The organism is Erythrobacter westpacificensis, from assembly GCF_039542285.1.
Classification (GTDB): Bacteria; Pseudomonadota; Alphaproteobacteria; order Sphingomonadales; family Sphingomonadaceae; genus Alteraurantiacibacter; species Alteraurantiacibacter westpacificensis.
Genome location: NZ_BAABHV010000017.1, coordinates 56408 through 170270 on the forward strand (window position 1 = coordinate 56408; position 113863 = coordinate 170270).

Below are 113863 nucleotides of genomic sequence, written 5' to 3' on the forward strand. Positions count from 1 at the left end.
GGGCGAGGATGGCCAGGTCGACATCTCGAAAGAGCTGGCAAGGCTGGAGAAAAGAAGCGCGGCCCTGCTGGAAAGCACCTATCGCGAACTTACGCCGTGGCAGAAGACACAGGTTGCCCGTCATCCTTCGCGCCCACATTTCCAGGATTACCTGAAGCACGGCTTCACCGATTTCATCCCGATGGGTGGCGATCGTTCCTATGCCGACGACCAGGCGATCATGGGCGGCCTCGCGCGGCTGGATGGTCGCAAGGTGATGTTGATCGGCCATGAAAAGGGGCATGACACCGAAAGCCGGATCAAGCACAATTTCGGCATGGGCAAGCCGGAGGGCTATCGCAAGGCGATCCGCCTGATGGAACTGGCCGACCGATTCGGCTTGCCGGTCGTGACGCTGGTGGACACCTCCGGCGCATTTCCCGGCATCGAGGCCGAGGAACGCGGGCAGGCGGAAGCCATTGCCCGCTCGACCGAGGCCTGCCTCGCGCTGGGCGTGCCGATGGTGGCCGCCATTGTGGGTGAGGGCGGCTCCGGCGGTGCCGTGGCGCTGGCCAGTGCTGAACGCGTGCTGATGTTCGAACACGCCGTCTACTCGGTGATCTCGCCGGAGGGTTGCGCTTCCATCCTTTGGCGCACGGCGGAAAAAGCGCCGCTGGCAGCAGAAGCGATGAAGATGACGGCGCAGGACCTCGAGAAGCTTGGCGTGATCGACCGGATCGTGCCCGAGCCTGTGGGCGGAGCACAGCGCAATCCGCAGGTCGCGGCGGAAGCCCTCGCGAAGGCGATCGGCGAGGAGCTGGACGCGCTATCCGGCCTCGATGCTGACACGCTGCGGCGCCAGCGCGAGGATCGGTTTCTCGCCATCGGGCGCAATCTCTCGCGCTGAGAACAGGCACCGCCTTCCTGCCCCAGGCGGGAACACTCGTTCGATAATTCGGTTTTGTGGGACAACACGTGCGCGCATCGTGCCAGGTGCGTCGCCAGTCCTGCGAGGAGGCCCGAATGCCGCTGAAGAATACCCGAAAATTGACTGCCATGGCGCTTGCCGGTGCCGCGTCGCTGGCGCTGGGCGCCTGCGCCAGCATTCCCGGCGCAAACGTTGCACCGGGATCTCCGATCACTGCTGAAGAAGCGCAGCTGGGCGCGGAGAATCACGAAGCCTTCGTGAATGAATTCGGCGGCGCGATGACGGGCCCCTATGCCCGCTACGTCGATCAGGTCGGTTCGAACATCGCCGTGCAATCCGGTCTGGCCACGCGTCCCGATGCGTTCGAGGTCACCCTGCTGAATTCCAGCGTGAACAATGCCTTCGCCGTGCCCGGCGGCTATGTCTACGCCACGCGCCAGCTGGTGAACCTGATGAACAACGAAGCGGAACTTGCCGCCGTGCTGGGTCACGAGGTTGGTCACGTTGCCGCCCGTCACTCGGCTCGCCGTCAGCAGGCCGCGCAGCGCAACCAGCTCCTGGGCCTGCTTGGCGCCGTGATCGGTGGAGCCGTGCTTGGCAGTTCGGATCTTGCGAACCTGAGCCTCCAGGGATCGCAACTGGCGACCCTGAGCTATTCCCGTAGTCAGGAACTGGAGGCCGACCAACTCGGCATCCAGTATCTCAATCGTGCCGGATACGATCCCAATGCGATGGCAACCCTGCTGGCCAGTCTTGCAGCCCAGAACCAGCTCGATGCGCAATTGCAGGGGCGCGACAATGCGACGATCCCCGAGTGGGCATCGACCCACCCCGACCCCGCCAGCCGGGTGCAGAACGCCCGCCAGCTTGCCGGCGGGGCTACCGGCGTCGTGAATCGCGAGACTTTCCTCAGCCGTATCGACGGCATGATCTACGGCGACGATCCCGAGCAGGGCATCATCGAGGGGCGGCAGTTCATCCACCCGATCCTGCGCTTCAGCTTTACCGCGCCGCAGGGTTTCTACATGGTCAACGGGACTCGCGCCGTCACCATCAATGGCGACCAGGGTCGCGCGCAGCTGACTGTCGGACCTTACAACAACAACCTCGATGCCTATGTTCGCAACGTTTTCAGCGCACTTGGCGGTGAACAGCAGCAACTGACGCCGTCCAGTATCTCGCGCACCACCGTGAACGGCCTCCCCGCGGCTTACGGCACGGCCAGGGTAAACAACGGTCAGCAGCAGGTGGACGTGACCGTCTTCGCTTACGAGTTCAGCAGCGACACGGCCTATCATTTCGCGGCGATCACGCCGGCCGGACAGGCGGGCGTATTCAACCCGCTCTACCAATCGATGCGGCGAATCAGCGCGAACGAGGCAGGCAGCGTTGTGCCCAGGCGCATCGACGTCGTCACCGCGGGGCGGGGCGACACGGTCCGAACCATGGCCGGGCGAATGGCCTACACCGATGCCCAGCAAGCACGTTTCCGCGTCTTGAACGGGCTTGGTGCAAACGACCAGCTCGTACCGGGACGCGAATACAAGATCGTCGTCCGCTCGAACTGAGCCTGGGACTCACGAACACGCCGAACGGGGCCGACATCGCTGTCGGCCCCGTTGAACTTTTGAAGAAAAGGCGGTAGTTTTACTTGATGCCTTTTCATCCGTAGGCTTAGCCGCCGGTCGACCCCGAAGGAGCCTTTGCATTGGCATTGGTCAGTTCGGTGTTGACCGTGTTGAAGGTGTTGGTGAGCTCGCCGCCGAGGCTCTGCATGGCGGTGATGGCAGCAACTGCGATCAGAGCAGCAATCAGGCCGTATTCGATGGCGGTGGCGCCCTGTTCGTCACGGACGAGGTTCTTGAAGAAGGTCATTTTAAATCTCCTGGTTTCAGTCTTCGGTACCCGGCTCAACCGGAAGTCTCCGAGCGAGCAGTTTGGTTTTTACTTAGAAGATGTTGAGAAATTCCTAACCGCGAACGTCATTATTCACGGCTTCGACGTCATCGCTTACGTCATTCCACATTTCGATGGCCTCGTTGGCGAATGACTGCATTGCCGCGATCATCCCGATCACGATCATTGCGAGGATGATGCCGTATTCTACAGCCGTCGCACCGCGGGTATCGCGAAGCAGGCGCTTGATGAAATCTTTCGCAAACAACGCTGGTCCCCTGTCTAAAGTACGACAGGATGCGGTTTTGCAGCTTTGATTTAACAATTCCTTTCGAAGGACCGTTCGAGTGCAAAATAATCCGACATGGATCCTCGTCGTCGCGCTGGCCCTGTTCGACGCGGAAGGCCGCCTCTTCCTGCAGCAACGGCCGACCGGGAAGCATCATGGGGGCATGTGGGAATTCCCCGGCGGCAAGGTGGAAGCCTCTGAAAAACCTGCAAATGCCCTTGTCCGGGAGATCGCGGAAGAACTCGCGCTGGCCATCGACCCTGTGCAACTGGAGCAGGCGTTCTTTGCCGAGGAAGGCAGCGATCCGGCGGTCGTTCTCAATCTTTACACATCGCGCCAGCAGGTTGGCGTACCGCAGTCGCTGGAAGGCCAGGCCTGGGGCTGGTTCACGCTGGCGGAGGCCGTTGGCCTGCCACTGGCGCCCATGGATCGAAAACTATTGTCACGCTTTGACCGATAGGGGTTGCCAAGCTGCAAAAGCCCCCCTATTTGCCCGGCCTCTCAAGCGCGCCAGTAGCTCAGCTGGATAGAGTACCTGACTACGAATCAGGCGGTCGGAGGTTCGAATCCTTCCTGGCGCGCCAAGAAAGGGACTGACCCGGAAGGGTCGGTCCCTTTTTTGGTTCCATCATAGGGTAATGCGGACTTCTGCGGCGGAGCTGTCGACCCGCCAGTGTCCTTTTCTCCCTCCTCCGGAACTCTTCCGCTCGCTCACCTGTTCATCCTGCAAACGCATTGAACAGGAGCATTCCCTTGTCCGAAGATATTTTCGCCCGCCTCAAGGAAGATCACGAATCGCATCGAGCCCTTCTCGACAAGATGGCCGAGACCCATGGTGAGAGCGACGAGCGCAAGGAACTGCTCGAACAGTTCACCAAGGAAGTGAAAAGCCATGCCGCCGCGGAAGAGCAGGCGCTGTATTCCACGATGCTGCGCAAACCGCCGACCACGGACATGACGCGCCATTCGGTTGCCGAACACCACGAATTGAACGAACTGCTCAACGATCTGGCGGCGCAGGACATGTCCTCGTCTGCATGGATGGCCACCTTCAAGAAGCTGGACCACGACTATCGCCACCACATCAACGAGGAAGAGGAAGACCACTTCCCCGAATTCGAACCCCACCTGACCGAGGAAGACCGCGAGCACATGCGCAGCGTCTTCGATCGCCGGAAAGCGGAGGAGAAGGAAGAAGCCGAGGTGACGCCCGAGAAAATGGAAGACGCCAAGGAATAGTCTCCAGGTCCCCAGCGCGGAGGGAACATCATTGGACAAGGTCGAGAACCGGGTCGAGGATTACGACGAGACCTCGGTGGAGCCGGGTGTGTGGCGTTATGCCAAGGCACGAAAGGTCCGCGTCGTCATCGACGGCGCGGATTATTTTGATCTCATCCAGCAAGCGATGCTGAAGGCGCGGCAGCGCATCCTGCTGATCGGTTGGGATTTCGATACCCGCATCCATCTGAAGCGCGGTCGCCGCTGGTGGCAACGGGGCTGGAAAAGCCAGTATCCCTCGCGACTCGGCAGCTTCATCGTCTGGCTGAACAATCATCGCCCGGACCTTGAAATCCGCATCCTCAAATGGAGCTACGGTTTCCTGAAGTTCTTCGGGCGCGGGGCCATGCTGCTGGACCTGGCCCGCTGGGCGACGCACCGGCGAATCGATTTCAAGTTCGACACCGCCCACCCGGTCGGCTGTTCGCACCACCAGAAGCTGGTGATCATCGATGACGATTTCGCCGTCTGCGGCGGCATCGACATGACCACGCGCCGTTGGGACACGCGTGAGCATCTTGAGAATGATCCGCGCCGCAAGCGGCCCGACGGGACTCCCTACGGCCCCTGGCACGACATGACGATGATGATGGAAGGCGACGTCGCGGTCGAACTGGAACGGCTGGGCCGTGCGCGCTGGGTCAGGGCAGGGGGCAAGCCGCTGAGCGTGCCCGAGCGCGATCCCGGCAGCGCCTGGCCCGATGGCCTGGTGCCGCATTTCGAGGATGTCGAAATCGGCATCGCCCGCAGCAGGGCCGCCTACGATCACGATTGCAAGATCGACGAGGTGGAGACGCTGTTCCTGAGACAGATCGCCGCAGCCAGGCGATTCATCTATATAGAGAACCAGTATTTCACCTCGCGCACGATCTGCGAGGCTATCGCCAGGCGACTGGCGGAGCCGGAGCCGCCCGAGATCGTGATCGTGATGCCCCGCACGGGCGAAGGCTGGGCGGAAGCAACCGCGATGGACCCGGCGCGCGACGAATTGGTAGAAGCACTGAACGAGCTTGACGGTAACGAACGGTTCCACCTCTACGTGCCGTTCAGCGGCGAGACGCCGATCTATGTCCACGCAAAGCTGATGATCGTGGATGACAGGGTCCTGCGTATCGGGTCGTCCAATCTCAACAACCGGTCGATGGGCCTGGACAGCGAATGCGACGTCTTCATCGATTGCGACCGGCCCGGAAACGGCAAGGCCGAGGCGAAGATCCGTTCCATCCGCGAATCGCTGCTGGCGGAGCATCTGGGGATATTCGAGCAGGATGTGCCGTACCTGATCGAAAAGAACGGCAGCATGGCCGGCATGATCGCGTATGTCGGCAACAAGAACCGTCGCCATCTGCGCCCGTTGCATCCGGGGCGGCACGAGGACTGGGAGACGGAACTGGCGCTGGAACAGCGGCTCGACCCCGAAGAGCCGGAGGAGCTTCTCGAACTCGATGCTTCCAGGCGTGGCCTTTTTCGTCGCGGCAGCCTATTGGCGAGAGCGCGTAGCAAGCTGAAGAGAAAGCGCGACAGGACGAATGAGTAGCCTTGTAGGTCCCGACGAGGACGATCCCCGCGGCAAACCCCCGGTTCCCGAAGATGTACAGGAAGCGATCCGCACGCTCATCAAATGGGCGGGTGACGATCCCACGCGCGAAGGTCTGCTGGACACACCCAAGCGCGTGGCACGGGCGTGGAAGGAATATTGCATCGGGTACGATGAAGACCCCGCGCACCACCTTTCCCGCGTGTTCGAGGAAGTGGGCGGATACGATGAAATCGTGCTGCTGAAGGACATTCCCTTCCAGAGCCACTGCGAACACCACATGGCTCCCATCATCGGCAAGGCCGCAATTGCGTACCTGCCGACGGACCGCGTGGTCGGCATTTCCAAGCTGGCGCGGGTGCTGCATGGGTTCGCGCGTCGCTTGCAGGTGCAGGAGCGCCTGACCGCCGAAGTGGCCCAGTGCATCCAGGATCATCTCAATCCCCGCGGCGTTGCCGTGGTGATCGAAGCAAGCCACGCCTGCATGACAGCGCGCGGCGTACGCACGCCCGGCGTCAGCATGGTTACAAGCCAGGTGATGGGCACTTTCCGCAAGGATTCGAAGAGCCGCGAGGAAGTGCTCAAGCTGATGGGCTACTGAGCGGGCCGCAGGGCACCGCCACACGAATTGAAAGGAATATGATGACTGCATTGCGCGTAAGGGGCGGACAGAAGCTGGTCGGCAAGATCGACCCCTCCGCCAACAAGAACGCGGTGCTCCCGGTACTGTGCGCAACGCTGCTCAGCGATGCGCCGATCATGCTGCGCAACGTGCCGGAGATTACCGATGTCACGCGCATCCACGCATTCTTCACGGAGCTCGGCTCCACCGTGGAGTGGGACAAGCAGGCGAAGACCCTGCGCATCGACCATTCCACGATACCCTCCAGCGCGAAGGCCAAGCTGCCGCAGGCGATGCGCGCATCGATCATGATGATCCCCGGCCTGCTGGCTCGCCTGGGCGAGGCGCGGCTGGAGCACGAGGTGAAGGGTTGTACGCTTGGCGCGCGCGAGATCGATCCGCACGTACAGGTGTTCAAGGCCTTCGGGGCAGAGGTTTCCTACGAAGGCAAGGACATCGTCTTCCGCAATGCGCGCAAGGCCGAAGGCACGCGCATGTGGCTGGAATATGCCTCCGTCACGACGACCGAGAATTTCATCATCAGCGCGCTGACCGCGACCGGCACGAGCCAGATCGTGAACGCCGCGTGCGAGCCGCACGTGCAGGAAATGTGCACGTTCTTGGAACAGATGGGCGGCACGATCCGGGGGAAGGGCACCTCCATGGTGTCCATCGACGGGTTCCGCGATTTCAAGGAAGTGGACTACACCTTCGTCGAGGACTTCCACGAGATCGCCACTTTCCTCGCGCTGGCGGCTGTCACCGGCGGCGACGTCTCGGTGCGCAACACGCGGCCCGAGGACTTCATGCTGATCGACCGCACGTTCGAGAAGTTCGGCGCCCACGTGGAGCACAAGGACGGCTGGTCGCGCCTGAACGCGCCGGAGGAACTGGTGGTGCAGCGCAATTTCACCAACCACCTCACCACCAAGGTCGAAGCCGCCCCGTGGCCCTATATCCCCGCCGACCTGCTGCCGATCTTCATCGCGCTGGGCGTGAAGGCCAAGGGGCAGACGATGTTCTGGAACAAGGTCTACGAAGGCGGGCTGACGTGGCATACCGAACTCAGCCTGTTCGGCGCGCACACGCTGCTTTGCGACCCGCACCGCCTGATCACTTTCGGCGGCGACAAGCTTGTGCCGGCGACCGTGACCAGTCCCTACATCATCCGCGTGGCCATCGCCCTGCTGATGGTGGCGGCCAGCATCGACGGCGAATCGACCATTCTCGATGCCGACCCCATGCGCCGCGCGCACCCGAATTTCGTGCCCAATATCGACAGCCTCGGCGTCGATGTGTCTTGGGACGACTAAGAGAAGGGGAAGGGCACGTGGCCCTGACCAAGCAACTACCCCGAAAAGAAGAGGATCAGACTATGCGCAAGATCGTACTCGCCGCCAGCATGGCCGGCACGGCTCTCACCCTGGCCGCCTGCGGCGACACTTCGGATGTGCCGTCCGACGTGGAGACCATGGAGCCGGTCGAGCAGATCGAAACCTATCCCGACGCAGTGGACGTCGTCGCCAATGCCAGCACCGCTTCTGCAGAGGAACTGGTCGCCGTGGAAGGCGTGTCTCAGGAACTGGCCGACGCCATCGTTGCGGGCCAGCCCTATGACGACGTGATCGCTCTCAACACCGTGCTGCTGGCAAATGGAACCGAAGAAGAAGCCGCCATGGTGCTGGAAAACGTCTTCGTTCCGGTCAACCTCAACACCGCGACCGCAGAGCAGATCGCGCTGATTCCTGGCATGACCGACCGCATGGTTGGCGAATTTCTGGAATACCAGCCCTACGAGAACATGGACGAATTCGACCGCGAAATCGGCAAGTATGTCGATGAAGACGAAGTCGCCCGCCTGCGCCGCTACGTCACTCTCTGACGCAGCTGCAGGGCTATCCTGACGATCTCGATGGCGGCCATGATCCCGATGTGGATCCAGGCCGTCGTCGGGTCGAAGGATGCCAGCACCCAGTGAACGAACATCAGCACCGCCGCCGGGTAGACGAGGCGGTGCAATTTCTTCCATGACCGCTTGAGCGCCCGCACGGACTTGTCGTTGGATGTGATCGCCAGCGGTATGAACAGCGCCAGCGCCAGCCAGCCTGTCAGCATGTCCGGTTTGGTCGCCTCATCCAGCACCGGTTGCAGCGCGGTCTTGTTCCACAGGTAGATCACCGTGTGCAGGGCCGCGTAGGCGAAGCTCGCCACGCCAAGGTCGCGCCGCCTGCGCATTAGCCATATGGCCCAGCCGGCCTTGCGGAATAGCAGCCGTATGGGCGTTACCGCCAGCGTCACCATCAGCAGCCACGCGGCCCAGTCGCCCGTGTCCCCGATCGCGTGGCCAAAGCCATAGGTTCGCGGCGTCAGTGCCCATTGGCCCAGTATCCATGCGCCGGGCAGCGCGAGCACGAGCCACAGGAACGAACGGGATTTCAGGATGGCCTGCATGGCTTGATACCGTATCCTTCAAAAAAGGGCGCCCGAACCGGACGCCCTTTCCTTTTTCAGTTATCAGCGATCAAAGCTGGCCGAGCATGTGCTCCGCGCTGGAGACCTTGAACTCGCCGGGCCCTTCCACGTTGATCTCGGTCACGACGCCGTCGTCCACGATCATGGAATAGCGGTTGGAACGGGTGCCCATGCCATAGCCGCTCATGTCGGCCGTCAGGCCCAGCGCCTTGGCAAAATCGCCGCTGCCGTCGGCCAGCATGGTGACCTCGTCACCGCCGTCGGCCTTGTTCCAGGCGCCCATCACGAAGGCATCGTTCACCGCGGTGCAGGCGATCTCGTCGATGCCCTTGGCCTTCAGTTCATCCGCCTTTTCCACGTAGCCCGGCAGGTGCTTGGCAGAGCAGGTGGGCGTGAAAGCGCCGGGCACGGCGAACAGCGCCACCTTCTTGCCGGCGAAGAAATCGCTGGACTGCACGGCTTCCGGGCCGTCGCTCGTGGGTTTCACCAGCTTTACGTCGGGAAGCTTGTCACCTTTGGAAATCGTCATTTGGTAATCCTCCTGTCACCGTCCAGGGGCCGACATAAGTGCTGGTGCGATTGGCGCAAGCACAATGGCTCCAAAAGGAGGCTCCAAAGGCGGGGGTTGTCCGCCAACATCGTCCCGCCTATGTGCAACCGCAACATAGGCGTTGCATGGAGCCCCGGCGACGCATCACCCGAACACGACAGGAGACGTGCCCGTGGCCGACGCCGCTTTCGACGACTATATCATCAAGGACATTTCGCTCGCCAACTACGGCCGTGCCGAAATCAACATTGCCGAAACCGAAATGCCGGGCCTGATGGCCACGCGCGAGGAATATGGCGATGCGCAGCCGCTGAAGGGCGCGCGCATCACAGGCTCGCTGCACATGACCATCCAGACCGCCGTGCTGATCGAGACGCTGGTTGCCCTTGGCGCGGAAGTACGCTGGGCCACCTGCAACATCTTCTCCACGCAGGATCACGCCGCTGCCGCGATTGCAGAGCAGGACATTCCCGTGTTCGCCGTGAAGGGCGAGAGCCTGGCCGATTACTGGGACTATGTGGGCAAGATCTTCGACTGGTCGACCGATGACGATCCGGACCAGACCGCCAACCTCATTCTCGACGATGGCGGCGATGCCACCATGTTCGCGCTGTGGGGCGCACGCCTCGAAGCGGGCGAGGAAATGCCCGAGCCGGCGAACGCCGAGGAAATCGAGATGCAGCGCGCACTGAAGGAATTCGTGAAGCGCAAGCCGGGCTACCTCACCAAGTCGGTGCAGAACATCCGCGGCGTGTCCGAGGAAACAACTACCGGCGTTCACCGCCTCTATTCGCTGGCCAAGAAGGGCAAGCTGCCGTTCCCCGCGATCAACGTGAACGATTCCGTCACCAAGTCGAAGTTCGACAACCTCTACGGATGCCGCGAATCGCTGGTCGACGCCATCCGCCGCGCCACCGACGTGATGCTTTCGGGCAAGGTCGCCCTGGTCGCCGGTTTCGGCGACGTGGGCAAGGGCTCCGCACAGTCGCTGCGCAACGGCGGCGCGCGCGTGCTCGTGACCGAGATCGACCCCATCTGCGCGCTGCAGGCGGCAATGGACGGTTTCGAGGTCGTGACCATGGAAGAAGGCGTCAAGCGCGCCGACATCTTCGTCACCACCACGGGTAACGAGGACGTGATCACCGCCGATCACATGAAGGCGATGAAGCCGATGAGCATCGTGTGCAACATCGGCCACTTCGATTCCGAAATCCAGATCGGCGCGCTCTCCAATTACGAGTGGACCGAACTGAAGCCGGGCACGGACCTGGTGAAGTTCCCCGACGGCAAGGAAATCATCGTGCTGGCCAAGGGCCGCCTGGTGAACCTCGCCTGCGCCACCGGCCACCCCAGCTTCGTGATGAGCTGCTCCTTCACCAACCAGGTGCTGGCCCAGATGGAACTGTGGGAACGCCACGACCAGTACGAGAACGACGTCTACGTCCTGCCCAAGAAGCTGGACGAGAAGGTCGCTGCGCTGCACCTCGACAAGCTGGGCGTGAAGCTGACGAAGCTGAGCCAGGAACAGGCCGACTACATCGGCGTGCCGGTGGAAGGCCCGTTCAAGCCGGAACATTACCGCTACTGATCGCAACCACGCGACAAGCAGCGATTTTCAGGACGCCCCGGCCATAGCGCGCCGGGGCGTCTTGTTTTTGGCATCAGGACTGTCGGCATCCGCTTGCAGGCCATTGCAACTGCGCCCCCGCTCTCATAGCTGCATAACGGAATGGAACTGACCCCCTCCGCCATGGCCCTGCTGGGCCTGATGCTGGCCGCGTGGACCTTTGGCGCGGTGTGGCTGGTCGTGGGTTCGCTCCAGCGCGCGCGGGCTGCCCGGCACGCCCGCAATTCCGTGCGGCGGCTTTCGCGCATGATCGACGATGCGCCCGCCATCCCGCTGCTGGTCCGCCCGGACGGCAAGATCGAGGGGCCGGACAGGCTGGCCAAATGGCTGGGCATGGACGAATTGCCGGGCTTTCTCACCGAACTTGGCGGCGGGCTTGCCGACGAAGACCTGAAGGATCTGCACGAAGCCGTGCGCCGTACGCACAAGACCGCCGCGCCGTTCAGTATGGTGGTGACGCCGAAAGGCTCGACCAAGAGCCTGGCCGTGCGCGGACAGCTGGCGGATTCCGTCATCGCCTCTGGCGGGGCGGCCATGGTCTGGTGGTTCGATTTTTCCGAAAGCCAGGGCGAACTTGCCCGTCTGCGAGAGGAAACCGCACGGGCGCGCAACGATTTTGCTGCGCTGGTAGGGCTGATCGAAGCGGCGCCGATGCCAATGTGGTTCCGCGGCCCGGAAATGGACCTGCGCCTCGTCAACAGCGCCTACGTCTCGGCGGTCGGCGCGAAGAATGCTGCCGCCGTGGTAGAGGACCAGATCGAACTGGTCGAAAAGGTGGACGGGCTTTCGGCTGCACAAATCGCCCATCAGGCCCGCAGCCGTGACTTGCCGGTGGAGCGCATCGTGCAGGCCACCGTTGGCAACCAGCGCCGCACCCTGCGCGTGTCTGACCTGCCGCTGGGCGAGGAAGGGGTGGCCGGTTACGCCATCGATATCGAGGAGATGGAAGAGCAGACCCGCGCCTTCCGCGCCTTCCGCGCAGCGCAGCGATCTATGCTGGACCAGCTTTCCGTCGGCGTCGCCCAGTTCGATCCGGACCGGCGGCTCGCGTTCTGCAACCAGCCGTTCCAGCGCATCTTCGCGCTACCCAATTCCACACGCGTCGACCCGCCCGATTTCGACCGTTTCCTCGATCTCGCCCGCGATGCCGGCCGCCTGCCCGAAACGCGCGATTTCCCTTCTTGGCGGGCTGAGCTGGCAGGCTGGTTCACGCAGGATGCCCCGGTGGAGGACGCCTGGACCCTGGCGGACAGCACCTACCTGCGCATCGTTGCTCAACCCTTGCCGGATGGCGGACTGGTGCTGGTGGCAGAGGACAGGTCCGAGCAGCTGGCGCTTTCGGCCACGCGGGACACGCTGCTGCGCACTCGCACGGCAACCTTCGATTCGCTGTTCGAATCGCTTGCGGTCTTTGCGCCCGATGGCCGTATGCAGCTGTGGAACCGCCGCTTTCCGACGATCTGGGGCCTGCCGGAAGAATTCGTCGACGAGCACCCGCACGTCGACAAACTGCTGGACCGGATATCCAACCGCCTCGCGCGGCCCGGCCAGCGCAAGGCCATCGGCGAGGTCGTGCGCGCCGCGACGCTGGATAGGAAGCAGCGCGGAGGGCGCGTGGTGCTTTCCGACGGGCGCACGCTGGAATTCGCCGGGGTTCCGCTGCCCGATGGCAATGGCCTGCTGACCGTGCTGGACGTGACCGATTCCACCAAGGCCGAGGAGGCCCTGCGCGAACGGAACCAAGCGCTGGAAGAGGCGGACGCTGTGAAGACGCGCTTCCTTGCCAACATGAGCTACGAATTCCGCACGCCGCTCACCTCCATCGGCGGGTTCGCCGAGCTGTTGCAGAACGGCGTGGCGGGCGAATTGTCGGAGCAGGGCAAGGAATATGTCGGCGCGATCATCGCCTCGGTCGAGCGGCTGTCGCAACAGATCGAATCGGTTCTCGACCTGACGCAAAGCGAGGCCGGACTCCTACCCATCGCGACCGAGGAGGTGGAACTCCTCAGCTTTGCAACGCAGGTCGTGCGGGCGCGCGAGGAAGCGATCGAGGCGAAGAACATCACGCTGGACCTGCGCGGCGACAAGAGCGCCGGCACGGTGCAGGCGGACCGCCGCCAGCTTGCCCGCGCGGTCGGCAACCTGCTCGACAACGCCATTTCCGCAACGCCCGAAGGCGGGCGTATCCTGGTGGCGCTCGCACGGCGCAAATCGGGTGCGCGCATCGTCATTTCCGACAATGGCGAGGGCATGCGGCCCAGCGAACTCGCCCGCGCGCTGGACGGCTATCGCCTGACCGGCAGCGACGGCAGGGAAGGCAAGCGCGGCCTCGGCCTGCCGCTCGCCCGGCAATTGATCGAGGCGCATGGGGGCAGGCTGGAAATCCAGTCGGAGAAGGGCGCGGGCACGACGGCGACGGTGAAACTGCCGTGAGCATCGCGTTACCCGATCTCGCCGCCATGGAAGCGTTCGGGAAGCGGATAGCGGAGAAACTGCGGGCCGGCGACGTGGTGGCGCTGACGGGCGGGCTCGGCACGGGCAAGACCACGCTCTCCCGCGCGATCCTGACGGCTCTTGGCCACCGGGGCGACGTGCCATCGCCCACCTTCACCATCATCGAGACTTACGAGCATCTCGATCCGCCGGTCGTCCATGCGGATTTCTATCGTTTGGAAGAGCCTTCGGAAGTGGAGCAGCTCGGTCTCGACGACTATCGCGAAGGCGCCGCACTGCTGGCGGAATGGCCCGACCATGCCGGTGGCTTTGCGAATGAGGCGGGTTGCCTGCAAATCGCGCTGGAAATGGCGGATGAAGGGCGCTTGGCCGTTGTAGAACCCGGCGCAGGTTGGCAAGAACGCTGGCCATGACCACACCACTTCCCGCAGGGCTGGACGAATTCCTGGAAAGTGCCGGTTGGCGCGGTGCCGAGATCGAACCGCTGCCCGGCGATGCCAGCTTCCGCCGCTATTTCCGCGTGCGCAAGGCCGACAATCACGCCATGCTGATGGACGCTCCTCCGCCGCATGAAGATCCGAAGCCCTTTCTCGATGTCGGCAAGTGGCTGATCGGGCAGGGCCTGCGCGCGCCGAAGATCTTTGCCGAAGCGCCAGAGCGCGGCCTCGTGCTGATCGAGGATTTCGGGCACGACCGGATGCGCGACTGGCTGGATACGAACCCGGCCGAGGAACGCCGCGCCTACCGCGATGCGATCGACGCGCTGGTGGACCTGCACAATTGCCCGCCGGGACCGTTCGAAAGCTACACGCTGGAAACCTATCTTCGCGAAGCGTCCCTGTTTCCCGACTGGTTCTGCGTCGCCGCCGGGCTGGAAGTCGACCCGATGGGTTTCGCCACCGCCTGGCGCGAGGCACTGGGGCCGCTTCTGATCCGCCAGCAGCCGGGCGTTACCGTGCTGCGCGATTACCATGCCGAGAACATCATGCTGCTGGGCGGCAAGGGCGAATATACGGGCGAGCAGGGCCTGATCGATTTCCAGGACGCACTGGTCGGCCACCGCGCCTACGATCTCGTCTCGCTGCTTCAGGATGCGCGGCGCGACGTCTCGGTCGACCTCGAAGCCGAAATGCTCGACCATTACCGCAGCCGCATCGCCGTGGACGAGACGTTCGATGCCGATTACGCGGTGCTCGGTGCGCAGCGCAACGCCAAGATCGTGGGCATCTTCACCCGTCTGTGGAAGCGCGACGGGAAAGACCGCTACCTGCCCATGATCCCGCGTGTGTGGGAAGCGATGGAGCGCGATCTGGCGCACCCGGCGCTGGAACCTGTCGCCCGCTGGTTCGCTGCCAATATACCGGACGAAGTGCGCGCAAGGCAGGGGGGCATTTTCGGGTGAGCAATTTGGCCAGCGATACCGCCATGGTTCTCGCCGCAGGCCTGGGCAAGCGGATGCGCCCGCTGACGGCGACCCAGCCAAAGCCGATGGTGCGCGTGGCGGGCAAGCCGCTGGTGGACCACGCGCTCGACAAGCTGGCCGATGCGGGCGTGGCCCGCGCCGTCGTCAACGTGCATTATCTGGCCGACGCCATCGAAGCCCACCTGAAGGAGCGCAGTTCTCCGCAAGTGATCATCTCCGACGAGCGCGAGCAATTGCTGGAAACGGGCGGCGGCATCGTGAAAGCGGCAGGCCACCTGCCAGATCCGTTCTTCTGCCTCAATTCCGACAACATCTGGCTCGATGGCCCGGTGAACGCCTTTGCCGACCTTTCCACCTTCTGGGACGCGGACGAAATGGACGCGCTGCTGCTGCTGGTGACACACAAGGCGGCGCACAACTTCAGCGGCAAGGGCGATTTCCACATGGATACAGAGGGTCGCCTGCGCCGTCGCCAGTCCGGCCGTATCGCGCCCTACATCTTCACCGGTATCCAGCTGATTTCCAAGCGTCTGATGCGCGACGCGCCGGAAGGCCCGTTTTCCACGAACACACTGTGGAGCCGCGCCATCGAGGAAGGGCGCCTGTTTGGCACGGCCTTCACCGGGCAATGGTTCGAAGTGGGCACGCCGCAAGCCATCAAACCGACCGAAGAAGCTCTTTCGGAAGTCTGAAACCGCGTCTAGGCTGCAATGATGGCGGGGCGGCAAGACCTTCAAACACCACAGGTTTATTCGATAGCGGCGCACCGCGGCTTTGCCGATGCGCTGGTGGCGGGCATTGTGCCGCGATACGCCGACGATGTCTTCGGACTTGCCCGGTTGACCCTGCTGCTGCCCAGCGCCCGCGCCGCACGCACGATGAGCGAGGCTTTCGTACGCCATGCAGGCGAGACGGGCCGCAAGGGCCTGCTGATGCCGCGCATGGTGCTGGTGGGCGATCTCGACCTCGACGAATCGCTCGGCCCGCTGTTCGATTCGCTCGGCGCGGGTGCGGCGATCCCGCCTGCCGCCGATCCCACCCGTCGCTGGCTGCGCCTTGCCGCCATCATTCGCGATGTGCGCGGCGACCAGGCCCCGAAAGGCGCCGCGCTGCTCAGGCTGGCGCGCGAGACGGGGCAGGTGATGGACCGCCTGCTGGTGGAAGAAATCGCGCCTGACGACCTGCTGTCGGACCGGGTGCTGGACCTGGTCGGCGACCTGTCCGATCACTGGCGCGACAATCTCCACCTGTTCGCCACGGTCCAGCGCCTGTGGCTCGCCGAACTGGAAGAACGGGAAGAGCGCGATGCTGCGGCCCGGCGCAACATGCTGTTCCGCGAGGCGGCGCGCCGGATGCGCGAGAACCCGCCCGACACGCCGTTTGTCGCCGCAGGCGTCACCAGTGCCGCGCCCGCGCTGGCGCGGCTGCTGCGCACGGTATCCGAACTGCCGCAGGGCGCTGTCGTGCTGCCCGATCTTGACCTTTCGATGGGCGACGAGGTGTGGGCCGAACTGGGCAGCGCGGGCGATACGTCCGGGGAAACGCCTTTCACCAGCGGCGATGCGCTCACCCATCCGCAATATCACCTGAAGCTGCTGCTCAACCGCATGGGCGTGGCGCGAGGGGAGGTGCAGCAGTGGCACCGCGCAGGTCTTGCCAAGGGGCCGCCGGAACGCACCCATGCCATCTCCAGCCTGTTTCTGCCCCCGGAAGCCAGCAAGGCCTGGGTCAAGCTGCCTGCCGCCAAGCGCCGCATGGCGGGTGTGAGGCTGGTCGAGACCGACAATCCGGAAGAGGAAGCGCAGACGGTCGCGCTGATGGTGCGGGAAGCGTTGGATGAGCCGGAAAAGCGCGTGGCCGTCGTCACGCCTGACCGGGGTCTTGCCGGGCGTGTGGCACAGCACCTGCGGCGCTGGAACATCGAGGCGGACGATTCCGCTGGTCGTCCCCTGGGCGAAACCGCTGCCGGACGCGTCCTGTTGCTGCTGGCGGAAGTCGCGGCGGAGAGTGCCGCGCCGGTGCCGCTGATTGCGCTGCTGGAACATCCTCTGGTCGCGGCGGGAGAGGGCAGGGCGGCGTGGCTGCGCGCCGCGCGCCGGCTCGAACTGAAACTGCGCGGGCCGCGCAAGTCTCCGGGCCTTGTGCCTCTCAGGCCGCTGGCGAAAAAGGCCGGCGTCGAGCCTTGGTGGCAGGAGGTCGAAAGCACCCTGTCCCCGCTGCTGGAGGCAGGGGAGTCGGCCGAACTGGCGAAATGGCTGGACTTGCTGGCGGCCGCAGGGGAGGCGCTGTGCGGTGAGGGCCTGTGGGCGAGGGAGGATGGCCGCGCGCTCTCCGCCTTCGTCGAGGACCTGCGCCTTCACGCGCGCGACATAGATACCCCACTGGAAGCCGAGGACCTGCCGTTCGTACTGCGCGATGCGATGGACCGCGTTGCCGTGCGCCCGCCCTATGGCGGGCATCCTCGCGTAGCGATCTACGGCTTGCTGGAAGCGCGCATGACCCGCGCCGACCTGATAATCTGCGCTGGTCTCAACGAAGGCACCTGGCCGCCGCGCCCGGCCACCGATCCGCTGCTTGCCCCCGGTGTCCTGCGCGCCCTGGGCGTGCCGGGGGCGGATTTCCGGATCGGCCTTTCCGCACATGACCTGGCCGGAGCGCTCGGCGCGCCGGAAGTGGTGCTGACACGCGCCCGCCGCGATCTCGCCGGACCTGCCATCGCCTCCCGCTTCCTGTTGCGCGTTCGCGCGCTGCTGGGCGAGGACTTGGTGGCAAGGCACGAGGATCAAGAGGTGGTGACACTCGCCCGCGCGCTGGACGATCCGCCGCCGGTTCCCCACGCGCCGCGACCGCAGCCGTGCCCTCCGCCCGAAATGCGGCGGCAGGACATCAGCGTCACCGCGCTCGACCGGCTGCGCAGCGATCCGTACCAGTACTACGCAAGCAAGCTCCTGCGGCTTGGGGAACTGGACGGGGTGGATGCCGAGCCGACGCCCGCCTGGCAGGGCGAGCTGGCGCACGCGATTCTGGAGGATTGGCACAAGGGCAAGGGCGAGCTGGCCGAGCTTGCGGACAGGCACCTGCGCGAAATGTCCGCCCACCCGCTGATGCGTGCGCTGTGGCGACCGCGCCTCATGGCGGCACTGGAATGGATCGCGCAGACGATCGAGGAAGACCCGGAGCGCAAGCCCGTCGCCATCGAGCAATGGGGCGAGATGACAGAGCGCGGTATCCGGATTTTCGGCAAGGCGGACCGGATCGACAGGCTGGCCGATGGTTTGCTGGCCGTTGTCGATTACAAGACCGGAAGCCCGCCCACTGGGGCGCAGGTGGAAGAAGGCTTTGCCCTGCAACTCGGCACCATCGGGCTCATCGCGCAGGCGGGCGGATTCGAGAACATCAGCGGCGATCCGGTGAAGTTCGAATACTGGTCGCTCGGCAAGGCCAAGGCGAAGGATCACCCCACCGGCTTTGGGTACGTCTCCACGCCATTGCTGGAAGGGAAAAAGCGCACCGGCATCCCGCCCGCCGAGTTCCTTCCCAAGGCGCGCGAATTCCTCGACAACGCGCTAGATCGCTGGCTGTTGGGGGACGAGCCATTCACCGCGCGCCTCAACCCCGATGCGCCGGAATATGACACGTACGACCAGCTGATGCGCCTTGCCGAATGGCAGGGGCGGGACGAGGCATGAGCGGCAAGGTCTTCCCGTTGAAGGACAACCAGGCGCTGGCGGTGGAGCCGCGCGACAGCGTGTGGCTGTCCGCCTCGGCAGGCACCGGCAAGACGCAGGTACTCTCCGCCCGCGTCCTGCGCCTGCTGCTGACGCCGGGCGTGCGGCCAGAACATATCCTGTGCCTGACCTTCACCAAGGCTGGCGCTGCCGAGATGGCGACCCGCGTCAACGAGGTGCTGGCGAACTGGGTGCGCATGGAGGACGACCGCCTCGTGGGCGACCTTCGCGCCATCGGTGCGGATTTCGATCCCGAAACGCGCGCCCGCGCCCGCACGCTGTTCGCCGCCGTGCTCGATTGCCCCGGCGGCGGGCTTCGTATCGACACGATCCATGCTTTCTCGCAGTGGTTGCTTGCCGCCTTTCCCGAAGAAGCGGGCCTTATTCCCGGCACCCGCCCGATGGAAGACCGCGACCGCGACCTGCTGGCCGACCGCGTGTTGCGCGAACTGCTGGTGGAGTGGGAGGAAAGCGATGCGGCTTCGGTCGCGGCGCTGGAGGAACTGTCCAAGCGTCACGGCCCCGACGGTGCGCGCGGATGGCTGATGCGCTGCGCGGCGGCGCGCGACGTGTGGTTCGGTAGCGGAGCTTGGCAACCGCCGATGGAGCCGCGCGTGAAGCGGCTGCTCGGGCTGGATGCGGATGCCTCGCGCGAGGAACTGGCGAAGCTTTGCGCGGATGAGGCGTTCGATTGCGATGCCCTGCGGCAATGGCGTGCGGCCCATGCGGCGTGGGGCACGAAGACGGCGCTCGGCTGCCTGGAGGCTATCGATAACTGGCTGGCGGGTGACACCACGGTGCGCTTCGATTCCTGCGATACGCTGACCGCCTCGCTGTTCACCCAGAAGGGCGATGTGCGTTCGCTCTCCAGCCTGGAGAAGCACTACCCCGCCATCGCCGATGCGGCGGCACGCGTAGGGGAAAACCTCGCCGCAATTCGCGAACAGGCCGTGTTGCTCGACCTCGTCGACTACATCACTCCCGCTCTGGAAGTGGGCCGGAAATTCGCCATCGCCTGGGACGATGCCAAGGCGCGCGAAGGGCTGGTCGATTTCGACGACCTGATCATGCGGGCGGCCAAATTGCTCGGCAATTCGGATATGTCGGCGTGGATCCGCTACAAGCTGGACCGCCGCTTCGACCATATCCTGGTGGACGAGGCGCAGGACACCAACGAGGCGCAGTGGGCGATCATCGACGCGCTGACCGACGATTTCTTCGCCGGGCTGGGTCAGGCGGAGGACCGGCTGCGCACGATTTTCGTCGTGGGCGATTACAAGCAGGCGATCTTCCGTTTCCAGGGCACAAGCCCCGAGAATTTCGCCGCCGCCCGCGCCAGTTATGCACGCCGTCTTTCGGACTGGGTGCAAGGCGCTGCGCAGTCGCGGCAGGGGATCGACGCGCGTGAATTGCAGGACCTTGGCCTCGGCCGCAGCTATCGCACGGCGCAAAGCGTGCTGACCTTCGTGGACGACGCCGTCGAGGCCATCGGCCACGGCAATTTCGGGCTCGACCACAAGCCGGAGCCGCACATTGGCGATGATCGGCCCGGCCTCGTCACCTTGTGGGCGCCGGTCAAAAGCAAAAATTCCGAGGATGATGACGAAGGGATCGACGGGCCGGAAATCGGTGTCTCAAATCTTGAACGCGAAATGGCCGAGAACCTAGCTCGCGAAATCAAAAGGATGTGCAGAGAGCAACCGTTCCCGCTGGTGAAGGACAAGGCCAACCCGCGCAACGCCACGCCGGGCGATTTCATGGTGCTGGTGAGGAAGCGCAAGGAGCTGGCCGGTCTGATCGTTGCCAAGCTGCACGCAGCGGGCGTTCCCGTGGCAGGTGTCGACCGTCTGCGCCTCGGCGCGCCGCTGGCGGTGAAGGACCTGATGGCCGCGCTCCGCTTTGCCGCGCAGCCGCGTGACGACCTGAGCCTTGCCAGCCTGCTGGTCTCGCCCATTTTCGGGTGGAGCCAGGACGATCTGCTGCAATATGCCGCGCGCGAAAAAGGCGTGGCGCTGTGGGATCACCTGCGCGATCTTTCCGCCGAGAAATCGCGCGAAGGCGTCACCATGCTCTCGCAACTGCTGGCTCTGGCTGATTTCGAGACGCCGCAGGCGCTGCTGCATTGGGTCCTGCTGGGCCCGTGGAAAGCGCGCGGTAGGCTGGTGGCGCGGCTTGGGCGCGAGGCCAACGACCCGATCGACGAGCTTCTCAACGCCGCGCAGCAGTTCAGCGCGTCGAACACGCCGAGCTTGCAAGGATTCATCCGCTGGTTCGACGCCGGCGACGGCGAACTCAAGCGCGAGGCCGAGGGTGCGGGCGACATGGTGCGGGTGATGACCGTGCATGGCTCCAAGGGCTTGCAGGCCCCCATCGTCATCCTCGCCGATGCCTGCGGCGATCCCGATGCCTCGCGCGCCTCCGGCCTTGAACTGACGGAACGATTGCCGGGCGGGGACGGGCGCACCATTCCGCTGCCCGGCCTGCGTACAGAGGAGCGCGTCGGTCCGATCCAGGCCGCTGCCGACGCCGCCAAGGCTGCCGAGCGCGAGGAACACTGGCGCCTGCTCTATGTCGCCATGACTCGGGCGGAGGAAGCGTTGTTCATCGGCGGCGCGCTGGGCAAGCGCGAGAAAGAGCCCGCCGAGGACAGCTGGTTTGCCCGCCTCGCACCGCTGTTCGATGCAGAGCCGCTCGACGATCCCACCTGGGGCTGGCGTCTCGAACTGGGTGAGCGCGCCGAGAAAGTGCCGCACAAGTCGCAGCAGGCGCTGCCGATCCCTCCCGTGCTGCCGAAATGGGCGACCACGCCCATCGGCCCGGAACCGCGTCCGCCGCGTCCGCTGGCACCTTCGGCAGGGACCGAGGAGCTAGGTGCCGATCCGCCGCTCCCGGCAGAGCAGGCAGCCATTGCCGCGAGGCGCGGGGTGCTGATCCACGCGCTGCTCGAGAGGCTGCCCGATACGCCGAGAGACTTGCGAGAAAGCGGGGGGCGCGCGTGGCTGGCGCGGCGTGCGCCGGACCTTGCGGAGCCGGAGCGCGAGGAAATGCTCGCCCGCGCGCTGGCGGTGCTCGATGCGCCCGAATGGCGCGACCTGTTCGGGCCGGAAGCGCTGGCCGAAGTGCCGCTGGCCGCGACCGTGGGCGAGCAGGTGATTGCCGGTACGGCAGACAGGCTGCTGGTTACGCCCGAGCGCGTGGTGGTGGCCGATTTCAAGACCGCCCGCCGCCCCCCGGCCAATATTGCGCTGGTGCCGGAAAGCACGTTGCGGCAGATGGCTGCCTATGCGGCAGCACTCTCGGTGATCTACCCCGATCGCAAGATTGAAGCGGCCGTGCTCTACACCCAGACGCCGCAACTCATCGCCATTCCCGCCGACCTGTTGCAGGCGCACAAGCCCGGATAGCAGCGTGCCCAAGGAAAGCTTTTCGCACCGAAGCATTGAGTCCCTGAACGAACGCCCTAGTTAGGGTGCCAAGAATATTCAGGAGAACGATAATGGCGACCGTGAACGTAACCGATGCCAGCTTCCAGTCAGACGTGCTGGATGCCGACAAGCCCGTGCTGGTGGATTTCTGGGCCGACTGGTGCGGCCCGTGCAAGATGATCGCGCCCGCACTGGAAGAAATTTCCGACGAACTGGCCGACAAGGTCACGATCGCCAAGATGGACATTATGGAAAACCCCGATGTCCCCGGCCAGATGGGCGTCCAGTCGATCCCCTACCTCGTCGTTTTCAAGGACGGCAAGCCGGTGGCGCAGCAGAAGGGTGCGGCCCCGAAGAACGCGCTGAAAGCCTGGCTCGAAAGCGTCCTTTAAGCCTCCAGTGAATTGAGTCGCGCCGCCATGGCCTCCCACAGGGATGGCGTGGCGGCGGCGACCAGACCCTTGCGGTCCCACTCGTCCACCCGGTAGGGCGAGCCATCGTCGGGCCGCGCGGCCTTGCCGCCCGCTTCCTCCAGCCACAGGCACCCGGCGGCATGGTCCCATGCCAGGGTGCGCTCGAAAATCGAGACATCGTTCTCGCCCAGTGCGAGGCGCGGGTACTGCTCGGCGGCGCAATAGGGGATGTCGGTGAGGCGATAGTTCGGGCAGATGTGCTCGATCATGGCGGCGCGCTTGCTTTCGTCCATGAAGATGAGCGAAATCGCCGCGACCGGCGGGTCTTCCCCGGTGGTGCGCGCGGTCACTTCCTCGCCGCCGACGGTCGCGCCCTTGCCGCGATGGGCAGCGCAGAACCGGCCTGACAGGCAATCGTAGATCCACCCGCTTTGTGCCACCCCGCCGTCGGCCTGCGCGATCAGGATGCCGAAGGGCGGCTGACCGCTGGCGAAATTGCGCGTGCCGTCGATGGGATCGATGATCCAGCACGGCCCTTTCAGGCGTTCGAGCACGCTCTTGTCGTGGTGCGCGGCTTCCTCTCCCACGCAGGGCAGGCCGGGCGCGAGCTTGTCGAGCGCTTCCTGCAAGGCTTCCTCACTTTCTTTGTCGGCGATAGTGACGGGATCGTTGCCGCCCTTGTCCTCGACGTGATGGTCGGCAAGGTTGCGGAAACGCGGCAGGATCACGCGCTCCGTCACGTCGCGGCAGATGGCGAGAATCTCGCGGTCGATAACGCTCACGACCGGTAATCCGCGTTGATCGCGATGTAGCCGTGCGTCAGATCGCAGGTCCACACTGTAGCACGCCCCTCACCAAGGCCGAGATCGACGGTGATGTCGATCTCCCGCCCCTCCAGATGTTTGACAACGGGAGCCTCGTCGTAATCGGGCAGGGGAAGGCCGTTCTTCGCCGCCCAGACGCCGCCGAAAGCTATGCCAAGCTTGTCCCTGTCGGCAGGTTCGCCCGCCTTTCCCACGGCCATCACCACGCGGCCCCAGTTGGCATCGCCGCCCGCGATCGCCGTCTTCACCAGCGGGGAGTTGGCGATGGCCAGCCCCACGCGCCGGGCGCTCTCGTCGGATTCGGCACCGCTGACGTTCACCGCGATGAATTTCTGCGCCCCTTCGCCGTCGCGCACCACCAGGTGGGAGAGCTGCATGCACATGTCCATCAGCGCGGCGGCAAAGGCATCCGCGCCCGGATCGTCGAACGAGGAGAGCGGTGCGTTGCCCGCCTTGCCGGTCGCGAAGGCCAGCACGGTGTCGCTCGTGGACGTGTCGCTATCGACGGTGATGCAGTTGAACGTGCGCTGGTTCGCGAAAGCGAGGCACTGTTGCAGGAAGGCAGGCTCCACCGCAGCATCGGTAAAGATGTAGCCGAGCATCGTCGCCATGTCGGGCGCGATCATGCCGCTGCCCTTGATGATGCCGTTCAGCGTGACCTTGGTGCCGCCCAGCATGGCGGAGGTCGTCACGCCCTTGGCGAAGGTGTCGGTTGTGCCGATGGTGCGTGCGGCATCCTCCCACGAGCATTCCTCTGCCTCCAGCACCTTGGCGATGCCGGCTTCGGCCTTATCCTTGGGCAAGGGCACGCCGATCACGCCGGTTGACGACACCAGCACGTCCGATGGCTTGCAATCGAGATGATGTGCCACCTGCGCCATGATCTGCTCCACCGCCTCGCGCCCGCGATAGCCGGTGAAAGCGTTGGAATTGCCCGCATTCACCACCAGCGCCCGCGCGCGGCCCAGCTTCACCTGCTCGCGCCCCAGTTCCACTTCGCTGGAACAGCACACGTTGCGCGTGAACACGCCCGCCAGCGCCGTGCCTTCCGCCAGTTCGGCAAAGGTCAGGTCGGCGCGGTCCCATGTCTTGTAGCCAGCCCGTGCCACGCGCAGGGTGACGCCCTCTATCGAAGGCATGTCGGGAAAGGGCAGGGCGAGAGGAGAAGTTTCCAGATCCATAGCGCGCGCCTAGCACCGGCCGGGGATCATTCAAAGCTCGCTTGCAAGAGGTGATGCGCGGTCCCTGTCCGCGGTCCTGCGCCTGGTGCGCGAGCGCTCCAGCGTAAGGGCAACGATAACGGCAAGGCCGATGCTGCCGGCCGCTGCCGCGCTTTCCAGCAACAGTCCGCCGCCAAGGTGGCGGGCGAGCAGGAGCGTGGGTCCGTGAATGGCATACAGGGGGTAGGAAATGGCACCCAGCCAGGCCATCGTAGCGTTCAGCCGCCCTGCCGGGCTGGCTGCCGCGCCGAGCCAGATGACCGCAGGAAAGGCAACCAGCACGGCAATGGCGTCGCCCAGCCAGGTTTCCAGCGGCGAAGCCGCCAGGACGAGGAGAGGCGCAAGGACGGGGGCCGCCAGGGCCGCCCTGCCACCTTGGGGCCTGCGGCCCTTCCAGAGGCGTGCCATCAGCATGCCGCATGAATAGGCAAACAGCACCCGGAAGAAACCGAAGTGCCAGTTATCCTGGAACGCGCCAGCCGTGCTGCCTCCCACGTGATGGCAAGACCAGGCGAACAGCAGCGCGCACATGGCCACGAGGGCGGCGAGTGCGCGAGTTTTCAGCCGCCACAGGATCAGCGCATGCAGGATGTTGGCGAGAAGCTCGAAGAACAGCGACCAGTGTGCCCGGTTCAGCGGAAACAGCGCGGGATCGCGCTGGATGGTGATGATCGGGATCAGCAGTGCAGCCATCGCCAGCCGCTCTGTCCAACCGCGGATTCCCCAATCCGGCTGGGTGACGACGAGATAGACAAGCGCCCCACCGCAACACCCACGATCACCACGGGCAGCAGGCGGCGATAGCGGGCGATGATGAAACGCCAGCCCGGCCAGCCACCGCGCAGGCGCGGTTCGGCAGACAGCGTCAGTACGAAACCGCTCAGCATGAAGAACAGGTCGACCATCAGGTATCCGCGGTCGAACTGCGCGGGGATGGGCAATTGCAAGTGGAAGAGCAGGACGACAAGAGCCGCCACGCCGCGTATGCCGTCAAGGGCGACCAGTCTGGGGCGTGATTGTGCCGACATGCTGCCTTGCTTCGTTGGCCGCGCGTGGTTTGGCAAGAGCGAAGCGCCACCATCGGAACAGGGGCTTCTTCCCGGCTTTTTCGCGCAGTCAGTGGACTTTAAGGAATGAGCCGCTATCTGGAAGTCAACATGCTTCGCCAGTTGCTCACTCTTCTTGCGCTTATCAGCGGCCTTGGCCTCACGGCCACGCCTGCCGTCGCGGCGCAGGCCAGCGTTGTCAGCGTGGCGGCATCGGGCAATGTGGAAGACTGCCAGGCGGTCACCACGCAGCCGTTGCAACTGGTTCGGGCCGCACAGCGGGCCCAGCGTTCTCAGACGCCGTGCAAGCCCAAGCCCGTCACCGTCTGGACGCCCACCGTCCAGCTTCAGGCAGACCGCGCGCGCGAATAGCGCCGCACATCTCGAAAATCGCCTGACCTATTCCGGCTGCGCCACGGTGCGCGGCCTCTTTTCCATATATTCGCACAGGATTCGTCCATCATGTGGCAGACACTCGCCAAGTCCCTTTTCGGCTCGTCCAACGACCGTTACGTCCGCTCGCTCGACAAGATCGTTGCGCGCATCAATGCCCTGGAAGAACAGCTTGAGGATTTCTCCGATGAAGAGCTGAAGGCGCAGACGCTCAAGTTCCGCAAGAAGATCGAGGAAGAGGGCAAGACGCTCGACGATATCCTGCCCGAAGCCTTTGCCACCGTGCGCGAGGCATCGAAGCGCGTGATGGGCATGCGCCACTATGACGTGCAGATGGTGGGCGGCATCGTCCTCCACCGCGGCGAGATCGCCGAAATGAAAACGGGTGAGGGCAAAACGCTGGTGGCAACGCTCGCCACCTATCTCAACGCCATCGAGGGCAAGGGCGTCCACGTCGTCACCGTGAACGACTATCTCGCCCGCCGCGACGCGGAATGGATGGGGCAGCTCTACGGTTTCCTTGGTCTCACCACCGGCGTGATCGTGCCGAACCTGCCGGAAGCCGCACGGCGCAAGGCCTATGCCGCCGACATCACCTACGGCACCAACAACGAATTCGGCTTCGATTACCTGCGCGACAACATGAAGCAGGAGCGCCGCCAGATGGTGCAGCGCCCCTTCAACTACGCCATCGTCGACGAGGTCGATTCGATCCTGATCGACGAAGCGCGTACTCCGCTGATCATCTCCGGCCCGACCGAGGACAAGAGCGACCTCTACATCGCTCTCGACGCCCTGGTGAAGCAGCTGGTGAAGGACCAGGAAGCGCTGGAGAAAGAGCGCGGTGACGAGCTGACCGACGAGGAAAGCTTCTACACCAAGGACGAGAAGACGCGGAACATCCAGCTCACCGAAGAGGGTGTCGAGGAGATGGAGAAGCGGCTGATCGCCGCCGGCCTCCTCGAAACCGACAACCTCTACGACGTGGAGAACACGCAGGTCGTCCACCACCTGGACCAGGCGCTGCGCGCGGTGGTGATGTTCAAGAAGGACACCGACTACATCGTCAAGGACGACAAGGTCGTTATCATCGACGAGTTCACGGGCCGCATGATGGACGGTCGTCGCTGGTCGAACGGCCTGCACCAGGCGGCAGAGGCCAAGGAAGGGGTGGAAATACAGCCCGAGAACCAGACCATGGCCTCGATCACCTTCCAGAACTATTTCCGCATGTATCCCAAGCTGTCCGGCATGACCGGCACCGCCGCCACCGAGGCGAGCGAGTTCTGGGACATCTACAAGCTGAACGTCGTTGAAATTCCCACCAACGTGCCGGTGGCGCGCGTCGACGAGGAAGACGAGTTCTACAAGAACACGATGGACAAGTTCCAGGCCATCGCAAAGGCGATCAAGGAAAAGAACGAGACCGGCCAGCCCGTGCTGGTGGGCACCGTTTCCATCGAGAAATCCGAATTGCTCAGCCAGTTCCTCGACAAGGAAGGCGTGAAGCACAACGTCCTCAACGCCCGCATGCACGAGAGCGAAGCGCATATCGTCGCGCAGGCAGGCCGCATCGGCGCCGTCACCATCGCCACCAACATGGCGGGTCGCGGCACGGACATCCAGCTTGGCGGTAACGTCGATTTCCGCATCGAGGACGAGCTGCGCGACATGGAAGACGGCCCCGAGAAGGACGCCGCGATCGAGCGCATCAAGGCCGAGGTGAAGGAAGAACGCCAGCAGGTGAAGGACGCAGGCGGCCTGTTCGTGCTGGGCACCGAACGGCACGAGAGCCGCCGCATCGACAACCAGCTGCGCGGCCGTTCAGGCCGCCAGGGCGACCCGGGCCTGTCGCGCTTCTACCTGTGTCTGGAGGATGATCTGCTGCGCATCTTCGGGCCGGACACGCTGTTCTCCAAGATGATGAACGCCAACCTGGAAGACGGCGAGGCCATTGGCTCCAAGTGGCTCTCCAAGGCCATCGAGACGGCTCAGAAGAAGGTCGAGGCGCGTAACTACGAAATGCGCAAGCAGGTGGTTCAGTACGACGACGTTATGAACGACCAGCGCAAGGTGATCTACGAACAGCGTAGCGAGATCATGGATTCAGAACGCGTCGACGACGTCGTGCTGGACATGCGTCAGGATGCCATCGGCTCCCTCGTCACTGAAGCCTGCCCGCCGGGATCGTATCCCGAGCAGTGGGACGTGGCGGGCCTCAAGGAAAAGGTCGCCGAAGTGCTGGGCCTCAACCCGCCGATCGACGACTGGATGGAAGAGGACGCGGTCGAGCCCGAACTGATCGAGGAACGCCTGCAGGACCTCGCCGAACAGCGCCTGACAGAGCGCACGGCGGAAATTCCCGAGGAAAGCTGGCGTCGGGTGGAAAAGTCCATCCTGCTGGAGCGTCTGGATTATCACTGGAAGGAGCACCTCGCCACGCTCGATGCCCTGCGCCAGGTCGTGTTCCTGCGCGCCTATGCGCAGAAGCAGCCGATCAACGAGTACAAGCAGGAAGCCTTCGGCCTGTTCCAGACCATGCTGGATACCCTGCGCGAGGACGTGACCAAGGTGCTCCTCACCGCCGAACTGCGTCCGGCCGCCCCGCCGCCGCCGCGCGCCTTGCCGGACCTGCCCGATTTCCTCACCGGCCACGTCGATCCCTTCACCGGCGACGACAACAGCAACGACGGCGACGGATCGGAACGGATGCAGCCGTTGTTCGGCACGCTGGCAAGCTCGCCCGTGGCCAGCACCGGCACTGCCGGTTCGGCAGAGCGCGAGAATCCGTATGCGGACAAGAACGTCAGCCGCAACGCCCCTTGCCCCTGCGGTTCGGGCAACAAGTACAAGCATTGTCACGGCGCCGTCGCCTGACGGCTTGTGTGATTGCACAATACCGATAGCATGGGGGCGAAGGAGAGCCCCCATGCCGTCAACCTGCCGTAATTTCGCTGTTTCCCTCGGCGCGCTCGCGATGGCGGCGTGCTCCGCCAACACGTCGCCTGCGCCCGTCAGCTACTCGCAGGTGGACATGAGCGAATACATCATGGCCGCCGTCCTCAGCCCCGCGCGCCCTGCGGAGGACATAGCGCGGGATGAGGCGCGCAAGCCCGAGGAGATCGTGACTTTCGCCAGCGTGCAGCGCGGCGATGTCGTGGCGGAAATCGCGCCCGGCGGCGGCTACTATACGCGCATCCTGTCGCAGACCGTGGGGGCGGAAGGGAAGGTCTATGCCCTGATGCCCGCCTTCTTTGCCAATCGTCCCGGCGGTCTCGATGGAATCAACGCGATTGCCGAGCGGTACGGCAATGTCGAGGTAGTCGTCGTCGAGGGTTACGATACGCTCTCGCTGCCCGAACCGGTCGATCTGGTGTGGACCACGGAGAACTACCACGACCTCGCCAATGGAAACGTCGCGGCTACGAATTCGTGGGCCTACGGTGCGCTGGAGCCGGGCGGTATCTATTTCGTGGAGGACCACGCCGCGCCCGGAACCGGCCTTTCCGCCACGTCCACCTTGCACCGCATCGATCCCGCCGCCGTGCGAGATCAGGTGACGGAAGCGGGTTTTGTGCTGGAGGCAGAGAGCGATCTGCTCCGCAACCCGGCGGACCCGCACGACGCCAGCCCGCGCGATTTTGGCGGCGTGAGCGACAAGTTCGCCCTGCGTTTCAGGAAACCGCGATAATTTTCTTGGGGAAGCGGGAACCAAGCCCGGAAACGGGCATTACGCGATTACAAGGCTGCGCTGTCTCCCTGGCCGACGGGTCAAAGAAGCGCGGCCTTTTTCATGCGCGCTTTCAGCGCGGCATGGTTCCGGCAATGGGTTGGAAAATGGCTCCCCGAGTAGGATTCGAACCTACGGCCAAGTGATTAACAGTCACCTACTCTACCGCTGAGCTATCGGGGAGCAGCCCGAAGGCAGATGGGGCCTATATGGGCCGCGAATCCGTTTGGCAAGGGCCGATTTTCAGGTTTTTCAGGTTACGAACTGTTCGGCCACGATACGCTCGTCCAATGCCTGGTGCGGATCGAACAGGAGCGTCATCTCCATCTCGCGCGCCACCTCGATATGCACCTCGGCCACGTCGCGCACTTCCTTCGAATCGGCCACGGCGGCGACGGGGCGCTTGGCGGGCTCGTTCACGCGGAACCGCACCTTGCTGTGGTCGGGCAGGATGGCCCCGCGCCAGCGCCGCGGGCGGAACGGGCTGATCGGGGTGAGGGCGAGCATGTTCGAATCGAGCGGCAGGATCGGACCGTTTGCCGACAGGTTGTAGGCGGTGGAGCCGACCGGCGTGGAGAGCAGGATGCCGTCGCCCGCCAGTTCCGGGATCCGCACCCGTCCGTTCACGGAAATCTCGATCTTCGCGGTCTGCCGGGTTTCACGCAGCAGGCTGACCTCGTTGATGGCACAGTAGGTGCAGGTCTCGCCGGTCTGCTTGGTGACGGACATGCGCAGCGGCAGGATCGGCATGGCCTTTGCCTCGGCCAGGCGCTGGGTCAGGCCGCTGGCCCCGTGATAGCGGTTCATCAGGAAGCCGACCGTGCCCAGGTTCAGGCCGAAGACCGGGCGGATATTCCCATCGTCGAGCATGTTGTGCAGCGTATCGAGCATGGTGCCATCGCCGCCGAGCGCAATGACGGCGTCGGCCTCATCCTCTGGCACGAAATCGTAGCGTTCGCACAGCTCCTTTGCGGCTCTGCGCGCGCGATCGCTTTGGGAATAGACCAGGCCAAGCTTCTCGAATCTGGGTTGATCGCCTGCCACGAACTGTCTCCTCCCCGTCGCGCTGCGGCTAACTCTATGAAGCGGCGTCCCGATTTGCAACGAGAGTGTCAGTCGGCAAGACATGTGACAACGGTTGGTCCTAGAGGTTCGTCATGGCGATACCCGCACAGATTCACGAACGTCGGCGTCGGATTGACCGTCGCCGCAGCGAACCCCATCCGATCAGCGAAGATCTTGTCGAGGCGTTGAACGATGACGCGGTGCGCATCGTCTTCCAGCCTCAGTTCGCCAGTCCCGACGATGTGTTTACCGGGGCCGAGGCGCTGGCCCGGTGGGATCATCCCGAGCATGGTTCGTTGGCGGGCGATTCGCTGGTGGCGATTGCCCAGGCGGGCGGCATCACGCGCCGTCTGGCCCGGCACATTGCGCGCGCGGCGCTGGAGATTGCCGCGCGCTGGCCGGATACCTTGCGCCTATCGCTGAACGTTACCGCGATGGACCTGTTCGACCGGACATTCGGCGAAGACCTGCTGGCGATGCTGGCGGAAAGCGGATTTCCGCCAGACAGGTTGACGCTGGAGATCACCGAACAGGCACTGGTTGCCGATCTCGACCGCTCTGCGGAGCGACTGCGGGTGTTGGCGGGCCACGGCATCCAGATTGCGCTGGACGATTTTGGGGCAGGCTTCTGCAACTTCCGATATCTCAAAGTTCTGCCGCTCGACGCGCTCAAGCTCGACCGCTCGATGATCGAAGGCGTGGCGGGCGATGCCCGCGATCTGGCGGTGCTGCGCGGGATCGTGGCCATGGCAAAGGCGCTGGATATCGCGGTAATCGCCGAGGGCGTGGAGACCGTGCAGCAGCGCGACGTGGTAAAGGCCGAAGGCTGCGCTGTCTGGCAAGGCTATCTCGGCGGCAAACCCATGTCGGCAAGCCGGTTGCTGACCTTGGTGGGAAGCTAAGCCTTCTTCTTCTTCTCTGCCTTGCGCACGATGCCGCTCAGGCCCTTGGTAAGCTGGAACAGGCCGTTGAGGCGGCTTTGCGGATCGCCCCAGGCGCGGTTGATCTGCAACTTCATGTCTGGGCGCAGCTTTGCCGTGTCTTTCAGCCTGTCGACATAGGCGACGAGGCCCACGGGATCGGGAAAGTTGTTCTCGTGGAACGTCACCAGCGTACCGCGCGCGCCAACCTCGATCTTGGCGATGCAGGCCTTGATCGCCTGCGCCTTGATTTCGATCAGGCGGATGAGGTTCTTGGTCGGCTGCGGCAGCTCGCCGAAGCGGTCGATCATTTCCGCGGCCAATGCTTCGACCTCTCCCTGACCTTCCGCCTGGTTCAGGCGGCGATAGAGCGCCATGCGCACGGCGAGGTCCGGCACGTAGTCCTCGGGAATCATGATCGGCGCATCGACGGTGATCTGCGGGGATAGGCCGGTGCGGTCGGTCTCCAGCCCTGCATCGCCAGCCTTGGCCGCCATGATCGCGTCTTCCAGCATCGACTGGTAGAGTTCGAAGCCCACCTCGCGAATGTGGCCCGATTGCTCGTCGCCCAAGAGGTTGCCCGCGCCGCGAATGTCGAGATCGTGGCTGGCGAGCTGGAAACCCGCGCCCAGCGAATCGAGATCGCCCAGCACTTTCAGGCGCTTCTGCGCCACTTCGCTGAGAGCCGTGTCGGCGGGCGTTGTCAGGTAGGCGTAGGCGCGAATCTTGGAACGGCCCACGCGCCCGCGCAGCTGGTAAAGCTGGGCAAGGCCAAAACGGTCCGCGCGATGGATGATGATGGTGTTGGCGCTGGGCAGATCGAGCCCGCTTTCCACGATGGTGGTCGAGAGCAGCACTTCGTACTTGCCCTCGTAGAAGGCGCTCATCCGTTCCTCGATCTCGCCAGCGCTCATCTGGCCGTGCGCGGCGACGAATTTCACCTCGGGCACGGTCTCGCGCATCCAGTCCTCGAGGCCCGCCATGTCGGAAATGCGCGGCACCACGATGAAGCTCTGCCCGCCGCGATGGTGTTCGCGCAGAAGCGCCTCGCGAATCACCATGTCGTCCCACTCCATCACGTAGGTGCGTACCGCCAGGCGGTCGACCGGCGGGGTCTTGATGGTGGAAAGCTCGCGCAGGCCCGTCATCGCCATCTGCAGGGTGCGCGGGATGGGCGTGGCGGTGAGGGTGAGCACGTGCACGTCGGCGCGAAGCTGCTTCAGCTTCTCCTTGTGCGTCACGCCAAAACGCTGTTCCTCGTCCACGATAACCAGACCGAGGTTCTTGAACTTGGTGTTCTTGGACAGGATCGCGTGGGTGCCGATCACGATATCGATATCGCCGTTGGCAAGGCCGTCGCGCGTGTCCTTCATTTCCTTGGCGGAGACGAGGCGCGAGAGGCGGCCGATCTTGAGCGGGAAGCCGGAGAAACGATCCGAGAAGTTCTGGAAATGCTGGCGGGCGAGCAGGGTGGTGGGGGCCACCATCGCCACCTGCTGCCCGTTCATCGCCGCGACGAAAGCGGCGCGCAGCGCCACTTCGGTCTTGCCGAAGCCTACGTCGCCGCAGACGAGGCGGTCCATCGGCTTGCCGCTCTCGAGGTCGCGCAGCACGTCGGCGATAGCCTGTTCCTGGTCCTCGGTCTCCTCGTACTGGAAACGGTCGAGGAACTGGTTGTAGCTGGCCTCTTCGGCCTCCAGCACCGGGGCCTTGCGCAGGGCGCGTCGGGCGGCGACTTCCATCAGTTCGCCCGCGATGGCGCGGATGCGCTCCTTCAGGCGGGCGCGGCGCTTCTGCCATGCCTCGCCGCCCAGACGGTCCAGCGGCGCGCCTTCCTCGGAAGAGCCGTAGCGCGAGAGGACGTCGAGGTTCTCGACTGGAATGTAGAGCTTGTCACCGCCTGCGTACTCCAGCATCACGCAGTCATGCTGGCTCTTGCCCACGGCGATGGGTTCGAGGCCAAGGTACTTGCCGATGCCGTGATCGATGTGAACCACGAGGTCGCCGCGCGACAGGGCCTGCAATTCGGCGAGGAAGGCGTCGGCGTCCTTCTTTTTCTTGCGGCGGCGCACCAAGCGGTCGCCCAGCAGATCCTGCTCGGTAACGACTTCGATCTCGTCGTTCGCGAAGCCGGTGTCGAGCGGCAGGACCATTGCGGTCGCGCGCCCTTTAGCCGCAGCGCCCAGCGCTTCCTGCCAGGTCTCGGCCAGGCCCACGGGCGTTCCTGCTTCCTCGATGATCGAGGTGATGCGGCTGCGCGAGCCGGTGGAATAGGTCGCCAGCAGCGGTCGCGTTCCGGCTTGCCCCAGTTCCTTGAAGTGCGCGGCTGCGGCTTCGTACACGTTCTTGCCCGCCGAGCGTTCGGGCGTGAAATCGCGGGCGGAGCGGAAGCCAAAGTCGACAACCTTGTCGCTTTCCGGCTCTGCAAAGATCGAGGTGCGGTGGATCGGCCATTCGGCCATCGCGTCGCCGAATTCGCCCTGCGTCAGGTAGAGGGAATCAGGATCGAGCGGACGGTAGCTGCCCTTGGCCTGTCCGGAAATGTCACCGCGCTGGCGATGGTAGTCGGTGATGTCCTTCAGCCGCTCCTCGGCTGCGGGAAGGGCGCCTGCATCGATGACCAGCACATCGTCCTTGCCCAGGTGATCGAACAGCGTGGAAAGGCGATCCTCGAACAGCGGCAGCCAGTGTTCTATGCCCGCCATGCGCCGCCCGTCGCTCACCGCTTCGTAGAGCGGGTCCTGCGTCGCGTGCGCGCCGAACATCTCGCGATAGCGGCTGCGGAAACGCTTGATGCTGTCCTCGTCCAGCAATGCCTCGCTGGCCGGCAGCAGCAGGTGGCTGTCGATGCGTTCGGTCGTGCGCTGGGTATTGGGATCGAAGAGGCGCAGGCTCTCCAGCTCGTCGCCGAAGAAATCGAGGCGCAGGCCCGCTTCCAGCCCGCTGGGATAGATATCGACGATGGAGCCGCGCATGGCGAATTCACCGGTATCCACCACGGTATCGACGCGGGTATAGCCCTGGCGGCGCAGCAGCGCGGCAAGGCTCTCGTGCCCGATCTCGGTGCCCACCTTGAACTCACGCACCGCCTCGCGGATGCGGAAGGGTGTGAGCACGCGTTGCAGCAGCGCATTGATGGTGGTGACGACAAGCTGGTTCGACTTGCTGCCCGATTGCAGAGAATGAAGCGCCGCGAGCCTGCGGGCGCTTACCGAAAGCGCGGGGCTTGCGCGGTCGTAGGGCAGACAGTCCCACGCGGGGAATTCGATCACGTCCAGTTCGGGCGCGAAGAAGTGCGCCGCGTCGGTCACTGCGCGCATCGCGGCATCATCGGGCGCGATGAAGACGGCGCGCTTCCTTGCCGCGCGGGCAAGGTCGGCCAGCACCATGGGCTGTGCCCCGCGCACCACGCTGGCGAGCGTCAGCGGGGACTTGGCTGACAGGATACGGGAAAGATCGGGCATGAAGTCTAGGAAAGGTTCGAAGCGGCTGAGTGGTTCCGCCGCGCCTTGCCCTTAGATCTTCACATAGTCCAGCTTGCGCATGGCATCCATCTGCGGCCCGGCGAATTCCTCCGGCACGGGCTGCGTGCCCAGCGCCCATGCCATCACGTCCACATCGTCGCGGTCCAGCAGAGCTTCGAACCAGGCAAGCCCAGCCTCGTCCCACTCCTCGTGGTAGCGATCGAAGTAGCCGCCGAGCATGTAATCGGCCTCCCGCGTGCCACGGTGCCAGGCGCGGAAACGGGCGCGATTGAGACGGGTGGGAAGATCGGCTTGTGCGGTCATGTGAAAACGGGGCCCCTCAGGCGAGAGGCCCCGTCTAGTCGCTATGGCGCGCCGATCAAGGGTGCGTGTGGGTGTAGAGGGTGGTGGAGCTTTCGATCATCGCGTCCATTTCATCGCCGAGAGCTTCCATCTGCTCCTCGCCGCCGACCATTTCGGTCAGCGCCTCCATGAAGGCAACGCGGCCTGCCGGAGCGTGGCTGTCGAAATTCGCCATCCCGCCCGGAATGTCGGCGACGGTGATGATATCGTAATCGGGGTTCATCATGACCCAGTGAATGGACTGCGGCGCGGCACCCGAAGCTTCGCGAGCGGGGTTGACGTAATTCGTCATTACTTCGAGCCAGCGTTCTTCGTCGGCCCCGTCGGCGAACTTCAGCATGGTTACTGCATAGGTGGTGCGCGGCTCTTCTGCTTCCTGAGCCGCTGAGGGCAGTGCAGCAAGTGACATTGCGGCAGCGCAGGCAATAAAGGTAATCTTTTTCAGCATGGTAAGTCCCCCCGAATACTTTTCCGATTTGGAAAAGTACTTCGCATGAAGCGACCCCGGTCAAGTATTAACACGAATGTTCCTATTCGCCTAAAAATGAAATCCCGCTGGTGGATAAACGGCGCAGGCGGAGCTTCGCATGGGGAAAGCTAGGCGCTAGAGCGGAGAGGCCATGCGCCCGGAAATCCTCATCCCCCTGTTTGCCGAGACCGACGGCCTTGAAGGCATCGGCCCCAAGCTGAAGAAGCCGCTGGAGAAGCTGGGCCTCACCCGCGTGCGCGACGTGCTGTATCACTTGCCGGAGCGTTTCGTGGTGCGCCGCGCGGTCACGGACCTCGACGATGCGAACGTGGGCGAGCAGGTGGTAGTGGCGCTGGACGTTGTGGAGCATCGCGCCAGCCGGTCCCCGCGCGGGCCGTACCGGGTGATGGCAACCGACGCGAAAGGGAACGTCTGCGCACTCACCTATTTCGGGCGCGCAAGCTACACGGCGAAGAAACAATTGCCGGTGGGCGAAAAGCGCTGGGTCGCTGGCCGCCTCGACCAGTACGACCAGATGCTGCAGATCGTGCATCCCGATCACGTGGCGGAAAAGTCGGAGCAGGCAATGGGACAGATGGTGGAGCCGATCTACCGCCTGTCCGAAGGGCTGACCCAGCCGCGCGTGGCCAGCCTTGTCGAACAATCGCTGGACCGCGCGCCGGAGCTGCCCGAATGGATCGACCCCGGCACCTTCCAGCGCGAAGGCTGGCCTTCATGGCGCGAGGCCATTGCCCAAGCGCACAAGGGAGAGAACGGCAAGGCGCGAGACCGGCTCGCCTACGACGAGCTTTTCGCCAATGCGCTGGCGCTGATGCTGGTGCGCGAAAGCAACCGCAAGCGGCGGGGCCAGCCGTTGCAGGGTGACGGGCACTTGCGCGACAAGCTGCAATTGCCGTTCCCTCTTACGGGTGCGCAACGCCGCAGCATCGACGAGATCTCTGGCGACATGGCACAAAGCTCTCCCATGCTGCGCCTGCTTCAGGGCGACGTCGGCGCGGGCAAGACCGTGGTGGCGCTGGAATCGATGCTGGTGGCGGTGGAAGCGGGCGCACAGGCTGCAATGCTTGCCCCCACCGAACTGCTCGCCCGCCAGCATTTCGAAACGCTACGCGACATGGCGCGACCGACCGGCGTGGAGATCGCGTTGCTGACGGGACGCGACAAAGGCAGGGCGCGCGAGTCCATCCTGATGGGCCTGCTCGATGGCTCTATCGACATCGTCGTGGGCACCCATGCGATTTTCCAGCAGAGCGTGGCCTACAAGAACCTCGGCCTGGTGGTGATCGACGAGCAGCACCGCTTCGGCGTGTCGCAGCGCCTGATGCTGGCGCAGAAGGGGCGCGTCACGCCGCACACGCTGGCGATGACGGCAACGCCGATCCCGCGCACGCTGGTGCTGGCCAACCACGGCGAGATGGAGGTCAGCCGCCTCGACGAATTGCCGCCGGGTCGGCAGGCGATCGACACCCGCGTGCTGCCGATAGACCGGCTGGAGGACATCGTTGCCGCCGTCGGTCGGCATGTCGAAAGCGGCCAGCAGGCCTACTGGGTCTGCCCCATGGTGCGCGACAGCGAAACGATGGACGACGATATCGCCGCCGCCGAAGCGCGCTTTGCGGGGCTGAAGGAGCGGTTCGGCGAGGACGTCGTACTCGTTCACGGCCAGCTCGCGCCCGAGCAGAAGGACGCGGGCATGGCGCGCTTCGCCGCGGGCGAGGCGAAGATACTGGTCGCCACCACGGTGATCGAGGTGGGCGTCGACGTGCCGAATGCCACGCTCATGGTGATCGAGCAGGCCGAACGCTTCGGGCTTGCCCAGCTCCACCAGTTGCGCGGTCGCGTGGGGCGAGGCAGCGAGAAATCGACCTGCCTGCTGCTGCGCTCCAGCGAACTGAGCGAGACGGGCAGGAAGCGCCTCGAACTGATGAAGAGCAGCCAGGACGGCTTCCTGCTGGCCGAGGAAGACCTGAAACTGCGCGGCGGCGGGGAATTGCTCGGCACGCGGCAGAGCGGGGAGGAAGGCTTCTCCATCGCCACGCTGGAACAGGTGACCAAGCTGCTGGAAATGGCCAACGCCGATGCCAAGATGCTGGTGGAACAACAGGGCGGCCTGGCGAACCCCGAGCGCGGCGAAGCGGCGCGCACGGTGCTCTATCTGCTGGAGCGCGACTGGGGCGTGCAGACCCTGCGCGGCGGATAAGGCGAAAATACCCGATTGCGCGGCGCGAAAATCGGCGTAATCAACGCGTTCCGGCTGGTCGAGCAGGAAGGGCCTGCTGCAAGCCTGGTGGAATTCTCCATTATATGATCTTTGACCGGGTCAAACCGCTCGATGCCATCCTCGCGACGGCACAGCGCAAATCCCTGCATCGTTCGCTCTCTGGCCTCCAGCTCATGCTGTTCGGCATCGGATGTATCATCGGCACCGGCATTTTCGTACTGACGGCCGCCGGGGCGCAAAAGGCCGGACCGGGCCTGATGCTGGCCTTCGTCATCGCCGGGGCCGTCTGCATCGTTGCCGCCCTGTGTTATGCCGAGGTTGCCGCGATGATCCCGGTGGCGGGATCGGCCTATACCTACAGCTATGCCTCCATGGGCGAGTTCCTTGCCTGGACCGTGGGCTGGGCGCTGATCCTGGAATATGCCGTGGCGGCCAGCGCCGTGTCCGTCGGGTGGTCGGGCTATTTCAGCGGGACCATATTGCAGGAATTCTTCGGGATAACCCTGCCGCCGTGGCTCGCCGCAGGGCCGCTTTCGCTTGGCGGCGCGCCGGGCGGGTTCATCAACCTGCCCGCCCTCGTGATCGCCCTGCTCGTTACCTGGCTGCTGATGATCGGCACCAGCGAGAGTGCCAAGGTCAACGCCGTGCTCGTGGCGATCAAGGTGGCTGCACTGACGGCCTTTATCGCCCTCACGCTCACAAGTCCTGAATTCGATGCCGAGCGTTTCAATCCTTTCCTGCCCGCAGGGTTCGGCGGCAGCTTCGGCAGCGGCCTTGGCGCGGTGGGCGCGGCGGCGACGATCTTCTTCGCCTATGTCGGCTTCGATGCCGTCTCGACGGCGGCGGAGGAAACGAAGGACCCGCAGAAGAACGTGCCTTTCGGCCTCATCGGCTCGCTGCTGTTCTGCACCGTGTTCTATATCCTCGTTGCAGCAGGCGCGATCGGCACTATCGGCGGGCAGCCGATCATGGGGCCGGACGGAATTCCCTTCCCGGCAGGCAGCGAGGAGCTGGCCCGCCAGTGCGCCATGCCGCAATATGCCGCCGCGCTGGTGTGTTCGGACGAGGCGCTGGCCCACGTCCTGCGCCAGATCGGCTTCTCCGGCATCGGCAACATGCTGGGTATCGCGGCCTTCCTCGCGCTGCCATCGGTCATCCTCGTGCTGATCTTCGCGCAGACGCGCATCTTCTTCGTGATGAGCCGCGACGGCTTGCTGCCCGAACGCCTCAGCGCCGTGCACCCGCGCTGGAAGACGCCGCACATCGTAACGATGATGACGGGCCTCGTGGTGGCCATCGGCGCGGCGTTCTTCCCGGTCGGCCTGCTGGCGGACTATGCCAACGCGGGCACGCTCTACGCCTTCTTCATGGTGGCCGTGACCGTGATGGTACTGCGCCGCAAGGACCCGGCCCGCCACCGGCCGTTCCGCATGATGGGCGTCTGGATCGTCGCGCCGCTGACGCTCGCGGGCTGCCTCTACCTCTATCTCAACCTGCCGTGGCAGGCGATTGCCGTGCTTCCGGCCTGGGGCCTGATCGGGGTGCTGATCTACCTCGGCTACAGCCGCAGGCGCAGTCACCTGGGCCGCGGTATCGTGGAAGTGGTGGACGATGTCGCAGGGGAGGAAACGATGGTCCCCATCCATCCCCCGGCGCAGGGCAGCTGAGGGGCGGCATAGCTTGCCAAGCGCGCATGCGTCGCTAGTCTCCTGCGAAACCAGTTTTCGCAGGAGTCCCCGCCATAATGAACCGCCTCATCGCGACCACCGCGCTCGCCCTCGCTCTTGCCGTGCCGCAGGCGGCTTTCGCCCAGGATGCCGAGGAGGATTTCACCGAGCTGCGCGAGGAGGTGTGGCAGTGGACGCTGGACAATTCGCCGTGGCTCACCACCAGCATCGGCGACCGGCGCAACGACGGCGAGCTGGACGATCCCTCGCTAGAGGGGTTCGAGGAGCGACTGGGCGAAACGCGCGAATTCCTTGCCCGCCTCGAAGTCATAGACGCTGAGGCGCTGCCCGATAACCTCGCCATCGATTACGCGCTTATGGCGCGCGATTTTCGCGATACGCTGGAAGCGGCCGAGTTCGATCACACCCGCTACATCACCTTCACCAACCGTGGCGGGCCGCAGGGCGCGATCTCGAGCTTGCCGTATTCCTCTCCGCTGTTCACGGTGGCCGATTACGACAGCTACCTTTCGCGGATCGAGGCTTTCCCCGAATATATTCAGGCATTTATCGCCCGCAATGAAGGCGGTATCGAACGCGGGCTGACCCAGCCTTGCGAACCGATGGAGGGCTACGAAGCTTCCGTGGCAGGGCTGATCGCGGAAAGCCCGGAGGATTCGGTCTGGTGGCAGGCGTTCGAAACGCGCCCCTCCGCCATTTCGGAAAGCGACTGGGCCGACCTGCAGGTGCGGGCGCGAACGGCAATCAGCGAAGGCGCGTTCGAAGGGCTGGGCACATTCCTGGAATACTACGAGGAAGACTACGCGCCCAACTGCCGCGCCGGAGCCTCGCCCGGCATCGGCGAAACCCCCGGCGGGCAGGAATACTACGCCTACCGCGTGCGCAGCTTCACCACGACCGAGATGACTCCGCAGGAGGTGCACGACCTCGGCCTGTCGGAAGTGGCGCGCATCAGTGCGGAGATGGAAGCCGTCGCCGCAGAAGCGGGTTTCGACACGCGCGAAGCCTTCATCGAGCACCTGCGCACCGATCCGCAGTATTACCCGACCGACGAGGAAAGCTATCTCGAATACACCGCCGCGCTGGCGAAAGAGATCGACGGGTGGATGCCGCGCCTGTTCGGCACGCTGCCGCGTCTGCCTTACACGGTGCAGCCAATTCCGGCGGCCAGCGCGCCGGGCAACACCACGGCCTATTACGAAAGCGGCTCCATCGCGACGGGGCAGCCGGGCATCTACCGCCTGAACCTGACCGAGCTTGACAAGCGACCGCTTTGGGAATTGCCTGCCCTGGGCGTGCATGAAGCGGTGCCGGGGCATCACCACCAGATCGCCTTGCAGCAGGAACTCGATATCCACCCGCTGCGGGCGAACGGCACCTTCTTCACCGTTTTCGTCGAGGGCTGGGGGCTTTATTCCGAACGGCTCGGTATCGAGATGGGTCTCTACGATACGCCCGCGAAGGAAATGGGGCGTCTGTCCTACGAGATGTGGCGCGCATCGCGGCTGGTGGTGGATACGGGCATCCATGCTCTTGGTTGGACGCGGCAGGAGGCAGTCGATTTTATGTTGGAGAACACCGCGCTTTCGCCCGGCAATATCAGTGCAGAGGTCAACCGCTACATCACCTGGCCAGGGCAGGCGCTGGCCTATAAGCTGGGCGAGCTGAAGATCCGCGAACTGCGCACCCGCGCCGAGGAAGCGCTGGGCGATGAATTCGACCTGCGCGCCTTCCATGATACCGTGCTGGAAAACGGTTCGGTCCCGCTCGACGTCCTCGAAGCCCACGTGGACGAATGGATCGCGGCCGAACTGGCGGCCTAGGCTTTCCTACTTCGCGGGAGATCGGAAAGGGTGGGGACATGCTGTTTCCCATCCTCTCCGCCGCAGAAATCCGGGCTGCGGGGCCTCCCGGCTTTTTGGAGCCAGGACAGTGTTCCATGTGTTCCAGGTTAGTTGGAAAGACGGGTAATCGGGGAGTTGCCGCCGGTTCATCTTGCCTGCCCTACGCCGCGCCCCTAAACGGCACCCAGTTCTCGATACAAGGCGTTAGTCCTCAAAGTGATCCTCTCCCCATTCGAATGGACCATTGCCAAACGCTACATGCTGCCGGGACGCAGCGAGGCGGTGATTGCGCTGGTGGCGGGCATTTCCATCACCGTGGTCATGCTGTCCGTCGCCATGCTCGTCATCGTGATGAGCGTGATGAACGGCTTCCGCGCCGAACTGCTGGACCGCATCACCGGACTGAACGGCCATGCGGTGGTGCAGGCATACGGCGGAAGGCTCGAAAACTGGGAGGATGTGCTGGAGGAAGTGCGCAGCACGCCGGGCGTGGTCGAGGCATCGCCGCTGATCGAACAGCCCTTGCTCGCGACCTACAACGGCAGGGCCGAAGGCATCTTCGTGCGCGGCAACACGCCTGAAGACCTTGAGGACATGGCCGAGAACGTGCTGGTCGGCGACATGTCCACGCTGCAACCGGGCGCGCGCAACGTCGCTATCGGCTCCCGCCTGCAGCAGAACCTGGGTATCCGGGTGGGCGACACGATCACCATCATCAATCCGCAAGGCCGCCCGACACCCTTCGGCACCGTGCCGCGGCAGATCGGCTACACCGTTACCGCCGTGTTCGAAGTGGGCCTCTACGACTTTGACGAACGCTTCGTTGTCATGCCGATACCCGAGGCGCAGACACTGCTGATGATCGGCGATTCGATCTCCATGATCGAGGTGCAGACCGAAGACGCGGACCGCGTGAACGAGATCCTCGCCCCTGTTGCCGAAAGCCTTTCCGGCCGCGCCGTGGTGACGGGGTGGCAGGACATGAACGCCAGCCTGTTCGAGGCATTGCAGGTGGAACGGGTCGCCATGGCCTTTGCGCTCGGCATCATCGTACTGGTGGCGGCGTTCAACATCCTCTCCTCGCTGGTGATGCTGGTGCGATCGAAGACGCGCGACATCGCCATCATGCGAACCATGGGCGCGACGCGGCGAAGCCTGCTCAAGATATTCGTCACCACCGGCTCCATCGTCGGCGTGATCGGCACGCTGTCGGGCGTCTCGCTCGGCCTGCTGGTGCTGCTTTTCCGCCAACCCATCGTGGAGGGGATCAGCACTGTCTTCGGCGTCGAACTGTGGGATCCTTCGGTGCGCTTTCTGACAGAACTGCCAGCGCGAACCGACCCGATAGAGGTGCTGGTGATTGCCGGGGCCGCCATGGGCCTCTCGTTCCTTGCAACGCTTTACCCGGCGTATCGCGCATCGAACACCGATCCTGTTGAGGTGCTGCGTTATGAATAGTCCGGCACCCGTAATTGCCCTGCGCAACCTGACGCGCAGCTTCGAACAGGGCGGCGTGCGTATCGACGTGCTGCGCGGTGCGAACCTGGAAATTGCGCCGGGAGAGATCGTGGCGCTGCTCGGCCCTTCCGGTTCGGGCAAGTCCACGCTGTTGCAGGCTGTCGGCCTGCTGGAAGGTGGGTTCTCCGGCCAGATCCAGCTCGCAGGCACCGAAGCGAGCGATCTCGATGCCGCCGGTCGCACGACATTGCGCCGTGAGCACCTCGGCTTCGTCTACCAGTTCCACCACCTGCTGCCCGATTTCAACGCGCGCGAGAACGTGGTGCTGCCTCAACTGCTACTCGGCACGAAACGCAAGGATGCCGAGGCGAGGGCGGACGAATTGCTGACGGCGCTCGGGCTGGAACACCGGCTCGATCACCGTCCAAGCCAGCTCTCTGGCGGTGAGCAGCAGCGCGTCGCCGTGGCGCGCGCCTTAGCCAATCGGCCCAAGCTGGTGCTGGCGGACGAGCCGACCGGCAACCTCGACGAGAAAACCTCCGACCGCGTGCTGTCCGAATTCCTCGAACTGGTGCGCGAGCAGGGCAGCTCCGCGCTTGTCGCTACCCACAACGAGCGGCTTGCTGCGCGGATGGACCGGGTGGTCCGCCTGCACGAAGGGCGCATCGAATAGGGAAACCGGCGGGCGGCCCGGGCGTTGAATGGATAAAGGAGGATTTTCCATGACCGACCATCCCAGCACTTACAGAGCGGAAGACACGCATCGCCCCGGTATCCAGTGGGACGACCGCGCGTTCCTGCACCATGCCGGAGACGGCGGCGGCGTGCTGGATGGCGCGAAGTCCATTCGTGACGGCACCTTCGCAGACATGATCCGCCACATCATGATGATGCCGGAAGACAGCCGGAAAAACTACTACATCCAGAAAGCCGGCGACCGGAAATTCGAATACCAGGAGATCGTGAATCTCTACAACAGCGAGACCTTCCCGAGCGACGATTGATCCGCGGGTTGGCCGGGGCAGCGCAAGTCTCATGCCCGGTGTCGCCTACCGGCCAAAGTCCGGGTAACTTTCGTACGGCCCCTCGGGGATACACAGCGTAAACATCCCCCGAGGACCTGCATTGCTCGAAGCACTGAACACCTGGATCCTGGCGCAAGGCGCACAGTACAATGTGAACCCCTATATCTTCGGGGCGATCTACATCGGCGCCATCCCGTTTTTCTTCGCCTCCATCGCTTGGCTGGTGAAGCGGGCAAGGGCCGGGCGGTCCACCGTTGCGCCCACCATGCTGGCTGGTTTCTTCTTCGTATCCGCCTACATTTACCTCGCCGTTTTCGGACAGGATATCCCGCTGTGGGTGTGGATTTTTCTCGCGGCCCTGATCGTATACGGTGCCTGGTCAACCATCCGCGACACCCGCCGGAAAATCGCCGCTGCAAAGGCGGAGGATGCGGGGGACAGCGCGACCTGATCGCTTGGCGAATCCGGTGCGAATGCGCATATTGCGTCGATGCCGTTTTCGCCTTTCGTCCCCCTTCGCGTGCTTTCCAGTTATTCCATGCTGGAGGGCGCGATCGATCCCAAGGCGATCGCGAAGCTGGCGAAGGAGAAGGGCTTTCCCGCCATCGCCATCTGTGATCGCAATGGACTGTACGGTTCCAGCATGTTTGCCGGGGCCTGCAAGGGGGAGGGCGTCCAGCCAATCGTGGGCACACTGCTTGGCGTGCTTGCTGACGATGGTGAGACCGTCGATCATTTGCCGCTGTTTGCGCAGGACGAGGATGGCTGGAACAATCTGTGCCACCTCGTCTCAGCCGCGCACCTCGATCGCCCGCTGGAGCGCATTCCGCACGTCGGCATGGGCGAGTTCGAAGGGCATACCGACGGCCTGATCGCGCTGAGCGGCGCGAGCGAAGGGGCGATCACGCGCCTTATGGCCGACGGCAAGGAGCGCAAGGCGCACGAACTGGCTGATCGGCTGTCCGCCCTGTTCCCGTCGCGGTTCTACATAGAGTTGGCCCGGCGCGGCAATCCGGTGGAGGAAGCGGCGGAAGAGGGGCTGATCGAACTTGCCTATGCCAAGAACCTGCCGCTCGTCGCCACTAACCCTGCCAATTTCGCAGAACCGCACATGCACAGCGCGCACGACGCCATGCTTTGCATCGCCAATTCCAGCCAGATCGACAGCGACGACAGGCCGACCTCCAATCCGGAAGCCTACGTCAAGTCGGCGTCGACGATGGAAGAGCTGTTCGCGGACCTGCCCGAAGCCACGCAGAACACGCTGGTCATCGCCCAGCGCTGCGCCTTCGCTCCGCCGCGTCGCAAGCCGATCCTGCCCAGCCTCGCAGGCGACCTTGAGGGCGAGGAACGTATGCTGGAGGAAGATGCGCGCCGTGGCCTCGCTGCGCGACTGGAGCAGTACGAGGAGCTCTCCGACGCGGAACTGAAGACCTACACCGACCGGCTCGATTACGAAGTCGGCATCATCAAGAACATGGGTTTTCCCGGTTACTTCCTGATCGTTGCCGATTTCATCAAGTGGGCAAAGGCGCAACGGATTCCGGTCGGTCCGGGCCGTGGTTCTGGTGCCGGTTCGCTGGTCGCATGGGCGCTGACGATTACCGACCTCGACCCCATTCGTCTCGGCCTGCTGTTCGAACGCTTCCTGAACCCGGAACGCGTTTCGATGCCAGACTTCGATATCGACTTCTGCGAAACGCGGCGCAGCGAAGTGATCCGATACGTGCAAGAGCGTTACGGCAAGGACAAGGTCGCCCAGATCATCACCTTCGGCAAGATGAAGGCGCGCGCCGTGCTGCGCGATACGGGCCGCATCCTGCAGATGCCCTATGGCCAGGTGGACCGGCTCACCAAGATGGTGCCCAACCACCCGACCGATCCGTGGACCTTGCCGCGCACGCTGAACGGTGCCGCCGACTTCAAGCGCGAGTACGACAACGACAACGAGGTGAAGCGCCTCGTCGATCTCGCCATGCAGCTAGAGGGTTTCCCGCGAAACTCTTCCACCCACGCGGCGGGCGTGGTCATCGGGGATCGTCCGCTCAGCCAGTTGGTCCCGCTCTATCGCGACCCGCGTTCGGACATGCCGGTGACGCAGTTCGACATGAAGCACGTGGAGGATTCTGGCCTTGTGAAGTTCGACTTCCTCGGCCTGAAGACCCTCTCCGTCCTGCGCAAGGCGGTGGACCTGCTCAAGCGGCGCAATATTACCATCGATCTCGATACCCTGGCCTGGGACGATCCCGGCGTGTTCGACCTGCTCAAGCGCGGTGACACGGTGGGCGTGTTCCAGCTGGAATCGGAAGGCATGCGTCGCACGCTGACGGCGGTAAAGCCAACCAAGTTCGAGGATATCATCGCGCTGGTCTCGCTCTACCGGCCCGGCCCGATGGACAACATCCCCAGCTTCGGCAAGCGCAAGGCTGGCGAGGAAGAGATCATCTACCCGCACGAGAAACTCGCGGGCATCTTGGAAGAGACCTACGGCATCTTCGTCTACCAGGAACAGGTGATGCAGGCCGCCCAGATCCTGGCGGGATATTCGCTTGGGGACGCAGACTTGCTGCGCCGCGCGATGGGCAAGAAGATCCAGGCCGAGATGGATGCGCAGCGCCTACGCTTCTGCGAAGGATGCAAGGAAGTCAGCGGGATCGAGAAGGACGAAGCCAACCGCCTGTTCGATTTGATCGACAAGTTTGCAGGCTACGGTTTCAACAAGTCGCACGCTGCCGCCTACGCCTTGCTCAGCTACCAGACGGCCTGGCTGAAAGCGCATTACCCGGAAGAGTTCTACGCTGCGTCCATGTGCTTCGACATGCACCAGTCGGAAAAGCTGGCGGTCTTCGTCGACGATGCACGGCGCAACGGGGTGGAACTTTTGCCGCCCGACATCACGCGGTCCGAAGCGGAATTCTGCGTCGAGGAAACCGATACCGGCCATGCCGTTCGCTATGCGCTGGCAGGAATTCGCAACGTGGGTGAGCGGGCGATGGAAATGGTCGTGGCCGAACGGGAGGCGCACGGTCCGTTCGAAAGCCTGCAGGACGTATTCAAGCGCCTTCCCGCCGGTTCGATGAACCGCAAGCAGCTCGAAGGTCTGGCTGGGGCGGGTGCATTCGACAGGTTCGAGCCGAACCGGGCGAAAGTCTTGGCAAATGCCGACATGTTGCTTGCCGTGACTGATGCCGCCAATCGTGAGCGCAGCAGCGGGCAGGCCGGGCTGTTCGGCGGTGAGGACGACGTTGAGCCAGACCTGCGGCTTGTGGATGCAGAGGCTTGGCCGAGGTCCGAGCAGATGAACGTCGAGAAGGACGTATTCGGGTTCTACTTCGCTGCCCATCCGGTGCAGGAATTCCGCGAGGTCGCCTCCGCCAACGGCGCGCGCAGCTATGTCGCACTGATGGAGGGCGGGGTCGACGGCGGTCGCGCTCCGGCTGTCATGGCTGCGATGGTCGAAAGCGTGAACAAGGGCCGCACGAAGCGCGGCGCGGAGTTCATCCGCGCCGATTTCTCCGACTCGTCCGGCCAGTTCAGTGCAGCCTGCTTCGAGGAATCGCTGGTCGACAGTTTTGTGCAGTGGGCGCAAGACGGCACCTGCGTTCTGCTCAACGTTGAACTCGACTCGCCCAATCCCGACGATCCGCCGCGCGTTACCGTGCGCGGGGCGCGCCCGCTTTCGGAAGTGAAGAGCTCGGCAAAGATGCAACTGACGGCCGACGTTCACCAGCCCGATGCGATTGCCGCTCTCGCGGAAATCCTGGAGATCGGTCGCGCGGGCCACGGTGAAGTCGTTCTTCACCTGCGACTTGGCGAGGACCACGAGCCGAAGATGTTGCTGGGAAGCGACTACAAGCTGGGTGGTGACATGGTAGACAAGCTGTCTGCCATTCCGGGCCTCAGCAATGTGGCGCTAACTCCAATTCGCGGCGTTGGACACTTGCGGCTCGTCGCATAGGATAGCGCATGGCTGACGCTGTCGAAGACCTCACCGACAAGGAAAAGGAAGCGCTTCGCCTCCTGCTTGCAGGTCACGACGCGAAATCCAGCGCTGCCGAGCTGGGGATTTCTGTCCATACCGTCAACGATCGCCTGCGCAACGCGCGCCGCAAGATAGGGGTCTCAAGCAGCCGGGAAGCCGCAAGAATCTTGGGGGATGCGGAGGGTGCCTCACCCCAAATTCATGCACACAATGAAATGGGGATGGTGGACGGCAAAGCGCAGCGGGAAACTGCAGGCCTCAACGAAAAGCGTCAGCGCGGTCCCACAAAGGCCGTGTGGCTAGCAGGAGGAATGCTGACCATGTCCGTACTTATCGCAATTGCAGCCGTCTCTCTGATCGTGGGGAATGGCCCCGAAAGCGAGAAAGCAGAAACCGCATCCATCTCCGCCGATCGCGAAGATGTGCCACCGCAGGCCGCGGTTGCAGACGCAGAGTCCATCGCGGAGGCCAATGCCTTTCTCGCCGAGGTCGATGCTGGAGATTGGGAAGGCAGCTGGCAGGTTGCGGGCGAATTCTTTCAGTCGCAAACGACTGCTGCGCAATGGGCCGCGGCTGTCCAACCGGTCCGTTCTCCGCTTGGAGAAGTTCAATCGCGCAGTATCGCAACCGTTCAGCGTACATCGACCCTCCCGGCCGCTCCCGAGGGCGAATACGAAGTTCTCCAGTTCAACACCCAGTTCGAGGGACGGTCCGGTATCGCCGTCGAAACGCTGGTGATGATGCAAGGCGATGCGGGCTGGGAAGTCAGCGGGTATTTCATCCGCTGATCTAGATTACAGCTGAAAGCGCGAAGGTTTCGGCAATTCACCGAAGCACTCGCCAAACAAAAAGGGCCGGGATTGCTCCCGGCCCTTTTCGTTGCTGTGTCCGTGTGGACTTACATGCCCGAGTCCGGACCGTAAGTGATTTCCACACGGCGGTTCTGCAGTTCGCGCACGCCATCGGCGGTGGGCACGCGGGGCATGCTTTCGCCGAAGGCTTCGCTGGAGATGCGACCGCCCGGGATGCCGCGACCGGTGAGGTATTCGCGGACCGATGCGTTACGACGCTCTGCCAGACCCATGTTGTATTCGACCGAGCCGGAGCGGTCGGTGTGGCCGGCCAGCATAATGGCTGCGGTGCCGCAATCGCCGTAGGCGGTGATGGCGGAGTTGAGCACGGTGGCTGCTTCCGGAGTGATGGTGGACTCGTCCCAATCGAAGAACACGATGTAGGGGCCCTGCTCGCAGACCGGAGCCGGCGGCGGAGGCGGCGGTGGCGGAGGGGGCGGAGGGGGCGGAGGAGGCGGCGGCGGGGGCGGGGGGGGAGGCGGCGGAGCCGGTTCATCACCACCGAAGTTGAAGATGAAGGTGCCCAGCACGGTGTGCGTACCGACGTTACCCACGAAATCGCGGCCAACGTTGTCGACCAGTTCGACATCGGAAACGCGATGATACTTGTATTTCACCGAAGCGTCGATGTTGCTCGTGACCGGCGCACGGACCTGGGCAATGCCCTGCCATGCAAAGCGCGTGTCGCTTTCGTCGAGGTAGCCGGGGCTGTCTTCGAAGGCGGTCACATTGTCGAAGCTGACGCTGCTGATGCCTACGCCGCCGCCGATCGACAGGCCGATGCCGTCATTCCCGCCGAAGTCGAGCAAGGCATTGAACATGCCGCTCCACATGCTGAGATCGCCGCGAACCGGATCGAATACGCCCGTTTCGGTAAGGTAACCGTTGGGGGTGAAGAAACCGGGAATGCCGGCGACACCCGCATCGATCGTGTCGATATCGAAGTCCTTGTAGGAGCCTTCGACTTCGAAGCGGAGGGGACCGGCATCATAACCGATCAGGGCTTCGGCTTCCCAACCAAGCTCGCTCTCGAGGCGCACATCGCGCTCGAAAACCTGCTCCGTCAGTTCCGTTTTCTCGGCTTTGCCGATGCCCGAACCAACGCCGATATAAAACTCGTCATCTCCAGCCATTGCAGGCGTGGCGATAAACGCCGTTGCCGACAACAGGCCGACTGTGAACTTCTTCATCTGGTATTCCCCCATGTAAAGGAACGCGAATCTCTACGCGCAACGCCGCTTTCACGATCATCTCGCAATTGCGACAAAGCTGAGAGGCGTGTTACCGCAAACCACCATCAATGCGAAGCCCTTCATAACAATTGAAGTTGTCTGCCTGTTTGGGGTGGTCGAAATGCAACGGTATCGAGCTCGATCGGAGGGTTTTCGATACCTGCGCGGCGACATGCGAGGCGAAAGCGCGCCCTGAACAGGTCGGCCCAGACCCCTTTCGGCCTCAGGCGGGTGAAGAAATCAGGATCGTTATCGCGCCCGTTGCGGATCGACCGGACGATGCCCATCACCTTTCCAGCGCGCTCCGGGTAATGGATTTCCAGCCACTCCCGGAACAGCGGGGCAACTTCGTGTGGCAGGCGCAGCGGTATCCATCCGCAGTTCTCCACTCCTACCTCTGCGGCGCGGGCGACAATTTCTTCCATGAACATGTCCGTGATCGCAGGAATGACCGGGGCGATGGAGCAATGGACTGGCACCGCGTGCTTCACCAGTTTCTCGAGTGCGTTCAGTCTCTTGGCGGGCGATGCTGCACGTGGTTCGAGATGTCGGGATAGCGTCGGATCAAGGCTTGTCACCGAAATGGAAACCGCGACGAGCTTGTGGCGCGCCAATTCTTCTAGAAGGTCCAGATCGTGCAGCAACCGATCCGATTTGGTCGTGATGGTGACAGGATGGCGAGTCTCCAGGCAGACTTCGAGCACTTGCCGCGTAATGCGGTACCGGCCTTCGATCGGTTGGTAGGGATCGGTATTCGTCCCCATCGCGATCGGGTGCGGGCGATACCTGGGTCGTGCCAGCGTCTTGCGCAACAGGTCTGCCGCCTGCGGTTTAGCGAACAGCTTCGTCTCGAAATCCAGGCCGGGTGACAGGTCGTGAAAGGCGTGCGTCGGACGCGCGAAGCAGTAGATGCACCCGTGTTCGCACCCGCGATAGGCGTTAATCGAGCGGTCGAATCCGATGTCCGGCGACTGGTTGAACGAGAGGATCGATCTCGGAGCTTCTTCGGTTACGGTCGTGCGCAGTTTGGGCGCGGGGCCGTCGACAGCTTCGACCGCGTCCCGCCAATCACCATCGACATGCCGCTGAGCCAGACCGAACCTCTGCGGCACATTGGCCGATTGGGCACCGCGGCCGTGCTGGGGGACTTGGTTCTTGCGCATGGAACAGATATAGAACATAGTGGCCGCGAGGCAAGGGCGGAGGATGCCATGGGAATACTCGATTACGTTGAGCTTCCGGCGCAGTCGGTGGGCGCGCAAAGGAATTTCTATTCAAGCGTATTTGGCTGGGACTTCACCTCATACGGCGAGAGTTATGCCGCATTCGAAGATGGTCTTTGTCAGTTCGCGCTGAACGGCACGGGACAGCACCAGGGCAAGGGGCCGCTCCCGGTCGTGCGCGTGAATGACATTGCTGCGGCAGTAGCGGCGGTGCGGAACGCCGGTGGAACCATCACCCTGGATGTGTTCGATTTCCCCGGCGGAAAGCGCTTCCATTTCACCGACCCGGAAGGACAGGCGATGGCTGTGTACCAGCCTGCTTCCGACTAGCGCTCGTTCAGGCGGGGCATCAGTTCAACGAAGTTGCACGGCCTGTTACGGCTGTCGAGTTGTTCGTCGAGGATGCGGTCCCAGCCATCCTTCACCGCACCGTTAGAGCCGGGCAGGGCAAAGATATATGTACCGCCAGCCAGCACGGCGAGCGCGCGGGACTGGACCGTGGAGGTGCCGATGGTCTGGTAACTGATCCAGCGGAACAGTTCTCCGAAGCCGGGAATATCCTTGTCCTTGATGCGGTCGAGCGCTTCGGGCGTCACGTCGCGCCCGGTCAGGCCCGTGCCGCCGGTAGACACGACAGCATCGATCCCCGGATCGGCTATCCATTTGCCCAGCAGGGCCACGATAGCGTCGGCATCGTCCTTCTCGATCGCCCTGGCTGCCAGATTATGACCTTTCGCCGCGATCCTCTTGGCCAGGATATCGCCAGAGGTGTCTTCATCCGGTCCGCGCGTGTCGGACACGGTCAGCAAGGCGATATTGATGGGCCGGAAAGTCCGGTTTTCGTCAATTGCCATCAGTCCCCCCCGGCAGACATGTAGACCCGGCCATCGGTGGGCGCAGTACCATCGGGGAACAACGGCCATCCGTTCTGCGCAAGGGCCATGCGACTGGGCGAAACGTCGGTCGCCTGACGCTCGTACATCCAGTAATGCCGCATCACGATCGAGACATATTCGCGCGTTTCCCAATAAGGGATCGCTTCCATGTAAAGCAGTGGATCGTTCTGGTCGTTGATTTCGGTCTCCCAGCGGGTAATCGGTGTCATCCCGGCGTTGTAGGCCGCCATTATTACCGGCATCCGCCCACGCGTAACGGGGCTATCGCGCAGCATCAGCAAGTTCTGCTGGCCGAACGCGAGGTTGGTCTCGGGATCGAAGATGTTGATCGAACCAGCGTTAAGGCCGAGCGTCGGCGCGTGCTGGCGGACGGTAATCGGCGTGATCTGCATGAGTCCCTGCGCATTCGCCGGGCTGACGGCATTGGCGCGGAAAGCGCTTTCCTGCAGGATATGCGCGAAAGCGAGAGCCGGATCGACCTGCCAGCCATTGTAGGGCGCGGCCTTTGGCGCAGGGTAACGCGATGCGGGATCTGCCTCCCCGCCGGGCGGCGCGTTGAGCGACATGTAGAGCTGCGTTTGCGGGAAGCCCAGATCGCGGGCGAGGCGGGAATAGGCAGCATAATGACGCGGGTCGCCAATGCGCGCCTGGTGCAGAAGTACCTGGCTCCCGAGCACGTCACGGCCGATCTCGGCCAAGGCAACGGCCACGCGGGTATTGCGATTGCTGCCGATCGCCCGCCAATCCTCTTCGGAAAAGTCTGCGTTCTCTACCCGATCCGGCAATTGCCGGCCGAGTTGCTCGGCAGCGAGCATGCCATAGAGGGTCTCGTCCATCCGTGCGGCATCGCTCAGCAGGTCTTCACTCAGGCCCGGCTGACGACACCGCAGAGCCGCCCGCGATGCCCAGAACAGGGAAGCTGCGCGTAGCGGGGGGCTGACGGCTTGCTGTGCCGCGCGCTGGAAAGCGCCGCTGGCGGTCTCGCAATCGTTAAGGCGCCAGGCGGCAAGCCCTGCCGTCCATTCGCCCTCCGCCACCCATGCGCCGCGACCTTCGGGCACGGTCTGCGCCATTGCGAGTGCTTGGGCATCGCGGTTCTCGATAAAATAGCTCCACGCGACGCGCTGGCGCCATTCGGCCCGCGCCTCCGGGCTGAGGGAGGAGTCGACCCCGTCGAGCAGCAAGCGTGCGCCTGACGGATCGTCGTTCGTAATCCGCTCGAGAATAGCGCGTTCGATATCCGCGGGCATCGTTCCATCGTTGACGGAGCGGGGCCGTGTGCGGCGTGGCACGGACCGCTGTGACACGAAGTCGCGCGCGTATGGCAGGTTGGGTTCACCCGTCAGGCCCCGCGTCTGGCCAAGGCGCACGAGCTGCGCGGCCTGGGGCAGTTCCGCACCCGATTGGAGCCATTGCGCGATCTGGTCGGCCTCGACGCGAGGCGAGTTCGCGGCAAGATAATATTCCGCGCGGGCCACATCGTGGAGCAGTCCGGAAGAGCGTTGCTGGAACAGGCTGTCCACCAGGCTCCAGTCGCCAGCCTCGATCGCGCCGAACAGGCTGTCGTAATATTCACGATCTTTCGGTGAAAGCTGCTGGGGGGCAGGGCGATCATAGATGCGAGCGGTGAAATAGGTGCGCGAATCCCGTTCCTGCGCGAGCGCAGGCGCGGCGATCACGCAGGACATCGCAATGGCGATAGCGGCAGTGAACTTCATTGGGCGGCAGTCCATTGGCAGAGCCGCTTCCAGAGCCGGGCGCGTTGGCGCGCATGGTCCAGGAGGCGGTCGGGGGCGAATGTTGCGAGGGTGGCGGTGTCGGCAATGGCCGAGAAGGATTCGGGCGGCGCCGCGGGATCGTGTCCGAGCACGGCGGGAAGCTTGCTGCCGAACAGCAGCACGCGCTGTGGTTTTGCCAGCGTGACATGATGAATAATCGCGGAGCCGAGGCCATCGGCAGCCAGCTGGTCCCAGTCCGGCAGGGTGGTGTGGCAAGGCAGGGCGCTGGCGAAGTAGGCGAGGTTCGGGTCGAGACCCATGGCGCGCAGCACGTTGCCGACGAGGCGACCTTGCGGACCGGACAGCAGGCTGTCGCGATCCTCGATTTCCGGCATGGCCGTTATCACCATCAGTGGCGCGCCCTCCTTGCCGATGGGTGCAATTCGTGCGGCGTGACCGTTGGCAAAGGGATTGTCCGGGCCGACCCACCAGTCACGAAACGCAGCGAGATCGCCTGGCAAGTCAGCCGATTTAACCTTGGGTTCGGGCGGCTTTTCCTCCGTCTTTACCTCTGCCGGTGCGGTGGGGCGAGCGTGCTCGGCATCCGCTTCGTCTGCAAGAAGCGGCACGATCTCGTCGGAAAACTCGTAATCCACGCCGGCATCGCGCCACCAGTCCATGGCAGCGGCAAACTGATCGCCCAGGGGGATTTCGTTGCGATTTTCCATGTTTGGACCAAGGGTGGTCTTGACGGCCCGCCGGGCAACGATCAAGCCCAATCCGATGTTTGTTCCGCAAAACGAGGCGAAATGATGGTTGAACGGGAATCCATGCCCGTGGACGTAGTGATTGTCGGCGGCGGCGTTGCTGGGCTGTCCGCGGCAATCCGGCTGAAGCAGCTCAACGAAGAGCTGGAAGTGGTCGTGCTGGAAAAGGGCTCCGAGATCGGGGCGCATATCCTTTCGGGCGCTGTCGTCGATCCCAAGGCGCTGGACGAACTCCTGCCGGACTGGCGCACGATGGACTGCCCGATGGCGGAAACACCCGTTACCGACAACTGGCACTGGATGCTCGGCAAGAATGGCAAGACCAGCCTGCCGCACGCAATGATGCCGCCGCTGATGAGCAACAAGGGCTGCTACACCGGTTCGCTGGGCAACTTGACCCGGTGGCTGGGCGAACAGGCCGAGGCGCTGGGTGTGATGGTGTTCCCCGGCTTTCCCGCTGCCGAAGTCATGTTCGGCGAGGACGGCGCTGTCACCGGCGTGATCACGCAGGACATGGGCGTTGCCGCAGATGGCAGTCACAAGCCCGATTACCAGCCGGGGATGGAAATCCAGGCCAAGTATACCCTGTTTGCAGAAGGTGCGCGCGGCAACCTGACCAAGCAGATGAAGGCGAAGTTCGACCTGGAGGCGAATTGCCAGCCGCAGGTCTACGGGCTCGGCATCAAGGAATTGTGGGACATCGATCCCGAAAAGCACGAGCCGGGCCGGGTGATTCATACCCAGGGTTGGCCTCTTAGCGAAACCGACACCTGGGGCGGGGGATTCCTTTACCACCAGGCGAACGGACAGGTCGCCATCGGCTTCGTGACGGCACTCGATTACGAGAACCCTTACGTCTCGCCATTCCAGGAATTCCAGCGCTGGAAACACCATCCCGCTATCAAGGAATATCTCGAGGGTGGCACGCGTGTCGCCTATGGCGCACGTGCCATCAACGAGGGTGGCTGGCAGTCCGTCCCCAAACTGGCCTTCCCTGGCGGCGCGTTGATCGGGTGTGCGGCAGGTTTCGTCAACGTGCCGCGTATCAAGGGCAGTCACACCGCGATGAAAAGCGGTATGCTGGCCGCGGAGAGCGTGGCGGCTGCAATCGGCGCAGGGCACGAACACACCGAGCTGGCTGACTACGATGCCAACCTTCGCGACAGCTGGATCGCCAAGGAATTGAAGAAGGTGCAGAACGCACAGCCGCTGGTCGCCAAGTTCGGCGGCGATATCGGCACGGTGCTGGCCGGCGCGGACATGTGGCTGCGCACGCTGGGCGTGGGGCTCGGCGCAATGGGCCATCACCGCGATTACGAGGCCACGCACCGGGCGGACCTGCACCAGCCGATCGATTATCCCAAACCCGACGGCAAGATCAGCTTCGACCGCCTCACCAGCGTCTCCTACAGCTTCACCAACCATGCCGAGGACCAGCCCAACCACCTGAAGGTTGCGGACATGGAATTGCAGCGAAAGAGCGAGCTGGAAGTCTACGCCGGACCCTCGGCACGGTATTGTCCGGCGGGCGTTTACGAGTGGGTTGAGGAGGACGGCGAGGAGCCGAAATTCGTCATCAACTCGCAGAACTGCGTTCACTGCAAGACCTGTGACATCAAGGATCCGAACCAGAACATCAACTGGACCACGCCCGAAGGCGGCGGTGGGCCGAACTATCCGAACATGTGAGCCGGGGGCTTTGCACCTCACCGAAACAGCCTATGCCAAGATCAACCTCGCGCTGCATGTCCGCAGGCGGCGCGAGGATGGCTATCACGAACTCGAGACCCTGTTCGCCTTCGTTGATTGCGGAGACGTGCTGACGGCGCGCAGGGCGGAGAAGGATCGGCTGACCACTGTCGGTCCGTTCGCAACGGCACTGGCCAATCCTTTCGACAATATCGTGACGCAGGCCCTGTCGGCGCTGCCGCGTCCCGATGGTCTGGATGTGACGCTGGAGAAGAACCTGCCCGTTGCCGCGGGGCTTGGCGGGGGATCGGCCGATGCGGGGGCAGTCTTTCGCATGGTTCGGGGTGCCTATGGCCTGCCCGACGACTGGCGGGAGCGTGCGGCAAGGCTGGGCGCGGATGTACCCGCCTGTGTCGACAGCGACATGCACATCGGGCTGGGCACCGGAGCGCAGCGGGTGGAGGTCGAGAACGACATGGCGGGGATGGCCGTGTTGCTGGTCAATCCGCGGGTGGCGGTACCGACGGGGCCGGTGTTCAAAGCTTGGGATGGTGCAGATCGAGGGTCGCTGCCAGACGGACCGGCAAGCGCGATCGCGCGCGACGGTCGCAATGATCTGCGCCAGCCGGCCGTAAAGATCTGCCCCGAAATCGACACCGTCCTCACCTCGCTGTCCTCCACCGATCCGTGGATGCACGAGATGTCCGGCAGCGGCGCAACGTGCTTCGCCCTTTATGAATCGGCAGAAATCCGCGATAGGGCGGCACAAAAGCTGGCAGCGGAGCATTCCGACTGGTGGCAGATGAAAGGATTTTTGCGATGAGCGAGACGGTCTTTCGCCATATCGGCGAAGCCCGGCCGGGCGGCATTGTTGCCGTGTGTGACCACGCTTCCAACCGCGTGCCGGACGAATTCGAGCTGGGCGTATCGCGCGAAACACTGGACAAGCACGTGGCCTGGGACATCGGCGCGGGCGGTGTGTGTGACCGCCTTGCGCGTCGTCACGGCATCGCCTGCCTGCTCAGTGATGTGAGCCGCCTCGTGATCGACATGCACCGCGAGGAAGATCACGATAAGCTCATCCCCATAAACACCGATGGCATCCTGGTGCCCGGCAACATCGGCGCCAACCGGGAAGCGCGCCTCGATGCATACCACCGGCCTTACCACGCCGAGATGGAGCGCTGGTTCGACGAGGCGCAGCCGGGCCTCATCCTCTCCATCCACAGCTTTACGCCCGAACTGGAGAGCGACCCTTCGCAGGAACGTCCGTGGGAGATCGGCCTGCTCTACAACGAGGACGATCGTGCGGCGAAGCACGCTATCCGCCTGTTTGGCGAGCTCGGTGTTACCGTGGGGGACAACGAGCCTTATTCCGGCAAGCTGCTCAACGCGACGATGAACCGCCATGCCGAGGCGCACGGTCGGCCCTATTGCGCGATCGAGATCCGCAACGACCTGATCGCGACCGAGACAGGGCAAGCCCGCTGGGCCGCGATCATCGCAGACGTGGCTGGCCGGGTGAAACTGGCGCTCGACACCTTCGACTGACCAGCGCCGCTTGATCGCGCAAAAGCTTTTCCTCTTTCGGACAGGTCGCCCCTTCCTTTAAGGGAGGTCGTGACACACCCAAGCAGGACCGACGCAAGGCAGGACTTACAATGCCCGCATATCGCTCACGTACCACCACCCATGGCCGCAACATGGCCGGTGCCCGCGGCCTGTGGCGCGCCACCGGCATGAAGGATAGCGACTTCGGCAAGCCCATCATCGCCGTGGTCAATTCCTTCACCCAGTTCGTGCCGGGCCACGTGCACCTGAAGGACCTTGGTCAGCTGGTCGCGCGCGAGATCGAGGCGGCAGGCGGCGTTGCCAAGGAATTCAACACCATTGCCGTGGACGATGGCATCGCCATGGGCCACGACGGGATGCTCTATTCTCTGCCCAGCCGCGATCTGATCGCCGACAGCGTGGAATACATGGTCAACGCACACTGCGCCGATGCGATGGTGTGCATTTCCAACTGCGACAAGATCACGCCCGGCATGCTGATGGCGGCAATGCGACTGAACGTACCGGTCGTGTTCGTCAGCGGCGGCCCGATGGAGGCCGGCAAGGTGGTGCTGAAGGGCAAGGAAGTGGCGCTGGACCTGGTCGACGCCATGGTTGCCGCAGCGGACGAGAGCTATACCGACGAGGAAGTCCTCAGCATCGAGCAGTCGGCCTGCCCGACCTGCGGATCGTGCAGCGGCATGTTCACCGCCAACTCTATGAACTGCCTCACCGAGGCGCTGGGTCTTTCGCTGCCGGGTAACGGCTCGCAGCTTGCCACCCATTCCGACCGGCAGGGCCTGTTCGAGCGGGCAGGGCGGCTCGTGGTCGCGCTGGCGAAGCGCTATTACGAAGAGGACGACGCCAGCGTTCTTCCCCGTTCCATCGCCACCTTCGAAGCGTTCGAAAATGCGATGAGCCTCGACATCGCCATGGGCGGCTCCACCAATACCGTTTTGCACCTGCTCGCTGCTGCGGCGGAAGCGGGGGTGGATTTCACCATGCAGGATATCGACCGTCTGAGCCGCAAGGTTCCGTGTCTGTCCAAGGTTGCTCCGGCCAAGGCCGACGTACATATGGAAGACGTGCACCGGGCGGGCGGTATCATGGCAATTCTTGGCGAGCTGGACCGTGCGGGGCTGCTGCACACGGCGTTGCCCACCGTGCACAGCCCGACAATGGGCGACGCGCTGGATGACTGGGATATCGTCCGCAACGCCAATCCCAAGGTTCACGAATTCTACAAGGCCGCGCCCGGCGGCGTGCCGACGCAGACGGCATTCAGCCAGTCGCGCCGATGGAAGGAGCTCGATCTCGACCGGACAAGCGGCGTGATCCGCAGCGCCGAACACGCGTTCTCTCAGGACGGCGGGCTCGCCGTGCTTTACGGTAACATCGCGCGCGACGGGTGCATCGTGAAGACCGCCGGGGTGGACGAAAGCATCCTGAAATTCACCGGCCCCGCCAAGGTCTACGAAAGCCAGGACGCCGCCGTAGCAGCTATCCTCGGTGACGAGGTGAAGGCCGGGGACGTGGTGGTGATCCGCTACGAAGGGCCGAAGGGCGGTCCGGGCATGCAGGAGATGCTCTACCCCACCAGCTACCTCAAATCGAAGGGTCTCGGCGCGAAATGCGCGCTGCTGACCGACGGGCGTTTCTCCGGCGGCACTTCGGGCCTCTCCATCGGCCATGCCAGCCCCGAAGCGGGCGAGGGCGGGGCAATTGCCCTCGTGGAAACCGGCGACATCATCGAGATCGACATACCGGCTCGCACCATCAACATGGTGATCAGCGAGGAAGAACTTGCCCACCGCCGCGCCGACATGGAAGCGAAGGGCGATGCCGCCTGGCAGCCGGTCGAGAAGCGGGAGCGGCGCATCACGCCCGCCTTGCAGGCCTATGCCGCCATGACGACGAGCGCCGCCAAGGGCGCCGTGCGTGACGTCAGCCAGATCACGCAAGGCAGGAAATAGTGCGCCCAAGCGGCGCTGCCATTCTTGCCGCTGTCGCGCTGGGCGGATGCCAGGATGCGGGCGAAGCGGACGCACGGCATGCCGCTGGCGCTGCGATGATCGACTGTTCGCTGGGCGGCGCGGGCGGCTTCGGCCGCGATTGCTCTATGGAGCGGGTCGAGCAGGGCGGCGCGAGTTTCGTGATCGTGCGGCACCCCGACGGCGCCTTTCGCCGCTTCGAACTCGGCGTGCCCGGTTACGGCCTCGTCACCGCGGACGGTGCGCAGCAGGCCGAAGTGACAAACCTGGGTGGATACGTGGAAGTGCGCGTGGATTCGGATCGCTATCACTTGCCGGTTTCGCAATGAGTGCTCCCGCGCCCCAGCAGATCCTGACCGCCGAACAGATGAAGGCTGCGGAGCAGTGGCTGATCGACGCCGGCGAAACCGTAGAGAGCCTGATGGAGCGCGCCGGTTCCGGAGCCGCCGACTGGGTCTGGCGTCTCGCTGCCGGTCGGTCCGTGACGGTGCTGTGCGGGCCGGGAAACAACGGCGGTGATGGCTACGTGATCGCCCGCGTGCTTGCAGAGAGAGGCCTCTTCGTATCGGTCGTTGCGCCGATTGAGCCCAAGACCAATGCCGCGCAAACAGCGCGCAGCAGATGGGGCGGCGAGGTAGTGGAACACGCAAGCGGAGACGTACTGGTCGATTGCCTGTTCGGAACCGGGCTGGGCAGACCACTGTCCGACGAGCTGCTCGGCCTTCTTAACAACCTCTCGACCGGCCACGCCTTGCGGATCGCGGTAGACCTGCCGAGCGGTGTCGACAGCGACAACGGCGATGTCCTCAACGACGGGCTGCCGGAATATGATCTCACCCTCGCGCTAGGGGCTTGGAAGCACGCGCACTGGTTCATGCCTGCCATGGCACGAATGGGAGAGCGCAGACTGGTCGATATCGGCGTGGGCAAGGTCCATTCCGCAGCGCGCCTTTCCGCACGGCCCAGCTTCCGCAAGCCTGCGCCCGATGCGCACAAGTATTCGCGCGGCATGGTGGCCGTGATTGCCGGTGCGATGCCAGGGGCCGCCGTCCTTGCTGCCTGTGCCGCCCAGCATGGCGGAGCGGGCTATGTAAAAATCCTCGTTGACGAGGATTGCGAGCCACCTGCCGCGCCTGTCGACGTGGTGGTGGAACATGGATCCCTGTTCCAGCTTGTGCGCGACAACCGCATCAATGCCATCGTGATCGGCCCCGGCTTCGGTCGCAGCGATGCTGCAATGTCGCGCCTCGACTGGATACTCGCCTGCGACGTTCCCACCGTCGTCGATGCCGATGCTCTGGCCCTGTTGCAGCCGCCCATGCTGGAGGACCGCAGCCTGCCGATTATCGCCACGCCCCATGCGGGCGAACTGGAGGGCATGGCCAACGCCTTTGGCACCGTCGGGCTTGACCGGGTGGAGCAGGCCATTGAACTCGCTGAAGCGATCGAAGGCGTGCTGGTCGCCAAGGGGCCGGACACGATTGTTGCTGCGCAAGGTTCTTCGCTGGCCGTCATGCCGCCATCCACAAGCTGGCTAAGCACGGCGGGGACGGGCGACGTTCTTGCCGGACTGATCGGCAGCAGGCTGGCAACGGGTGTCAGCCCGCGCCTGGCGGCGGAACAAGGCTGTTGGCTCCATGCGGAGGCCGCGCGGCTTGCAGGCCCGGTCTTCACGGCCGGGCAACTTGTCGAATACGTCCCCGATGCCTTTGCGGCGCTATCATGAGCGAGAATGCCGAGATCATCCGCATCGCCGCCAAGGGCGATGGCGTGACCGCAGATGGACGGCACGTGGCCATGGCCGCACCCGGCGATATCGTGCATGCGGACGGAAGTCTCGAGCATGGCCCGCACCATGTCGTTCCGCCCTGCCGTCACTTCGGCACCTGCGGCGCATGCCAGTTGCAGCATTGCGACGAGGCAGCGCTCAGCGATTTCGTGCGAGGCCGGGTGGTCCATGCTGCGCAGGGGCAGGGCCTGGAGCCTCAAGTGGTTGTCACTCCCGCCATGTCACCCCCGCACACCCGCCGCCGCGCCAGCTTGCGCGCGGTGAACGGCGGTGGTCGCCCGCTGATCGGCTTCACGCAAGGTGGTTCGCACAAGGTCGTCGACATGCGCGAATGCCATGTGCTGCATCCACGCCTCTTTGCGCTGGTGCAGCCGCTGCGCGAGTACCTTGCGCAATTGAAAGGCCGCTACGCCATCGGCATCGAGATGACGCTTTTGGATCAGGGCGTCGACCTGAACATCAGCGGTTTTGCACCGGAAGGGCTGGAGCAGACCGAAACGCTTCTCGATTTCTGCCGGGAGCAGGGCCTTGCCCGCCTGACGCTCGACCACGGCTTCGGTGCAGAGAGTTTCTGGGAGCCGGAGCCCGCGACGGTCACGTTAGGTGGCGTGCCCGTGCCTTTCCCTCCGGGCGCTTTCCTGCAAGCCACGGATCATGGCGAGGCGGCGCTGGCTGGCGCCGCGAAGGAATGGCTCTCTCGCTGCAACCGGGTAGCAGACCTGTTCGCGGGGCTGGGTACTTTCGCGCTGTCGCTTGCTGGGCAATCGCAGGTGCTGGCAGCAGAGGCCGATGCGTCTGCCATCAACGCCTTGCGGCTCGTCGCCAATCGTCGGCGCTTGCCTATCGAATGCGCGCACCGCGACCTGTTCCGCAATCCGCTGCGCGCCAGTGAGTTGGATGCCTTCGACGGCATCGTGCTCGATCCACCGCGCGCGGGGGCACGCACGCAAGTGGAGCAGGTGGCGCAAAGCAATGTTTCGCGGGTCGTCTATATCAGCTGCAACCCGTCGAGTTGGGCGCGTGACAGCGTGCAGTTGAAAGAAGCTGGCTACGCGCTGGCAGAGCTTCGCCCTGTCGGGCAATTCCGCTGGTCAACCCACGTCGAGTTGGCGAGCCTGTTCATCAAGGGTTGATCCAATCAGGTCTTCCAGCCTCATGCGGTCCGCGCTCTCGGAAAAGGCATGGTCAGCGCGCTCGAGAACCACGATTTTGCCTCTGCCTCGCCAAGCGGACCGGAAAGCTTGTCCGGTCCGGTCGAGACCGGATACCAGCATCAATACCGAGCCGTTGTAGCTCGCCATCGCGTCCTGCATGGCTGCGACGAGATCGCTCTGCGAGCTTGTGCGCACCATGGCGGTTCGCAGTCCCTCGATCAGCTTGCGCAAGGACACACCTCCCGTCAGCAGGCGCTGCCATTCGCTGGCCTGCCGCAGTTTCCTGGCGTAGCGAGATCGCACCGCCTGCGGGGCATGTACCGGTGCAACCGCGTCTTCCTCGTCAAAGGTCCATGGGTTGCTCAGCACGAGGGCATCACACCCCGCGCCGCCTTGCAGCATGAGGGCGCTAGCTGCATCGCAGTTGCCATAGGCCACCACGCGTTTCATCTGCGGGCAGGCCTGCCTGAACGCCTCCAGCGCAGTCGCGAGGTCAGCTGCCGAAGAGCGAAAACCACGATTTTCGCCCTCGCTGTCACCCACGCCGCGCCTATCAAAGCGGAATACCGGGTAGCCGCGCCTTTTTATCTCCCTTGCGAGACTTGCCTGGCTCGCGAAAGGGCCGCTGCGTGTTTCGTTGCCGCCGCTGACGATCAGAAGACCGGCAGTGCCTTCGGCATGCGCCAAAGTACCCAAAAGGCGGGCGCCTTCACAGTCGAACTGGAGGAACCGCCTACTCATGACCGCCAACCAGAGATAATTCGCGCCAATAGCAGCGACTGTTGCGCATCCTCGGAGGGCTCCGTCCGGAGCCATAGCCCCGGGCCTTGCAGTTGGCTCTGTTCTACCAGGAGTTCTGGCTCCGGTGGCCGGGCGGCCTCCAGGTCGCGGATCAGCCGGGCCGAGCAATCGTAGCCGACCATGCTCAAGCCTTCCGTGCGGCCAGTCGTAAGCGCGTTGTCGATGGTGACATGCACTCCTGCCTCGCGTCGCTGCATTACGTGCGCTCGCAACAGGGCGCGCAAGGTTTTCATGCCGGTCGTGGCCGCATAATGCGCGCGGTGCACGTGCGTCGGCGCGAGAAGAGCGCCTCCCCTGATTGCCAGCACCTGATTCGCACGAAAATGCCTGGCCGCGTGATCCATGGCAGAACGCCATGTCGCCAGATCCTGCGCACCATGCCTCGCGAGGCTTTCGTTAGTGCCCGGGAGGTCAGGCAGGAAGGTATCTATTCCCGCCGCGTCGAGCCTTCGCATGGTCTCGACCGTGAAACGCCTTAGCTTGTTGCCCTCATCGAACAGCGCCGGGATGATCAGCAAGCGCCGATCTCGCTCTCGATCGAACGAAAGCGCATATTCCCGATCATCGCTGTTCGAGGGCCAGAGACCCGTCAGCATCGGCTGTCAGCCGGTTGTGCGCTTGCCGACGAGGAATGAGCGCAGGCCGCCGAACGTCTCCAGCATTTCGCCGTCAACGTCCTCGTCGTCGATGATGATGTCGAGACGGTCTTCCAGTTCGGTGAGCAATCCCGCCACCGCCATGGAATCCAGTTCCGGCAGGTGGCCGAAAAGACCGGAATCGGGCTCCAGCTCTGCAATACGGTCCGCCGACAGGCCGAGCACGTCCGAAAGGACCTGCCGCAGAATGAGATCCGTGTCTTCGGACTGTCCGGTTTGGGCGGGGAGATTGGTCGCCATAGTCCCTGCGCACTAGCCATCGGAGGCCACCTGCACAAGCTTGCGCAGCACATGCCTGGCCATAACGGACCAGTTTCGCGGGTTCGCGGGACGCAGGCAGGTCAGTTTCCAGCGCGTGCGTACCTTTTCCATCCAGTCGCGCTTGTAGGGATCGTCGCCTGTGCCGAAGTCAACGTGAGCGACACCGTCGATATCGATGACCCGCTCGAACAGCGCGGCGGTCAGCGTGGTTCCGGGCGAGAGCCGGTCCTCACCCCGACGGTGCGCCAGCTTGTGTATGTAAGCCGTGTCCCCATCCACCGTCCAGAATTGCGCTGCCACCGGCTCGCCATCCTTGCGGGCGATGGCGAAGCGGAAGCGACCCGCGTCGCTTTCTCCCTGCGCAAAGGCCCGCAGCAGGTCGGGGTTGCCTTCTTCCGGTTTCCAGCTGGCGGCATAAATGTCTTCGTAGGCAGCCCAATCGGCGGCATCGAGATGCGTTGAGAGAGTTACGTCGACTTTCTTTCCCTTGCGTTTGAGGGTTGTGCGCAAGTGGCCGGGCCGCGCCGCGAGATACTCCGCAAAGCTGCGACCCGCGACTTCGAGTACGTGGTTCGTGTCGCACGGCTCTTCGATTACCAGCCAACGGGCGCTTCGGAATGCACGGCTGAGGCGCAACAGAGTATCTTGCTCTTCGGGCACCTTCGTAAGCGTGACACGATGGGTAATGCGGGCAAGATCGGCGGCAAGGTCTTGAAGCAAAGAGGCTCCTACCGTGCCGCGCGTGCGCAAGTCGCTCCACGTGAAAGCGTACCAGTTCGTAAGCGCTTCAAGCCCGTGCTTGCCGCGGCGAAGGGGCAAGGTGATACCCTCTTCATCCAGGCGGGCCGTGGCAAGCACGGGCTTCAAGCCGCCTTTTTCCAAGAGGGCGAACCATTCCGGCCGTGCAAAAGGGCCTGCGTCAGACCAATCGAGGCCTTGCAGATCGTTAATCGTGTCGTGATAGCTGATCGCCGTCACCGAAAAGCGCACTCCAGGAAATCCATGTCCACCACGCCCGACCCAATGCCACGCCCGCTCGATCACCTCGCGCTGCGCGGCGATGATGCGGACCCGGCACTCGTCCTGCGACGTGAGGCGCTTAGCTGGAAGGACTTAAGAAGCCGTGTCGCGCAGCTTGCGGGGTGGCTGATTGCACAGGTTCCGGAGAAGGGTGCACGGGTCGCCACGTGGGCGGCCAAGGGTGAATTGACCTGCCTGATGCCGCTCGCCGCGGCGCGGGCCGGACTGGTGCACGTGCCCGTTAACCCGCTGCTGAAGCGGGCTCAGGTCAAACATATCCTGGTCGACAGCGGGGCGACTCTGCTGCTGGCGAATTCGGCGCGTCTTGCCTCGCTCGAGGCAGAGGACCTGCCTGCGAACTGTCCGGCGATAGAGGAAAAGGCGGCCTTGGAGGCAGCGTGCTCGGCAGAGGCGCTGTCCGCCCACTCTACAGCTGATCCTGCTGACCTTTGCGCCATTCTCTACACCAGTGGCTCCACCGGACGACCTAAGGGCGTGATGCTGAGCCACGCCAACCTGTGGCTGGGCGCGGTGAGCGTGGCACACTACCTCGACATGGCGGCGGACGATGTGACGCTGGCCGTGTTGCCGCTCAGCTTCGATTACGGGCAGAACCAGCTTCTCTCGACCTGGTTTGCGGGGGGAAGTGTGGTTCCGCTTGACTATCTGACCCCGCGTGACGTCATCAAGGCGTGCGGCCGGTACGACGTAACGACGCTCGCCGCAGTGCCGCCCCTGTGGGTCCAGTTGATGGGCCAGGAATGGCCCGCTGAGGCGGTGGAACCGATGCGTCGCCTGACGAACAGTGGCGGTGCCCTGACCGAAGACCTCGTGCGTGATCTGCGCCGCATTTTTCCGAACGCGCGTCTGTTTCCGATGTACGGCCTGACAGAAGCGTTCCGCTCAACCTATCTTGAGCCCGAACTGGTAGACGCACATCCGACCTCGATGGGCCGAGCCATTCCGTTTGCAGAGATTCTCGTTGTAAATCATAATGGTGAAGTCGACACTGAAGGCGAGCTCGTGCATTGCGGCCCGCTGGTGGCCCAGGGCTATTGGCAGGATGCGGAGCGCACGGCGCGGCGCTTCAGGCCCGCACCCAAGGCATCGCAATACGGCGGCATGGCGGTGTGGTCTGGCGACAACGTGCGGCGGGACGAGGACGGCCTACTCTATTTCGTCGGCCGCGACGATGCCATGATAAAGAGCGCGGGCAATCGCATCAGCCCGCAGGAAATCGAGGAAGCCGTGATCGCGACAGGACTGGTCGAGGAAGCCGTTGCCATTGGCGTGCCTGATGAGAAACTTGGCCACGCCATTCATCTCGTCGTGCGGGGTAACGGCTCCGAAGACGCTTTGCGCGCGGCGCTTCGGCGCGAATTGCCCAATTTCATGCAGCCGAGCGTAATCCGCTGGCTCGATGCCATGCCGCTGAACCCTAACGGAAAGATCGACCGCGCACTGTTGGCGAGGGAAGCAGCATGAAGGCGCTCGGTCCGATCCCGCCCGAATTCACCGCGCTCGACGGAGAACTCGCCATTGCGGGTCGCCCGGCTTCTTCGCTGGTCAAGGAGGCCGGCGATACGCCGCTGTTCGTCTATTCGCGTGACATCATCGAGCAACGCATCGCCGGATTGCGCGCAGCGATGCCAGAGCGATTGAATATTCATTATGCAATGAAAGCAAACCCCTATGGTCCATTGCTGGAATTCATCGCAGACCTCGTCGACGGCCTCGATATCGCCTCGATCGGGGAATTCGAACAAGCACGCGAAGCGGGCTATCTGCCGCGCGAGATCAGCTTTGCGGGGCCGGGGAAGCGCGACCGGGAATTGTTCGCCGCGATCAAGGCGGGGGTCACGCTCAACCTCGAATCCGAGAATGAGGCGGAACGCGCGCTCCAGATGGGCAAGCAATTGAAGGTGAAGCCCCGTCTTGCAATCAGGGTCAACCCGACTTTCGAGCTGCGGGGCTCCGGCATGAAGATGGGTGGTGGGGCGAAACCGTTCGGCATCGATGCCGACCGCGTGCCCGCTCTCGCACGCAAGATCGTGGATGCTGGCGCTAACTGGCAGGGATTCCATATCTATTCGGGCAGTCAGGCTCTGGACGCGGAAGCGCTGATCGAAGCGCAGGGGCAAGTGCTGCACTTGGCAGAGCAGCTTGCGAACGACGCCGAAGTCGACGTTCCGCATCTCAACATGGGCGGTGGCTTCGGCATTCCCTATTTCGACAAGGATACGCCTGTCGATATCTCCGCGATCGGTGCGGCGCTGGAGCAGCGTTTCGCCGAACTGCCCGAAGTGCTGCGAGAGACCCGGTTCGCGATAGAGCTGGGACGGTTTCTGGTCGGTGAGTCAGGGGTTTATCTGACGCGCATTGTCGACCGGAAGGTAAGCCACGATACCACTTACCTCATCACCGATGGCGGGTTGCACCACCAATTGGCGGCATCGGGCAATTTCGGCACCGTCGTCCGCCGTAATTACCCTGTGGCCATCGCTACGCGCTTCGACGCGGAAGCAGAGGAAATCGTGAATGTTGTCGGCTGTCTATGCACCCCGCTGGATCGCCTTGCCGATGCCGCGCACCTTCCCCGTGCAGAGGTTGGTGATCTCGTCGCGGTGTTCTGTGCCGGCGCATACGGCGCCAGCGCCAGCCCGGCGACATTTCTTGGCCAGGGTGCGGCCCGCGAAATGTTGGTCTGACGCCGGATTTTCGAAGCGTCCCAGAACAGGACAGAACTGCGCAAACCCGCTTCCTGCGCGGTTTTGAGCGTGACGACTAACGCATTGTTCACCCTTTTTCGAGAGAAGCCCTGACCGGATCCCAGGGGCGGTTTGGCTGTTCGGCTCGATCGCTGTTCAAGCCGACCGCCAGTAATTCGCGAAGGACGCACAATGCGCACGAAAACGCCCGCCAGTCTCATGGTCGCCGCTGCATGCCTAGCCACTGGTCTGACCGGCTGCGGTGCCGGTGTGTCGGGCCCGCAGCTTGAGCCCGCGCGTTTTGTCGCCATGCAGGAAGGGCCGGGCGAGGAATACGTGATCGGCCCGCTCGACAAGCTTACCGTGCACGTCTGGCGTAACGACGAACTGGGCGCGGAAGTGCAGGTCCGCCCCGATGGCCGGATTACCACACCGCTGGTGGCGGATATGCCTGCCGTAGGCAAGACGCCGACAATGTTGGCGGAAGACATTCGCCTCCAGCTCTCCCAGTATATCGAAGAGCCGCTGGTGACGGTGATCGTGAATGAGTTTGCCGGCACCTTCAGCCAGCAGGTTCGCATCGTGGGCGCCACCGCGCAGCCGGCATCAATCCCCTATCGCGCCAACATGACGCTGCTCGATGCGATGATCGCGGTGGGCGGGCTCAGCGAATACGCCGCGGGCAACCGCGCCACGTTGATCCGGTTCGAGCGCCAGACCGGCAGTCAGAAGGAATATTCGCTTCGCCTGGCAGACCTTCTGCGCCGCGGGGATAGCGATGCCAACGTGATGCTCCGGCCCGGCGATGTGATCATCATCCCGGAAAGCATGTTCTGAGGAAGGCGCGAAGGCATTGAACCAGCTTTTCGAAGAACTGCGCGGCGGCATCTATGCGATCTGGAATCGCCGCTGGCTGGCGCTGGGCATCGCCTGGGCAACCTGCCTCCTGGGCTGGCTGGTCGTCGCGCTGATCCCCAATACCTACGAGAGTGAAACGCGCATTTTCGTGCAGCTTGACGACGTGCTGGCCGAACAGATCGGCATCGGCGCCGCGAGCCGGGCGCGCGATATCGATCGCATCCGCCAGACCCTTGTAAGCTCGGTCAATCTCGAAAAGGTGGTCCGCTCCACCCGCATCGGCGACGGCGTGACTTCGCCCACCGAAATGGAAGCTGCCATCGAGGGGCTGACCAGGGATATCGAGGTGGTGAGCGAAGGCGAGAACATTTTCGAGATCACAGCTGCCAGCGGTCGCCGGGACCTGTCCGATTCGCAGAACGCCGCACTGGCGCAGGTCATCGCCCAGCGCATGATAGACATTTTCCGCGAGGAGAACCTCGGCGGGGCGCGCGGGGACATGCAGGATTCCATCGAGTTCCTGAACCAGCAACTGGCCGCGCGCGAAGCCGAGCTTGCAGCGGCGGAGGAGCGCCGCCTTGCCTTCGAGACCGCGCACCCTGAGCTGATCGGCGGTGCGCAGGCCATTGCCAACCAATTGAACGCCACGCGCGCCGAATTGCGCGCCGTGGAAGCCGACCTTGCCGCAGCGCAAAGCGCGCTGGCGGGCCTGGAAGGCCAGATTTCCAGCACGCCGCGCTTCATCGTCACGCCCGGTTCGGGAGGTCCGCAGGCTTCGCTGGCGCAGGCCCAGGCGCAACTCGCCGCGCTGGAGGCACGCGGTCTTACCGACGAGCATCCCGACATGGTCGCTGCCCGCCGGACGGTGGCCTCCCTGCGCGAACAGGCGCAGGCTGCCGGGCCTTCTGGCGGCCAGTTGAACCCGGCCTACAGCACTCTCCAGTCGATGTACGTGGAGCGGCAGTCCAACGTGCAGTCACTGCAATCGCGGGCGGCGGGGCTGCGGTCGGAAATTGCCTCGATCACGGCAAACCAGGCGCTGGAACCGGGCGCTGCCGCCGAAGCCCAGCGAATCAGCCGGGACTACGACGTGCTGCGCGAACAGTACGACCAGCTCTTGCAGGACCGCGAGGAGCTGCGCCTGCGCGGCCAGGTGGAAAGCGAACGCAGCGCGGTTCAGTTCGAGGTGGTCGATCCGCCCACCACGCCGCGCAAGCCCGCAGCTCCGAACCGGCCGCTGCTGCTGCTTGGCGTGCTGATCGTGGGCATCGGTGCTGGCGGCGGCAGTGCCTATGCGCTGAGCAAGCTTGGTTCCACTTTCGCGACCGCAGGCCAGCTTGAGCGCAGTGTCGGCCTGCCGGTGATCGGCACGATATCGCACACGCTCACTGAAGCAGGCCGCGAAATCCAGGCCAAGCGCCTGAGGTACTTCGCGGCCGGTCTCGGCGGACTTGGCGTGATGTTCGTGGTGCTGATGGGTGTCGAATTCGTCCAGCGCGGCATGGTGGCCTGAGGGGCGAGCGATGACAGACCAGAGCAACACGCCCGAGCCACCCAAGACGCTGCTTGAACGCGCCGAAAGTATGTTCGGCGCTGGAGGCTACAAGCCGGCCAAAGTTCCGAACGAGCTGAAAGAGCCCATAAACCGCCGCCCGAAGCGCGCGACGCCAAAAGCTATGGTGGACGAAAGCGAAGCGCCCCCGGTGCCGATCAAAGCATCGCAGGTCGCGTCGCAGCCGAAGGTGCATGCGCCGCCCGAGCCGGTCTACGTCGACGTGGAATTCAGCGACAGGCAGCACCCGGTAAGTCGGGAGTGCCTGGCCCGCTGCGGACTGATCCAGCCCGAAGGGCAGGTCACGGAATTGCTCGAGGAGTTCCGCATCGTGAAGCGGCAGGTGCTGCAATCGGTGCGCAAGGCGCAGGAGAAGGGCAACGGCGCGCTTGCGCAGCGCGTCCTCATCTGCTCGCCACACCCAAACGAGGGCAAGACCTACTGCGCGGTAAACCTCGCACTGGCGCTGGCTGCGGAAAAGGACTGCGAAGTCCTGCTGGTGGACGCCGATTTCGCCAAGCCCTCGGTGCTTAAGATGCTAGGTCTGCCCAAGGGGCCGGGCTTCATGGATGTGCTGGCACGCGACGATGTGATGGTGGAAGACTGCGTGCTCGCCACCGACATTGCCGGACTGCACGTTCTGCCCGCAGGCAATCACACCACGTCGGACAGTGAATTCCTGGCAAGTCACCGCACGGCGCAGGTGCTGGACCGGCTGACGCGCGCTGCGCCAAAGCGGATCATCATTTTCGACAGTCCGCCCGCATTGGCGGCCTCTCCTGCTGCAGAACTTGCCAACCACGTGGGTCAGGCCATCATGGTCGTTCGCGCCGATCGTACGGGACAGAACGCGCTGGAGGACGCATTGACGCTGCTTTCCGCCTGTCCCGATCTCAAACTGCTGCTCAATGCCGCACATTTCAGTCCCAGCGGGCGCCGCTTCGGTGCTTATTACGGTGAGGGCGCGTGATGCCAGCGTATCCGTCCCTGTTTGCAAGGGCGACCCTCGCGCTTGCGCTGGCGGCGGTTTCGCAGGCCGCGCATGCCCAGCAGGAAGGTCCCGCTGCCACTTCTGCGATGGAAGAGCGCGGCAGTGACGAGCAGGGCGAGCGTGCCTATGGCGCGGACGTTGCGCCCTATATCGAGGCTTCGCAGGTCATTTCCGCCCAATTGCAACCGGGCGACGATGTGCTGACCTACACCCAGCTTGCCGCGGGCGTGGATGCCACGATTGCGGGCCGCAACAGCGCCGCATCCGCATCGCTGCGTTACGAGCGCGACATCGGCTACGGCGATGCCCTGGACAGCGATACCGTGTCGGGCATCGCCCGCGCATCGCTCAGTCTCTATCGCCAGGGCATTACCCTGGAGGCCGGGGGGCTCGCGTCCCGCACCAGCGTGGATGGGAGCGGTTTCAGTTCGGTCGGCCAGATCGCCGGAAACGAGGGTTCGACCAGCCACATCTATTCCGTCTACGCCGGTCCCGCCATCCAGACCCGATCCGGGCCAGCGGAAATCAGCGGCCAGTATCGCCTCGGCTATACCCGTGTGGAATCTCCCGATGCGCTGGCGCTCGCGCCTGGTGAAGAATCGGTCGATATTTTCGATGACAGCGTGACGCATAACGCCGCACTGCGCGTTGGTGTCGCTCCGTACACAGTCGCGCCGGTTGGCGTAGGCGTGGGGGGCGGATGGAACCGGCAGGACATTTCCAATCTCGATCAGCGTATCGACGACAAGTACGTGCGCGGCGACGTCACGCTTCCGGTCTCTCTCACTGTCGCCCTGGTGGCAGGCGTCGGCTACGAATACGTGGAAGTATCCAGCCGCGATGCCCTGATAGATGCGGGTGGGAACGTGGTGGTCGGCCCCGATGGTCGCCTGGTCACCGACGACAGCCAGCCGCGCCGTATCGCCTATCAGACAGACGGCCTGATCTGGGACGTGGGCGTGATGTGGCGGCCCAGTCGCCGCACCTCGCTCTCCGCCACCGTGGGCCGCCGCTATGGCTCCACCACCTATTACGGCACGCTATCCTACGCGGCCAGTCGCAATTCGGGCCTCAGCATCGCCGTTTATGACAACATTACCGGCTTCGGCGGGCAGTTGACGGGTGCGCTGGACTTGCTGGGCACCGAATTCACCGCCGTCCGCAATCCGATCTCGGGCGACCTCGGCGGCTGTGTGATAGGGGTGGAGGGGAACAACTGCACGCTCGCCCAGCTCAACTCGCTGCGTTCTGCGGTCTTCCGCAACCGCGGTGTTTCCGCGAGTTATTCCGCCGTTGCCGGGCGCACCAGCTTCGGCGTCGGTGCAGGTTACGATCGTCGCAGCTTCATCGGCGCAGAAGATACGGTCCTCGCCGCTGTCGATGGGGTGGTGGACGAAAGCTATTACATCGCTGCCAATATCGCCCACCAGCTCGATCGCAATTCAGGCCTGTCCGCTGGCGCCTATGCCAGCTGGTTCGATGCCGGTGCGGGCGATCTGGGCGATGGCATCGGTTACTCCGCTTCGCTGGCTTACAACCGAGACATCTGGCGCGGGCTGACCGGTATCGCCGCCGTCGGCATCGACGGCATCAGCCGCGACGACGACCTGACCGACTATTCGTCCGCCTCGGCCCTGCTGGGCCTTCGTTACACGTTTGACTGATAGGGTCATCAAGGAGACCAGACCCATGTTCGATAACTTCTATGGCCTCACCGGCAAGCCCTTCCAGCTTACGCCCGATCCGGAATTCTATTTCCGCTCGGTAACGCATCGCAAGGCGCTGTCCTACCTCGGCTATGGCCTGGCGCAGGGAGAGGGCTTCATCGTCATCACCGGCGAAGTGGGTTCGGGCAAGTCGACGCTGGTCGCGCACATGATGGAAAGCCTGGATGAAAGCCAGGTCACCGTGGCGCAGGTCGTCACCAGCAAGCTGGACGGCGAGGAGATCGTGCACGTCGTCGCGCGCAGCTTCGGTCTCGATATCGAGGGGCATGACAAGGCCACTGCGCTGACCGAGATCGAGAGCTTCCTGCACGAGGAAGCCCGCGAAGGTCGTCGCTGCCTGCTGGTGATGGACGAATCGCAGAACCTTTCCGTCTCCGCGCTGGAAGAGTTGCGGATGCTTTCGAATTTCCAGCTCGGCAACCATCCGCTATTGCAGACCTTGCTGCTTGGCCAACCCGAGTTCCGCGTCACGATCCAGAGCGATCCGGGCCTCGAGCAACTGCGCCAGCGCGTGATCGCCGCGCACCACCTCGAGCCGATGCAGAAGGGCGAGATCGAGCCTTATATCGTCCACCGCCTGAAAGTGGTTGGCTGGGACGGCAATCCGGCTTTCGACCAGCGCGTGTTCACCGAACTGTACGAGGCCAGCGGCGGCATCCCGCGCCGGATTAACCAGATCGCCAATCGCCTGTTGTTGCTGGGCGCTGTGGAAGAGCGAAGCCGCATTGATGCCGCCATGCTGCAGAACGTGCTGGCCGAGATGGAGGCGGAATGCGCTTTCCCCGATGCTGCACCGTCACCGATGCCCGCGCATGAGGTGAGCCATGAACCTGTGAAGGCCATGCCCACCACTCCGCGCATCGACAGGGAGACGCTGGAAGAATACCTGGCCGAGCGCGACGCGCAGATCGCTGAATTGCAGCAGGCCATCGTGGAATTGGCCGAGCAGCGAGATGCCGATATCGCCGCAAAGGTGAACCCTGAAATCGAGAGCCTGCGCGCGCAGCTCGCCCGCGTCGAAGCCAAGTGCTTCGAGCAGGAGCGCACGATTCGTCAGACCTTGAACATGCTGATCGACTGGATCGAAGGCGAAATGGATTCGAGCAAGGCCGCCTGAAAGCCAAGCTCCGATCAGTTCGGGCAGGGAGTCGCAACGCCGTGAATGCGCTGAATTTCGACAACAAGCCGGCAAAGGCGGACGAAATCGTCAATGGGCTGTCAGTCGATGTTGAAGACTGGTTCCAGGTGGGCGCGTTCGAGGATGTGATCGAGCGCGGCCAGTGGGCTGGCCTGGACGACCGGGTGGACCGGAATGTCCGCCGGATTCTCGACCTGTTCGACGAGGCGGGGGCTAAAAGCACGTTTTTTACATTGGGCTGGGTAGCGCAGCGCCACGGGAGCCTGCTGCGCGAAATCGCCGACCGGGGACACGAAATCGCCAGCCACGGCTGGGACCACGAGCGCGTGTTCCGCATGAACGAGGCCAGCTTCGCAACCGATATCGCCCGCACGAGGAAGGTGCTGGAAGACGCGAGCGGAACGCACGTCGTCGGCTATCGCGCGCCCAGCTTTTCAATCGACGCGCGCACACCTTGGGCGCACGAGGCTCTTGCGGAGGCAGGCTATCTGTACTCCTCCAGCATCGCGCCTGTCGCGCACGATCATTATGGCTGGCGCGATGCCCCGCGCTTTGCCTTCAAGCCGGTCGAAGGCAGCAATTTCGTCGAGCTTCCCGTCACCACGGCCATGTTCCGCGGCAGGCGGCTGGCGGCAGGCGGGGGCGGGTTCTTCCGGGTGCTGCCCTATGCGTTCAGCCGCTGGGCCATTCGCCAGGTCAATCGGACCGACGGGCGGCCTGCGATCTTCTATTTCCACCCTTGGGAAATCGATCCGGGCCAGCCGCGTGTTGCTGGTGCTCCGCTGCGTTCGCGACTGCGGCATTACACGAACCTCGGCAAGATGTCCGGCAAGCTTGAGCATCTTGTGCGCGAGTTTCACTGGGGGCGGATGGATGGGGTCGCCAAGCGAGAAAACCTCCGCCTGCGCCTGGAAAAGGCGGTGCATGGATGAATGCGCCTTTCCCCATCGTTCGCGAATGTGTGCGCGTCGTGGACTTGCGCCAGCCAGACGAGGCTGCCCGGATCGAGGCTTTCGTCACCGAGCATGACGGGTCGGTCTTCCACCGGCCAGCGTGGTTGCTGGCGATTGAAGCGGGCACGGGGCAGCGCGCCCACGGTCTCGTCGCAGAAAAGTGTGGCAGCCTGACCGGGTGGTTGCCGCTTACGCAGGTCCACTCGCCCATTTTTGGGCGGCTACTGGCATCGTCGGGCTTCGCTGTCGAAGGCGGCGTGCTTTGCGAAAGCGACGAGACTGCCTTGAACCTGATTGCCGCGGTTGAGGAATACGCGCTTCGCCTGTCATGTCCGACGGTCGAAGTTCGGGGCGGTGTTGCTGGTCGAGACTGGCAACTTCGTCAAGACAGCCACTGCGGATTCATTGCGTCGCTGGCCGTTGATGACGATACGCAGCTGGCGGCCATTCCGCGCAAGCAACGCGCCGAAGTTCGAAAGAGCCTCGAAAACAATCTGGAAATAACGATTGGCAAGGGCTCGCTGGAGCGATCGGCACATTACCGCGTCTATGCCGAAAGCGTGCGCAATCTCGGCACTCCGGTCTTCCCGAAAAGCCTGTTCGATGCTGTGCTCGACAGGCTCGATGCGGACATCCTGACGGTGTGGGCGGAGGGAACGCCTATCGCAAGCGTGCTCTCATTATACCACGATGGCGCGGTCATGCCCTACTGGGGCGGCGGTACCTGGGACGCGCGCCGCCTGCGCGCCAACGATCGCATGTACTACGAACTGATGCTGCATGCGCGCAGTCGTGAATGTGAGCGCTTCGATTTCGGGCGCAGCAAGACCGGCAGCGGGGCTTACAGTTACAAGAAGAACTGGGGTTTCGAGCCCGGGCCTTTATCCTACGCGATCTGGACCGCGCCGGGATACGCTGCGCGGGATGCCGATCCTACCAGCGCACGTCACCAGTCACGCATCGCGCTCTGGAAGAAGCTTCCGCTCGGCATTGCGAACCGGGTCGGTCCCGTCATTGCACGCGGACTTGGATAGGTGGCTGCAATGAGCGGCGAAATCCTTTTCCTTGCACATCGCGTGCCGTTCCCTCCGGATCGTGGCGACAAAATCCGCTCGCACCATGTGCTGAAGGCGCTTGCCGACATCGCGCCCGTGCATGTCGGCTGCCTCGCCGAGACCCATGCAGATATGGCGGCTGCACGTTTCCTGGAAGAGATCGCAAGCACTTGGTGCATGCCGCGCCGATCGAAGCCGCTGCCGCTTGCCGGAATGGAAGCACTTCTGCGGTGTGAGCCTGTAAGTTTCGCTGCCTTTCGCTCGCGAAAATTATCAGATTGGGTTCGCAACCTGCTGGAATCAAGAAAGGTTGGGGCGATTTTTGTTTTTTCCGGGCAGATGGGACAGTATGTCCCGAACGATTGGCAGGGACGCCTTCTGATCGACCTGGTCGATGTCGATTCCGCCAAGTTCGAGGCCTACGGCGAGGCCGGAAGCGGTCCCCGGGCGCTGATCGATGTACGCGAAGGGAGACTGCTGAAGGCGGAGGAAGCTCGCCTCGCGCAACGCGCCGACACCACACTGCTGGTGAGCGAGGCCGAGGCCGAGTTGCTTCGGGAGCGGACTAACGAAACGTCCAATATTCGCGCACTGCGCAATGGCATAGATTGTGCGCTGTTCGATCCGGGTACGGTCGCGCCAGAGCCTGTCCTGACGCAGGATGGTCCGCATTACGTTTTTACAGGGCAGATGGACTACGCTCCCAATGTGGATGCCGTTACGCGGATGGCATGCGAGATCATGCCGGAGGTTCGCCGCACGTTGGCCGCAGCGCAGTTCCACATCGTCGGCCGCGGCCCGACCAGGGAAGTGCGATCGTTGCACGGTGTCAACGGTACCAGCGTCATCGGCGAAGTGCCCGATACGCGGCCCTGGCTTGCTGGCGCAGACGTCGTCGTAGCACCGCTCCGGATAGCGCGGGGGGTGCAGAACAAGGTGCTGGAGGCCATGGCCATGGCGCGGCCCGTCGCTGTGTCTCCCGACGCTGCCAGCGGCATCCATGCGGCCGAGAACGTGCAACTCCTCGTAGCAAGGGACAACGCCGCTTTTGTTGCTGGGCTCCTGCGACTTGCGCAAGAGCCTGACGCGGCAAGGAAGCTGGGGCAGGAGGCGCGGAAGTTCGTGCTCGAAACGATGAGCTGGCCAGCCATGCTTGCCGATTTGCCGCGATTGCTCGGCGTTGATGAAGAACCTTCTCTCAATGCTGCTTGAAGCGCCTTCTCCGTATCGCGCGGCGATTGCCGAGAGGATCGCACCCGCATGGCGCATGCCTTTGTTGCGTCTAGCTCTCGCCTGGACCGCAATTCTGGTGTCTTTCGCCGCAGACTGGGCAGAGATGGTGCGGCAATGGTGGAACATTTCCACCTACAACCACATCCTGATTGTGCCGGTGATCATAGGCTGGCTGGTGTGGCAGAGATCGCATGAGTTGGCGAAGCTCTTGCCGGGAGCCTGGTGGCCGGGATTGCTGCTGCTGACAGGCGCGCTGTTCGGATGGTTGCTCGGCGATATCTCCGGAACGGCAACCATCAGTCACCTGGCGCTGATTATGGCATTGCAGGCCAGTGTCATCACTATGCTCGGTCCGCGCGTGGCCTGGGCGCTGTTGTTTCCGCTGGCATTCGGCCTGTTCCTTGTCCCGATTGGCGAGGAACTTGTCCCGGCCCTGCAAATGATCACGGCGCAGATCACGATTGCCCTCACCCATGCCAGCGGTATCCCCGCCACGGTCGAGGGCGTGTTCATCGATACTCCGGTCGGCCTGTTCGAAATTGCCGAAGCCTGTTCCGGCGTGAAATTCCTGATTGCCATGGTGGCGCTGGGGACATTGGTCGCGCATGTCTGCTACCGATCCTGGACAAGACGCGCGGTGTTCATGGCCGTGGCGATCATCCTCCCGATCCTTGCCAACGGCGTGCGCGCATGGGGCACGATCTTTATCGCGCAGTCACAAGGTATCGCGTTCGCCGCCGGGTTCGATCACATTCTCTACGGCTGGGTTTTCTTCGCGCTGGTCATGGCCGCGCTGCTGGCCATTGGCTGGAAGTTCTTCGACCGTCGGATCGACGATCCTTTCATCGATGCCGACAAACTCCGCTCGGCCACCTGGCTCGCTCGCCTGGACCGGTGGAACGGAAATGGCTGGGCTCTAACAGGTGCGGTTCTTGCCCTGGCGTGGATTCACATCGCGTGGTCTGCGCAGGCACGCGACGTGGAGGCGGCACTTCCTGACGAGATTGGTCTGGTCGAAGTGGAGGGATGGGAGGCAGCCGCGCTCAAACAGACTTACCCGTGGCATCCCCGCACGGCCGGGTACGATCACCGATTGATCACCAGCTACCGGGACGAGCAGGGAAGGGTGGTGGACGTGGTCTTCGCGCTCTACGCCGCCCAGGAAGAGGGCCGCGAAGCCGGAAGCTATGGGGGCGGGGCGCTGCCGCTCGAGACCGAATGGCGCTGGCTCTCTGCGAGCGATGCCCCCGTTGGTGCCAGCGGTGTTCGCCTGCAGGCCCTCGGCACGCATCAACGCGTCGCTTACACCTGGTATCGCCATGGAGAATGGACCGGCAGCAGCCGCGTTCGGCTGAAGCTATCCAATATGCGCGACCGCCTTCTTTCCGATCCGCAGCCGACCATGATGCTCGTCCTGTCTGCCGAAAACACGCCAACGCAGGATTCCGAAACGGTACTTGCGGACTTCCTGCAATCCACCGGCCCTGTTTCGGAGTGGATGGACGCTATGGCCCGGCTCGACTAGTCCGCACCCATGTGCGGGATTGCGGGCCTTTTTCATTGCGGCACGATCAAGCCGGTCGATCCCGTTCGGATCGAGCGGATGGCCACCGTGCTTGCCCATCGCGGACCAGATGGCTCCGGCGTATGGACAGCGCAAGGGGTTGGCCTCGGCCACCGTCGCTTGTCTATCATCGACGTGGAAGGCTCCCCGCAACCGATGCATTCGATGAGCGAAAGGCTGGTGATCAGCTTCAACGGCGAAATCTACAACTTTCGCGACGTCCGCAAGGAACTGAAAGCGCGCGGTGCATCCTTCGGGACTGCGGGTGATACCGAAGTGATCCTTGCCGCTTACGAGCAATGGGGCGCCGACTGCGTTTCCCACCTGCATGGCATGTTTGCCTTCGCGATCTATGACCAGAAACGGCGCGAATTGTTTCTCGCGCGCGACCGGTTCGGTGTGAAACCGCTGTTCTATACGCAGCTTTCCGACGGGTCGGTTGCTTTCGCGTCTGAACTGAAGGGACTGCTGGCCCACCCGTTGATGCGGCGGGAAGTCGATCCCAGTGCGCTGGAGGACTTCATGGCCTGGGGCTATGTTCCCGACCATCGCTCCATCCTCAAAGGCGTGCACAAGCTGCCTGCAGGGCATTCGCTAACGCTGCGTCACGACAGCCCGGTTCCGGAACCGCAGCAGTACTGGGACATCAGCTTCGACAAGCGTCACAAGGGCAAGGCGAAAGACCTCGAGGCGGAACTGCTCCACCACCTCCAGCAGGCGGTCACGAGCCGAATGGTGTCGGACGTGCCGCTGGGTGCATTTCTTTCCGGCGGTGTCGACAGCTCAAGCGTCGTCGCCTTCATGGCGGAGGCGAGCCGGCAGCCTGTGAAGACCTGCTCCATCGGGTTCGACGTCGCCAGCGCGGACGAGACGAGTTACGCCCGGCAAGTGGCTGACCTGTTCGCCACCGATCACGAGGCGCGGACTGTGAGCGCCGATCAGTTCGATGCGATAGACATGATCGCGGGCATGTTCGATGAGCCATTCGCCGATGCCAGCGCATTACCCACCTGGCGGGTGTGCCAGCTGGCAAGGGAAAGCGTGACCGTAGCCCTGTCGGGAGACGGAGCTGACGAAGCAATGGCCGGTTACAGGCGTCAGGTCTTCCACGCGCACGAGGAGCGTCTGCGGGGCCTGATGCCGGAAGTCTTGCGTAAAAACATACTCGGCCCGCTCGGCCGGGCCTATCCCAGGGCGGACTGGGCACCGCGCCCCCTGCGGGCCAGGACGACGCTCCTCTCGCTCGCGGGTTCTGCCGAAGAAGGCTATGCCCGCGCGCTGTCGGTGGTGCCGCCGGAAGAGCGTTTTGCACTCTACTCTCCCGACCTTGCCGGAAGGCTCGGCAGCTATCGCGCAGAGCAGCCGCTGTACGATTTGATGGCCAGCGCGCCGATGCGCAGCGGACTGGATCAGGCGCAGTATGCAGATCTGAAGTTCTGGCTGCCGGGCGATATCCTCACCAAGGTCGACCGCACCAGCATGGCCACCAGTCTCGAAGCGCGCGAACCGTTGCTCGATCATCGCCTGGTCGAGTTTGCAGCGGGGCTTCCGGAAGGCCTTCGGATCAAGGGGCGGCAGGGCAAATGGCTCTTGAAGAAGGCGATGGAGCGTTATCTGCCGGAGGACATTCTTTACCGACCCAAGCAAGGCTTCGTCACGCCGATTGCAGAATGGTTTCGCGGGCCTCTGGCGGGCAAGGCACGCGGCATTTCCAAAAGCGCGATGCTGGCGCATACCGGGTGGTTCGACAACGTTCGCCTGGCGGAAATTGCAGAGGAACATATCGCGGGCCGCGCCGATCACTCGCGCCTGCTCTGGCAACTCGTCATGCTGGATCGTTCGCTGGCCCGCCTGGGAATCGGCTAATCCGCCATGCCGTGGCCGAGCGCCATGTATTCCTCGCTCTGCATTTCCTTAAGGCGGCTGACCGTGCGCTGGAATTCGAACGATCCGTCCCCTGCAGGATAGAGGTCCTCCGGCTCCGTCTCTGCCGTGGCGAACAGCTTTACGCGGTTTTCGTACAGCGCGTCGATCAGGGTCACGAACCGGCTCGCCTCGTTACGCATGTCCTTGTCCATTTGCGGAATGCCGACGATGATGACCGTGTGATAGGCCTGCGCAATGGCGAGGTAATCGGGCGCACCGCGCGCCTCTTTGCACAAGCGTTTGAAACTGAACACGGCCACGCCTTTCAGGCTTTTGGGAACGTGCATCATGCGCCCTCCGCCAACGTCCAGCTCGGCGCTGGGGACATGCTCGGCGTCCTCGGGCGGATAGTCGGTCAGGCGAAAGAATGCCTCGCGCACCTTGGCCGTGGCCTCGTCGCCAAGCGGGCAGTGCCATGTCGCGAGCCCGCCGATGCGCTCCATCCGATAGTCGGTCGGGCCGTCGAGTTCCACCACGTCAAGTTCGGTCTGAATCAGGTCGATGAAGGGCAGGAAGTGCTCGCGGTTGAGACCGTCCTTGTAAAGTTCGGTGGGGCGCCTGTTGCTGGTCGTGACGATCGTCACGTTCCGCTTGCAAATGAGGTCCGTGAACAGCCGGCTCATGATCATGGCATCAGCGGAATTGTTCACCACCATCTCGTCGAAGGCGAGGACCCTGAGGTCTTTCGACAGCTTCTCCGCCACCGGGGGGATGGGATCGCCGCTCTCGCTTTTGCGAGCCTCGCGAAGGGCGGCATGGACTTCCTGCATGAAGGCGTGGAAATGCACTCGGCGCTTTTCCGGGATGGCGAGCGAGGCATGGAACAGGTCCATCAACATGGATTTCCCGCGTCCCACACCGCCGACCATGTAGACGCCCTGGGGCCGCGCCTTCCTGCGGCCGAACAGTTGTCCGAGCAGGCCACCCGATTGCTCGGCTTCCAGCTCTTTCTGCAACGCCTCCAGCCTCTCGGCGGCGCGGCGCTGGTCCGCGTCGGGCTTCAGCTCCCCGGCGGAAATCAGGCGTTCGTAGCGGGCAAGGATACCGCTCATCGCTCGCGCGGTTGCATCGCCTCGAACTTGGGGAGGTCGGGATCGAAGAAATCCCAGGACGGTGCGTCCTTCACGTAGATCACGCTTTCGGGCGAGACGACGTTGGGATCATCCAGCGATCCTGCCTGCAGAATCAGCACCTCGTCACCCGGCAGGTCTCCGGTGGTGTAGAGGCGGCCGCCGCATTCACCGCAGAAATGCCGCGTCACCTTGCCCCCGGTATCACCGCCGTTGGTGTAGGTCTTCGGATCACCGCGCAGGTCCAGCTGCTCCCGCCGCAGGCCGATAATCGTGGTGTGGCCGGTGCCGGTCGCCTTCTGGCAATCCTTGCAGCAGCACTGCGAGGTGAACATTTCCGGCCCGGTAACGGTGTAGCGGATCGCACCGCACAGGCATCCGCCCTCAACCTTGTTGCCCGCACCGATCGCCATCGTCAGACGTGCCGCTCGACTTGCATCTTCTTGATTTCTGCGATGGCCTTTGCGGGCGAGAGACCCTTGGGGCACACGTTGGCGCAGTTCATGATCGTGTGGCAGCGATAGAGACGGAACGGATCTTCGAGATCATCGAGCCGCTCACCGGTCATCTCGTCGCGGCTGTCGGCCAGCCAGCGATATGCCTGCAGAAGGATCGCCGGGCCGAGGAACTTGTCGGAATTCCACCAGTAGCTGGGGCAGGCGGTGGAGCAGCAGGCGCACAGGATACACTCGTAGAGGCCATCCAGCTTGTCGCGCTGTTCGGGCGATTGCAGCCGCTCCTTGCCCGAAGGCGTGGTGGAGACGGTTTGCAGCCACGGCCGGATGCTGGCGTACTGCGCGTAGAAGTGCGTGAAATCCGGCACCAGGTCCTTCACCACTTCCATGTGCGGCAGCGGAGTGATGCGAATGTCGCCCTTCACGTCCTCGATCGCGGTGGTGCAGGCGAGGCCGTTCTTGCCGTTCATGTTCATCGCGCACGAACCGCAGATCCCCTCGCGGCAGGAGCGGCGGAAGGTCAGCGTCGGGTCGATCTCGTTCTTGATCTTGAACAGGGCATCGAGAACCATCGGCCCGCATTCGTCCAGGTCCACCTCGAACGTGTCGTAGCGCGGGTTCTGGCCGCTGTCCGGGTCGTAGCGATAGATGCGAAACTTGCGGATTTTCCCGCCGGTTTCCGCCTTGTGGACTTCGCCGTCGTTACGGATCTTGCTGTTGGCGGGGAGGGTGAAGGTAGCCATGATCTGATCGTTCCTGTCGCTTCTGCGTGCCTATCTACTCATCCGGCGTCCGAGAGCAAGCAAAGCCTTGGGTTTTCTGCCCGGATTTGCACGCCTGTCACGGCGAATGTGGAACACCTGGAACAGTGTCCTGAGGCAAATACCTGCCTCCTCGATAGAGGAATGAGAAACTGCCGGAAATACGGGCTAGAGAGGGTGTTTTGCGAGGCATGCGCCGTTCCTATGTGAAGGGCTTGGACGTAGGAAAGGAGCAGCGCCGGCATGACATGGAAACGGGCGGCAGTGTTCGGCAGCAGCGGCGGCATCGGCGCTGCACTGGTGCAGGCACTGGCAGAGCGGAACATACCCGTCCTCGCCGGTTCGCGAAGCGGCAAGGCGCCTGACTTTCCCGGCGTGACACCATTCCGCTTCGACTTCGACGACGAAGCCAGCATCGCCGAGGCCGCCGGGGCATGGCGAGACAACCCGCCCAACCTGGTGATAGTCGCCACGGGCGTTCTCACGCTGGAGGACGGGACCGGGCCGGAGCGCAGCTTCAAGAACCTCGATGCCGAGACAATGGCCCGCGTACTGCACATCAACACCATCGGCCCCGCGCTGGTGGCCAAGCACGTGCTGCCGCTGTTCCCTCGCGATACCCCCGCGACCTTCGCCGCGGTTTCCGCGCGCGTCGGCTCGATCGGGGACAACCGCATCGGTGGCTGGCACAGCTACCGCGCCAGCAAGGCCGCGCTGAACATGCTGGTGCGCAATTTCGCCATCGAACTTGGCCGCACGCAAAAGCAGGCCGTGGCCGTGGGCCTGCATCCCGGCACGGTGGACACGCCTTTGTCGGAGCCGTTCCAGAATAACTTGCCCGAAGGCCAGCTTACCGCGGCGGGCGAAGCCGCTGCCAGCCTGCTGGGCGTGCTGGAAAGGCTGACCCCGGATAACAGCGGCGACGTGTTCGACTACAAGGGAGAGCGGGTCGAGCCCTAACTGATGAGGCCGTGACGGCGCCAGCACTCGGCCAACAGGGTTTCGAGCAGGTCCGCATGGCTGAAGCCCGCCTGCGCAGCGGCCTTGGCCATTACCTTCTCGCTCCACAGGTTGCAGTTGAGGTTGATCTCGATGAAATTGATATCGCCGGTGTTCAGGTCGACGCGGAACTCGATGCGGCCGTAGTCGAAAGGTACCATCTGGCGGGCGAACTTCTTCGCCATTTCCTCGATCTTCGGTGCAAGCTCGGGATGGTCAAACCGCTTGAGCGCAGCCTTCTCCGTATTGGGCACGAGGTCGCGCTTCTCGTAATAGGTCCACAGCTTCTGCGTATTCTCGCGCTCGTACCACAGCATCGGCAGCGCCGTCGGTTCGTTGTCCAGCGTGATGAAAGCGCACTGCACGTCGTAGCCGTCGAGATATGGCTCCACGATGGCATCGTGGCCCTGGCCGTGGATATCGGCGATGGCGTTGACCACGCCGTTCCAGTCATGCGCGTCGGAAATGCCCCAGCTGGCGGAGCTGGCATTGGGCTTGATCACCCAGCGGCCATCGGGCGCGGGCGGCAGGTCCGCTTCCAGCACGGGTGCGCCGCGGCGATAACAGAACCACGGCGCGGTCGGCACGCCTGCATGGGTGCAGACCAGCTTGGACACGCTCTTGTCGTCGCCCAGGCCGCGCAGGAACGGCATGGCGCCGAGATAGGGAATGCGGTGCATGTTGCACAGGATCGGAATCAGCATCTCGCTGTTCACGAAGCCGCCGCGGTTCAGCAGCGGGAATACGAAATCCACCTCCGGCCGTGTGAAAAGCACGTCGTAACTGTTCGCGAATTCCAGGTTCAGGCCAAGATTTTCCAGCGTCGTGCGCACCTCGTGGTGGTAGATGGCATGGTTGCCGTCTTCCGGATGCATCCCGCCGCCCCACAGGGCGTGCTTGGCCATGAACAGCATCTTCACGCGTTCCTTGGCGTCCTCGGGAATTCGCAGCGGGGCAATTTCGGTGGTCATGGACTCGGCCTTCTGGTGGCGGTTGAATTCTCGCGGCGGTTAGGCCCAAACGGGTTCCGGTGCAATCGCTGCGCAATTCGCCGTTGCAAAATCCGCGTATCGTGAAACAATCCATCAGTTCGCCGCCAGACTGGGGAGGCGCGTATGGGGTTTGGCAAATGGTATGACGAGACCATCCTGCCCATGGTCGTCTCGCTCGGCTGCGGTTCGGAGGACGTGGACGAACTGCGCCGTCAGGTTGTGCCTCTGGCGAAGGGTGCTGTTTTCGAACTGGGCTGTGGCGGCGGTTTCAACCAGCGGCACTACGACGCAAGCGCGGTATCGAGCTTTTCCGGGATAGATCCGAATGGCAGCCTGCTCGACGCAGCGCGGCAGCGTGCGCAGGAGAAGAGGTGGGAGGCCGATATCCGCGAAGGGAAGGGGGAGAACATTCCATTTGGCGATGGTTCCTTCGATACCGTCGTGTGCACATACACGCTGTGTTCCGTCGACGATCCCAGCCGCGTGCTTTCCGAGATGCGCCGGGTCTTGAAGCCGGGCGGTCGCCTTCTATTCCTGGAACACGGCAAGGCTCCCGATCCGGGCCCGGCGAAATGGCAGCGACGCATCGAGCCTGTCTGGAAGCACCTGGCGGGCAATTGCCACCTGACGCGCGAAGTCGGCGGATCGATCCGCGCGGCCGGATTCGAGATCGAGCCGATCGGGCAGACCTATTTCGAGAAGGCGCCCAAATGGGCGGGCTGGATGGAATGGGGCGTGGCGCGGCGAGCAGGCGCCTGAGCCCCTAGTTCCAGTCCTCTATCTGCGGCTTGGGGATATCCATTCCCAACCGCTGGCCCAACACCCATTCGCAGATAGCATATGTCCGCTCGTTATCGACATCGATGGCGAGCGCACCGTCCTCGAACACGACCGGACGCAGTTTCGCGCCGAAGCGTTTGCCGACACGGTCCAGCCCTCGCGCGAAGGTGATCAGGCCGAAGCGCATCAGCACGATGTTGAAGATGCCCGCAGCCCGGACCATTCGGCCCGGATTCGACTGGAACTGACCGCCTTCGCGGAAAATGTCAGCCGCTTTCAGACCCTTGCGGTTGGCCAGGCCATAGATGTTGCAGTTGGCGTAGCCCGCGTCCTTGAACTCGTAGAACCCGCGCTGGCCGCGCTCGTGCACGGCGCGGACGCGCTCCTTGGTGGTCACGCCGATCACGGCATCGGCCTCTCGCATGCCATTGCGGACCTGCTCGAAGCCGTCGTGCGTCAGCAGCACGTTGTCCGCCGTTGTGATGACGAAGGGGCCGTCCTCGCCCTTGGTCGCAGAGAGCACGCTCTCGACAATGTTGGCATCGCTATCGACCAGCGTGATTGGCGTGCCGCGATCGCGGAACGTTTCCAGCACCGGATCGACTTCCGCCTGGCCATCGGGCTCGAGCACCACGCGGATCTCGCGAATGTCCGGAAGCGTGGTGAGCGCTTCCATGACATGCGCTATCAACGGGCGCTCGCAGATCGGCGCGAGACACTTGTGGCTGACCCCAGCGCGCGCGGCGAGGGGGTTGACCACGCCGGTGCGCTGGGCCGCCAGGACGATCACGGTGACGGGAAGTGGGTCCATCGTTGGCCTCCGTTACCGACAGGGATCAGTTGCCGAAGGTGCGCTGCCACCAGCCGCGACGCGGTGATCCGTCCTCGTTGGTTGCCCCATCGCCTTCTGCTTGCTCGCCTTCCGCTTGCTCACCATCGTTGGCCGGCGCTTCTGCCTTAACGGTTTTCTTGGCAGGTTTTGCCGCAGATTCAGATTCGGCTTCGCCCTCCGTCTCCGCAGCAGGCTCGGCCTTCTTGCGGCGGGTGCGCTTGGGCTTCGGCTTTTCCTCGGCTTCGGGCTCGGCGTCTGCCGGCTTGGCTTCTTCCGCTGTCGCCTCATCGGTTTCGGCAGGTTCGGCCTTCTTGCGGCGCGTCCGCTTGGGCTTCGGGTTTTCCTCGGCCTCGGCACCTTCGGGCTTTGCCTCTTCGGTCTCCGCAGGCTCGGCCTTCTTGCGACGAGTGCGCTTGGGCTTCGGCTTTTCCTCCGCTTCGGGCTCGGCTTCTTCCGGAGCGTCGGCCGCCTTGGCTACGGCTTCCTGCGGCTCGTCGGGAGCATCAGCTCCATCGGAGGACTGATCGTCCTCGCTGGCGCTGTCGTCGTTATCCTGCCGGTTGCGGTTCCTGCCGCGACCGCCGCGACGACCCCTGCGGCGGCGTGGCTTGCCGTCGCTGTCCTTGTCGTTGTCATCGCTTGAAGCGGCATCGGTGTCGTCGCTGTCATCATCGCCATCTTCGGAGGATTCATTCTGATCCTCGTCCTGCTGTCGATTTTTATTGCGACCGCGACCGCCCCGGCGGCGACGGCGCCGCTTCTTGGGCTGCTCGCTGTTATCGTCGTCGTCCTCGCCGCTCGTGTCGTTATCGTCATCGTTTTCGACGTCATCATCATCGTCGTCGACAATCGGTTCGAACTTGGGTGCCTGCGCCGGGCGCGGACCGGATGAGGTCACGCGCATCTTCGCACCTTCGTCCTCGCCTTCCGGCTTCACTTCCACGGTGACGCCGTAACGCTGTTCGATCTCGGCGAGATCGGCGCGCTTGGCGTTGAGCAGGTACACGGCCGCTTCGGTGGAGGCGAACAGCGTGATGACGGTTCCCTTGCCTTTGGCAGCCTCGTCCTCGATCAGACGAAGAGCGGAAAGACCTGCGGACGATGCCGTGCGGACAAGGCCCGTGCCGTCACAGTGCGGGCATTCGCGGGTGGTCGCTTCCAGCACGCCGGTTCGCAGGCGCTGGCGGCTCATTTCCATCAGGCCGAAGCCCGAAATACGGCCCACCTGGATACGCGCCCGGTCGTTCTTCAGCGCATCCTTCATGCACCGTTCGACCTTGCGCACGTTTCCGGTGCGTTCCATGTCGATGAAGTCGATCACGACGAGGCCGGCCATGTCGCGCAGGCGCAGCTGGCGGGCGATTTCCTTCGCCGCTTCGAGGTTGGTGTGCAGCGCGGTCTGCTCGATCCCGTGCTCCTTGGTGGAGCGGCCCGAGTTGATGTCGATCGACACCAGCGCTTCCGTCGGATTGATGATCAGATAACCACCGGACTTCAGCTGCACCATCGGATCGTACATCGCCGAAAGCTGGTCTTCCGCGCCATAGCGCTGGAACAGCGGAACGGGATCGTTGTAATTCTTCACCCGCCGTGCGTGGCTGGGCATCAGCAGCTTCATGAAGGACTTGGCGGCCTTGTAGCCTTCCTCACCCTCGACCACGACTTCCTCAATCTCGCGGTTGTAGATGTCGCGGATGGCGCGCTTGATCAGGTCGGAATCCGAGTGAATCTGCGCGGGTGCGCTGCTCGACATGGTGCGCTCGCGTATCTCGTCCCACAGGCGGGCGAGATAGTCGAAATCGCGCTTGATCTCTGTCTTCGTGCGCGAAAGGCCGGCAGTGCGCACGATTAGACCCATGGACTTGGGCAGGCTGAGATCGGACACGATGCTCTTCAGGCGCTTGCGGTCCGAACCGCTGGAAATCTTGCGCGAAATGCCGCCGCCATGGCTGGAATTGGGCATCAGCACGCAGTAGCGGCCAGCCAATGAGAGATAGGTGGTGAGAGCCGCGCCCTTGTTGCCGCGCTCTTCCTTGGCGACCTGCACCAGCAGCACCTGGCGGCGCTGGATAACGTCCTGGATCTTGTAGCGGCGACGCAGCGCCTGGCGCTTGGCGCGGGCTTCGTCGATTTCCTTCGCCCGGCTACCGCCCTGGCGGCGACCCTGCGGGCGACGCCCCTTGCCACGACCGCGACCGCGGCCACGACGCTTGCCGTTCGATTCCTCTTCGTCGGAATCGTCGTCTTCCTCGTCGGAATCGTCCGACGCTTCCTCGTCGCCGTTCTCCACGTGGCCATCCTCGATGGTGGAGACGTCGTCTTTCTCGCTGGTGTCGATTTCCTCGACGCCGGCCTCGTCCTCGTCATCATCCTCGTCGTCGACATCATCGTCGAGAGGAGCGCCATCCTCGTCCTCTTCGGCGCGAAGCTTTGCCTCTTCCTCGGCAGCGGCCTGTTCCTCGCGCAGCAGCGCTTCGCGGTCTTCGGCCGGGATCTGGTAATAGTCGGGATGAATTTCGCTGAAGGCGAGGAAGCCGTGACGATTGCCGCCGAAATCGACGAAAGCTGCCTGCAATGAGGGCTCGACCCTCGTTACCTTTGCCAGGTAGATATTGCCCTTGATCTGCTTGTGTTCGGCAGATTCAAAGTCGAACTCCTCAATCCGGTTTCCCTTGAGCACCGCCACCCGTGTTTCTTCCGGGTGGCGCGCATCGATAAGCATGCGCGTTGCCATGTAGTATTCTCCAGGCAATCGCCGTCACGCCGGTCATGCGGCATGGTGCCGGGCCGGGTGGAGAGGATTGCCGATATGTGTGGGGCCCGCGATTGTCGCGGGTGTTGGAAATCAGCACGCCGCCCGGTCGGCATGTCGCCGGATTGAGGGTGGACGTGCGAAACGTGTCTGTCGCGATGAAAAGGCGCAGGGTTTTCGTCTGCGCTGGAAGCCTTGCAGCCGTCGCACGTTCAATCGAACGCTCCGTGGCTTGCTGGCTTTTACTTTGCATCGCGGCATCAACCTGTAAGCATTACCGGGTAGGCCGGAATATGAGGCCGAGCCGGGCACCGGATTGCAATATCGCTCCGGCTTCCATCTAGCTAGCATCGGGGAAAAGATACGGCAACCTTGTTGCGCATTTGCGCAAATTTCCCTTGGTGTTGCCTTAACCATTCCAGCGCCTGCCCGGCGCGCCGCAAAGGACGTTTCGCCGCCCGCATGTCGTATCGAGTGCAGATCGGCCTGCTGTTCGCCCTCCCGGTGCTGTTGCTGGGAGGGCTCTATGCGCTGGGCGCGGCGATTCCGGTGCCGGTGCTGGGCCGCGAGTACGTGGTGCGCGTTGCGCTTTCCGACGGTAGCACGCCCATCGGCCTGCCGGAGATACTCGGCCCCACCGATCCGGCGCGCCCCCTGGTGGTGATCGATGCAGGCCACGGCGGCCCCGACCCGGGCACGGTGAGCGAGACCTACCGGGAGAAAGCCATCGTCCTGGGCCTGGCCACGGCGCTGCGGGACCGGTTGCTGGAAGATGGCGGCATCCGCGTCGCCATGACCCGCGACGACGACCGTTTCATCGTGTTGCAGGAACGCGCGGAAATTGCGCGGGCGCTGGGGGCGGACCTGTTCCTTTCTATCCACGCCGATTCCGCGGGTGACAAGGAGGGGGTGAGCGGGGCGAGTATCTATACCCTGTCCGAAACTGCCAGCTCCGAAGCCGCGGCTCGCTTTGCCGAGCGTGAGAACGACGCCGATATCGTCAACGGCGTCGACCTTTCCGGGCAGGACGAAGACGTGAACGCCATCCTTGTGGAATTGTCCCAACGACGCACGTCGGAGCAATCGGTGGAATTTGCCGAACTGATCCAGCGCGAGGGCGAGGGCACCCTTGTCTTCCATCCGCAAACGCGCCGCTCAGCCGCGCTGGCCGTGTTGCGGGCGCCCGATGTGCCGGGCGTCCTGTTCGAATCGGGCTTCGTGACCAATCCGGAGGATGCGGAAAGACTGGCCTCGGTCGAAGGGCGCGAGCGTTTTGCCGAAGTCATGGCCCGCGCGATCCGCATCTATTTTGCGCGCCAGACCACGGTGAACTGATGCTTATTCATTGTGGCGCCATCATCGGATGGCATGTAAGACGCTGGCCTGCCTTATGACGAATTCTGAATCATCTGCCATCGGCAACGCGTTGCAGCGTTTTCGCGAAACCACCCATCGCATCGGTGCGCCGCTGCGCACTGCCTGGCGCGAAAAGCGCCTGCTCCGGTGGGCGGGCTACGCCTTTTTTGCCGCGCTGGTTTTGTGGCTGGTGGGCTGGGCCTGGCTCGCGCGCGATTTGCCGGACGCGGAAACCCTGCTGGATTACGAGCCGAACCTGCCCAGCGTCGTGCGCGGTATCGATGGCGAGATCGTCCACCGCTATGAGCGCGAACGGCGGGTGGAACTGCAGTTCCGCGACCTGCCCGAGCAGTTGATGAATGCTTACATTTCGGCGGAGGACGAGACCTTCTGGACGCACGGCGGCATCGACGCGGGCGGCTTCATCGGCGCGGTTATCGATTACGTCTCCAAGATCGGCTCGGGCGAGCGCGCCGTGGGTGGCTCCACCATCACCCAGCAGGTCGCCAAGAACATTCTCGTCGGCAACGAATACTCGGTGACGCGCAAGCTGAAGGAGATGATCCTGGCAACGCGTATCGAGGGCGTGCTCTCGAAGCAGCAGATCATCACGCTGTACCTCAACGAAATCCCGCTCGGCCGACGCAGCTACGGTGTGCAGGCTGCGGCGCGCGCCTATTTCGACAAGGACGTGGACGACCTGGAACTGCACGAGATGGCCTATCTCGCCATCCTCCCGCGTGCGCCCGAAGTCTACAGTCGCCAGGCCAATTTCGATACCGCCCGCGAACGCCGCAACTGGGTGCTCGCCCAGATGGAAGACAATGGCTTCATCACGGAGCAGCAGATGCAGGCCGCGCAGGCGCAGCCACTCGGCATCATCCAGGGTCAGCGCACCGAGCGTTCGGCCGACGCAGGCTATTTTCTCGAGGAAGTGCGCCGCGAACTTATCGAACGCTTTGGTGAAGAGGCGGAAGATGGGCGCAACAGCGTCTATGCGGGCGGCCTGTGGGTGCGCACCTCGCTGGACACCGAAATGCAGGACGCCGCGCGCAATTCGCTGCGCGATGCCATGCTGCGTTATCACGGAAACCGGGGCTGGGCGGGGCCGGTCGCCACGCTCAATCCCGATAACGGAGACCTGACGGCGCAGCTCCGCAGCTCTTACCTTTCGATCAATTACGAGGACTGGCGCGTCGGCGTGATTACCGCGCTAGGGAGCGGTTCGGCCACGATCGGTTTCTCGGACGGCGAGGAATATCCGCTGTCCAATCCGGCTGACGACATGAGCGTGGGCGACGTCGTGGTCGCCTCGCCCAGCGGGAATGGCTGGCGGCTCGAGACGATACCCAGCGTATCGGGCGGTTTCCTCGCCATTGCGCCTGACAGCGGGCGTATCCTTGCCATGCAGGGCGGCTTCGATTCCCGCCTCGGCAGTTTCAACCGCGCCACGCAGGCCAACCGCCAGCCCGGCTCGACCATCAAGCCTTTCGTCTACGCCACCGGCCTCGATAACGGCATGACGCCTGCCACGCTCGTGCCTGACAGCCAGTATTGCTATTATCAGGGGGCCAACCTCGGCGAGAAATGCTTCACGAACTTCGGTGGTAGCCGTGGCGGGGGCGAGTACCCCATGCGCTACGGTCTTGAGCAGTCGAAGAACCTGATGACCGTCCACATCGCGATGGATTCGGGCATGGAACAGGTGATCGACACTTTCGAAAATCTCGGCATCGCGGGCGAAGGCGCTTACGAGCCGTTCCCAGCTTTCGCGCTGGGCGCGGGCGACACCACGGTAGAGCGGATGGCGGCTGCCTATGCGGCGCTCGTCAACCACGGACGGCTGAACGATCCCACGGTGATCGACTACGTGCAGGACCGCGACGGCAACGTCATCTACCGCGCCGACAACCGCGAGTGCACGGGCTGCAACATGGACGAGTGGGACGGTGGCCCGATGCCGCGTTTCGGCAGGACTGGGCGACAGGTGATGGATGCACGCACGGCGTTTCAGATCGTCAACATGCTCACTGGCGTCGTCGAGCGCGGCACGGCCACGCGCCTGCGCGATCTCGACATGCCGCTGTTCGGCAAGACCGGCACCAGTTCCGGCCCCACCAATGCATGGTTCGTGGGCGGATCGCCCGACATCGTGGGCGCGACTTACCTCGGGTTCGACCAGCCGCGCAACATGGGCGGGTGGATCCAGGGCGGCAACACCGCGGCGCCGATCTTCAAGCAATTCGTGCAGGAAACGCGCGACCATTGGAGCGGCAGGCCATTCCTCGCGCCGGAGGGCGTACGCATGGTGCGTGTCGATCGCCGTACGGGCCGCCGCGTGTTCGATGGGTGGCCGTCCGATGAACCAACCTCCGCCGTGATCTGGGAAGCGTTCAAGCCCGACACCGAACCGCGTCGCAGCCAGCGACAGGACGAAATCGATGCCATGCGCGAATTGATCCTTGCCCAGTTGCGTCGCCGCGAGGACGGGCCGCGCATGCAAGGGAGTGCCGGCGAGCGCGAGGACTTTGCCGAGGAGCAGGGCGGTATCTACTGATCCGCCCGCTTTTCAATCGCACCACTTCCCCCGCAACGCGCCTTGCGCTAGGCGCGCACCTCAAATCTTTTGAAGGACTATTGCCATGCGTGCCGAGGGGCAGGCCCATATCGACCGGATCGAAGCCGCGCTGGCGCTGGTGCGCAAGTCGCTGGACTGGGAACACGCGCTCCGCCGCCTCGACGAGCTGGAAGCCCGCGTGCAGGACCCCGACCTGTGGAACGATCCCAAGCAGGCGCAGGCCATCAGCCGCGAGCACAAGCAGCTGAAAGACGCGGTCGAGACTGTCAACGAGATCAGCCAGGAAATGTCCGATGCGTCCGAATTCGTCGAAATGGGCGAGGCCGAGGGCGACGACGATGTCGTGGCAGAGGGTCTCGCCAGCCTGGAAGCACTCGCCAAGCGCGCCGATCGCGACAAGGTGAACGCCCTCCTTTCGGGCGAGGCGGACAATTACGACACCTACCTTCAGGTAAACGCTGGCGCAGGCGGGACCGAAAGCCAGGATTGGGCGGAAATGCTGATGCGCATGTACGTGCGCTGGGCCGAGCGCCGCGGGTTCAAGGTGGAAACCGTGGAATATGCCGCGGGCGAACAGGCCGGCATCAAGAGCGCCACGCTGCTGATCAAGGGCGAGAACGCCTATGGCTATGCCAAGACCGAAAGCGGTGTGCACCGCCTCGTCCGCATCAGTCCCTATGACAGCTCGGCGCGCCGCCACACGAGTTTCTCCAGCGTCTGGGTCTATCCGGTGATCGACGACGATATCGACATCGAGATCAACGAGGGCGACCTGAAGATCGACACCTACCGCGCTTCGGGTGCGGGAGGGCAGCACGTCAACACCACCGACTCCGCCGTACGCATCACGCACAAACCCACGGGCGTGGTGGTTGCCAGCCAGAACGATCGCAGCCAGCACAAGAACCGCGCGACTGCGATGAATATGCTGAAAGCGCGCCTTTACGAGCGCGAACTGGCCGAACGTGAAGCCGTGGCCGCGGGCGAATATGCCGAGAAGACCGAGATCGGTTGGGGCCACCAGATCCGCAGCTATGTCCTGCAGCCATACCAGATGGTGAAGGACCTGCGCACCGGCACCACTTCCACCTCACCGGGCGACGTGCTGGACGGCGACATCGACGATTTCATCGCTGCGGCACTGGCCCAGCGCGTGACCGGAGAAAAGGTGGACGTCGAGGACGTCGAATAGCGTCTTCTTCCGGTTCGACTGCTTGTCGAGACAACATGCTGCCGGGCCTCGCAATCGTGCAAGGCCCTGATATAGAGGCATCATGAGGGAGTGGCTCGTCAAGCAGAACGCGGGCCAGATTAGGCGAAATGGATCACGCACGAGACATCGAAAAGGTCTTGGATACGCTGACCGACAAGCAGCAGGACGTGCTGGACCTGCTGGTGCTGCACAAGACATCGAAGCAGATCGCCCGCGAGCTTGGCATATCTCCCCATACCGTGGATCAGCGAGTGACTGCGGCGCGCAAGAAATTCGGCGTGGAAACACGCAGCGAGCTCGCTGCTGCCTACATGGCTGCCACGGCCGACAGGGGCGATGCCCCCCTATACGAGAGAGCCGTATATCAATCCTCGCAGGTCGAAACTCCGCCCGATCCGGGCGACCAAGGTGCCGGGTCCGACACGGAGCCGGACGATAGCCAGGTGCACGCCGATCCAGGCAAGCCTCCCGAAAGCACACGGCAGATCGTCCAGTACCGCGTCGTCCCGGAGTCTTTTGAGGGTCGCTACGGGTACTTCTGGCGTCTAACCGCTATCGTCGGGATTACCCTTGGCTTGCTGGTTGCGGCTTTGGTGGGATTGGCCATTTTCGGCGAACTTTCCGAGCTCATGCAGTAGGCTGCCTTAGGACTCCTTCGCAGATCAAGAGGCCGCGTGGCCGCAATGGAGTTATCGATATGGGCATGTCTCCCGACATTGCGCAGATGCGCATCACCCGCGAACTGAGAGCCGCCGAAGAGGCGCTGGACGATGCCTTGCTCCGCCAGAGCACCCTTCTTGCCACGATGATCGAGGCGCGGCGCGAAACCGATGCCGGTCCGTTCGCCGGACAGGAGGCCCTGCTGCGTCTCACCAAGTCGCACCAGACGCTGGTCTCTGCCGGAAGCGACCTTGCCCGTGTCCATGCGAACCTGCTCCAGGTTCAGGGCGAGGTGTTGGGCGTCGAGAAGTGCCCTCCGGGCGAGCCCATGGGCCACATCGCCGATCTGCGCGCAGCCTCCTGATCTCCCGAAAGCGATAATGTGAGCCTGTTCGCCATCATTGTCGCTGCCACTTTCCTCGTCGTCGCTTTCGCGGCGGCGAGGGGAGATGCGCCCGAGAAGTGGTGCGCGGCGATTATTGCCGCAGAAGCGCTCATCGACCTGGCGCTCCAGTTCACGATCGGGCCGCGGTCCTTTGTCGAATTCGACCTGAGCAGGTTGCTGCTCGACCTGTTTGCGGCCAGTGCTCTCATCGCCGTCGCCATGCGTGCCAACCGCCTTTACCCGCTGGCGATTGCGGCTGCGCAGCTTGTCGCGGTGATCGGCAGTATATCGGCTCTCGTGGCGCGCGATGGCTGGTCGCAGGCGTTCTGGGCGATGACGCAATTGCCGGTCGTGTTGCAACTCGCCCTGTTGCTGGGGGGGACGCTCATGCACCGTTACCGCCTTTCCCGCGTCGGTCCGTACAACAGTTGGTCGCCGCCTCAGCCAAGGCACGTGCAGCCGGGCTGAACGCGAACGCTTCGAAACACGCTTCAACGCATATTTGCTGCTTTGCCTTCCGCCGCGCCTGTCGCTAGAGCCGGGGCATGGAGAGCGGGTCTTTCTTCCGAATTCTGGCAGCGGGTGCTGCGTGCCTTTCCCTCGCCGCTTGCGACGTGGCGGAGGAAGATCGTCCGGTAACGGCGCGCGATTTCCCGCGCCCCTATCGCCCAGTGTCCGATACCGGATCGAACGCCTTCTCCACCGAGCAGATACGCGACGACCGGCAGGAAGCGCAGACGGTGATGGACCAGGCCGACATCACGCGCGGCATGACCGTGGCCGATATCGGCGCGGGCGAAGGTTACTACACCGTGCGCCTTGCTGCCCGGGTAGGCCCCGATGGCCGCGTGCTCGCGCAGGATATCGATGCCGATGCGTTGCGCCGCCTCGGCAGCCGCGTGGAGCGCGAGAGGCTGGACAATGTTTCCATCGCGCTTGGCGAACCGGACGATCCCAAGCTGCCGGATGACAGTTTCGACCGGATTTTCATGGTCCACATGTACCACGAGATTTCCGAACCCTATGCGCTGTTGTGGCGCATGCGCCCGTCGCTGCGGGAAGGCGGGCAGGTGATCGTGGTGGATACCGACAGGCCGGCAGACCAGCACGGCATCAATCCACAACTACTGTTTTGCGAATTCGAACGCGTCGGCTATCGGCTCGTTCAATATGTGCGCAAGCCTCAGATTGCAGGCTATTACGCGCAGTTCGAAGTGGTGGGCGAGAGGCCCGATCCACGCGATATCGAGCCTTGCTTGCAGCCGGGCGACACCAACACCGAGTTCTCCCTGACGGACGAGGACACTTCTGGGGACAATGATGAGTTTCAAGGGTCTTAAGCCGATTTCCTATGGCGGCCGTGAAGTCTGGCCGCTGATCGAAGGCGGCAAGGGCGTTTCCGCCACCAACCACGCCAGTTCCGGCGCATGGGCCGCAGCCGGCGGCATCGGCACGGTAAGCGCGGTGAATGCCGACAGTTACGACAGTGACGGCAATCCCATCCCGCAGGTCTACCCGCAGGCGACCCGCACCGAACGTTTCGAGCAGCTTGTCCGCTACGCCATCGACGGGGCGACCGAGCAGGTGAAGCGCGCGCACGAAATCGCTGGCGGCAACGGCGCGATCAACATCAACGTGCTGTGGGAAATGGGCGGCGCGCAGCGCGTGCTGGAAGGCGTGCTGGAGAACTGCAAGGGCCTCGTCACGGGCGTCACCTGCGGCGCCGGCATGCCCTACAAGCTGGCCGAGATCGCCCAGCACTACAACGTCTGTTACCTGCCCATCATCAGCTCTGCCCGCGCTTTCCGCGCGCTGTGGAAGCGCAGCTATTCCAAGGTGCCCGACCTGATGGCAGCAGTCGTCTACGAAGACCCTTGGCTGGCGGGCGGGCACAACGGCCTTTCCAACGCCGAAGACCCGCGCGAGCCGCAGGACCCCTATCCCCGCGTTGCCGCGCTTCGCGAGACGATGCGCAAGGAAGGCGTTTCCGAGGAAACGGCAATCGTGATGGCAGGCGGCGTCTGGTATCTGCGCGAGTGGAACGACTGGATCGACAATCCGGAACTCGGCAAGATCGCCTTCCAGTTCGGCACGCGCCCGCTGCTGACGAAGGAAAGCCCCATTCCCAACGTGTGGAAGGAAATGCTCCGCACGGTGGAGCCGGGCGACGTGCTGCTGCACAAGTTCTCGCCCACCGGCTTCTACTCCAGCGCGGTGAAGACGCCTTTCCTTTATGACCTGATGCATCGTTCCGAGCGGCAAATCCCGATCTTCAAGCGCGATCAGGAAGAGGGCACCATCCCGCTGATGGACCACGGCAAGGCAAAGTATTTCTACGTCCATCCCGGAGATCAGCGCAAGGCGCAGGCGTGGATGCACGAGGGCTTTACCGAAGCTCTCAAGACGCCGGACGATACCGTGGTCTTCGTGACGCCCGAAAGCGCCGACCAGATCCGTACGGACCAGGCGAACTGCATGGGCTGCCTGTCGCACTGCCAGTTCTCCAGCTGGAAGGATCACGACACGCATACCACCGGCCGTCTCGCCGATCCGCGCAGCTTCTGCATCCAGAAGACCCTGCAGGATATCGCCCACGGCGGCGATCCGGACGAGAATCTCGCCTTCGCCGGGCACGCGGCCTATCGCTTCAAGACCGACCCGTTCTATTCGAACAACTACACCCCGACGGTGAAGGAACTGGTCGAACGCATCCTGACGGGCGACTGACGCTGACGGACGCGCGCGAAGAGCCACCGCCCCTGCGCAATACCTTGCGCGAGGGGCTGGCCATTCCGCGCGTCCTGCTGAACCCGTTCCGGCTTCCTAAGGCTGGCAGGGAGTTCGGGCGGGGCAGGGCGGTGATTGTCATTCCCGGCCTTGCCACGGGCGATGTTTCCACCACCTTGCTGCGGCGCACTTTAAAGGCGCGGGGCTTCAAGCCAGAGGGCTGGCGGCGAGGGCTGAACACCGGAGCCGATCCGGCAAAGCTGAAAGCACTCGAGGCGCGGCTCGAGGAACTGCACCGCCTGACCGGCGAGAAGGTTATCCTGGTCGGATGGAGCCTGGGCGGACTATACGCGCGGGTGCTGGCACATCGCGCGCCGGAGTATGTCGGCATGGTGGTGACAGTCGCCAGCCCGTTCTCGGGCGATCGCCATGCCAACGTCGCCTGGAAGCTTTACGAGGCGATCAACGATCACACGGTCGACAATCCGCCTTTCGCCGAACAGGTTTCCGCCAAGCCGCCTGTGCCGACATTGGCCGTATGGTCCGCTTGCGATGGGATCGTTTCCCCCCATTGCTCTCGTGGGCGGGACGAGGAGGCGGACGAGACCCTGCGGATCGACGCGCAGCATTTCGCGCTGGGAACGTCGGCTGCGGCAATCGAGAAGATACTGGCGAAGATGGCGGAAATGGACGCCGCGTAGCGTCAGTTCCAGAGCTGGAATTTCTTGAGCGCCTCGCCCAGGGCATCGTCACCGTCGGGCCGGGAGACGACGCGCTCCACCAGCTTCCAGTTCCGCCTAACGGCAGACCTGCGCCACAGGTCCGACACCCAGACGGTCCCTTTCCATTCGTGCTCGCCGATCGATGCTTCGATCTCCATCTGGCACGCGAACAGGCCGACGGGGCCGTGGCGGCGCACGTAGATGTCGCCGAAGCGGTAGGAATGGCAGCGCAGGCGCGTGGTCGCTGCTTCCAGCCAGCTCGCACGGTCCAGCAGGGTGGCTTTCGTGCCCCCTAGCAGGAACACGAAATCACGCGCGGCCACTTCCTTCATCAGCTTGCGGTCTCCGCGCATCCACGCACGCATCCACTGATGTTCAAGTGTTTCGAGGCGTGCGGCAAAGGTATCCATGTCCCTTGCGCACCTAGCCGAACGGCGGCGGCACGCAAGGGAGGATCACCCGGTCAGTCGAATTGCCAGCTACGCTCGCCGTGGCTCGTCTGGTCGAGGCCCTGGACTTCCTCTTCCTCTGTCACGCGCATCGGGATGAACAAGGATACGCCGATAGCGATTACTGCCGTCACCATTGCAGAGAACAGGGCGACAATCGCGATGCCGAGGGCCTGCACGCCGACCATGCCGGCCATGGTCATGCCCTCTGCATAGCCGGTGCCACCAAGCTCCTGCGACAGGAATATGCCCAGCAGCAGGCTGCCGAGCATCCCGCCCACGCCGTGAACCGCGAACACATCGAGCGAATCGTCGATGGCCAGTTTGGTCTTCACGAGCTGGATTGCATAATAGCAGACTAGTGCAGCAAGGATGCCAAACAGGATTGCCGCACCCGGCGAGATGAAACCCGCAGCGGGTGTTACCGTGGCAAGCCCGGCAATCGCGCCGGTGGCGAAGCCGACCGTGGTCGCCTTGCCGAAAGCGATCTTTTCCACCAGCACCCAAACCAGCGCAGCGGTCGCCGCGGCGACATGGGTGTTGATGATGGCCATGGAGGCATCGTCCGTGGCGGTGAGCGCGCTGCCGCCGTTGAAACCGAACCAGCCGACCCAGAGCAGCATCGCGCCCAGCATCGTCATGCCCGGAGCGTGGGGGAGCAGGGTGGGGCCGGGAAACCCCTGTCGCTTGCCCAGCAGCAGAGCCACGACCAGAGCCGAAGCGCCCGCCGTGGTGTGCACGACCAGGCCCCCTGCAAAATCGAGCACGCCAAGGTCGCTCATCCAACCGCCGCCCCAGATCCAGTGGGTGACGGGAGCATAGACCAGCAGGCCCCAGATGGCGGTGAAACCGATGACCCAGCCGAAGCGCGCGCGGTCTACCCACGCGCCCACCATCAGGGCGGGGGTAATGGCGGCGAAAGTCATCTGGAATGCTGCGAAAGTGCTTTCGGGAAGGGTAATGCCACTGCGCACGTTATCGAGGTTGATCAGCATCCACTTGCCGCCATCGCCAATCCAGCCGCCAGTCGTGTTGCCGAACGCGAGGGTATAGCCAACGACGATCCAGAGCACCGATGCGAGGCCCGCCACCGCGCCGACCTGAAGCAGCACGGAGAGGAAGTTCTTCGCCCGCACCAGTCCGCCGTAGAACAGGCCAAGGCCGGGCAGCGTCATCAGCAGCACCAGGGCCGTCGCCGTCAGTATCCACGCGGTATCGCCTGTTTCGTTCTGGGCGATAGTGGTGAGTTCCTGCGCACGCACCGTCTGCGGCAGGGCGGCCATCACCGCCGCGGCGGCCAATTTACGAAGCATAGATATTCCCCCACGAACCCGTTCTGAAGCGGGATTACGTTCCGGGCGACTGTTAGGACAGAATATTCCAATTGGGCAAGGCTGCTGTTGCATGTTGCGGGCTCTCGCCGCGGACGGCTAAATCCGGTCATATGCCAAGCCGTCTCCGACTCGCAGCCTGTCTCGTCGTTCTGTTCGCCGCTCCTGCAGCAGCGCAGGATGTGGAGCTTCCGTACTGGGCCAGCATCGATACCCCCGAAGCGAACATGCGCGTCGGCGCCGGAGAGCAGTTCCCGATCCAGTGGGTCTACAAGAGAGAAGGGCTGCCGGTTAAGGTCGTGCGCCTGATGCAGGGCTGGCGCTATGTCGAGGAACCCGATGGTACGACCGGGTGGATTTCCGCCAGTCTACTGAGCCGCCAGCGAACAGCCATCGTGGTGGGGGAGGGTCTGGCCGCGATGCGCGAGGAGCCATCGGCTGAATCGGACTTGCGCTGGAACCTGGAGCCGGGCGTCGTCGGAGACCTGGGCGAATGCGAAGCTGGCTGGTGCGAACTGGACGTGGAGCGCCACGTGGGCTGGGTCGAGGAAAGCCGCCTGTGGGGTGCGGGCGAGCCCTGATCGTCCTCGCCCAATGAAAAAGGGCGGCCCCGCAGGACCGCCCTTTCCGGTTTTCTTGAAGACCGGGTTATCAGCCTTCGTAGCTGTAGTTCATGGTTTCGCCATCGCTGCCGGTGATATCCATCGTGCCGTCTTCGGCGCCGGGCTGGATGTTCCAGCAATCTTCGCCGTCGCCGCCTTCGGCGGTCAGGCAGGTGCCGCGGATGTTGTCTTCCCAGGTGCCCGATTCCACCTGCTCGCCGCCCTGCATCACGGTGTACGTGCCATCGGCGTTGAGAGCGACGGAAACCTCGGTGCCGTCTTCGGTGGTGGAGGTGTAGGTGCCGGCACTGGTGCTGGGGATCACTTCTGCTGCCGCTTCGTCGAGGCTCGCATCTTCGGCCGGTTCGTCGGCGCTACCGCCGCAGGCGGCGAGACTGGCGAGGGCGGCAACTGCGATAAGCTTCTTCATTCTTGTTTCCCTGTAACTCTTGGTATGAAATTCATCCCTCGCAACGGGCGAGGGGGCATTTGGGTCCGGTTTCGTCTCCGACGTCTCAGGCCGGGATTTCGTCGACGTGGTCCGCAAGCGTGCCGTCGACCGGCATCACCGTGGAGACATCGCCTGCCTCGGAGGTGGTTTCCATGCTGCCGTCTTCCTGCTTCGGGCCGTCGGTAAAGCAGCTTTCCTCGTCCTCGCCTTCGACGAGGAAGCAGGTCATGCCGTCCTTCATGAAGATCACGCCGCCAGTGGCATCGCCGCCTTCGGCAACGCGCGAGAATGTCATGCCGGGATGGATCTCGATGAAGTCGATCTCGCCGCCGCTGCGGGTCACCTGGTAGGTTCCGGGGGCGACAGCCTCGAAGCCGGGCGCATCGCCTTCCAGCATGTCGCTTGCATCGGTCGTGGCGGTTTCCGTCTCGGCTGCGTCGTCTGCCGCGGGTTCTTCACCGGCACCGTTGCAGGCGGCAAGCGCAAGCGCGGCGCTGATGGCAATAAGTTTCTTCATGATAAGGCTCCTCTTTCCTCCGTTTGTTGACATTGTCCCACGGAATTCGAGGCTTGCCAAGGGCGGACCTTGCAGCCCGCCCCGACAATTTGGCTATCAGGCGATCTCTACGGCGACCGCCGTCGCTTCGCCGCCGCCGATGCAGAGCGAGGCGATACCGCGCTTCTTGCCCTGTTTCTTGAGGGCGTTGAGCAGGGTGACGATGATGCGTGTGCCGCTGGCACCGATGGGATGGCCCAGGGCCGTGCCGCCGCCGTTCACGTTGATCTTGTCGTGATCGATGCCGATGTCGCGCATGGCGAACATGGCGACGCAGGCGAAGGCTTCGTTCACTTCCCACAGGTCGACATCGTCCACGCTCCAGCCGGTCTGTTCGAGCAGCTTCTGGATCGCACCGACAGGCGCGATGGTGAACTCCTCGGGAGCCTGGGCATGGGCGGTGAGGCCATGAATGGTCGCAACCGGAGTCAGGCCCTTGGCCTCGGCCACGCTCTTGCGCGTCAGCACGACTGCGGCGGCGCCATCGGAGATCGAGGAAGAGGTGGCAGCGGTGATGGTGCCGTCCTTGGCGAAGGCCGGTCGCAGAGTCGGGATCTTGTCCGGACGGCCCTTCGAGGGTGCTTCGTCGGTATCGATGGTCACCTCGCCCTTGCGGGTCTTGATCGTGACGGGGACGACCTCGTCGGCAAACGCGCCGCTTTCGATCGCCTTGTTCGCGCGGTCCAGCGAGGCGATGGAGTACTCGTCCATTTCCTCGCGCGTCAGCTGGTACTTGTCAGCCATGTCCTGCGCGAAGGTGCCCATCGCGCGGCCTTCCTCGTAGGCATCTTCGAGGCCGTCGAGGAACATGTGATCGTAGGCCGTATCATGGCCGAGGCGCGCGCCGCTGCGGTGCTTCTTCAGGAGGTACGGAGCATTGGTCATGCTCTCCATGCCGCCTGACACGATCACGTCGACCGTGCCTGTGGCAAGAGCTTCTGCGCCCATGATCACGGTCTGCATGCCGCTGCCGCACACCTTGTTCACCGTGGTGGCCTGCGCGGAAAGCGGCAGGCCGGACTTCACCGCGACCTGGCGGGCAGGGGCCTGGCCGAGACCGGCGGGAAGCACGCAGCCCATGTAGACGCGGTCCACGTCCTCACCTGAAACGCCGGAGCGATCCATCGCCGCCTTGACCGCAGTCGCGCCCAGATCGGTGGCCGAGGCATCGGACAGCGCGCCCTGCATCGAACCCATCGGGGTGCGGGCATAGGAGAGAATGACGATGGGATCGGATTCGTTGAAGGTGGCCATGAGTTGTTTGCCTCTGGTAATCTGAGATTGGGGGGTTAGGGCTTTTCCAGTGTTTAGGAGGCGATTGCTACAAGCGCAAGATTGTGCGCCGCAGCATGTTGCCGATGTCGGATCCGTCGACGTGATCCTGACTTTCCCCTCGTTCCCGCTCGCTGCCTTGCAGAGAAACCCACGGATTAGCGGGCCATAGGGCGTTCGACTGCCTTGCATCACGGCCATCCATTGCCTAGACGCGCCCACGAAACCCCGCAGCAACCCCCGAGTCTGTCTTGGTCGATCTCAGCCAGTATTTCCCCATCCTGCTTTTCCTCGCCATCGCGGCGGGGCTTTCGGCAGCCTTCGTGTTTCTCCCCATGGGCGTCTCGCGCCTTACGGGCGCACACAAGCCGCAGGCCGAGAAGTTGACCGAGTACGAATGCGGCTTCCCCGCGTTCGAGGATCCGCGCAGCCAGTTCGACGTGAAGTTCTATCTCGTCGCGATCAGCTTCCTGCTGTTCGATCTGGAAGCATCGTTCCTGTTCCCCTGGGCCGTCAGCCTCGATCACACGGGCTGGGCGGGCTGGATCGGAATGATGATGTTCCTCGGCATCCTTGCCATCGGGCTCGCCTATGAATGGAAGAAGGGAGCTCTGGACTGGCAATGAGCACTCGCGACGAACCTGCACTCTATCCGCCGTATCAGGATACGGTGGCCGATTCCGCCAATCCGGCGCTGCACGACTTGCCCACCGCGAAGGGCGGCGATGTGAAGCAGCCCGATGCGGAATACTTCAACGCGCTGCAGACCGAGGTGAACGACAAGGGCTTCCTCGTCACCAGCACCGAGGAGCTGTTCCAGTGGGCCCGCACCGGCTCGCTGTGGTGGATGACCTTCGGCCTCGCCTGCTGCGCGGTTGAGATGATCCACGTCAATATGCCGCGCTACGACATGGAGCGTTTCGGCGTCGCCCCGCGCGCCAGCCCGCGCCAGTCTGACGTGATGATCGTGGCCGGCACGCTGTGCAACAAGATGGCGCCCGCGCTGCGCCGGGTTTACGACCAGATGTCGGAGCCGAAGTACGTAATCTCGATGGGTAGCTGCGCCAACGGCGGCGGCTACTATCACTACAGCTATTCCGTGGTTCGCGGCTGCGACCGTATTGTGCCCGTCGACATCTACATCCCCGGCTGCCCTCCGACTGCCGAGGCGCTGCTCTATGGCGTGATGCAATTGCAGCGGAAGATCCGCCGCATCGGCACGATCGAGCGTTGAGGGAGGCGAGCTGATGGCAAAAGTCCTGCATACCGCCCCGCGCTACGCCACCAACGAAGGTGTGCGCGACACCCTGTGCGCCGCGCTCGGCTCCATGGTGGTCGAAAGCATCGAGGAATTCGGCGAAATCGTGATCACGGTGAAGCGCGAGAGCATCGAGGATGCCCTGCGCCTGCTGCGTGACGAACACGCCTACCAGCAGCTGATGGAAATCGCCGGAGCCGATTATCCGAGCCGCCCGGAGCGGTTCGAAGTCGTCTACATGCTGCTCAGCCTCACCAAGAATCACCGCGTGATGGTGAAGGTGTCGACCGACGAAGCAACGCCGGTGCCCACGGTTACAACGCTGTGGCCGGTGGCCGGATGGCTGGAGCGCGAAGTGTTCGACATGTACGGCGTCATGTTCGACGGCAACACGGACCTGCGCCGCATCCTGACGGACTACGGCTTCGAAGGGCATCCCTTCCGCAAGGACTTCCCACTGACGGGCTACACCGAACTGCGCTACTCCGAGGAGGAGAAGCGCGTGGTGTACGAACCTGTCGAACTGGCGCAGGATTTCCGCAGCTTCGACTTCACTTCACCTTGGGAAGGCGCGGACTACGTGCTGCCGGGTGACGAGAAGGCGGATGTGCCGCCGGTCGACGATCCGAAGGTGACGGAAAAGCCCAGCGATACAGGGGCCGGTGCCAAGGCCGACGAAAAGGCCGAGGAAAAGGTGAGCGCGGGCGCTCCTGCCGAAGAAGACACCGACATCGACACCGAGGCTCCCGAAACCACCGAGGACCAGCCCGACCGCAAGGCGAGCCAGGGTGACGTGCACGACACCAAGGGCGCGACCAAGCCGGAGGACAAGGAATGAGCGGTCTCACATACGAGCAATCGCCGACCACCGAAGGCGAGGAAATCTCGAACTACACCATCAACTTCGGTCCGCAGCACCCTGCCGCGCACGGCGTGCTGCGCATGGTGATGGAACTGGACGGCGAGATCATCGAGCGGATCGATCCGCACGTCGGCCTGCTGCACCGCGGCACCGAGAAGCTGATCGAGTACAAAACCTACCTGCAGGCGCTGCCGTATTTCGACCGTCTCGATTACTGCTCCCCGCTGGCGCAGGAATATTCCTACGTCCTCGCCATCGAGAAGCTTCTGAATGTGGAGGTGCCCGAGCGCGCACAGTACCTGCGCGTGCTGTTCGCGGAGCTGACCCGCATCTGCAACCACATGCTCAACATCGGCGCGCACGTGATGGACGTTGGCGCGATGACGCCGAACCTGTGGGTGTTCGAACTGCGTGAGGATTGCCTCAACTTCTTCGAGCGTGCTTCCGGCGCGCGGATGCACTCAGCATGGTTCCGCCCCGGCGGCGTGCACCAGGATGTGCCGCTGAAGCTGTTGACCGATATCGGCGACTGGGTAGACGGCCGTCTGCCCGAACTGTTCGGCGATGCGATGAGCCTCGTCACCGACAACCGCATCTTCAAGCAGCGCAATGTCGATATCGCCGTGGTCAGCAAGGAAGACGCGGTGAAGTGGGGATTCTCTGGCCCGATGATCCGCGCTGCCGGTATCCCGTGGGACCTGCGCAAGTCGCAGCCCTACGACGTGTATGACCGGATGGATTTCGAAATTCCCGTCGGCACGAACTCGGACTGCTACGACCGCTTCATGGTGCGCGTGAAGGAAGTCTACGAGAGCGCGAAGATTATCAAGCAGTGCCTGGCGGAAATGCCCGAAGGCCCCATCGCTTCCGAAGACCGCAAGGTCTCCCCGCCCAAGCGCGCCGAGATGAAGCAGTCGATGGAAGCGCTGATCCACCACTTCAAGCTCTATACCGAAGGCTTCCATGTCCCGGCAGGTGAAGTCTACGTCGCGACGGAAAGCCCGAAGGGCGAGTTCGGCGTGTACCTGGTCAGTGACGGGTCGAACAAACCCTACCGCTGCAAGATCCGCCCGACCGCTTTCTCGCACCTGCAGGCGATGGACTTCATGTCCAAGGGCCACATGCTGCCGGATGCTACCGCCATCCTGGGCGCGATCGACGTTGTGTTCGGGGAGTGTGACCGGTGATCTGGCGCGAACTCTTCATCTTCGTCGCAGCTTTCGCGGCGTTCGCTTCGGCTGTTGCCGCGTATCTCGCTGCGTTTCACGGCGAAGCGAGCCTGAAGGAAGTGCTTTCCACCGCCTTTGCCGCGGTGATCGGCCTCTATGCAGGCCGTTATCTGGAACGGAGGCTGGCGCATGGCCGCTCGTAAGATCGCTGCCGATACCCCCGAACTGCGCGCGCAGTGGGGTGATTGGACTTTCACGGAAGCAAACCGTGAGAAGGCCGACTGGCACATCAGGAAATATCCCGAAGGCCGCCAGAAGAGCGCGGTGATGCCGCTGCTCGACCTGGCGCAGCGCCAGGTGGGCGAGGAAACGCAGACGCAAGGGTGGCTGCCGCTGCCGGTGATGGAATACATTGCCGACTACCTCGACATGCCGGTGATCCGCGTGCTGGAAGTGGCAACCTTCTACACGATGTATAACCTTGAACCCGTGGGCAAATTCCACGTACAGGTCTGCGGCACGACGCCATGCATGTTGCGCGGGTCGGATGACCTGATCGAGGCTTGCAAGAAGCGCGGTATGAAGGCGGGGCACGTTTCGGACGATGGCCTGTGGTCCTTCACCGAGGTGGAGTGCATGGGCAACTGCGCCACCGCGCCGATGGTGCAGATCAACGACGACAACTACGAAGACCTGACCGCCGAACGGCTCGACAAGGTTCTCGACGCACTGCCCGGGGGCGAGCAGCCCAAGACCGGCACGCAGGAGCCGGGCCGCCACACCAGCGAGCCTGCCAGTGGTCCGACGACGCTGAAGGAAATGGTCGACGCCAACCACGATTACCGGAGCAAGTGGTGATCGAGCAGATCATCCCCATCCTGATCGCGATCGTGCTGATCGCGATTGCATGGAAGGTGCTGAAGGGCATCGTGAAAACCGTCGCGCTGGTGGTGATCCTGGCGGCTGTGGCGGTGTGGGTCTTTGGCGGAGGGCTGGCGGCGTGACCGACAAGCTCGTTCTGCGCCAGATCTCCCGCGTGGGGCTTGCTGCCGGAAGCCTCGGCTTCATCGTGGGCGGCGTCCTGATATGGCTCGGCATGGATACGCTGGGCGATGGTTTGATGATTTTCGGCGGAGTGGCCTTGCTGGTCTTCGCCTTGTTGCTGGCGAAAACGCCGACAGGAGACAAAGATGCTGGCTGACAAGGATCGCATCTTCACCAACGTCTACGGCTTCCAGGATTGGGGCCTGAAGGCCGCGCAGAAGCGTGGTGACTGGGACAATACGAAAGACCTGATCGCCAAGGGGCAGGACTCGATCATCGACGAGATCAAGGCCTCGGGCCTGCGCGGTCGCGGCGGTGCGGGCTTCCCCACCGGCATGAAGTGGTCGTTCATGCCCAAGGAGAGCAAGGATGGTCGCCCGTCCTTCCTCGTCATCAACGCCGACGAATCCGAACCGGGTTCGTGCAAGGACCGCGAGATCATCCGTCACGATCCGCACAAGCTGATCGAAGGCGCGCTGGTCGCCGGCTTCGCCATGCGGGCGAGGGCGGCCTACATCTACATTCGCGGCGAGTATATCCGCGAGGCCGAAACACTCCAGGCTGCGATCGACGAGGCCTACGACGCAGGGCTGATCGGCAAGAACGCCAGCGGCTCAGGCTACGATTTCGACGTGTTCATGCACCGCGGTGCGGGCGCCTACATCTGCGGTGAGGAAACCGCGATGATCGAAAGCCTTGAGGGCAAGAAGGGTCAGCCCCGTCTGAAGCCGCCGTTCCCGGCAGGCGCGGGCCTCTACGGTTGCCCGACCACGGTGAACAACGTGGAGTCGATCGCAGTGGTGCCCACCATCCTGCGGCGCGGCGGCGAATGGTTCGCCAGCTTCGGGCGCGAGAACAACAGGGGCACCAAGCTCTTCCAGATCAGCGGCCACGTGAACAATCCGTGCGTCGTCGAAGAAGCAATGAGCATCACCTTCGAGGAGCTGATCGACAAACACTGCGGCGGCATTCGCGGCGGGTGGGACAACCTGCTGGCGGTGATCCCCGGCGGTTCGTCGGTCCCGCTGGTGCCGGGCGAGCAGATCCGCAATGCGCACATGGATTTCGACGGGCTGAAGGAACTGGGCTCCGGCCTCGGCACGGCGGGCGTGATCGTGATGGACAAGTCCACCGACATCGTGCGCGCAATCAGCCGCATTTCGTACTTCTACAAGCACGAGTCCTGCGGCCAGTGCACCCCCTGCCGCGAGGGCACGGGCTGGATGTGGCGCGTGATGGAACGTCTGCGCGTGGGCGAAAGCACGCCCGCCGAGATCGACATGCTCTACGAAGTCACCAAGCAGGTGGAAGGTCACACGATCTGCGCGCTGGGCGACGCCGCCGCGTGGCCGATCCAGGGCTTGCTGCGCCACTTCCGCCCCGAACTTGAACGCCGCATCGCCGAGCGTGAAAATGCCATGCCAGAGGCTGCTGAATAATGCCGACAGTCAAAGTAGACGGACAGGAAATCGAGGTTCCGGACGGCGCGACCGTCCTCCAGGCTTGTGAACTCGCAGGCAAGGAAATCCCGCGTTTCTGCTATCACGAACGCCTGAGCATCGCGGGCAATTGCCGCATGTGCCTGGTGGAAGTGAAGCCGGGGCCGCCCAAGCCGCAGGCGAGCTGTGCGCTGCCCGCCACCGAAGGCCAGGAAATCCGCACCGACAGCGAGATGGTGAAGACCGCGCGCGAAGGCGTGATGGAATTCCTGCTCATCAATCACCCGCTCGACTGCCCGATCTGCGACCAGGGAGGCGAATGCGACCTGCAGGACCAGGCGATGGCCTATGGTCGTGGCGCCACGCGCTATCACGAGAACAAGCGCGCGGTGACCGAGAAGTACATGGGCCCGCTGATCAAGACGATCATGACCCGCTGCATCCACTGCACACGCTGCGTGCGCTTCTCCGAGGAAATCGCCGGGGTGGACGAAATCGGCGCGCTCTATCGCGGCGAGGACATGCAGATCACCACCTATCTCGAGCAGGCCGCGAAGCACGAGCTGTCCGCGAACGTAATCGACCTGTGCCCGGTCGGCGCGCTCACCAGCGGACCCTATGCCTACGAAAGCCGCCCGTGGGAGCTGAAGAAGACGCTGGGCATCGACGTGTCCGACGCGGTCGGCTCCAACATCCGTATCGACAGCCGCGGACGCGAAGTGCTGCGCGTGCTGCCGCGCATCAATGATGACGTGAACGAGGAGTGGATCTCCGACAAGGCCCGCTACCAGGTAGACGGGCTTGTCCGCCGCCGCCTCGACAAGGTTTTCATCCGCAAGCGCGGCAAGCTGGAAGCAGCATCCTGGGAAGATGCTTTCAAGAAGATTGCCGCCGCCAAACCGGGGAAGAGCATTGCCGCCATTGCTGGCGATCTCGTGGATTGCGAAACCATGTTCGCGGCCAAGGCGCTGCTGAAGGCAAGCGGTTCCAAGCTGATGGAAAGCCGTCAGACCGGCATGGACTACGACGTGTCCAACCTTGCCGCTGTCAACTTCAACAGCACCTTTGCCGGAATCGAAGAGTCGCAAGCCGTGCTGATCGTGGGCAGCCACGTGCGTTGGGAAGCCCCGCTGATCAACGTGCGCCTGCGCAAGGCCGTGAAGCGCGGCGCGAAGGTGTTCGTGGTCGGCCCCGAATGGGACACCACCTATCCGGCCGAGTTCCTCGGCGACGACGCCAGCGTGCTGTCCAACCTGCCGCAGCACGTTCGCGATGCTTTCGACGGCAAGGACAACACGGCCGTCATCCTCGGCGCCGGCGGTTTTGCAGCCGGTGCGCACGGAGCGGCGATGGCTGCTGCCAGCTCGCTGGGCGCGACCTTCAACGCTCTCCACACCGCAGCGGCCCGCATGGGCGCGCTGATGCTGGGCTTTGCCAGCGAGGGCGGCATTGCCGATCTCGTGTCAGCCAAGCCCAAGGTGGTGCTGGCGCTGGGCGCGGACGAAGTGGACTGGAGCCAGTTCGATGGCTCGCTGAAGGTCTATATCGGCCACCACGGTGACAAGGGCGCGCATGCGGCCGACATCATCCTGCCCGCCTCCGCCTATACCGAAAAAGCCGGGACCTACGTGAACACCGAAGGCCGTGTGCAGATGTCCGACAAGGCTATTTTCGCTCCGGGCGACGCGCGCGAGGACTGGACAATCCTGCGCGCGCTGGCCGATGCGCTGGGCCTCTCGGTCGGGTTCGACAGTTTCGACGAGCTTCGCGCTGTCATGGCTTCCGAAGTACCGGCACTGGGCGTGGAAGGTCTGGCTGACTATGGCATGATGCCCGCTTCCAGCGATGGCTCCAGCGCCAGCGGCGCGATCGGCTACCCGATAAAGGATTTCTACCTCACCAACCCCATCGCCCGCGCCAGCGTGGTGATGCAACGCTGTTCGGACGAACTGCTCCACGGTGACGAGATCAAGGAGGCTGCGGAATGACCGACTTCTTCATCTCGCTGGGCATGGACGCAGGCTGGGCGTTCTTCGTCGCAACGCTTGCGGGCATCCTGCTGATCGCGCTGCCGCTGATGCTTGCCGTTGCCATGGTGATCTATGTGGACCGCAAGGTCTGGGCAGCGATCAACCTGCGCCGCGGTCCCAACGTGGTCGGCCCGTTCGGGCTGCTGCAATCCTTTGCCGATGGCCTGAAGGTCTTCCTGCAGGAAACGATCATTCCTTCGGCATCGAACAAGGGCATCTTCATCCTTGCGCCGATCATCACCTTCACCGTGGCGCTGCTCGCCTGGGCGGTGATCCCGTTCGATGCGGGCGTGGTACTGGCGGATATCAACGTCGGCCTGCTCTACATCCTCGCGATCTCGTCGCTGTCTGTTTACGGCGTGACAATGGCGGGCTGGGCGTCGAACTCGAAGTATCCGTTCTTCTCCGCCATGCGCGCCGCTGCGCAGATGATTTCCTATGAAGTCTCGATCGGCTTCATTCTCGTCTGCGTGGTGCTCTACGCCGGCACGTTCAACCTGACCGGGATCGTGGAGGCACAGCGCGGACACGGTCTCGGCATCGTCAACGGCTACTGGTTCAACATCCTGCTTTTCCCGATGTGGGTGATGTTCTTCATCTCGGCCCTCGCGGAAACGCAGCGTGTGCCGTTCGACCTGACCGAAGCGGAAAGCGAGCTTGTGGCCGGTTACCAGACCGAATACAGCTCGATGGCCTTCGCGCTGTTCTGGCTGGGCGAATATGCCAACATCCTGCTGATGTGCGCGCTGAACACGCTGCTGTTCTTCGGTGGATGGCTGCCGCCGGTGGACTGGGCACCGCTGTACTGGGTGCCGGGCTTCATCTGGTTCCTGCTGAAAACGTTCTTCTTCTTCTTCATGTTCAGCTGGGTGATGGCGACCGTACCGCGCTACCGCTACGACCAGCTGATGCGGCTTGGCTGGAAGGTCTTCCTGCCGCTCAGCCTGCTGTTCGTTTTCCTGATTTCCGGTTGGCTGATGCTGACCCGTTATGGAGGTGCCGCATGAGCGTCGCCCATCTGATAAAGTCGTTCACCCTGTGGGAATTCGTGAAGGCGCACGCCCTCACGCTGAAGTACTTCTTCAAGCCCAAGGTGACGATCAACTATCCGTTCGAGAAGAACGCGCTTTCGCCGCGTTTCCGTGGTGAGCACGCGCTGCGCCGCTATCCCAATGGCGAGGAACGCTGCATCGCCTGCAAGCTGTGCGAGGCCGTCTGCCCCGCGCAGGCGATTACCATCGAGAGCGAACCGCGTAGCGACGGCAGCCGCCGCACCACGCGTTACGATATCGACATGACCAAGTGCATTTACTGCGGCTTCTGCCAGGAAGCCTGCCCGGTCGATGCCGTGGTGGAGGGGCCGAACTTCGAATACGCGACCGAAACGCGCGAGGAACTGCTCTACGACAAGGCAAAACTGCTGGCGAACGGGGACAAGTGGGAGCGGGCGATTGCCGCGA

General features: G+C 63.6%; 105 protein-coding genes and 2 tRNA genes (2 of these 107 cut by a window edge). 74 read left to right on the plus strand and 33 right to left on the minus strand.

Features of this window, described 5'->3' with window-relative positions; all coding sequences use genetic code 11:
- Together ABFX23_RS11190 and ABFX23_RS11195 are read left to right on the plus strand one after the other, a co-directional pair.
- Positions 1 to 886, plus strand: partial view of an acetyl-CoA carboxylase carboxyltransferase subunit alpha gene (locus ABFX23_RS11190; RefSeq protein ID WP_346033393.1) — the 3' portion only. 74 nt of this gene lie to the left of the window's left edge; the window shows 886 of its 960 coding nt (coding positions 75-960); its start codon lies beyond the left edge, outside the window; it ends in the stop codon at positions 884 to 886.
- Positions 887 to 1002: 116 nt separating this feature from the next.
- The gene (locus ABFX23_RS11195; protein WP_346033133.1) at positions 1003 to 2475 is read left to right on the plus strand and encodes a M48 family metalloprotease; all 1473 of its coding nucleotides are present in this window, start codon (positions 1003 to 1005) and stop codon (positions 2473 to 2475) included.
- Positions 2476 to 2581: 106 nt separating this feature from the next.
- Here ABFX23_RS11195 and ABFX23_RS11200 read toward each other — a convergent pair whose 3' ends face one another.
- Positions 2582 to 2782: a Flp family type IVb pilin gene (locus ABFX23_RS11200; protein WP_346033134.1), complete on the minus strand. Its 201-nt coding sequence runs from the start codon at positions 2780 to 2782 to the stop codon at positions 2582 to 2584.
- Between the two features lie 94 nt (positions 2783 to 2876).
- Positions 2877 to 3071 (minus strand): Flp family type IVb pilin, encoded by a 195-nt coding sequence (locus tag ABFX23_RS11205; protein ID WP_346033135.1) that lies wholly within the window; start codon positions 3069 to 3071, stop codon positions 2877 to 2879.
- Positions 3072 to 3150: 79 nt separating this feature from the next.
- On the opposite strand from ABFX23_RS11205, the gene ABFX23_RS11210 reads away from it, so the two are divergent.
- From ABFX23_RS11210 to ABFX23_RS11240, 7 genes are all read left to right on the plus strand, one after another.
- Positions 3151 to 3552 carry a (deoxy)nucleoside triphosphate pyrophosphohydrolase gene (locus ABFX23_RS11210; RefSeq protein WP_346033136.1) on the plus strand — a complete coding sequence of 134 codons (402 nt, stop codon included), beginning with the start codon at positions 3151 to 3153 and terminating at the stop codon, positions 3550 to 3552.
- Between the two features lie 47 nt (positions 3553 to 3599).
- Positions 3600 to 3676, plus strand: a tRNA-Arg gene (locus ABFX23_RS11215).
- Between the two features lie 169 nt (positions 3677 to 3845).
- The gene (locus tag ABFX23_RS11220) at positions 3846 to 4331 is read left to right on the plus strand and encodes a hemerythrin domain-containing protein (protein WP_346033137.1); all 486 of its coding nucleotides are present in this window, start codon (positions 3846 to 3848) and stop codon (positions 4329 to 4331) included.
- Positions 4332 to 4362: 31 nt separating this feature from the next.
- A complete protein-coding gene (locus ABFX23_RS11225; protein WP_346033138.1) occupies positions 4363 to 5907 on the plus strand; it encodes a phospholipase D-like domain-containing protein in 1545 nt (514 codons plus the stop codon).
- Positions 5900 to 6508, plus strand: coding sequence for a GTP cyclohydrolase I FolE (gene folE / locus ABFX23_RS11230; protein WP_346033139.1), 609 nt, complete (start codon positions 5900 to 5902; stop codon positions 6506 to 6508). Before ABFX23_RS11225 ends, folE begins: the two co-directional genes overlap by 8 nt.
- A 41-nt stretch (positions 6509 to 6549) precedes the next feature.
- Entirely contained in the window at positions 6550 to 7842 is a 1293-nt protein-coding gene (locus ABFX23_RS11235; protein ID WP_346033140.1) for a UDP-N-acetylglucosamine 1-carboxyvinyltransferase, read from the plus strand.
- A 62-nt stretch (positions 7843 to 7904) separates the two neighbouring features.
- A complete protein-coding gene (locus ABFX23_RS11240) occupies positions 7905 to 8411 on the plus strand; it encodes a hypothetical protein (protein ID WP_346033141.1) in 507 nt (168 codons plus the stop codon).
- Here ABFX23_RS11240 and ABFX23_RS11245 read toward each other — a convergent pair.
- Together ABFX23_RS11245 and ABFX23_RS11250 are read right to left on the minus strand one after the other, a co-directional pair.
- Complete coding sequence (locus ABFX23_RS11245; RefSeq protein WP_346033142.1) at positions 8396 to 8980, minus strand: protein-methionine-sulfoxide reductase heme-binding subunit MsrQ; 585 nt, start codon at positions 8978 to 8980, stop codon at positions 8396 to 8398. The genes ABFX23_RS11240 and ABFX23_RS11245 overlap by 16 nt on opposite strands.
- Positions 8981 to 9050: 70 nt before the next feature.
- Positions 9051 to 9530, minus strand: coding sequence for a peroxiredoxin (locus ABFX23_RS11250; RefSeq protein WP_346033143.1), 480 nt, complete (start codon positions 9528 to 9530; stop codon positions 9051 to 9053).
- Between the two features lie 193 nt (positions 9531 to 9723).
- Here ABFX23_RS11250 and ahcY point away from each other — a divergent pair, with 193 nt between their 5' ends.
- From ahcY to trxA, 8 genes are all read left to right on the plus strand, one after another.
- A complete protein-coding gene (ahcY, locus tag ABFX23_RS11255) occupies positions 9724 to 11139 on the plus strand; it encodes an adenosylhomocysteinase (RefSeq protein ID WP_346033144.1) in 1416 nt (471 codons plus the stop codon).
- Positions 11140 to 11280: 141 nt separating this feature from the next.
- Positions 11281 to 13611 carry a PAS domain-containing sensor histidine kinase gene (locus ABFX23_RS11260; RefSeq protein ID WP_346033145.1) on the plus strand — a complete coding sequence of 777 codons (2331 nt, stop codon included), beginning with the start codon at positions 11281 to 11283 and terminating at the stop codon, positions 13609 to 13611.
- The gene (gene tsaE, locus ABFX23_RS11265) at positions 13608 to 14045 is read left to right on the plus strand and encodes a tRNA (adenosine(37)-N6)-threonylcarbamoyltransferase complex ATPase subunit type 1 TsaE (protein ID WP_346033146.1); all 438 of its coding nucleotides are present in this window, start codon (positions 13608 to 13610) and stop codon (positions 14043 to 14045) included. Before ABFX23_RS11260 ends, tsaE begins: the two co-directional genes overlap by 4 nt.
- Positions 14042 to 15034, plus strand: coding sequence for an aminoglycoside phosphotransferase family protein (locus tag ABFX23_RS11270; protein WP_346033147.1), 993 nt, complete (start codon positions 14042 to 14044; stop codon positions 15032 to 15034). The genes tsaE and ABFX23_RS11270 overlap by 4 nt, the downstream gene beginning before the upstream one ends.
- Complete coding sequence (locus ABFX23_RS11275) at positions 15031 to 15747, plus strand: nucleotidyltransferase family protein (RefSeq protein WP_346033148.1); 717 nt, start codon at positions 15031 to 15033, stop codon at positions 15745 to 15747. The genes ABFX23_RS11270 and ABFX23_RS11275 overlap by 4 nt, the downstream gene beginning before the upstream one ends.
- Positions 15748 to 15765: 18 nt before the next feature.
- Positions 15766 to 18744 carry a PD-(D/E)XK nuclease family protein gene (locus ABFX23_RS11280; RefSeq protein ID WP_428831662.1) on the plus strand — a complete coding sequence of 993 codons (2979 nt, stop codon included), beginning with the start codon at positions 15766 to 15768 and terminating at the stop codon, positions 18742 to 18744.
- Positions 18741 to 22187, plus strand: a complete 3447-nt coding sequence (gene addA, locus ABFX23_RS11285) for a double-strand break repair helicase AddA (protein WP_346033150.1) — start codon at positions 18741 to 18743, stop codon at positions 22185 to 22187. Before ABFX23_RS11280 ends, addA begins: the two co-directional genes overlap by 4 nt.
- A gap of 92 nt (positions 22188 to 22279) precedes the next feature.
- Positions 22280 to 22600, plus strand: a complete 321-nt coding sequence (trxA, locus tag ABFX23_RS11290; RefSeq protein WP_120075550.1) for a thioredoxin — start codon at positions 22280 to 22282, stop codon at positions 22598 to 22600.
- Here the strand turns inward: trxA and ABFX23_RS11295 are convergent.
- From ABFX23_RS11295 to ABFX23_RS11310, 4 genes are read right to left on the minus strand one after another with little or no spacing between them, the layout of a single operon-like run.
- On the minus strand, positions 22597 to 23403 hold the full coding sequence (locus tag ABFX23_RS11295; protein WP_346033151.1) for an inositol monophosphatase family protein: 807 nt from the start codon (positions 23401 to 23403) through the stop codon (positions 22597 to 22599). The genes trxA and ABFX23_RS11295 overlap by 4 nt on opposite strands.
- Positions 23400 to 24626 carry a bifunctional glutamate N-acetyltransferase/amino-acid acetyltransferase ArgJ gene (gene argJ, locus ABFX23_RS11300; protein ID WP_346033152.1) on the minus strand — a complete coding sequence of 409 codons (1227 nt, stop codon included), beginning with the start codon at positions 24624 to 24626 and terminating at the stop codon, positions 23400 to 23402. Before argJ ends, ABFX23_RS11295 begins: the two co-directional genes overlap by 4 nt.
- Before the next feature lie 30 nt (positions 24627 to 24656).
- Positions 24657 to 25358 (minus strand): acyltransferase family protein, encoded by a 702-nt coding sequence (locus tag ABFX23_RS11305; protein WP_346033153.1) that lies wholly within the window; start codon positions 25356 to 25358, stop codon positions 24657 to 24659.
- Positions 25343 to 25693, minus strand: a complete 351-nt coding sequence (locus ABFX23_RS11310; protein WP_346033154.1) for an acyltransferase family protein — start codon at positions 25691 to 25693, stop codon at positions 25343 to 25345. The genes ABFX23_RS11305 and ABFX23_RS11310 overlap by 16 nt, the downstream gene beginning before the upstream one ends.
- 105 nt (positions 25694 to 25798) lie before the next feature.
- Between ABFX23_RS11310 and ABFX23_RS11315 the strand changes: the two genes are divergently transcribed.
- The 3 genes from ABFX23_RS11315 (at position 25799) to ABFX23_RS11325 (ending at position 29795) form a co-directional block, all read left to right on the plus strand.
- Complete coding sequence (locus ABFX23_RS11315) at positions 25799 to 26083, plus strand: hypothetical protein (protein WP_346033155.1); 285 nt, start codon at positions 25799 to 25801, stop codon at positions 26081 to 26083.
- A gap of 90 nt (positions 26084 to 26173) precedes the next feature.
- Positions 26174 to 28981, plus strand: a complete 2808-nt coding sequence (secA, locus tag ABFX23_RS11320; RefSeq protein WP_346033156.1) for a preprotein translocase subunit SecA — start codon at positions 26174 to 26176, stop codon at positions 28979 to 28981.
- Between the two features lie 52 nt (positions 28982 to 29033).
- Entirely contained in the window at positions 29034 to 29795 is a 762-nt protein-coding gene (locus tag ABFX23_RS11325; RefSeq protein WP_346033157.1) for a class I SAM-dependent methyltransferase, read from the plus strand.
- 147 nt (positions 29796 to 29942) lie between these two features.
- On the opposite strand, the gene ABFX23_RS11330 is transcribed toward ABFX23_RS11325, so the two are convergent.
- Positions 29943 to 30017 (minus strand) — tRNA-Asn (locus ABFX23_RS11330).
- Positions 30018 to 30086: 69 nt separating this feature from the next.
- A complete protein-coding gene (locus ABFX23_RS11335; protein ID WP_346033158.1) occupies positions 30087 to 30878 on the minus strand; it encodes an NAD kinase in 792 nt (263 codons plus the stop codon).
- 113 nt (positions 30879 to 30991) lie between these two features.
- Between ABFX23_RS11335 and ABFX23_RS11340 the strand changes: the two genes are divergently transcribed.
- Positions 30992 to 31801, plus strand: a complete 810-nt coding sequence (locus tag ABFX23_RS11340; protein WP_346033159.1) for an EAL domain-containing protein — start codon at positions 30992 to 30994, stop codon at positions 31799 to 31801.
- On the opposite strand, the gene mfd is transcribed toward ABFX23_RS11340, so the two are convergent.
- Genes mfd through ABFX23_RS11355 form a run of 3 tightly spaced genes read right to left on the minus strand, consistent with a single transcriptional unit; the run spans position 31798 to position 36055 of the window.
- Positions 31798 to 35283, minus strand: a complete 3486-nt coding sequence (gene mfd, locus ABFX23_RS11345; RefSeq protein ID WP_346033160.1) for a transcription-repair coupling factor — start codon at positions 35281 to 35283, stop codon at positions 31798 to 31800. The two genes, ABFX23_RS11340 and mfd, sit on opposite strands and share 4 nt — an antisense overlap.
- 51 nt (positions 35284 to 35334) lie before the next feature.
- Entirely contained in the window at positions 35335 to 35607 is a 273-nt protein-coding gene (locus ABFX23_RS11350; protein ID WP_346033161.1) for an FAD assembly factor SdhE, read from the minus strand.
- A gap of 55 nt (positions 35608 to 35662) precedes the next feature.
- A complete protein-coding gene (locus tag ABFX23_RS11355) occupies positions 35663 to 36055 on the minus strand; it encodes a hypothetical protein (protein WP_346033162.1) in 393 nt (130 codons plus the stop codon).
- 211 nt (positions 36056 to 36266) lie between these two features.
- On the opposite strand from ABFX23_RS11355, the gene recG reads away from it, so the two are divergent.
- The 9 genes from recG (at position 36267) to ABFX23_RS11400 (ending at position 49142) form a co-directional block, all read left to right on the plus strand.
- Positions 36267 to 38336: an ATP-dependent DNA helicase RecG gene (gene recG / locus ABFX23_RS11360; RefSeq protein WP_346033163.1), complete on the plus strand. Its 2070-nt coding sequence runs from the start codon at positions 36267 to 36269 to the stop codon at positions 38334 to 38336.
- 104 nt (positions 38337 to 38440) lie between these two features.
- Entirely contained in the window at positions 38441 to 40024 is a 1584-nt protein-coding gene (locus tag ABFX23_RS11365; RefSeq protein WP_346033164.1) for an amino acid permease, read from the plus strand.
- 77 nt (positions 40025 to 40101) lie between these two features.
- Positions 40102 to 41868 (plus strand): DUF885 domain-containing protein, encoded by a 1767-nt coding sequence (locus ABFX23_RS11370; protein WP_346033165.1) that lies wholly within the window; start codon positions 40102 to 40104, stop codon positions 41866 to 41868.
- Positions 41869 to 42105: 237 nt separating this feature from the next.
- Complete coding sequence (locus ABFX23_RS11375) at positions 42106 to 43347, plus strand: lipoprotein-releasing ABC transporter permease subunit (RefSeq protein WP_346033166.1); 1242 nt, start codon at positions 42106 to 42108, stop codon at positions 43345 to 43347.
- Entirely contained in the window at positions 43340 to 44020 is a 681-nt protein-coding gene (locus ABFX23_RS11380; protein ID WP_346033167.1) for an ABC transporter ATP-binding protein, read from the plus strand. The genes ABFX23_RS11375 and ABFX23_RS11380 overlap by 8 nt, the downstream gene beginning before the upstream one ends.
- Positions 44021 to 44069: 49 nt before the next feature.
- Positions 44070 to 44351, plus strand: a complete 282-nt coding sequence (locus ABFX23_RS11385; RefSeq protein ID WP_346033168.1) for a hypothetical protein — start codon at positions 44070 to 44072, stop codon at positions 44349 to 44351.
- A gap of 121 nt (positions 44352 to 44472) precedes the next feature.
- On the plus strand, positions 44473 to 44823 hold the full coding sequence (locus tag ABFX23_RS11390; protein WP_346033169.1) for a hypothetical protein: 351 nt from the start codon (positions 44473 to 44475) through the stop codon (positions 44821 to 44823).
- Between the two features lie 39 nt (positions 44824 to 44862).
- On the plus strand, positions 44863 to 48330 hold the full coding sequence (gene dnaE / locus ABFX23_RS11395; protein ID WP_346033170.1) for a DNA polymerase III subunit alpha: 3468 nt from the start codon (positions 44863 to 44865) through the stop codon (positions 48328 to 48330).
- Positions 48331 to 48338: 8 nt separating this feature from the next.
- Entirely contained in the window at positions 48339 to 49142 is an 804-nt protein-coding gene (locus ABFX23_RS11400; RefSeq protein WP_346033171.1) for a helix-turn-helix domain-containing protein, read from the plus strand.
- A gap of 110 nt (positions 49143 to 49252) precedes the next feature.
- On the opposite strand, the gene ABFX23_RS11405 is transcribed toward ABFX23_RS11400, so the two are convergent.
- Together ABFX23_RS11405 and ABFX23_RS11410 are read right to left on the minus strand one after the other, a co-directional pair.
- Positions 49253 to 50395 (minus strand): OmpA family protein, encoded by a 1143-nt coding sequence (locus ABFX23_RS11405; RefSeq protein WP_346033172.1) that lies wholly within the window; start codon positions 50393 to 50395, stop codon positions 49253 to 49255.
- A gap of 122 nt (positions 50396 to 50517) precedes the next feature.
- Positions 50518 to 51600 (minus strand): PA0069 family radical SAM protein, encoded by a 1083-nt coding sequence (locus ABFX23_RS11410; protein ID WP_346033394.1) that lies wholly within the window; start codon positions 51598 to 51600, stop codon positions 50518 to 50520.
- Positions 51601 to 51648: 48 nt separating this feature from the next.
- On the opposite strand from ABFX23_RS11410, the gene ABFX23_RS11415 reads away from it, so the two are divergent.
- The gene (locus ABFX23_RS11415) at positions 51649 to 51990 is read left to right on the plus strand and encodes a VOC family protein (RefSeq protein ID WP_346033173.1); all 342 of its coding nucleotides are present in this window, start codon (positions 51649 to 51651) and stop codon (positions 51988 to 51990) included.
- Here the strand turns inward: ABFX23_RS11415 and moaB are convergent.
- The 3 genes from moaB to ABFX23_RS11430 are packed head-to-tail and all read right to left on the minus strand — an operon-like array spanning position 51987 to position 55002.
- The gene (gene moaB / locus ABFX23_RS11420; protein ID WP_346033174.1) at positions 51987 to 52514 is read right to left on the minus strand and encodes a molybdenum cofactor biosynthesis protein B; all 528 of its coding nucleotides are present in this window, start codon (positions 52512 to 52514) and stop codon (positions 51987 to 51989) included. The genes ABFX23_RS11415 and moaB overlap by 4 nt on opposite strands.
- A complete protein-coding gene (locus tag ABFX23_RS11425) occupies positions 52514 to 54274 on the minus strand; it encodes a transglycosylase SLT domain-containing protein (protein WP_346033175.1) in 1761 nt (586 codons plus the stop codon). Before ABFX23_RS11425 ends, moaB begins: the two co-directional genes overlap by 1 nt.
- Complete coding sequence (locus tag ABFX23_RS11430) at positions 54271 to 55002, minus strand: uracil-DNA glycosylase family protein (protein WP_346033176.1); 732 nt, start codon at positions 55000 to 55002, stop codon at positions 54271 to 54273. The genes ABFX23_RS11425 and ABFX23_RS11430 overlap by 4 nt, the downstream gene beginning before the upstream one ends.
- 84 nt (positions 55003 to 55086) lie before the next feature.
- Between ABFX23_RS11430 and ABFX23_RS11435 the strand changes: the two genes are divergently transcribed.
- From ABFX23_RS11435 to ABFX23_RS11465, 7 genes are all read left to right on the plus strand, one after another.
- Positions 55087 to 56730 (plus strand): electron transfer flavoprotein-ubiquinone oxidoreductase, encoded by a 1644-nt coding sequence (locus ABFX23_RS11435; RefSeq protein WP_346033177.1) that lies wholly within the window; start codon positions 55087 to 55089, stop codon positions 56728 to 56730.
- A gap of 10 nt (positions 56731 to 56740) precedes the next feature.
- A complete protein-coding gene (locus ABFX23_RS11440) occupies positions 56741 to 57553 on the plus strand; it encodes a 4-(cytidine 5'-diphospho)-2-C-methyl-D-erythritol kinase (RefSeq protein ID WP_346033178.1) in 813 nt (270 codons plus the stop codon).
- Positions 57550 to 58281, plus strand: coding sequence for an N-formylglutamate amidohydrolase (locus tag ABFX23_RS11445; RefSeq protein ID WP_346033179.1), 732 nt, complete (start codon positions 57550 to 57552; stop codon positions 58279 to 58281). Before ABFX23_RS11440 ends, ABFX23_RS11445 begins: the two co-directional genes overlap by 4 nt.
- Positions 58282 to 58391: 110 nt before the next feature.
- Positions 58392 to 60254: a dihydroxy-acid dehydratase gene (gene ilvD / locus ABFX23_RS11450; RefSeq protein ID WP_346033180.1), complete on the plus strand. Its 1863-nt coding sequence runs from the start codon at positions 58392 to 58394 to the stop codon at positions 60252 to 60254.
- Positions 60254 to 60601 (plus strand): hypothetical protein, encoded by a 348-nt coding sequence (locus tag ABFX23_RS11455; RefSeq protein WP_346033181.1) that lies wholly within the window; start codon positions 60254 to 60256, stop codon positions 60599 to 60601. Before ilvD ends, ABFX23_RS11455 begins: the two co-directional genes overlap by 1 nt.
- Positions 60598 to 61998, plus strand: a complete 1401-nt coding sequence (locus ABFX23_RS11460; protein ID WP_346033182.1) for an NAD(P)H-hydrate dehydratase — start codon at positions 60598 to 60600, stop codon at positions 61996 to 61998. The genes ABFX23_RS11455 and ABFX23_RS11460 overlap by 4 nt, the downstream gene beginning before the upstream one ends.
- Positions 61995 to 63194: a class I SAM-dependent RNA methyltransferase gene (locus ABFX23_RS11465; protein WP_346033183.1), complete on the plus strand. Its 1200-nt coding sequence runs from the start codon at positions 61995 to 61997 to the stop codon at positions 63192 to 63194. The genes ABFX23_RS11460 and ABFX23_RS11465 overlap by 4 nt, the downstream gene beginning before the upstream one ends.
- On the opposite strand, the gene ABFX23_RS11470 is transcribed toward ABFX23_RS11465, so the two are convergent.
- Genes ABFX23_RS11470 through ABFX23_RS11485 form a run of 4 tightly spaced genes read right to left on the minus strand, consistent with a single transcriptional unit; the run spans position 63153 to position 65923 of the window.
- Entirely contained in the window at positions 63153 to 64031 is an 879-nt protein-coding gene (locus ABFX23_RS11470) for a hydrolase 1, exosortase A system-associated (protein ID WP_346033184.1), read from the minus strand. The two genes, ABFX23_RS11465 and ABFX23_RS11470, sit on opposite strands and share 42 nt — an antisense overlap.
- On the minus strand, positions 63953 to 64612 hold the full coding sequence (locus ABFX23_RS11475; protein WP_346033185.1) for an alpha/beta hydrolase family protein: 660 nt from the start codon (positions 64610 to 64612) through the stop codon (positions 63953 to 63955). Before ABFX23_RS11475 ends, ABFX23_RS11470 begins: the two co-directional genes overlap by 79 nt.
- Positions 64613 to 64618: 6 nt before the next feature.
- Complete coding sequence (locus tag ABFX23_RS11480) at positions 64619 to 64912, minus strand: phosphopantetheine-binding protein (RefSeq protein ID WP_346033186.1); 294 nt, start codon at positions 64910 to 64912, stop codon at positions 64619 to 64621.
- Between the two features lie 12 nt (positions 64913 to 64924).
- The gene (locus ABFX23_RS11485) at positions 64925 to 65923 is read right to left on the minus strand and encodes a GNAT family N-acetyltransferase (RefSeq protein WP_346033187.1); all 999 of its coding nucleotides are present in this window, start codon (positions 65921 to 65923) and stop codon (positions 64925 to 64927) included.
- 12 nt (positions 65924 to 65935) lie between these two features.
- On the opposite strand from ABFX23_RS11485, the gene ABFX23_RS11490 reads away from it, so the two are divergent.
- The 12 genes from ABFX23_RS11490 to ABFX23_RS11545 all read left to right on the plus strand — a co-directional run bounded on the left by ABFX23_RS11490 (position 65936) and on the right by ABFX23_RS11545 (position 81598).
- A complete protein-coding gene (locus tag ABFX23_RS11490) occupies positions 65936 to 67438 on the plus strand; it encodes an acyl-CoA ligase (AMP-forming), exosortase A system-associated (RefSeq protein WP_346033188.1) in 1503 nt (500 codons plus the stop codon).
- Entirely contained in the window at positions 67435 to 68661 is a 1227-nt protein-coding gene (locus tag ABFX23_RS11495; RefSeq protein WP_346033189.1) for a pyridoxal-dependent decarboxylase, exosortase A system-associated, read from the plus strand. Before ABFX23_RS11490 ends, ABFX23_RS11495 begins: the two co-directional genes overlap by 4 nt.
- A gap of 219 nt (positions 68662 to 68880) precedes the next feature.
- Entirely contained in the window at positions 68881 to 69498 is a 618-nt protein-coding gene (locus tag ABFX23_RS11500; protein ID WP_428831664.1) for an XrtA/PEP-CTERM system exopolysaccharide export protein, read from the plus strand.
- Positions 69499 to 69514: 16 nt separating this feature from the next.
- A complete protein-coding gene (locus tag ABFX23_RS11505) occupies positions 69515 to 71032 on the plus strand; it encodes an XrtA system polysaccharide chain length determinant (RefSeq protein ID WP_346033191.1) in 1518 nt (505 codons plus the stop codon).
- A 10-nt stretch (positions 71033 to 71042) separates the two neighbouring features.
- Positions 71043 to 72041: an AAA family ATPase gene (locus tag ABFX23_RS11510; RefSeq protein ID WP_346033192.1), complete on the plus strand. Its 999-nt coding sequence runs from the start codon at positions 71043 to 71045 to the stop codon at positions 72039 to 72041.
- A complete protein-coding gene (locus tag ABFX23_RS11515; RefSeq protein WP_346033193.1) occupies positions 72041 to 73726 on the plus strand; it encodes a preprotein translocase subunit YajC in 1686 nt (561 codons plus the stop codon). The genes ABFX23_RS11510 and ABFX23_RS11515 overlap by 1 nt, the downstream gene beginning before the upstream one ends.
- Positions 73727 to 73751: 25 nt before the next feature.
- Complete coding sequence (locus ABFX23_RS11520) at positions 73752 to 74906, plus strand: XrtA/PEP-CTERM system-associated ATPase (protein ID WP_346033194.1); 1155 nt, start codon at positions 73752 to 73754, stop codon at positions 74904 to 74906.
- Between the two features lie 41 nt (positions 74907 to 74947).
- Positions 74948 to 75859 carry an XrtA system polysaccharide deacetylase gene (locus ABFX23_RS11525; RefSeq protein ID WP_346033195.1) on the plus strand — a complete coding sequence of 304 codons (912 nt, stop codon included), beginning with the start codon at positions 74948 to 74950 and terminating at the stop codon, positions 75857 to 75859.
- Positions 75856 to 76914, plus strand: coding sequence for a FemAB family XrtA/PEP-CTERM system-associated protein (locus ABFX23_RS11530; protein WP_346033196.1), 1059 nt, complete (start codon positions 75856 to 75858; stop codon positions 76912 to 76914). Before ABFX23_RS11525 ends, ABFX23_RS11530 begins: the two co-directional genes overlap by 4 nt.
- A 9-nt stretch (positions 76915 to 76923) precedes the next feature.
- A complete protein-coding gene (locus ABFX23_RS11535; protein ID WP_346033197.1) occupies positions 76924 to 78147 on the plus strand; it encodes a TIGR03087 family PEP-CTERM/XrtA system glycosyltransferase in 1224 nt (407 codons plus the stop codon).
- Positions 78137 to 79693 (plus strand): exosortase A, encoded by a 1557-nt coding sequence (gene xrtA, locus ABFX23_RS11540; protein WP_428831665.1) that lies wholly within the window; start codon positions 78137 to 78139, stop codon positions 79691 to 79693. The genes ABFX23_RS11535 and xrtA overlap by 11 nt, the downstream gene beginning before the upstream one ends.
- 9 nt (positions 79694 to 79702) lie before the next feature.
- Positions 79703 to 81598: an XrtA/PEP-CTERM system amidotransferase gene (locus tag ABFX23_RS11545; protein WP_346033198.1), complete on the plus strand. Its 1896-nt coding sequence runs from the start codon at positions 79703 to 79705 to the stop codon at positions 81596 to 81598.
- On the opposite strand, the gene zapE is transcribed toward ABFX23_RS11545, so the two are convergent.
- Genes zapE through ABFX23_RS11560 form a run of 3 tightly spaced genes read right to left on the minus strand, consistent with a single transcriptional unit; the run spans position 81595 to position 83926 of the window.
- Positions 81595 to 82710 carry a cell division protein ZapE gene (gene zapE, locus ABFX23_RS11550; protein ID WP_346033199.1) on the minus strand — a complete coding sequence of 372 codons (1116 nt, stop codon included), beginning with the start codon at positions 82708 to 82710 and terminating at the stop codon, positions 81595 to 81597. The genes ABFX23_RS11545 and zapE overlap by 4 nt on opposite strands.
- Positions 82707 to 83141 carry a GFA family protein gene (locus tag ABFX23_RS11555; protein ID WP_346033200.1) on the minus strand — a complete coding sequence of 145 codons (435 nt, stop codon included), beginning with the start codon at positions 83139 to 83141 and terminating at the stop codon, positions 82707 to 82709. Before ABFX23_RS11555 ends, zapE begins: the two co-directional genes overlap by 4 nt.
- A 2-nt stretch (positions 83142 to 83143) precedes the next feature.
- A complete protein-coding gene (locus tag ABFX23_RS11560) occupies positions 83144 to 83926 on the minus strand; it encodes a succinate dehydrogenase iron-sulfur subunit (protein WP_346033201.1) in 783 nt (260 codons plus the stop codon).
- A 261-nt stretch (positions 83927 to 84187) separates the two neighbouring features.
- Here ABFX23_RS11560 and ABFX23_RS11565 point away from each other — a divergent pair, with 261 nt between their 5' ends.
- Entirely contained in the window at positions 84188 to 84904 is a 717-nt protein-coding gene (locus ABFX23_RS11565) for an SDR family NAD(P)-dependent oxidoreductase (protein ID WP_346033202.1), read from the plus strand.
- On the opposite strand, the gene ABFX23_RS11570 is transcribed toward ABFX23_RS11565, so the two are convergent.
- Positions 84901 to 85914, minus strand: a complete 1014-nt coding sequence (locus ABFX23_RS11570; RefSeq protein ID WP_346033203.1) for a D-alanine--D-alanine ligase family protein — start codon at positions 85912 to 85914, stop codon at positions 84901 to 84903. The genes ABFX23_RS11565 and ABFX23_RS11570 overlap by 4 nt on opposite strands.
- A 144-nt stretch (positions 85915 to 86058) precedes the next feature.
- Here ABFX23_RS11570 and ABFX23_RS11575 point away from each other — a divergent pair, with 144 nt between their 5' ends.
- Positions 86059 to 86694, plus strand: a complete 636-nt coding sequence (locus tag ABFX23_RS11575; protein ID WP_346033204.1) for a class I SAM-dependent methyltransferase — start codon at positions 86059 to 86061, stop codon at positions 86692 to 86694.
- Between the two features lie 4 nt (positions 86695 to 86698).
- Here the strand turns inward: ABFX23_RS11575 and ABFX23_RS11580 are convergent, their stop codons facing one another.
- Together ABFX23_RS11580 and ABFX23_RS11585 are read right to left on the minus strand one after the other, a co-directional pair.
- Positions 86699 to 87526, minus strand: a complete 828-nt coding sequence (locus tag ABFX23_RS11580; protein WP_346033205.1) for an NTP transferase domain-containing protein — start codon at positions 87524 to 87526, stop codon at positions 86699 to 86701.
- A 25-nt stretch (positions 87527 to 87551) separates the two neighbouring features.
- On the minus strand, positions 87552 to 90281 hold the full coding sequence (locus ABFX23_RS11585) for an Rne/Rng family ribonuclease (protein ID WP_346033206.1): 2730 nt from the start codon (positions 90279 to 90281) through the stop codon (positions 87552 to 87554).
- A 480-nt stretch (positions 90282 to 90761) separates the two neighbouring features.
- On the opposite strand from ABFX23_RS11585, the gene ABFX23_RS11590 reads away from it, so the two are divergent.
- The 9 genes from ABFX23_RS11590 to ABFX23_RS11630 all read left to right on the plus strand — a co-directional run bounded on the left by ABFX23_RS11590 (position 90762) and on the right by ABFX23_RS11630 (position 99919).
- On the plus strand, positions 90762 to 91634 hold the full coding sequence (locus ABFX23_RS11590) for an N-acetylmuramoyl-L-alanine amidase family protein (protein WP_346033207.1): 873 nt from the start codon (positions 90762 to 90764) through the stop codon (positions 91632 to 91634).
- Positions 91635 to 91689: 55 nt separating this feature from the next.
- Positions 91690 to 94212 carry a penicillin-binding protein 1A gene (locus ABFX23_RS11595; protein WP_346033208.1) on the plus strand — a complete coding sequence of 841 codons (2523 nt, stop codon included), beginning with the start codon at positions 91690 to 91692 and terminating at the stop codon, positions 94210 to 94212.
- Between the two features lie 85 nt (positions 94213 to 94297).
- Positions 94298 to 95425 (plus strand): peptide chain release factor 2, encoded by a 1128-nt coding sequence (prfB, locus tag ABFX23_RS11600; RefSeq protein ID WP_346033209.1) that lies wholly within the window; start codon positions 94298 to 94300, stop codon positions 95423 to 95425.
- A gap of 128 nt (positions 95426 to 95553) precedes the next feature.
- On the plus strand, positions 95554 to 96084 hold the full coding sequence (locus tag ABFX23_RS11605) for a helix-turn-helix transcriptional regulator (RefSeq protein WP_346033210.1): 531 nt from the start codon (positions 95554 to 95556) through the stop codon (positions 96082 to 96084).
- A 59-nt stretch (positions 96085 to 96143) separates the two neighbouring features.
- Complete coding sequence (locus ABFX23_RS11610) at positions 96144 to 96470, plus strand: hypothetical protein (protein WP_346033211.1); 327 nt, start codon at positions 96144 to 96146, stop codon at positions 96468 to 96470.
- Positions 96471 to 96488: 18 nt separating this feature from the next.
- A complete protein-coding gene (locus tag ABFX23_RS11615; RefSeq protein WP_346033212.1) occupies positions 96489 to 96959 on the plus strand; it encodes a hypothetical protein in 471 nt (156 codons plus the stop codon).
- Between the two features lie 77 nt (positions 96960 to 97036).
- Positions 97037 to 97831, plus strand: coding sequence for a class I SAM-dependent methyltransferase (locus tag ABFX23_RS11620; RefSeq protein WP_346033213.1), 795 nt, complete (start codon positions 97037 to 97039; stop codon positions 97829 to 97831).
- Positions 97812 to 99218, plus strand: coding sequence for an NAD(P)H-dependent flavin oxidoreductase (locus ABFX23_RS11625; protein WP_346033214.1), 1407 nt, complete (start codon positions 97812 to 97814; stop codon positions 99216 to 99218). The genes ABFX23_RS11620 and ABFX23_RS11625 overlap by 20 nt, the downstream gene beginning before the upstream one ends.
- Positions 99219 to 99349: 131 nt before the next feature.
- The gene (locus ABFX23_RS11630) at positions 99350 to 99919 is read left to right on the plus strand and encodes an alpha/beta fold hydrolase (RefSeq protein ID WP_346033215.1); all 570 of its coding nucleotides are present in this window, start codon (positions 99350 to 99352) and stop codon (positions 99917 to 99919) included.
- Between the two features lie 2 nt (positions 99920 to 99921).
- Here ABFX23_RS11630 and ABFX23_RS11635 read toward each other — a convergent pair whose 3' ends face one another.
- Together ABFX23_RS11635 and ABFX23_RS11640 are read right to left on the minus strand one after the other, a co-directional pair.
- Entirely contained in the window at positions 99922 to 100350 is a 429-nt protein-coding gene (locus ABFX23_RS11635; RefSeq protein ID WP_346033216.1) for a nuclear transport factor 2 family protein, read from the minus strand.
- A gap of 53 nt (positions 100351 to 100403) precedes the next feature.
- Positions 100404 to 101702: an ammonium transporter gene (locus ABFX23_RS11640; protein ID WP_346033217.1), complete on the minus strand. Its 1299-nt coding sequence runs from the start codon at positions 101700 to 101702 to the stop codon at positions 100404 to 100406.
- Between the two features lie 131 nt (positions 101703 to 101833).
- Between ABFX23_RS11640 and ABFX23_RS11645 the strand changes: the two genes are divergently transcribed.
- On the plus strand, positions 101834 to 102301 hold the full coding sequence (locus ABFX23_RS11645; RefSeq protein WP_346033218.1) for an SH3 domain-containing protein: 468 nt from the start codon (positions 101834 to 101836) through the stop codon (positions 102299 to 102301).
- 70 nt (positions 102302 to 102371) lie between these two features.
- On the opposite strand, the gene ABFX23_RS11650 is transcribed toward ABFX23_RS11645, so the two are convergent.
- The 3 genes from ABFX23_RS11650 to ABFX23_RS11660 all read right to left on the minus strand — a co-directional run bounded on the left by ABFX23_RS11650 (position 102372) and on the right by ABFX23_RS11660 (position 104583).
- Positions 102372 to 102752 carry a hypothetical protein gene (locus tag ABFX23_RS11650; protein ID WP_346033219.1) on the minus strand — a complete coding sequence of 127 codons (381 nt, stop codon included), beginning with the start codon at positions 102750 to 102752 and terminating at the stop codon, positions 102372 to 102374.
- Positions 102753 to 102837: 85 nt separating this feature from the next.
- Entirely contained in the window at positions 102838 to 103290 is a 453-nt protein-coding gene (locus ABFX23_RS11655; RefSeq protein ID WP_346033220.1) for a hypothetical protein, read from the minus strand.
- A 96-nt stretch (positions 103291 to 103386) separates the two neighbouring features.
- The gene (locus tag ABFX23_RS11660; RefSeq protein ID WP_346033221.1) at positions 103387 to 104583 is read right to left on the minus strand and encodes a thiolase family protein; all 1197 of its coding nucleotides are present in this window, start codon (positions 104581 to 104583) and stop codon (positions 103387 to 103389) included.
- A gap of 269 nt (positions 104584 to 104852) precedes the next feature.
- Here ABFX23_RS11660 and ndhC point away from each other — a divergent pair, with 269 nt between their 5' ends.
- The 12 genes in view from ndhC to nuoI are tightly spaced (at most 13 nt apart) and all read left to right on the plus strand, a layout consistent with a single transcriptional unit that may run on beyond the window.
- Positions 104853 to 105227 (plus strand): NADH-quinone oxidoreductase subunit A, encoded by a 375-nt coding sequence (ndhC, locus tag ABFX23_RS11665; RefSeq protein ID WP_120078672.1) that lies wholly within the window; start codon positions 104853 to 104855, stop codon positions 105225 to 105227.
- Positions 105224 to 105835, plus strand: coding sequence for a NuoB/complex I 20 kDa subunit family protein (locus tag ABFX23_RS11670; protein WP_428831663.1), 612 nt, complete (start codon positions 105224 to 105226; stop codon positions 105833 to 105835). Before ndhC ends, ABFX23_RS11670 begins: the two co-directional genes overlap by 4 nt.
- 13 nt (positions 105836 to 105848) lie before the next feature.
- The gene (locus tag ABFX23_RS11675; RefSeq protein ID WP_346033222.1) at positions 105849 to 106697 is read left to right on the plus strand and encodes an NADH-quinone oxidoreductase subunit C; all 849 of its coding nucleotides are present in this window, start codon (positions 105849 to 105851) and stop codon (positions 106695 to 106697) included.
- Positions 106694 to 107908, plus strand: a complete 1215-nt coding sequence (locus ABFX23_RS11680) for an NADH-quinone oxidoreductase subunit D (protein WP_120078670.1) — start codon at positions 106694 to 106696, stop codon at positions 107906 to 107908. The genes ABFX23_RS11675 and ABFX23_RS11680 overlap by 4 nt, the downstream gene beginning before the upstream one ends.
- Entirely contained in the window at positions 107905 to 108093 is a 189-nt protein-coding gene (locus ABFX23_RS11685; protein ID WP_120078669.1) for a hypothetical protein, read from the plus strand. The genes ABFX23_RS11680 and ABFX23_RS11685 overlap by 4 nt, the downstream gene beginning before the upstream one ends.
- Positions 108080 to 108748 carry an NADH-quinone oxidoreductase subunit NuoE gene (gene nuoE / locus ABFX23_RS11690; RefSeq protein ID WP_346033223.1) on the plus strand — a complete coding sequence of 223 codons (669 nt, stop codon included), beginning with the start codon at positions 108080 to 108082 and terminating at the stop codon, positions 108746 to 108748. The genes ABFX23_RS11685 and nuoE overlap by 14 nt, the downstream gene beginning before the upstream one ends.
- A complete protein-coding gene (locus tag ABFX23_RS11695) occupies positions 108745 to 108894 on the plus strand; it encodes a hypothetical protein (protein WP_346033224.1) in 150 nt (49 codons plus the stop codon). The genes nuoE and ABFX23_RS11695 overlap by 4 nt, the downstream gene beginning before the upstream one ends.
- Complete coding sequence (locus ABFX23_RS11700) at positions 108891 to 109091, plus strand: hypothetical protein (protein WP_346033225.1); 201 nt, start codon at positions 108891 to 108893, stop codon at positions 109089 to 109091. Before ABFX23_RS11695 ends, ABFX23_RS11700 begins: the two co-directional genes overlap by 4 nt.
- Positions 109081 to 110373 carry an NADH-quinone oxidoreductase subunit NuoF gene (gene nuoF / locus ABFX23_RS11705; RefSeq protein ID WP_346033226.1) on the plus strand — a complete coding sequence of 431 codons (1293 nt, stop codon included), beginning with the start codon at positions 109081 to 109083 and terminating at the stop codon, positions 110371 to 110373. The genes ABFX23_RS11700 and nuoF overlap by 11 nt, the downstream gene beginning before the upstream one ends.
- Entirely contained in the window at positions 110373 to 112361 is a 1989-nt protein-coding gene (gene nuoG, locus ABFX23_RS11710) for an NADH-quinone oxidoreductase subunit NuoG (protein WP_346033227.1), read from the plus strand. The genes nuoF and nuoG overlap by 1 nt, the downstream gene beginning before the upstream one ends.
- Positions 112358 to 113410: an NADH-quinone oxidoreductase subunit NuoH gene (gene nuoH, locus ABFX23_RS11715; protein WP_346033228.1), complete on the plus strand. Its 1053-nt coding sequence runs from the start codon at positions 112358 to 112360 to the stop codon at positions 113408 to 113410. The genes nuoG and nuoH overlap by 4 nt, the downstream gene beginning before the upstream one ends.
- On the plus strand, positions 113407 to 113863 hold the 5' portion of the coding sequence (gene nuoI / locus ABFX23_RS11720) for an NADH-quinone oxidoreductase subunit NuoI (RefSeq protein WP_120078663.1). Its footprint extends 29 nt past the window's final position; the window shows 457 of its 486 coding nt (coding positions 1-457); the start codon lies at positions 113407 to 113409; the stop codon falls past the right edge of the window. The genes nuoH and nuoI overlap by 4 nt, the downstream gene beginning before the upstream one ends.

Excerpts from the sequence above, each read along its gene's own strand:
- ABFX23_RS11195 (WP_346033133.1), top strand. The coding sequence starts at position 1,003 with ATGCCGCTGAAGAATACCCGAAAATTGACTGCCATGGCGCTTGCCGGT.
- ABFX23_RS11200 (WP_346033134.1), bottom strand. The coding sequence starts at position 2,782 with ATGACCTTCTTCAAGAACCTCGTCCGTGACGAACAGGGCGCCACCGCC.
- folE (WP_346033139.1), top strand. The coding sequence starts at position 5,900 with ATGAGTAGCCTTGTAGGTCCCGACGAGGACGATCCCCGCGGCAAACCC.
- ABFX23_RS11235 (WP_346033140.1), top strand. The coding sequence starts at position 6,550 with ATGACTGCATTGCGCGTAAGGGGCGGACAGAAGCTGGTCGGCAAGATC.
- ABFX23_RS11240 (WP_346033141.1), top strand. The coding sequence starts at position 7,905 with ATGCGCAAGATCGTACTCGCCGCCAGCATGGCCGGCACGGCTCTCACC.
- ABFX23_RS11245 (WP_346033142.1), bottom strand. The coding sequence starts at position 8,980 with ATGCAGGCCATCCTGAAATCCCGTTCGTTCCTGTGGCTCGTGCTCGCG.
- ABFX23_RS11250 (WP_346033143.1), bottom strand. The coding sequence starts at position 9,530 with ATGACGATTTCCAAAGGTGACAAGCTTCCCGACGTAAAGCTGGTGAAA.
- ABFX23_RS11260 (WP_346033145.1), top strand. The coding sequence starts at position 11,281 with ATGGAACTGACCCCCTCCGCCATGGCCCTGCTGGGCCTGATGCTGGCC.
- ABFX23_RS11270 (WP_346033147.1), top strand. The coding sequence starts at position 14,042 with ATGACCACACCACTTCCCGCAGGGCTGGACGAATTCCTGGAAAGTGCC.
- ABFX23_RS11280 (WP_428831662.1), top strand. The coding sequence starts at position 15,766 with ATGATGGCGGGGCGGCAAGACCTTCAAACACCACAGGTTTATTCGATA.
- addA (WP_346033150.1), top strand. The coding sequence starts at position 18,741 with ATGAGCGGCAAGGTCTTCCCGTTGAAGGACAACCAGGCGCTGGCGGTG.
- trxA (WP_120075550.1), top strand. The coding sequence starts at position 22,280 with ATGGCGACCGTGAACGTAACCGATGCCAGCTTCCAGTCAGACGTGCTG.
- argJ (WP_346033152.1), bottom strand. The coding sequence starts at position 24,626 with ATGGATCTGGAAACTTCTCCTCTCGCCCTGCCCTTTCCCGACATGCCT.
- ABFX23_RS11305 (WP_346033153.1), bottom strand. The coding sequence starts at position 25,358 with ATGGCTGCACTGCTGATCCCGATCATCACCATCCAGCGCGATCCCGCG.
- ABFX23_RS11310 (WP_346033154.1), bottom strand. The coding sequence starts at position 25,693 with ATGTCGGCACAATCACGCCCCAGACTGGTCGCCCTTGACGGCATACGC.
- ABFX23_RS11315 (WP_346033155.1), top strand. The coding sequence starts at position 25,799 with ATGAGCCGCTATCTGGAAGTCAACATGCTTCGCCAGTTGCTCACTCTT.
- secA (WP_346033156.1), top strand. The coding sequence starts at position 26,174 with ATGTGGCAGACACTCGCCAAGTCCCTTTTCGGCTCGTCCAACGACCGT.
- ABFX23_RS11325 (WP_346033157.1), top strand. The coding sequence starts at position 29,034 with ATGCCGTCAACCTGCCGTAATTTCGCTGTTTCCCTCGGCGCGCTCGCG.
- ABFX23_RS11340 (WP_346033159.1), top strand. The coding sequence starts at position 30,992 with ATGGCGATACCCGCACAGATTCACGAACGTCGGCGTCGGATTGACCGT.
- mfd (WP_346033160.1), bottom strand. The coding sequence starts at position 35,283 with ATGCCCGATCTTTCCCGTATCCTGTCAGCCAAGTCCCCGCTGACGCTC.
- ABFX23_RS11350 (WP_346033161.1), bottom strand. The coding sequence starts at position 35,607 with ATGACCGCACAAGCCGATCTTCCCACCCGTCTCAATCGCGCCCGTTTC.
- ABFX23_RS11355 (WP_346033162.1), bottom strand. The coding sequence starts at position 36,055 with ATGTCACTTGCTGCACTGCCCTCAGCGGCTCAGGAAGCAGAAGAGCCG.
- recG (WP_346033163.1), top strand. The coding sequence starts at position 36,267 with ATGCGCCCGGAAATCCTCATCCCCCTGTTTGCCGAGACCGACGGCCTT.
- ABFX23_RS11365 (WP_346033164.1), top strand. The coding sequence starts at position 38,441 with ATGATCTTTGACCGGGTCAAACCGCTCGATGCCATCCTCGCGACGGCA.
- ABFX23_RS11370 (WP_346033165.1), top strand. The coding sequence starts at position 40,102 with ATGAACCGCCTCATCGCGACCACCGCGCTCGCCCTCGCTCTTGCCGTG.
- ABFX23_RS11380 (WP_346033167.1), top strand. The coding sequence starts at position 43,340 with ATGAATAGTCCGGCACCCGTAATTGCCCTGCGCAACCTGACGCGCAGC.
- ABFX23_RS11385 (WP_346033168.1), top strand. The coding sequence starts at position 44,070 with ATGACCGACCATCCCAGCACTTACAGAGCGGAAGACACGCATCGCCCC.
- dnaE (WP_346033170.1), top strand. The coding sequence starts at position 44,863 with ATGCCGTTTTCGCCTTTCGTCCCCCTTCGCGTGCTTTCCAGTTATTCC.
- ABFX23_RS11400 (WP_346033171.1), top strand. The coding sequence starts at position 48,339 with ATGGCTGACGCTGTCGAAGACCTCACCGACAAGGAAAAGGAAGCGCTT.
- ABFX23_RS11405 (WP_346033172.1), bottom strand. The coding sequence starts at position 50,395 with ATGAAGAAGTTCACAGTCGGCCTGTTGTCGGCAACGGCGTTTATCGCC.
- ABFX23_RS11410 (WP_346033394.1), bottom strand. The coding sequence starts at position 51,600 with ATGCGCAAGAACCAAGTCCCCCAGCACGGCCGCGGTGCCCAATCGGCC.
- ABFX23_RS11415 (WP_346033173.1), top strand. The coding sequence starts at position 51,649 with ATGGGAATACTCGATTACGTTGAGCTTCCGGCGCAGTCGGTGGGCGCG.
- moaB (WP_346033174.1), bottom strand. The coding sequence starts at position 52,514 with ATGGCAATTGACGAAAACCGGACTTTCCGGCCCATCAATATCGCCTTG.
- ABFX23_RS11425 (WP_346033175.1), bottom strand. The coding sequence starts at position 54,274 with ATGAAGTTCACTGCCGCTATCGCCATTGCGATGTCCTGCGTGATCGCC.
- ABFX23_RS11430 (WP_346033176.1), bottom strand. The coding sequence starts at position 55,002 with ATGGAAAATCGCAACGAAATCCCCCTGGGCGATCAGTTTGCCGCTGCC.
- ABFX23_RS11435 (WP_346033177.1), top strand. The coding sequence starts at position 55,087 with ATGGTTGAACGGGAATCCATGCCCGTGGACGTAGTGATTGTCGGCGGC.
- ABFX23_RS11445 (WP_346033179.1), top strand. The coding sequence starts at position 57,550 with ATGAGCGAGACGGTCTTTCGCCATATCGGCGAAGCCCGGCCGGGCGGC.
- ilvD (WP_346033180.1), top strand. The coding sequence starts at position 58,392 with ATGCCCGCATATCGCTCACGTACCACCACCCATGGCCGCAACATGGCC.
- ABFX23_RS11460 (WP_346033182.1), top strand. The coding sequence starts at position 60,598 with ATGAGTGCTCCCGCGCCCCAGCAGATCCTGACCGCCGAACAGATGAAG.
- ABFX23_RS11465 (WP_346033183.1), top strand. The coding sequence starts at position 61,995 with ATGAGCGAGAATGCCGAGATCATCCGCATCGCCGCCAAGGGCGATGGC.
- ABFX23_RS11470 (WP_346033184.1), bottom strand. The coding sequence starts at position 64,031 with ATGGCTCCGGACGGAGCCCTCCGAGGATGCGCAACAGTCGCTGCTATT.
- ABFX23_RS11475 (WP_346033185.1), bottom strand. The coding sequence starts at position 64,612 with ATGCTGACGGGTCTCTGGCCCTCGAACAGCGATGATCGGGAATATGCG.
- ABFX23_RS11480 (WP_346033186.1), bottom strand. The coding sequence starts at position 64,912 with ATGGCGACCAATCTCCCCGCCCAAACCGGACAGTCCGAAGACACGGAT.
- ABFX23_RS11490 (WP_346033188.1), top strand. The coding sequence starts at position 65,936 with ATGTCCACCACGCCCGACCCAATGCCACGCCCGCTCGATCACCTCGCG.
- ABFX23_RS11495 (WP_346033189.1), top strand. The coding sequence starts at position 67,435 with ATGAAGGCGCTCGGTCCGATCCCGCCCGAATTCACCGCGCTCGACGGA.
- ABFX23_RS11500 (WP_428831664.1), top strand. The coding sequence starts at position 68,881 with ATGGTCGCCGCTGCATGCCTAGCCACTGGTCTGACCGGCTGCGGTGCC.
- ABFX23_RS11510 (WP_346033192.1), top strand. The coding sequence starts at position 71,043 with ATGACAGACCAGAGCAACACGCCCGAGCCACCCAAGACGCTGCTTGAA.
- ABFX23_RS11515 (WP_346033193.1), top strand. The coding sequence starts at position 72,041 with ATGCCAGCGTATCCGTCCCTGTTTGCAAGGGCGACCCTCGCGCTTGCG.
- ABFX23_RS11520 (WP_346033194.1), top strand. The coding sequence starts at position 73,752 with ATGTTCGATAACTTCTATGGCCTCACCGGCAAGCCCTTCCAGCTTACG.
- ABFX23_RS11530 (WP_346033196.1), top strand. The coding sequence starts at position 75,856 with ATGAATGCGCCTTTCCCCATCGTTCGCGAATGTGTGCGCGTCGTGGAC.
- ABFX23_RS11535 (WP_346033197.1), top strand. The coding sequence starts at position 76,924 with ATGAGCGGCGAAATCCTTTTCCTTGCACATCGCGTGCCGTTCCCTCCG.
- xrtA (WP_428831665.1), top strand. The coding sequence starts at position 78,137 with ATGCTGCTTGAAGCGCCTTCTCCGTATCGCGCGGCGATTGCCGAGAGG.
- ABFX23_RS11545 (WP_346033198.1), top strand. The coding sequence starts at position 79,703 with ATGTGCGGGATTGCGGGCCTTTTTCATTGCGGCACGATCAAGCCGGTC.
- zapE (WP_346033199.1), bottom strand. The coding sequence starts at position 82,710 with ATGAGCGGTATCCTTGCCCGCTACGAACGCCTGATTTCCGCCGGGGAG.
- ABFX23_RS11555 (WP_346033200.1), bottom strand. The coding sequence starts at position 83,141 with ATGGCGATCGGTGCGGGCAACAAGGTTGAGGGCGGATGCCTGTGCGGT.
- ABFX23_RS11560 (WP_346033201.1), bottom strand. The coding sequence starts at position 83,926 with ATGGCTACCTTCACCCTCCCCGCCAACAGCAAGATCCGTAACGACGGC.
- ABFX23_RS11565 (WP_346033202.1), top strand. The coding sequence starts at position 84,188 with ATGACATGGAAACGGGCGGCAGTGTTCGGCAGCAGCGGCGGCATCGGC.
- ABFX23_RS11570 (WP_346033203.1), bottom strand. The coding sequence starts at position 85,914 with ATGACCACCGAAATTGCCCCGCTGCGAATTCCCGAGGACGCCAAGGAA.
- ABFX23_RS11575 (WP_346033204.1), top strand. The coding sequence starts at position 86,059 with ATGGGGTTTGGCAAATGGTATGACGAGACCATCCTGCCCATGGTCGTC.
- ABFX23_RS11580 (WP_346033205.1), bottom strand. The coding sequence starts at position 87,526 with ATGGACCCACTTCCCGTCACCGTGATCGTCCTGGCGGCCCAGCGCACC.
- ABFX23_RS11585 (WP_346033206.1), bottom strand. The coding sequence starts at position 90,281 with ATGGCAACGCGCATGCTTATCGATGCGCGCCACCCGGAAGAAACACGG.
- ABFX23_RS11590 (WP_346033207.1), top strand. The coding sequence starts at position 90,762 with ATGTCGTATCGAGTGCAGATCGGCCTGCTGTTCGCCCTCCCGGTGCTG.
- ABFX23_RS11595 (WP_346033208.1), top strand. The coding sequence starts at position 91,690 with ATGACGAATTCTGAATCATCTGCCATCGGCAACGCGTTGCAGCGTTTT.
- prfB (WP_346033209.1), top strand. The coding sequence starts at position 94,298 with ATGCGTGCCGAGGGGCAGGCCCATATCGACCGGATCGAAGCCGCGCTG.
- ABFX23_RS11605 (WP_346033210.1), top strand. The coding sequence starts at position 95,554 with ATGGATCACGCACGAGACATCGAAAAGGTCTTGGATACGCTGACCGAC.
- ABFX23_RS11610 (WP_346033211.1), top strand. The coding sequence starts at position 96,144 with ATGGGCATGTCTCCCGACATTGCGCAGATGCGCATCACCCGCGAACTG.
- ABFX23_RS11620 (WP_346033213.1), top strand. The coding sequence starts at position 97,037 with ATGGAGAGCGGGTCTTTCTTCCGAATTCTGGCAGCGGGTGCTGCGTGC.
- ABFX23_RS11625 (WP_346033214.1), top strand. The coding sequence starts at position 97,812 with ATGAGTTTCAAGGGTCTTAAGCCGATTTCCTATGGCGGCCGTGAAGTC.
- ABFX23_RS11635 (WP_346033216.1), bottom strand. The coding sequence starts at position 100,350 with ATGGATACCTTTGCCGCACGCCTCGAAACACTTGAACATCAGTGGATG.
- ABFX23_RS11640 (WP_346033217.1), bottom strand. The coding sequence starts at position 101,702 with ATGCTTCGTAAATTGGCCGCCGCGGCGGTGATGGCCGCCCTGCCGCAG.
- ABFX23_RS11645 (WP_346033218.1), top strand. The coding sequence starts at position 101,834 with ATGCCAAGCCGTCTCCGACTCGCAGCCTGTCTCGTCGTTCTGTTCGCC.
- ABFX23_RS11650 (WP_346033219.1), bottom strand. The coding sequence starts at position 102,752 with ATGAAGAAGCTTATCGCAGTTGCCGCCCTCGCCAGTCTCGCCGCCTGC.
- ABFX23_RS11655 (WP_346033220.1), bottom strand. The coding sequence starts at position 103,290 with ATGAAGAAACTTATTGCCATCAGCGCCGCGCTTGCGCTTGCCGCCTGC.
- ABFX23_RS11660 (WP_346033221.1), bottom strand. The coding sequence starts at position 104,583 with ATGGCCACCTTCAACGAATCCGATCCCATCGTCATTCTCTCCTATGCC.
- ABFX23_RS11670 (WP_428831663.1), top strand. The coding sequence starts at position 105,224 with ATGAGCACTCGCGACGAACCTGCACTCTATCCGCCGTATCAGGATACG.
- ABFX23_RS11675 (WP_346033222.1), top strand. The coding sequence starts at position 105,849 with ATGGCAAAAGTCCTGCATACCGCCCCGCGCTACGCCACCAACGAAGGT.
- ABFX23_RS11680 (WP_120078670.1), top strand. The coding sequence starts at position 106,694 with ATGAGCGGTCTCACATACGAGCAATCGCCGACCACCGAAGGCGAGGAA.
- nuoE (WP_346033223.1), top strand. The coding sequence starts at position 108,080 with ATGGCCGCTCGTAAGATCGCTGCCGATACCCCCGAACTGCGCGCGCAG.
- nuoF (WP_346033226.1), top strand. The coding sequence starts at position 109,081 with ATGCTGGCTGACAAGGATCGCATCTTCACCAACGTCTACGGCTTCCAG.
- nuoG (WP_346033227.1), top strand. The coding sequence starts at position 110,373 with ATGCCGACAGTCAAAGTAGACGGACAGGAAATCGAGGTTCCGGACGGC.
- nuoH (WP_346033228.1), top strand. The coding sequence starts at position 112,358 with ATGACCGACTTCTTCATCTCGCTGGGCATGGACGCAGGCTGGGCGTTC.